The organism is Mobilicoccus massiliensis, assembly GCF_000826525.2.
GTDB classification, from domain to species: domain Bacteria; phylum Actinomycetota; class Actinomycetes; order Actinomycetales; family Dermatophilaceae; genus Mobilicoccus; species Mobilicoccus massiliensis.
Genome location: NZ_LN651326.1, coordinates 1 through 111165 on the forward strand (window position 1 = coordinate 1; position 111165 = coordinate 111165).

Sequence of the window (111165 nt, forward strand, 5' to 3'; positions counted from 1 at the left end):
GCCTCATTCCTCCCCGATGTCCCCGATGTCCCCGATGTCCTCGTTCCTCCCCGATGTCCCCGATGTCCCCGATGTCCCCGATGTCCCCGATGTCCCCGATCATCGTCACACCCGTAGGTCGCGATGCCGTCATGCTCGGTTCCCGCACCGCACGTCGTGACCCTCAAGTGCATGCCCACGACAGCCCGCGGCCGCCGTGCAGTCGGCGACAGAGCGTGGGACAGGCGACCGGACGCACGTGCAGTCAGTCGGGGACGAGCGCCCCGCGTGGTGAGCACCTCGACCAGGTGTCGATTTCGGTAGACACAAGCCAGCGCGGGAAGTACCAGGTGACACGCGCCATCGCCACCAGGAGACGACGTACGCACGCGGCAGATCCGCGCGGTTCTCAAAGGTCAATGAGGAGTGCGATGGTCTCGCGCACCTCACCGAGGATCACCGGTCCCACGTTGCCAGCAGTGGCCACGATGCGACTCACCGCGACGGAACGGACATGTTGGCACTGAGCAGCCGACGTGTCGGCCAGATGATTCCCGGGGTTCGGCTCCACCAGCACCTCGGTGCTGCTGCGTCGGATCGACCGCGTCAGCGGAACCACCTGAACGACGTTCGGGCCGCCGCGAAGGATCCGCCGCGCCGTGACGACGATGGCCGGCCGGCGAAGGCCGGCTTCGCTTCCCGTCGGAGTGCCGAGATCCAGCTGGACGACATCACCCGGCGTCAGCATCCAGCCACTCCGACTCCTCGGAATCCAGGTCCCGCGCCATGTCGACGGCCATCGAGTCCTGGCGCAGCGCGCGGAGGGCGGCGCGCACGGTGTCATCGATCGTTTCGTGCCGCTCGCGAGCCAGTCGTGTCACGTGGGCGTGCGTGCCCTTGCTGACCCTGATGGTCGTGGTCTGAGTCATGAGTCCAGGGTAGGTCTGTGTAGACGGGTTCGTCTACGGCGCACCGCGGCGCTTGGGGGCCGAGGCGACAGCGGCTGGACCGGGTGTAGTCGATTGTTATACGGTATCCTCCATGAGCGAACGGTTCGATCCCGAGGCGCTCGATGACACCGAGCCCTTCGAGGTCGACCGGCAAGCCGCTCACCTGTTCAAGCACCCGCACCTGGGGCTGGACGACGTGATGGACGCCTGGCACAGCGACCCGCTGTTCTATCCGGCCAAACCGCCGGCTCACTGGCTGATGTTCGCTGAGGTCGGTGGGCGAGTTCTCATCGTCCCACTGGCCCCCTCCCGCTCGGGGGATCCGAGCACGTGCAGACCGATCGGCTGCTACGAGGCGTCTTCGGGCCTTGCCGCCACCTACCGAAGGGACCGTGATGAGCACTGACAACAGCTCCCAGCAGATGACGCCCGAGCAGGAGCACGCGTTCTACGCCGACCCGCGCAACCAGGAGCCCCAGGGCCCCCCGCGGCGTCGCAAGCGCCCACTGAACACACCCGTCCCCGTGCGTTTCCCGGCAGACCTGCTCGAAGAGGTCAAGCGCGCGGCCGAGGCCGACGACCGCTCTGTCTCCGCCTGGATCCGCCGAGCTGTCGAGCACGAGCTGTCGCGCTCCGCCTGACCCGCCAAGGTGCCCTCCGGGGACCCGCGGGGATGCAGCCCACTTCCCACCAGCGACCCAAGGTCGGCCACCTTGGCCAGGATCCGGTCGAGGGTGCGGATCTCGGCGGCGGAGGTGCACCACGCCTTCGCAGCGGGCGCAAAACCAGCCACCGCCCTCATCGTCCTCACGCCCGGGGTCGAGCGACTCGACTACTTCCGCCTCCTCGCCGCCGCCCTCGGCGGTCAGGCCGGTCTATCGCTCCTCGACCCCGCCCAGGAGCGTTTCGACAACCATTTCGTGGACTCACCGGTCTGGGACGAGCACCTTCGCGAACTCCAACAGCCTCCGACCGGGCGGAGCGTCGCCCCGATGAGAGGGCGTGACCCGCGCTGCTCGCAGCCACTGTCACGGCCGTCGTCGGGTGCCTGGCCATCATCGCCATCGGACTCCGCCTCCTCCTCAGCCCCGACCGGGCGACGCGCGATTTCGGCGTCGAGCCCGGACACGTCCCCGCACTGACCCAGATCAAGGCCCGTCCGCGACATCGCCTCCGGCGCCGTCGGCCTGGTCGTGTGGGGCATGGCTACGCCGACCACGCTCGGCTGGGTGCTGCTCGTACAGGCCAACACGCCGGTCGCCGACGCCGTCATCGTCATCCGCAACGGCGGCTCGGCCCGGCATGCCGTCGCGGTGCACGCCACCACCGCAGCCCTGCTGATCGCGACCGGATCGGTGCTCATCCTTCGCTGACGCTCACGAATGCAGGGAACGCGCCGCGGGTGCCACCCGGAGAACGAGTCCGACGAGGAAGGAGCGATACCACTCGTGGATCTGTGGCTCGCCCCAGCCGAGGTCGAGAAGGTCCAGGTAGGACGCCGGAGAACCGAGCAGCCAGATCCGGTCGCGCGCCTGCGGGTGCGGAACCCGGAGCCAACCCAACCCCTCCCAGTGGGCAGCGGTCCGGTCGGCACCCGTCATCCGCTCCGCGTCGGTCGCGCGAACGAAGTCGGCCAGGGCCGGTTCGCCGGCCTGAGCTCGGAGGGCGAGCGCGATCAGAGGCGCGCTGCGGGCGTTGATGGTCAGGGCATGGGCGGCCCAGGCATCGGCCGCCTCGTCGGGGGTCGCGGCGGCCCGGAGCCGGACAATCCCCTCCCTCTCGGCGATGGGAATCGGAGCGTCGTCCCCGGCGATCCGCACGTCGTAGACGCTTTTGAGCAGGGCGGCCTTGCTGCCGAAGCCCTTGTAGATCGTCTCCGGCGAGACCTCGGCCTCGCGTGCGATCGCGCGGATCGTGGTCCCGGCCCATCCGTCCCGCAGCAGCAAGCGTTCCGCCGCGGTGAGGACGCGAACGCGGGTGGCTGCAGCAGATTCGGCTCTTGACGTGGGTGGGTGCGAGGCGGAGGATTTCATTACAGTCAACTGTAACGAGAGGAGGGCGCCATGTCGACGCCGACACCCGAGGCAGTGGCCATCCAGAGCCTCCACGCCATGGCCATCGGCGATCAAGCCGCCCTGGCCACGCTGATCCACCCCGAGGCGACCAATCGGGAAGCCATCGACGAACCGGCCGACTGCCGGGTGCAGGGGCCGGCCGCGTTCACGGCCACCTCGCAATGGCTCCGTCAGGCGTGGAGCGACATCGCATTCACCGCCGACACCTGCGTTGCGCGCGACGACCTCGTGGTCACATACGGGACGATGTCCGGCCGACACACGGGGCCTTTCACGGTGTACGACGACCGAGCGCAGATCGCGCAGGTCTTCCCGGCCACCGGTCGGTCGTTCACCGTGGACCATGCCCACTTCTTTCGGATGAAGGACGGCCGGATCGTCGAGCACTGGGCCGTCCGCGATGACCGCTCCCTCGGCGAACAGCTCGGCTGGGCGCCGCCCAGCCCGATCTACGCCCTGCGCATGAGCCTGGCGACCGCCCTGGCTCGGCGACAATCGAAGCGGTAGCGGGTCGGTCGCGGACCGACGACCTTCGCCTTCCCACGCCACGTCGAGAGCGATCGAAGCGCAGCGTCGGGGGCCGGCTCCCCCGAGTCACCGGCCCCCGACGGTCAGTTCACCGGCACGCGCGGGGGACGTGGCGGCATGCAGCGGTCCATACCGCCGGGCTGCGCGTTCACGGTCTTGCACGGCACCGGCACGGGCACCGGCCACGGACGGCACAGCGCCGGATGCACCCGGTCGTCGTCGGACCAGGGCAGGCACGGCTGCGGCGGCTTGCACGGCCACGGGAGCCGCCCGTCCGTGACCTTGCACGGCCACGGCAGGCATGGGCCACGGAGCAGCCCGTCGACGCCGTGCACCGGCTGACACACCCGCCCGCGATCTCGGGTCAGGTCGGACGACGGGTCGGCGCCCCGCTCCGCGGCCTGCGCGCCGGGCGCGCCCGCGAAACCGACGGCGGCGAGCCCGGCGAGCGCCGTCGCCCGTCGGAGGCGGGCAGCGTGGCGCGTACGGCTGGGCCGCCGGTCGTGGGTGCCGGTCGTGAATGCGGTCATGGTCCTCATCGGGTCGTCCCCTCCCTGACGTCCCGGGCGGGACGTCGCTCTCGAATCGACCCTTCGAGAATCCGCCGCCGGGTGCAGGGCGGGCGTCGGCCGCGTGGACGATCCTGCGCTACGTCGGCGCGATGACGCGCGGGCCTCGAGGTCAGTGGGAGGCGGACACCGGACGGCGACGCGGCAGGGTCGCGCGGATCGTGAACACCTCACCGGGCTCGACCGCAAAGAGACCGCCGCAGGCGGTGACACGTCCCTCGAGTCCGCGCAGACCGCGCCCGCTGCCGTGGGCGCGCAGGGCCGCGTCCCGGCCGGCTCCCGCGGTACTGCTCAACCGCAGCCCGAGTTCGTCGACGCCCCAAGCGACCACGAGGTCGACGTGGCTGCCGCGACCGCCGTGCCGGAGCGCGTTCGCCAGGCCCTCCTGGACGAACCGGTAGGCGGCGTGGTCCTGATCCGCGGCGAGCGGGAACGGTCGGCCGCGGGCGTCCAGTCGGACCGTCACGCCGCAGGCGCGGGTCGAGCGCACAAGGCCGCCGATCGCGTCCAGTCGACCGAGCTCCACGAAATCCACACCGGCGTCATCGGCCGCCCGCGCACCACCCTCGGCAAGAAGTCCGAGCAGGCGACGCAACTCCTGCATCGATGACGTGCTCGTCGACTGGATCGCCTCCAGGGCCGCCAGCACGCGCGCATCGGAGTCGGGTTCGCCCGCCGCCACCGCCCGGGCGCCCGCCGCCTGCAGAGCGATGGCCCCCATCGAGTGGGACAGCGCATCGTGCAGCTCCCGGGAGAGCGCGAGCCGATCCTCCTGTCGGGCGAGACGGGCGCGCGTCGCGAGCGCCTCCTCGCGCAGGCGCGCGTTCTCCTCGGCGCGGAATCCGGAGCGTCCCGCCATCCACGTCAGCGACGTGATCACGCCCCACAGCGCGGCGGTGACGGCGACTCCGGCCGCGTCCATGGCCACCAGCGTCGCCGCGTTCGCCGTGTTGAGCGCCCAGGCCGGCACGCAGCCCACCACGAACGGCAGCGCCGCTCGCAGCGGTAGGCGGCGCGCGGCGTCGAACAGGGCGATGGTCAGCGCGGTGAACGGCTGATACTCGGGCAACGTCACGCCCCAGAACACCGTGTAGGCGAGCGCCACGCAGAAGGCCCACCCCGTACGCCCTCGCAGCACGGCCAGACCGCCGTAGGTGAGCAGTCCACTCGCCACGAGAACCCACAGCGGGAGCTCGCCTCCCCAGCGCAGGGTCGTCCCGCCGCTCCACATCGTCAGGTCGAGGACGAACGCGGCGGCGAACAGGGCGATCGTCAGTGCGGTGCGGGAGGGTCGCCGTCCTGGGTGGTTGCGCACGACGGCTAGCGGCACCCCCGGCATCCCGGCCAGATCCGGCACCACCAGGGCCGGCGGGCCGGCGACGGTCGTGGGCGCCTCGTGTAGCCGGTCGCCTCCGGCTTCTCGGGCGGAGGGGCCGTGTCGCGGGCCTCGTGATCGGCCAGGAAGCGTTCGAGGTCGTCGAACTCGGACTCCGGCGTGCCCAGGGCCGGAGCGGGCAGCTTCTCCGGCGTCTCCGCGATCGGCATGTCGAGTTCGAGGGCCACCGCGTCCTCGGGAACGCCGTCGTTCGGCAGCACGACGCTGCCGTCCACGACGTAGCGCGCGAACGGAGTGTCGACGGCGACACGCGCCCGAGTGGCCTCCCGTCGCCTCCGCAGCGCGCAGGCCGTCTTCGGGTGAAGGACGACGAAGTCTGTCGCGGCGAGCACGCCGGCCCCCAGGTAGGGTCCGGTCCGCTCTCCGGAGAGGGCCCAGACGCTCACCCGGTAGCCCGCTCCCGGTGGCTGCGGATCGGATACGTATTCGGTCACGGTTTCTCCTTCGTGGAACGTGCGCCTCCCGGCGCGCTCGGCACGAGCCCGGAACGGAAGGCGAGCACGACGGCCTGCGTGCGGTCCCGGGAATCGGTCTTCATGAGAATGCGAGAGACGTGCGTGCGGACCGTCGCCTCGCTGACGAAGAGTCCACGGGCGATCTCCGCGTTGCTCAGCCCGTCCGCGAGGAGGGTGAGGATCTCGAGCTCGCGCTCGGTGAGGCCTGCCAGGCGTTCGCCCAGCGTGGCGCGATCCGGGGGGTTCGCCCGCCGCAGCGCGTCGATGACGGGAGTCGTGACCGTCGGGTCGAGCCAGCCCCGACCGGCGGCGATCGTGCGAATCGCGGCCGGGAGATGCAGCGGCGCGGAGTCCTTGACGATGAAGCCGCTCGCGCCCGCGTGCAACACCGCGAGCACGGTCTCGTCGTCACCGAACGTCGTGAGTGCCAGCACCCGCGGCGTCGCGCCGTCGAGGGCGGAGTCGTCGATGATCGCCCGCGTCGCCTGCACCCCGTCGAGGCCGGGCATGGACAGGTCCATGAGGACGACGTCGGGGCGCAGCTCGCGCGCCGCGGCCACGGCGTGCAGCCCGTCCGCGACGGCGCCGGCCACTTCCAGGTCCGGATGGGCCGACACGAGCATCTCGATGCCGCTGCGCACCATCGCGTCGTCGTCGACGACGAGGACGCGCGTGACCCCGATCGGATCGCCCATGACGAATTCCCCTTGCGCCGTGCGCTTATGCCAAGCATGAGGTGGATGGGGGTCGCGGTCAACGACGACGGGGGCGGTGGCCGGCCGTCCCTCCGACCATCGCCCCCGTCGCCCGAGACCCCCCGAGTTGCGAGCGTCTGCTCCGGGTTTACTCCGCGACCCAGGAACTTCCGTTCGCATCCACTGTGTGGTTGGTGAGCATGACCCCGCCGCTGTCGTTCGTGTAGCGGTAGTAGGTCTTGCCGTCGACCGTGCGTGTCGAGTGCAGCTTCCACCCGTCTGCGGCCGACGCGGACTCCGCCGTCGCCACCGACAGCCCACCGAGACCCACCAGCGCCACCATCGCGGCGGCCACCATCCTCTTCTTCATCTCCACATCCCCCTCCTGATGACGGTGATCCGGGTGATCACCGTGCTTCGAAGGTAGGAAACGGGGCAGGGTCGATGCGTCGGCCGCGCTACGTATCCGCGCGTACGTCGGCAGGCGTACGTCGCCGCGGTCACATCGGCGCCCGGGCGGGGGACGCCGGCCGGCTTATCGACGGCCCCGGACGCAGCTCTCTCGAACGACCCTGACCCTCAATTCTTTTTGAATATCAATCAGATTTGAGTAACCATCACGTCATGGAGAACGGACCGCAGGCGCCGCAGGACGAAACGCGGGCGATCGCCTTCGGCCTCCAGCGGATCCTCTTCCTCGCCAACCAGACGGAGCGGGAGGTGGGGCGGCTCCTCGGTCTCAGCGCGACGGACTATCGAGCCCTGTCGACGCTCATGCAGGCAGGGCCGATGACCGTCGGCGAACTGGCGAGTGCCGTCGGCGCGACCTACGCGACGACCACGGCCCTGGCCACTCGGCTCGAGGCCGCAGGCCACGTCCGGCGCGCACGGGACGACGCCGATCAACGCAAGGTGCGGTTGCACGTCGAACCGGCCACGGCTGCGCGGGTGCTCGACCTCATGCGCTCTCCGATGGAGGCCACGACGACTTACGTCGCCGACCTGCCCGACTCCGACCGCGCAGCCGTGGCCGCGTTCACCACGACCGTGGCCGGCGCCCTCGCCGATCACCTGCGCACCCTCACCGACATCTCCGAGCCCGACGCCTGCCCCCGTCGCTCCCCGACCCGGAAGGACCGTCCATGACGATGCGGGATGACACCGCGCCGACCCACCCCTCCCCCGCCGAGCCGAACGACGTCATCGTCGTCGGCGCCGGGCCGGTCGGTCTGGCCTCGGCGCTGCTGCTGGCGCAGCAGGGACGAACCGCCACCGTGTACGAGAGCCGGGACGAACTGCTGCTCACCGACGAGAACAGCTACCCGATCGGGGTCAACGTGCGCGGCCAGGAGGCGCTGCGCCGCATCGATCCTGCTCTCCTGCACGCCTTGCGCGACACGGGGGAGCTCGTCGAGGGGTTCGTCATCCGCAACGGCACCCGGACCGTCGCGAAGCTCCCCTCGGGCACGCTCATCGGGACGACCAGGGCCCGCCTCACCCGCATCCTCTTCGATGCCGCCGGCAGAGAGCCGCGGATCCGAATCGTCACCGGCCACCGGCTGCGCACCCTCGACCGCGACGCCCGGCGCCTGGATTTCACGACATCCGCCGACGAGTCGGTCACCGTCGACGCGAGCCGCGCGATCGTGCTGGCCTGCGACGGCGTGTGGTCCCCGGCCCGCGCCTCCCTCGCCAAGTCGGTGACTGGGTTCGACCCGGTCGTCGGGGACTGGGGCGTGCAGTTCCGCGTCCTGTTCTCTCAGGCCGGAGCGACGGCGCCCGGCCTGGACCCCGCGCAGCACCACATCTTCACGAGCAACGGCATCTACACCGCCACCCTGCCGAACGGCATCTGGTGCATCGCAGTGACGGCGATCAAGGGCGACCCGGCCGAAGGCCTGCTCCTCGCCACGGACGCCACCGACGAGAACGTCGCCGCCCTGCGCGCCCACCTCGCCGAGCACGCCCCGCTCGTCCCACCGCTGCTGCGCGAGCAGGACTACCGGGCCTACTTCTCCCGCAAGCCCTTCGGCGGCGCGGTCGTCCGGTGCTCGCGCATCGCGTTCGACGAATGGCTCGTCCTGCTCGGCGACGCTGCGCACAGCGTCATCCCGCCCACGGGCGAGGGCGTCAACTCCGGGTTGGAGGACGCGTTCCTCGTCGCCGACGCGCTCGCGACCGATTCGCCCACACCCCTGGCCGACTTCGAGCGGGACCGCTTACCCGACCTGGAGGCGCTCGGCGAGTACGCGTGGCAGCTCAAGGAGAACCTGCGGACCACCGACCCGGTCGAGACCGCGAGCAACGTCATCGTGCGGATCCTCTCGAGCGTCGCCGCCCGCTTCGGCCGGCGTGACGGCGAGGTCGAGCAGCGCCTGTTCGGTCCCGACGCCGACCTCACCCGCTACGCCGAGACGATCGGCCCGTGGATCGCGTTCCGCGACCGCTGGACCCCCGTGGCCCGCACTGCCGTCCGCGGCGTGCTCGGCGTCCGGCCGGCCGTGCGCCGCGTCATCACCCGCATCCGTCAGCAGAAGGGACAACCGTGAACATCACCATCGTCGGCGCCTCGTCGGGCACCGGAGCAGAACTCGCCCGTGAGGCGCTCGTGCGGGGCCACGCGGTCACCGCGATCTCCCGCAGCGGCAACGTGCCGGAAGGGGTCACGGCCGTCACCGGCGACGCGACCGACCCGGCCGTGGCGCGCCGCGCCATCGACGGCGCGGACGCGGTGTTCGTCACCGTCGGCGGCTCCAAGGGCGCCCAGAATCCCCGCACCGCCGTGACGCGATCCGTCATCGCCGGCATGCAGGAGCCCGGCGTACGTCGGCTGCTCGTGCAGACCTCCCTCGGCGCGGGCGGCTCGGCCCGCCAGTTGCCGTGGCCGCAAAGCGTGCTCGCTCCGCGCATCCTCGCCGGCCCCCTGGCCGACCACGACGCCCAAGAGGATCTCGTACGCGCCTCCGGGCTGGACTGGACCATCGTGCGCCCGGCCGGACTCACCAACGGCACGGCCACCGGCGCCTGGCGGGCGCTGCGCAGCACCGACCCGGGCCGGGTCAAGGGCCGCATCTCCCGCGCCGACGTCGCCGGCTACCTGCTGCACTGCCTCGACTACCCCGCCACCGTCGGGGCAGAGATCGGGCTCAGCAAGGACTGACGGCGCGCCCCGCGGCCCGGCGTCCGGCCGTTCGTCGGAATGGACAGCGGCAAAGTCTTGCGCCTGTTCAAGCGCCCAGCCTTCATGTCGTGCACGCCGAAGCGACCGCCGCGGCCGTTGAGATCCTCCACCGCGCCGCCCGCATCAACGCCGTCGATCCATCCATCGCGAAAGCCAGCTCTGGAAGATCACCCGGACCGGCGAACTCCTCTCCGAGTCGCCCTGTTCCAGGGCGAGGCGCACTATGCACGTCGTAGGTGGTCTGCACAGCTGACCCAGCCCGTGCACGGATGACAGGCCCGCCCCGTGCGTCATTGCCGCTCAACCGTTTGTCATCGCCACCGGCGAGAACTCCCTGATAACCTGTCATCAATCGTTCAGCCCGCCCGGTTCGCCGGTGCGGGCTGGATCTCTTTTCGGGGGTGGTGGCGGTGGCGACGGTCAAGCCGTACACGACCGTCGACGAGCAGGTCGCGCTGTTGCAACGTCGCGGGATGGTGCTCGACCCGTCGGACGCGTCCCATTGGCTTCGCGCGGTGGGGTATTACCGGCTCAGTGGCTATTGGTATCCGTGGAGACTCCCCGGCTCCGCCGACACATCGAGACGATCGGACGACTTCGCCCCCGGCACGCGATTCGCCGATGTCGTGGCCCTGTACGAGTTCGACCGCAAACTGCGCACGCTGTTGCACGACGGCATCGAACGCATCGAGGTGGGCCTGCGCGCGCACGTCGGCGACCTGCTGGCCGCCAAGGCCCCGCTCGCGTACCGCGACCCCGGCACATTCCGTCCGACGTTCGACCACCGACGCTGGCTGACGACCGCCCGGCAACGCGTGGCTCGGGCCTCTCGGCACCACACCGCGCTGCAGCACCATCAGCGTGCCTACGGCGGAGACCCACCGGTGTGGATCCTCACCGACGTCCTGGACTTTCGAGACACGTCGATGCTGTACGCCGGGCTGCGCACCGAGGACCAGTGGACGATCGCGGACGCGCTCGGCGTGCATGTCGATCTCGGAGCGCTGCAGGGCAATCAGCGCGAGAAGGCGCGCCGCTCGCACCCCCTGACCCGGTGGTTCGAGCAGCTCACGGTGATCCGCAACAGCGTCGCGCACCATGCCCGCGTCTGGAATCGCTCGTTCGTCCCGGCCAGTACCGCCGCCCTCCGCGCCGTCCCGGGACTCGAAGAACTCCCCGAAGGGCAGAGCGAGCAGCTTTACGGCGCGCTCACGCTCATGGGTGTCCTCATCGAGTCACTCTCCCCGGGAACGTCCTGGCCCGAACGCGTCGAACGCCTCTTCACAGAGGAGTTCGACACGATCCCCGGCCGTAGCCGCACCGAGATCGGGTTCCCGACGGACATCACAGCCCCCCAGCACCTCCCGCGGGTGGAGTTGCCTACCCCTGCCGCCTGATCGACCTGTGACGCAGGGTCCTGGCCATGGGGGTTGGTGACGCCGTCCTCCGGCCGACGGTGCGCATGCTCGGGGTGGACCCGGCGGCCGCGACGTCGATCTCACGCCGCGACCTGCCGGATCTGCCCGAGTACACGGCGTGGGCCTGAGCCCGATCCGCCGAGCCGGGCGTTGTCATCGCTTTCGTCGCAGTTGCCCGGCCAAGTCGGCGCCCCACGCTCGGATCGCGTCGAAGTCCCGGAAGTCGCCGGAGGTGTCGTTGCCCGCGAATCCCCGGTAGACCAGTCCGTTGATCGGAGCCATGCGGCCGTAGTCGAGGAACCCACCGAAGGGACGCATCGCGATCGGTGTGAGCGACGGGGCCTGCCGGGCCACCTGTTCGAGGATCGCGCGCTTCGCCCGATCCTGCCGGGCGCGATCCGGGTCGATGCCGTAGCTCATCGACGTGAGGAACAGCGCCACCGGGATCTGCCTTAGACGATCGGCGTGACCGGAGAGGAACGCCGTCGCCTCCTCCTTCCAGGCATCCCGATGAACCGGGGCCCCGAGAACCGCCGCCTGGTATCGGTCGAGATCGATGCCCTCCCCGACCCGGCGAACCTCCGAACGCCATCCGGCGGCGCCGAACTCGTCGGCGATGGCGACCGCGACGTCGCCCGTGCTGCCGTACGCGGAGTCGTATCCGACGAGAACGTGACGACCGTTGCCCGGCCCGCGGTCGCCGTGCGCGAACGACGGCGTCGGCCCCGACGCTGCCCACACCCCGACCCCGGCGAGGGCGGCAGCTGCGGCGCCGCCCGTCAGCAGGGTTCGACGACTGACCTCGGGGTGCCCGCTCATGCCGGCACCTCCGCATCGACGCGCCGGACGCCGAAGGCGAGCGCGGTGAGGAGCAGCGCCGCACCGCTGACGGCGGTGCGAGTGATGTTGCCCATCTGCCAACTGGCCGAGTAGTCGGTCCAGATCGTCCGCGCGGTCTCGGCATCGAGCGGGCCGGTGTGCGCGGCGAGCCCCGTGTTGAGGGGCACGTTGTAGGCGAGGGTGAGGCCGACGCCCCCGACCGCGTAGAGCACGGTGGCGGCGACGAAGAGCAGCGAGGCGCGTCGGCGTCGCGCCCCGTGCGCGGCCAGGGCGGCCGCCAGACAGATCGGCGCGGTGCCGAAGAACACGGTCCCGAACACCGGGTTGCGGACCGAGGCGTTCATGGCCTGCATGGCCTCGATCGCGGTTGTAGAGGCGATCCCGTCCAGCCCCCACATCGTCGAACACACCCAGGCGTAGAAGAAGCCGAAGATCGCCCCGGTGAACAGGACTGCGAACAGTCCGAGCAGGTCGGCCATCCACCGAATCGAGTCAGGTGGGGCAGCCGTCCTGAGTGGAGATGGGGCCGGATTCGGCGTCGAGGTCGAGGTGAACAGCGTCATGATGTCTCCGCTCGTCGAAGCGTACTGATCCGTACGGTTATGAGTATTCGTACGCATCGGTACGCTGACAAGGTGAGCTCACCAAGATCAGGGTCGCGTCGGGGACGTCCCCGAGCCGCGGACGTCCCCGCACGCCAGACCGCCGTTCTGAAGGCCGCACTGACCGAGCTGCAGAGCTCCGGGTGGGGCGGGTTCACGATGGAGGCCGTGGCCCGCCGGGCGGGAGCGTCGAAGGAGACCCTGTACTCGTGGTTCGGGAACAGGGACGGCCTCGTTCGTGCGCTCATCCGGCGCAATGCCGAAAGCTCCCTGGAGACCCTCACTGCGGGCCTGGAGTCGAGCGGTTCCCTGGAGACCGTCCTGCAGCAATACGCCTACGAACTGCTGACCTTGCTCACCGGTCCCGCCTCCGTCGCGCTCAATCGCGCCGCGATGACCTCCCCGGATCTCGCACAGGCTCTGCGCAGCGAGGGTCGGCACCGCGTCGGCCCTCTCGTCGAGGCGTTCCTGGCCGAGCACACCCGCGCGGGCCGGATCGACTGCCCGGATCCGGGGGGCGCGTTCGCAGTGCTCTACGGCCTCGTCGTGCGAGACACCCAGATCGAGGTGCTTCTCGGTGCCGACCCGCCCACCGATATCCAGCGCCGAGCCCGGGCCGATGAGGCGATCACCGCTTTTCTCCGCCTCTACGCGCCCCGAGACCACCCCGACGGCGAGTGACTCGAGCCAGAGAACCGCGTCCGACGCAGGGACCGCCCGAAACTCGCGCAACAATGACCGGTCACTCACGTGCGACTTCTAACCCGCCGAGGCGTCACGCCTGGTCAGCGGCCTGCGTCCCTACCGCGCCCCGCGCGTGACCGGTCTTTGTTGCGCGAGATCTCGAGGCGCCCCCACAGCCGTGCCTCGACCCGCCTCGACCAGGCCATATGCGCCCACGTGTCGCGCCGCTGCCCTGGGCACGGCATTCTCGACACCGCTCACTGTCGGGAGCGGCCGCCGCATGATGAGCCCCCGCCCCAACCATGAGCCTCCCCGCCTGACCCCGCCGCCGCATGATGAGCCCCCGCCCCAACCATGAGCCTCCCCGCCTGACCCCTTGACCAGGAGTGATGACACCCGTGCAAACCATCCTCGGCGCGAACGGCCCGATCGGCGAGGAGCTCGCTCGCGAGCTGCATCGCCGCTTCACCCATGACATCCGCCTGGTCGGGCGCAAGCCGGCCAAGGTCAACGACGGCGACGAGTTGGTCGTCGCCGACCTCACCGACCCCGAGGCCACCGAGCGTGCCGTCGCCAGCAGCGAGATCGCCTACCTCACGGTCGGTCTCCCGATGGATTCGGCATTGTGGGAGCAGAAGTTCCCCGTCATGATGCGCAACGTCATCGACGCCTGCGCCACGCACGGCACCAAGCTCGTGTTCTTCGACAACACCTACATGTACCCGGGCACGCCCACCCCGCAGACGGAGTCGATCGCCTTCGCACCCAACGGCCGCAAGGGCCGCGTGCGTGCGCGGCTCGCGACGATGCTCCTCGACGCGATGGCCGAGGGCCGCCTGGAGGCGCTGATCTGCCGCGCACCGGAGTTCTACGGCCCGGGCAAGACCAAGAGCCTGACGAACTCCCTCGTCTTCGACCGCATCGAAGCGGGCAAGATTCCCCTCGTGCCGGTCAGCGCCCGCACCCGTCGTTCGCTGATCTGGACCCCCGATGCGAGCCGGGCCATGGCGTTGCTCGGCAACACCCCGGACGCCTACGGGCAGACCTGGCATCTGCCGATCGACCCGGACCGCATGACCTACGCCCAGCTCATCCACATTGCCGGCGAGGTCACCGGCCGACGCATCCGCTACGTCGTGCTGCCCGAGCTCCTGCTCACCCTCGGGGGCCGCGTCAACGCCCAACTGCGCGAGGTCACAGAACTGCTGCCGCGCTACCGAGGTGACAACGTCTTCGACGCTTCGGCGTTCACCGCTCGATTCCCCGACTTCCCCGTGACGACGTACCGAGAGGGCATCACCGAACTCCTCACCCGAGGCGGTAGGTGACCTCACCTCCACCGTCACAGAGGCGCTCGCCCCCGCCCGCCTGCGCGTGTCATCGGAGGGATCGCATCCCCAAGGTCGCGGGTCGCGCGCTACCCCGCGCAACAAAGACCGGTCAGTCTCTCCCACCTGATGAGGCCGTACCCCCGTGACCAGCACTGATGTCTGACGCGGCCACTGCACCTCCCCGCCTGACCGGTCTTTGTTGCGCGACATCTGCGCAGACCAGCAGGCAGCCCGTGGCGGCTCTCATCGCCACGGGCCATCTGGGTCTCACGCGCGGCGGTGACGACCGAGCAGAACTCCCACACCGGTTCCGATGGCCGCAGGCACCCCGACGAGCCCGATGACGAAAGGGGTGAGGCCGATGAAGTCGGCCGAGAGGACACCCGCATCGAGCCCCGCCACCAACCCCTGAGCCATGACGGCGCTGGCGACGCCGACCAGCACCCCGACCGCCAACCACCGCAGGAACGTCGGCCCGAAACGCGCCGACCTGCGTCCGTCGAGGAGCGACCAGAGCAGCGTGACCACGATGACGATGACGAAGGCGAGCAGGCCGGCCCCGATGTTCGCTCCGACGCTCTCGTCACCCAGGTCGACCAGCCACGCCGTGAGAGCGGCCAGTGCGACGACGACGACGGCTCTTACCACGACCGCGATGACCTCATGCATTCACCCATGTTTCCAGCCTCGACCGCCGGTCGCCGTCCGACACGCGTGACGCCGGTCGATGCGCCGTGATCCCGATTCGAACGGGGCACCCCGCAGCACCGTGCCGGGTCCCACCCCGGGAATCGACACCGCGTGTGCGATGTTGATACGGAGTCCGGGTGCGGCCCGGGCCCCGCGGCGGGTCGCCGATCTCGACTCGGTTCGCACCGATACACGGTCGGTGCGACTCACCCGATCGGAGTCACATGGGAGCCGAACTCCTCGCCTGGTCGTTCACCTCGGGCTGGGCCAGCGGCATCAACGCGTACGCGGTGGTGCTGGTCATGGGCCTCATCGAGCGGTTCTGGCAGATCACCGAGATCCCCGACGTGCTCGCCCGCACCGACGTGCTCATCGTCGCCGGGGTGTTGTTCCTGTTGGAATCCGTCGCCGACAAGATTCCGTACCTCGACTCGGCGTGGGATGCGATCCACCTCGCGGTGCGGCCGGTCGTCGGCGCGGCGCTCGGCTACCTCATCGGCGCCGAGCAGTCGACGTCGCTCGCGGCTGCTCTCGCCGCGACCGGAGGCATCACGGCGCTGCTCGCGCACCTCACCAAGGCCGGCGTGCGCGCGGGGGTCAACCTCTCCCCTGAGCCGGTGAGCAACGCCGTCGTCAGCGTCACCGAGGACGCCACGGTCGTCGGTGTCGTCGGGCTCGCCGCCGCGTTCCCGCTGGTCGCCGCAGGGATCGCCGGGGTTCTGCTGCTGGCGGGGATCGTCGTCGGGATCCTCGTGGCCAGGGCGGTCATGCGACTGCGTCGGCGCCGCCGCGACGCCGCCATGGCCGACCGGATCTGATCTTCGGGCCCCACCGCCACCCGTCGACACGCACCACGACCCCGCTACGCGCGCCGGGCGAGGCTCCCGGCGTTCCCTCGGTTCGCCACGAACGTAGAAACCAGGACCGGCCTCGCCACACCGCGTTCCGATCTGGACGTGATGTCATTCCGGGGTGATCGACACCCTCCGCCCGGCCACCTGCAAGGCCCGGGCGAACATCTCCGGGTTCCGCCCATGAAACGGCCCCCGCCGGCGGCCGCGCCCTCGCCCTCGACCGGCCCCGCTCCGCAGCGCATTCCGTGGCAGCTCAAGTTCGTTCTCCTCGCGCTCATCTGGGGATCGAGCTTTCTGCTCATGAAATTCGGTCTGCTCGCGCTCGCGCCGGTTCAGATCGCCGCGATCCGCATCTGGTCGGGGGCCCTCACCGTCCTCGTGCTGCTGCGGCTCTCGGGCGGCAGGCTCCCGCGGGGCAGGCGAGTCTGGGCGCATCTCACGGTGGCCGGCTTCTTTCTCACCGCGCTGCCGTTCACGTGTTTCGCACTCGGCGAGACCCGCGTCTCCTCGGCGCTCGCGGGCATCGGCAACTCGTTCACGCCGATCGCGATGGTGCTCGTGGCCCTCGTCCTCATTCCCGCCGAACGGGTGACCCGCCCCAAGCTGTTCGCGATCGGCCTCGGGTTCGTCGGGGTGCTCGTCATCAGCGAGTTCTGGGCCGTGCAGGCCCGCCCTGATCCCCTGGGGTTCGGGCTGACCGTCGCGGGCGGCACGTGCTACGGCATCGGCTGGCCCTACCTGCGACGACACCTCGGGCACGTCGATCTGGGAGGGCTGTCTCAACCGGCTGCCCTGCTCGTCGCCGGCTCCGTACTCGTGCTGCCGATGACGCTCGCGTGGTGGTGGCTCACCCCGCAGTTCGCGGCCCCGTGGTCGACCCTGCCCGCCGCGACACCGTTCGACGTGTGGGTCGCGATGCTCGCGACGCTCGTCCTCGGGGCCATCGGAACGGGATTCGCCTACACCCTTCAGTTCGACATCGTGCGCGCCGCGGGCACGGTCATCGGCTCGACCGTCACCTACGTCATCCCCGTCGTGTCGGTCGTCCTCGGCGTTCTCGTGCTCGGCGAGAACCTCGACGCCCCGCAGCTCGCCGGTTTCGCACTCGTCCTCACCGCGGCGCTCATCATCGGCCGCCCTGCCGCCGGCTGGCGGGCGTTGCTGCGTCGGCGCAGACGCTGACGGCCAGCGCTCCGCACCCCCCGGCCCGCACGGCACAGACTCCCCGATCCCCAACCCCCGCGCGACCCGGCGGCACGGATGGTGTCATGGCAGTCATGACCAACTCGCTGTTGCAACCCTCGGAGTTGCCCTTCGCCCTGCCCGACTACGCCACGCTCACCGACGCGGACTACCGCGAAGGCCTCGAGGCCGGCATGCGGGAGCAGTTGGCCGCCCTGCGGGAGCTCGCCGACGACCCCGAGCCTGCGACCGTCGAGAACGTCCTCCACGCCTGGGAGGCCTGCGGAGCCACCCTGGCGCGTGTCTCCCACGCGTTCTGGGTCGCCCGCTCGGCCGACACCAACGACGAGCGCGACGCCATCGCCACCGAGTTCGCGCCGCGCCTGGCCGCGCACGCCGACGCGATCATGCTCGACCCCGGCCTCTACGCGCGGCTGCGGGCCCTGCGCGAGCGCGCCGATGCCGGCGAGGTCACCCTCGACGCCCAGGACGACTTCGTTCTCACCGAGCGGATGCGCGCGTACGAACGCGCCGGTGTCGCCCTGCCCGCGGACGACCAGGAACGCCTGCGCGAGCTCAACTCCGCGCTCGCCACGGCCGAGAACGAGTTCGAGCAGCTTCTCGTCAAGGGTCGTAACGCCGCCGCGGTTCACGTCGCGCACGAGTCCGAGCTGGCCGGGCTGGACGACGACGACAAGGACGCACTGGCGCAGAACGCCCGCGCTGCCGGGCTCGACGGTTGGCTCATCCCGATCGTCAACACGACCGGCCAGCCGATCCTCGACTCCCTCGAGTGCCGCCCTCTGCGCGAGCGCATCTTCCACGCCTCGACCAGGCGTGGCCTCGACGGCGAGTTCGACACCCGGGAGATCGTGGTGCGCATCGCCCGCCTGCGCGCCGAACGAGCCGACCTGCTCGGCTACCCCCACCACGCCGCTTACGATCACGAGGACACGTGCGCCGGGTCGACGAAGGCCGTCGACGACCTGCTCGCGAGCCTCGCCCCCGGCGTCGTCGAGCTCGCCGGGCGCGAGGCCGAGACGCTGCGCATGCGCCTCGCCGTCGACGACCCCCGCGCGACCCTCGAACCGTGGGACTGGCAGTACCTCGCCGCCAGGAGCGACGCCGAAAGCGGCATCGACCCCGAGCAACTCAAGAACTACCTCGAGTACTCGACCGTGCTGACCAGCGGCGTGTTCGCGGCCGCCACCGCCCTCTACGGCATCACCTTCCACGAACGTCCCGAGCTCACCGGCTACACGCCCGACGCCACCGTCTACGAGGTGCGCGAGGAGAACGGTGACGTGCTCGGCGCGGTCGTCCTCGACCCGTACACGCGCCCGACCAAGCGCGGCGGCGCGTGGATGACCTCGATCGTCGAGCAGTCACACCTGTTCGGCGACCTGCCCGTCGTCACCAACACGTGCAACGTGCCACCGCCTGCGCCCGGCTCGCCGAGCCTCATGACGTGGGACAACGTCATCACGCTCTTTCACGAGTTCGGCCACGACCTGCACGGGCTGCTCAGCGACGTGCGGTACCCGTCCCGCTCCGGTCCCCACGTGCCTCGTGACTTCGTCGAGTTCCCCAGCCAGGTCAACGAGATCTGGGCGTTCGAGCCCTCGCTCATCCGCCAGTACGCGGTGCACCACGAGACCGGCGAACCGATGCCCGAGGCGTGGATCGACGCCCTCGTGGCCGACCGCCGCGAGCCCGCGTATCGAACGATCGAGCTGCTCAAGGCCATGATCCTCGACCAGGCCTGGCACCAGGCGACGCTCGAGGATCTCCCGGAGGACGCCTCCGGGGTCGAGGAGTTCGAGGCCGACGCCCTCCAGCGGGCCGGAGTCGCGTTCCCGCTCGTGCCGCCGCGCTACCGCTCGACGTACTTCAGTCACATCTTCGGCGGTGGCTACGCGGCCGGGTACTACTCCTACCTGTGGTCGGAGGTCATGGACGCCGACACCGTCGCCTGGTTCCGCGAGCACGGCACCCCCGAGGCGCCGAGCGGCCTGACGCGGGAGGCCGGCGAGCGGTTTCGCCGCGACATGCTCGGACGCGGAGGGTCACGCGAGGCCATGGAGACCTACTGCGGCTTCCGCGGCGCCGACCCCGACGTGCGCCACCTCCTCGCCCGTTTCGGATTGACGGACTGAGAGCTCACGGGCTCACGGACTCACCGGCTCCGCGGCAACCCGCGAGGCCGGCGCCCTCGGTGCACGCCGAAGGACGACCGTGCCCGCCTCGGGTATCCGGTCCACGCCGTGCGAGGCGTGACCGGTGTACCCGAGGCGGGCACGGTGATGTTCGGAGTTCGAGACCCGGGCGTCAGGCTCGCCTGGCCGGGCGCCGCCCAGCGACGATGACGTCAGGTCTGGTCCGCGCGCCCGCGCGGAACGTCCTGTTCGAGCACGGCTTCCTCGTGGTCGACCTGCGCGCTCACCCGCTCGGTGTCGGTGACGGTCGCACGGCTGACGCGGACGCGCTCGACGGCCACGGTCTTCAGGGTGACGACCGGCTCCTCGGCGCGCAGGACGATCTCGAAGTCACCCTCGGGCGTGCGACGCAGGTCATCGACGGCCGCGTGGTCGGTGCCCGAGTCGAGCCGCTCACCGCCGAGGGCCGGCTCGTCGGCGTAACCCATCGGGTCACCGGGAACCCCGGCCTCCGGGTCGAATCGGCCCTGGTTCGCGCCGGCGACGGACGCGTCAGCGCTCTCGTCCTCGAGGATCTCGAGTTCCTCACGACGAACCGTGACGACGACGGTGCGCTCCTCGGTGACGACTCGCTTGCGGAACGTCACCCGCCCGTACGGCACCCGTTCGGTGCGGACCCGCAGTTCCTCCTCGCGGAGGACGACGCCGTCACCCTCGTGGCGCCCCGCTCCACCCTCACCGGAACGGTCGAGGTCGGCACGATCACGGAGCGGGTCGTGCTCTCGGGGCAGGTCGTGGTCGTGAGTCATGGTTGCGCTCCTCCTCGGGCGACGATCGTGTCGCGTCGAGAGTGGCACGTCGAGACGCCACAGGCGACCGGAAGCGAAGACCGCCGAGACAGCCGTCGTTTCCGCCCCGACCGACGCCGCGATCCACGGACCGACGCCGCAGGACCGGAAACGGCTGCCGTCTCGACGGTTTGGGTGGCGGGGTCAGTCCGCGACGTCGATGACGATCTTGCCGGCGGTGTGTCCCTCCTGGCTGCGGGCGAAGGCGTCGGCGACCGCGTCGAGGGGGAAGGTCTCGACGACGTTGACGCGCAGCCTGCCCGCATCGACGAGATCGGAGAGGTAGGTGAGGTCGGCGGCATCGGGCCGGACCCACATCCATTCGCCACCGGCGCCGAGCACGTCGGGGTCGGCGATCGAACCGTGGTGCCCACCCTCGGCGAGCACGGCTGTCGTCACGTCGACGACCCCGCCGACGAAGTCGGCGACCGCGTCGACCCCGCCCGGCGCGAGCTCGCGAACGCGCTCGACGAGTCCATCTCCGTACGTCACCGGGTCGGCGCCGAGCTCACGCAGCAGGTCGTGGTTGCCCTCGGACGCGGTGCCGATGACGCGGGCGCCGAGCTCACGAGCGATCTGGACGCCCATCTGCCCGACTCCGCCGGACGCGCCGTGGATGAGCACGCTCGTGTTCGGCCCCACGCCCAGCCGGCGCAGTACCTGGTAGGCGGTCAGCCCGGCGAGCGGAAGCGCCGCGGCCTCCTCCCACGAGGCCGAACGAGGCTTGCGGGCGAGGGTGCGCACCGGCACCGACACGTACTCGGCGAACGTGCCTCCGTGAACGACGTCCTTGCGGGCGTAGGCGATGACCTCGTCACCCACCGAGAACTCGGGCACGTCGATCCCGACCTGCTCGACGACGCCGGCGACGTCCCACCCGGGGACCACCGGGAAGTAGCTGTCCATGAGCGCGTCGAGGCCGCCGCTCATGATCTTCCAGTCGACGGGGTTGACCGACGCCCGCCGTACCTTGACGAGCACCTCCCCCGGGGCGACCTTGGGCCGCAGCTGCTCGGTGACGGACAGGACCTCGGGGCCCCCGAACTGCTCGTACGTGACGGCGCGCATCGTCTCGGTCATCGTTCCCTCGCTTCGATGGAGATGTTCCGTGGTGCCCGCGTCAACCGAGGGCGACGGGGCGCCTATTCCGTGGTCGTCCTGATCGCGGCCTCGACGCCCCGCCCGGTGAACGATCGCGTGGTCTCCGGGACCCTCCGCGCACACCCGAGCCGAGACGGTTGAATGGGGTGCCGCAGGGTCACGAGCTGCTGCGAGACAACGAAGCGAGAGGAGCACGGTCGTGCGGAGGTTGCGGATCATCGGCATCGGGGTGGGAGATCCTGGATTCGTCACGGCGGATGCCGCCCAGGCGATGCGAGAACTCGACGTCGTGTTCGTCCTCGACAAGTCCGGTCCCGCGCACGAGCTCACCCTCGCGCGGCAGGCGGTCCTCGAGCACTTCGTTCCGGAGCCACCGCGCGTCGTCGTCATCCCCGACCCCCCTCGCGACCGGCAGGACCCGGACTACGAGGGCGCCGTCCACCGCTGGCGTGAGGCTCGCGTCGACGTGCTCGTCGAGGCCCTCGAGAACGAGCTTCCGAGCGGCGGACAGGCCGGCATCCTCGTGTGGGGAGACCCGTCGCTGTACGACGGAGCGATCCGCGTGGCCCGTGACCTCGTGGCGCGCGATCCGCAGATCGAGTTCGACGTCATCGCGGGCATCAGCAGCATCCACGCCCTGTGTGCGCGTCACCGCATCCCGCTCAACCGGGTGAGCGGTGCCGTGGAGATCACGACCGGCCGACGTCTCAAGGAGGCCTGGCCCGAGGGCGTCGACGACGTGTTCATCATGCTCGACTCCCACCTCGTCTGCCGCGAGTACGCCGGTGAGGAGATCGACATCTACTGGGGCGCCTACCTCGGCACCCAGGACGAGATCCTCGTCGCCGGCCGACTCGGCGAGAAGATCGACGAGATCCAGCGCCTGCGCGACGAGGCCCGCGAGCGCAAGGGCTGGGTCATGGACAGCTACCTGCTCCGCCGCAACCCGGCCGACGCGACCTGACACCCACTCGCTCGAACAGGCGGTTCGTCCCAGGACGCGGGGACGAAACCGCCTGTCCGAGCGCTTCGCGCCCTCCTGATGTCGACGTCATCGCCCGTTCCAACCCCCGCCACGCGCGTCCCTCCTCGCGCGAACAGGCGGCCTGCCCCCGGGGCAGACCGCCTGTTCGAGTGAGATCGATGAACTCAGTCGAGGGTCGTGAAGAGGTCGTGATCAGGGCGACAGATCTTGTCGGTCGCGGGCAGGGTGCCACTGATGAGGTAGTTGTTGCGGGCCTTGGTGGCACAACCGCTGGAATCCAGAGCGCCGTGTCCCCAGCCGGAGACGGTGATCATGCGCGAACCGGGTGAGAGCGCGTGCATCTGGCGGGCACCCGGGAACGGCGTGGCCGGGTCGTGCTTGGTCGTCATGACGAGGATGCCGCCGGCGGGCTTGGTCGTGAACGGCCCCTGGTAGGCGTTCTTGCCCATGGCGGGCCAGCCGGCGCACACCGACGAGCTCGAGGTCCACAGCGGCCCGAAGCCGGGTGCCCGACGGTCGGCCATCGCACCGGCCGAGATCCAGCTCCGTGCGTTGTCGGGGTTGCGCGTCTCGCTGCAGATCACGCCCTCGAACCCGGCCCACCACGACGGCGGGTACTCCTCCTCGGGCGTGGGCTCCGGCGGGTTGTAACCGATGCGGTTCGCGCGGTTCTTGCGGTCCCGCTCGGTCACACGGTCGTAGGCCCGCTTCAGCGCGGCGGCCGGCGCCTTCTTCTGCTGCGCGTCGGGCTGTTCGGCGGCGACCCGGTATTGGTGCACGAACGCCAGCAGGTCGGGGATGCCCTCGGGGTCGTAGAGAGAGCCGAGGGTGAGCGCGATGAACACGTCGTAGGTCAGCTCCATGCCCTCCTCACCGGGGGTGACGTTGACCGTCTCGTTGCGCAGGCGGGTCGTGACCGCGGCCCAGTCGTCGCGAATCGTGTCGTGCTCCCGGCACCCGCTCTCTCCCACCGCCTCGCATTCCGCGATGGCCGACATGAGCGACTCGTGCGCCCCGATGTCGCTGCGCAGTCGCGTCGTCACCGGGATGCTCGCGGATTCCCCACCGCGGCCGGTGGCCCACGCGACCGGATCGAGCACACCGTCGACGACCATCGTGCGCACCCGGGAGGGGAACATGTTGGCGTAGGTCGCACCGAGGTAGGAGCCGTAGGAGACGCCGTAGTAGTTGAGCTGCTTCTGCCCGAGCGCCTCGCGAACACGGTCCATGTCGCGAGCGACGTCGGCCGTCGTCATGTACGGCAGGATCTTCGGACGGGATTCCCGGCACAGGTGGCGCTTGAACTCGTCGACCGCGAGGAAGGGACCGATCTGCTCCTCGCGCCACGGGAACAAAACGTTGCTCTCCGGCGGCTTCTCACCCTTCTTGCCCTCACAGATCGCGAGGTCGGAGCCCCCGACGCCGCGGGGGTCGATCCCGACGATGTCGAACTGGGACCGCACGTTGCGTCCGAGGACCTGCGCGAAGATCGGCACACTGCCCACCGCCGAACCGCCTGGGCCGCCGGGGTTGACGAAGATGACGCCCTTCTTCTTGGCCTGGTTGTCGGCGGGGCGGCGCCCGATGGCGAGCGTCGTCGTTCCCTTGGAGGGGTCGGCGTAGTCGAGGGGCACCTCGAGCTCCCCGCACTGGATTCCCCAACAGCGGGTCCAACGGATGGGTGTCGGCGTGGCCGCGGCGGCCTGCGTCTGGGTCGTCGGCGCCGGCGCCGGTGTGGGCGCGGCCGACGACGTCTGGGGGCTTGCTCCGACGAGCGGCGTGGCGACGAGGGCAGCGACGCCGGCGAGAGCCGCGAGTCGCGATCGGCGGGAACAGATGACCATCTGACGACTCCTTGGCGAGGCGATCGGGAGCCCCATCAGAGCACGCCAATTCGCTGCTGTCGTGGGCGAATCGGCGAAATCAGACCCTCGCGCCGCAGGTTCATCCCCAGGTATGACGCGCGCCCTGCCGAGCGGGTCGGAAACCGCCGAAATGTCAGGCGCTCCCGGGGGTGCTCAGCGTCCAGTAGTCGTACGAACCGGAGTCCCGCAGGCTCGCGAGGTACGCCGCCGGGTTGCTCGGGTCGAGCCACACCGTGCGACCCCCGATCGGGGGGTGCTCACCGTGCGGCGCGTAGCTCGTGGTGAGCAGGACGAGGTCGACCGGGGCCAGCCAGTCGGCCTGGGCCCCGGGGGCGTCGGGGGTCTCGAGGAGCAGCGACAACTGCTTGTCGGCCTCGAGGACGACGAGCAGGCCGCGGTCGTCGGGGTCGGCCGGGTCGAACGTGCCGCGGCTCGTCGCGTCGGCGATGCGGAGCCGTTGAGCCTCCTGGGCCGCCACGTCGGCGTGCCGGACGAGCGCCTCGGCCTGCTCGTCGGCGGGGAGGGTCGACCACCCCGCGATCACCTCGTCGAGAACCTCGTCGACCGTGTCGGCGTAGACCGTGCTCGAGTCGCGCAACGTGAGGACGTGCGACCATTCGGAGCCGTCGGCTCTCGTGGGGACGTAACCGCAACACCCGGCGTGGAAGTTCCGAAAGCGCATGGGATCACTCTTCCACCCGCCTCACCTCACCGGCCGGGATGGAAGTCCCGCGGACCGGTGATCGCTGCTCCGAGCGGGGTGAGGCGGGCGATGAGACCGCGGTCGGCCGTCGCGACCGTGACGTCGTCGCCGCGTTCGGCGAGAACCCGGCACTGCGCGACGATCTCGTCGTCGCCCTCGCCGGGCGCGTGGATGGTCGTCAGCCCGTCGGTCACGCCGGCCTCGACGCCCTTGCGGGCCTGGCCCTCGACGACGAGCACGACCTGGTCGTACGGCCACTGCCCCCGCGCGAGGCCGTCGTGCAACCGGGACGCGGCGCCGGCCCGGTCGCGCCACCACCCGTCGGGAACGCTGCCCACGACGTTCGCCCCGTCGACGATGAGCACCTTCACGACATCGATCGTGCCACGCGTGCCCGAACCGAAGAAGGGCCCGGACCCGCAGCGGGTCCGGGCCACTTCACCGGGTCGTCAGAGCAGGTTGCCGCTCATGGCGTCGACCTGGACCTCGCGGTCATCGGCAGAGCCCGCGGGCAGGATGTCGAACTCGTACTGCACGCGGCCGGTGTCCTTGCCCTCGATCTTCCACTTCGTGACGGTGCCGTCCTGGCTCGACAGCGCGGTGCGGCTCGCGGCGTCGAGCGGAACGACCTTGGTGGGATCGAACGTCTTGGCCTTGGCCTCGGCCTTGTCGTCGGCGTCGATCTTCTCCCGCTTCTCCGAGAGCTTCTGCAGCGAATCGGCGTCGTACTGCACGGCGTACTTCTCGGTGTCGGAGTACAACTCGACCTTGTACTCGAGGCTGCCACCCGTGCGGGATTCGAGCTCGATCTTGCTGGGGTTGCCCGGGAACGCCTGCTTGGCGGCGGTGAGGGCGTCCTGCCACGACTTCTGGGGTGCCTGGGCGATCACGTCGCGCTTGGCGGCGCTGGAGGCGGGCGCGGCGGCGGATGACGTGGCACCGCTCTCAGTGGGGGTGCCGGCGCTGGTGGACGCGGGGGCGCTGGTGGCGGGGGCAGGCGCGGGAGCCGAACCCGAGTTCTGCTGCTGGTCACCGCCGCCGCAGGCCGAGAGGGTCAACAGTGCGGCCAGGCCGGTGGCCAGTAGGGGTGTCTTACGCATGAACATTCCTCCTTCTCTCAGATTCGGGTGAACTTCATCCCACACAAATGGACAAATACCCGATAGGGGACCGAACAAACCGGCGCCTTCACCGGTCGGGTTTGGCGTCGGCAGGTCCTGCGAACGCGCGGTGGACGCCCTCGCGGTGCAGGCTGGGGTTCGAACCGAAAGGGAGGACGATGACGATCACGGACGTGCTGTCGGGTATCGACGAGGTCACCCCGTGGCAGGAGGCGCTGTACAAGGACCTGCACCGCCATCCTGAGCTGAGCATGCAGGAGCACCGCACGGCCGAGAAGATCACCGCAGAGCTCACCGCCCTGGGCTACGACGTGCATCGGGTCGGCGGGGGCGTGGTCGGGGTGCTGGCCAACGGCGACTGGCAGACGGTGTTGTTCCGGGCCGACGTCGATGCGCTGCCCGTCGAGGAGGAGACCGGCCTGCCGTACGCCTCCACGGTGACGGCGACGACGCCCGGCGGTGCCGCGGTGCCGGTCATGCACGCCTGCGGCCACGACATGCACACCGCCGCCGCGCTCGGCGCGGCACGCCTGCTCGCCACCCACCGCGACGCCTGGGCCGGCACCTACATCGCGCTCTTCCAACCCGGTGAGGAGATCGCCGCCGGCGCACGCGCGATGGTCGACGATTCGCTGACCGCCGTCGTCCCTCGCCCCGACGTGGCGTTCGGTCAGCACGTGCTGGGCGCCCTGGTCTCCGGACACGTGGGCACGGTCGCCGGCCCCGTCCTGTCCACCGCGGTGAGCCTGCGCATCACCGTGTACGGCAAGGGGTCTCACGGGTCGATGCCTCACCTGGGCGTCGATCCGGTCCTGCTGGCGAGCACCATCGTCGTGCGCCTGCAGTCGATCGTCGCGCGAGAGATCGCGCCGGACGACTTCGGCGTCGTCACCGTGGGCAGCGTGCAAGCGGGCAACTCGGCCAACGTCATCCCCGAATCGGCGACCCTGCTGGTCAACGTGCGCGCCTACGACGATTCCATCCGTGACCACATCGTCGCCGCGATCGAACGGATCGTGCGGGCCGAATGCGAGGCCTCCCGCACACCCCGAGAGCCCGCCTTCGAGGTGTTCGACTCCTACCCGCTCACCACCAACGACACGGACGTGACGGAGAGGGTGACGGCGGCGCTCGTCGAGGCCCTGGGAGCCGGACGTGTGGAGAAACTCGCCCCGCAGACCGCGTCCGAGGACTTCTCCGTCATCCCCGACGCGTGGGGCACGCCCTACGCGTACTGGGGGTTCGGCGCGTTCACCGAGGATCAGGAGGTGCTGCCCAACCACAACCCGGGTTTCGCCCCCGCGATCCAGCCGACCCTGCGCACCGGGACCGAAGCGGCGGTGGCGGCCGCCCTGGCCTACCTGGCGCGCTGATCACGCACCGGGCCCCCAGGACCTCCCGCGACGCCCGCAACGAGCCGGCCGAGCAGTCGATCCCGGCCCGCCGCCACTCCTCGCCGATTCAGAGTTGCGCCGCGATCTCGGTGCCCTGGAGAATCGCGCGCTTGGCATCGAGCTCGGCCGCGACGTCGGCGCCGCCGATGAGCTGAGCGGTGATACCCCGCTCGGCGAGCGCGTCGCTCAGCTCCCGCATCGGCTCCTGGCCGGTGCACACGACCACGGTGTCGACGGGGATCGTGCGCGGCTCGCCGTCGAGGGTGACGTGCAGGCCCTCGTCGTCGATGCGCTCGTACGTCACGCCCGGCATCATCACGACGCCGCGGTGCTTGAGCGAGGTGCGGTGGATCCACCCGGTGGTCTTGCCGAGCCCGGCGCCGGGCTTGCTCGTGCGGCGCTGTAGCAGCGTGACCTCGCGGGCCGGGGCGGGACGCTCGGGCGTCATGAGCCCTCCGCGCTCGGCGTACGACCGGTCGATGCCCCATTCGGCGTCGAACGCGGCCGGGTCCTCCGCGCCGGAGGGGCCGGCGTGGGTGAGGTACTCGGCGACGTCGAAGCCGATGCCGCCCGCACCCATGATCGCGACCCGCCGACCCACGGGCACGTGGTCGCGCAACACCTCCAGGTAGGTGACGACGCTGGGGTGATCGATCCCCTCGACCTCGGGAATGCGCGGTGAGACGCCGGTCGCGAGAACGACGTCGTAGAACCCGGCCAGCTCGTCGACCCCCGCGCGCACGCCCAGGCGCACGTCGACACCGCTCTCCTCGAGCTCGTGGGTAAAGTAGCGCAGGGTCTCGGCGAACTCCTCCTTGCCGGGGATCTGCCGGGCGACGTCGAACTGGCCGCCGATCCGGTCCTCGGCCTCGAACAGCGTGACGTCGTGGCCGCGGCGGGCGGCGGTGGTGGCGCAGGCCAGCCCGGCCGGCCCGGCGCCGACGACCGCGACCCGGCGAGGCCGGCGGGTCGGCTCGATCGTGAGCACGGTCTCGTGGCAGGCGCGGGGGTTGACCAGGCAGGACGTGATGAGCCCGGAGAACGTGTGGTCCAGACACGCCTGGTTGCAGGCGATGCACGTGTTGATGCGTTCGGGCCGGCCGGCAGCCGCCTTGGCGATGAAATCCGGGTCGGCGAGGAAGGGGCGGGCCATCGAGACCATGTCGGCACAGCCCTCGGCGAGCACCTGCTCGGCGACCTCCGGCGTGTTGATGCGGTTGGTCGCCACCAGCGGGATGGACACCGCTCCCATGAGTTTCTTGGTCACCCAGGCGAACTCCGCACGGGGCACCGAGGTCGCGATCGTCGGGATGCGCGCCTCGTGCCAGCCGATGCCGGTGTTGATGATCGTCGCCCCGGCTTGCTCGACGGCCTGGGCGAGGCGGATGACCTCCTCGAGCGACGAGCCACCCTCGACGAGGTCGAGCATCGAGAGGCGGTAGATGATGATGAACTCCTCGCCCACCCTCTCGCGCACCCGCCGCACGATCTCCAGCGGCAGCCGGATGCGGTTCTCGTAGTCTCCGCCCCACTCGTCGGTGCGGTGGTTGGTGCGAGCCGCGATGAACTCGTTGATGAGGTAACCCTCGGAGCCCATGATCTCGACGCCGTCGTACCCCGCGGCCCGTGCGAGCGCCGCGCACCGCACGTAGTCCTCGATGGTCTGCTCGATCTCGTCGGAGGTGAGTTCGTGCGGCACGTGGGGCGAGATCGGCGCCTGGATCGCGGACGGCGCGACGAGGTCCTCGTGGTAGGCGTATCGCCCGAAGTGGAGGATCTGCAGGCAGATGCGGCTCCCCGCCTCGTGCACGGCGTCGGTGACGATGCGGTGGCCCGGTATGTCGTCCTCGGCGGTCAGGCTCGCCCCACCGGCCCAGGGGCGTCCGGCGTCGTTGGGCGCGATGCCGCCGGTGACCATGAGGCCGACGCCGCCGCGGGCGCGCTCGGCGTAGAACGCGGCGAGGCGCTCGAAACCGTCGGGCGCCTCCTCGAGACCCACGTGCATCGAGCCCATGAGCACACGGTTGGGCAGCGTCGTGAAGCCCAGGTCCAGGGGCTCGAGGAGGTGGGGGTAACTCGTCATGTACCCCACGGTAACCAAGGCGTTCGACTCCCCTGACGTGACCTGCGACACAGGCCGTCGGCCACCTCTGAACCGTCGCGACACGCCCCGCGGACGGGCCGATGGTCCTTGAGCGCGCCGACCATCGACCCTCGAGCAGTGTTCACACCTACTCTCTTAGGTGGAGGTCACGGTGTTGCGCCGGCGCGCGACGCGTGCCCGATCCACCTCACGAGGGAGACCGCCGTGCCGCAGACCGACCGCGACGAACTGCACCGTCGACGCACCGAGGCCCTGGCCGGAGGTGGCGAGAAGGCACAGGCCAGGCGCCACGAACGGGGCCTGCTCACGGCACGCGAACGACTCGACCGGCTCTTCCAGCCCCGCACCTTTCAGGAGTCCGGCCTCCACGCCCAGCACTCGTGCGAGGAGCTCGCCGGCAAGTCGCTCCCGGCCGACGGCGTCGTCACCGGCACCGGGTACGTCGACGGCGAACTGGTGGCCGCGTTCGCGCAGGACGCCACGGTCGCCGCGGGCACGCTCGGGCGCCGGCACGCGCAGAAGATCGTCGAGCTCATGAACACGGCGATCCGCGTCGGGGCTCCGCTCGTGGCGTTCCAGGAGTCCGGCGGCGCCCGCATCCAGGAGGGCGTCGACGCGCTGTCGGGCTACGGCGAGGTCTTCTACCACAACGTGCTCATGTCGGGTGTCGTGCCGCAGATCGCCGTCATCTGCGGGCCGTGCGCGGGCGGCGCGGCCTACTCCCCCGCGCTCATGGACTTCATCGTCATGACCAGGCAGAACTCCCAGATGTTCATCACCGGGCCCGACGTCATCAAATCGGTGACCGGACGCTCCACCACCCTCGACGAGGTCGGTGGCGCGCAGATGCACGCGAGCGTCAGCGGCAACGTGCACTTCCTCGCCGAGGACGATGACGACGCCGTGCGCATCGTCAAGGAGTTGCTCTCCTACCTGCCCCCGAACAACACCGAGGACCCCCCGCACGACCTCGCCTCGCAACTGCGGCTCGACCGCGACGAGGGCATGAACGACCTCGTCCCCGACGACCCGTCGATGCCGATGGACGTCCGCGCGGTCATCACCCGCCTCGTCGACGACGGCCGCCTGCTCGAGGTACAGGCCGACTTCGCCAAGAACCTCATGGTGGGATTCGCCCGCATCGAGGGCATGGTCGTCGGCATCGTCGCCAACCAGCCCCTGCACCTCGCGGGGGCCCTCGACATCGACGCCTCCGACAAGGGCGCCCGGTTCGTGCGCTTCTGCAACGCCTTCAACATCCCGCTCGTCACCCTCGTCGACGTGCCCGGATTCCTGCCCGGTGTCGAGCAGGAGCGCGGCGGCATCATCCGCCACGGCGCCAAGATGCTCTTCGCCTACGCCTCGGGCACGGTGCCCAAGATCACCGTCATCCTGCGCAAGGCGTACGGCGGCTCCTACCTCGCGATGTGCAGCAAGGAGATGGGCACCGACTACGTCTACGCATGGCCCAACGCCGAGATCGCGGTCATGGGCGGCGCGGGCGCGGCGAACATCCTCTACCGGCGCGAGATCGAGGCGGCCGAGGACGAGGCGGCCAAACGTGCCGAGCTCGTCGAGCGCTACCGCGAGGAGCACGCCACGCCGTACCGCTCCGCGGCGCGCGGGTACATCACCGACGTCATCGACCCCTCCGAGACCCGGGCAGCGCTCGCCCTCAGCCTGCGCAAGACCCTCAACAAGCGTGAGCTGAGGCCCGGCAAGAAGCACGGGAACATCCCGCTGTGAGCAGCACTTCTTCGCCGGATTCCCTCACGAGGGGGCCGGAGCCGACGACTCGGACGACAAGGAGGCACGGATGCTCGAAGTGACCCTGACGGTGGCCGTCATCGTCCTCGTGGTGTCGATGCTCGTCGCCGTCGTCATCAAGGGCCTCGTCGCGCTCCTGGGGCGGCAGGGCGCCGCTGCCTCGGCGTCCGCCGTCGTCCCGGCCGCCCCCGTCGTTCCCGCGGCGCCGACCACCGCGGGCGGTCACCCGCCCGAGCACGTCGCGGCCATCGCCGCCGCGGTCTCGTCGGTGTTCGACGACGGGGTCGTGGTCGTCAACATCGAACCGGTCCGCGGCCCGGGCACCGGCTCGGGCTGGACCTCCGAGGGCCGCGCCGCCCATCACACCTCCCACAACCTGGGCCGATTCCCCCGTTAGACCAACCGTTGGCCGCGGATCCGTCCCGGCCCGAACCCACGCAGGACAAGGAGTGACGTCCCGATGTTGCGACACCTTCGCGTGACCGTCGAAGGACACGCCTACGACGTGACGGTCGAGGACCTCACCGACACGGGCAACACGCTCTACCCCGACAACCGCTCGATGACCCCGACGAACGCCACCGCTCCGGTGACCGCGCCGACTGCGGCGCCCCGTGGCTCCGGTGGCTCCGGCCCCGCGCCGAGCGCTGCCCCCGCGTCCACCCCTTCGGCGTCCGCGTCTGCGGCGGCGGCCGGGGGGTCGGCCGTGCTCGCGCCGATGAGCGGGGTCGTCGTCGAGATCTCCGTCCAACCCGGAGACACAGTCGGCGCCGGCCAGATCGTCGCCGTCATGGAGGCGATGAAACTGAAGAGTCCCATCGTCGTCGACACGGCCGGCACGGTCGCGACCGTCGACGTGGCCGTCGGTGACGCCGTGGAGTCCGGCGCCTCGATCCTCACCCTCTCCTGAGGGGCCCGGCGTGGATCTCTCCGATCTCGGCGGCATCTTCCAGGGCATCGGCACCCTGTTCATGCAGGAGCCGAGCATCGCCTTCGGCCGCCTCGTGCTCATCGTCCTCGGCTTCGGGCTCGTGTACCTCGGCAAGAAGGAGATTCTCGAGCCGCTGCTCATGATCCCGATGGGCCTCGGGATGTCGGCGGTCAACGCGGGCGTACTCGTCCTCAACACGGGCCGCACGGGGACACTGTTCGTGGATCCGCTCGTCAAGGACCCGAACGACGTCGTCAACGTGTTGCAGATCAACTGGCTGCAACCCATCTACACGTTCATGTTCAGCAACGGCCTCATTGCCTGCCTGGTGTTCATGGGCATCGGTGTGCTGCTCGACGTCGGCTACGTCATGGCCCGCCCGTTCCAGAGCATGATCATCGCGTTGTTCGCCGAGGCCGGCACGTTCGTCGTGTACCCCCTCGCCCTGTGGCTCGGCATGTCGCCGGGACAGGCGGCCTCGGTGTCGACGATCGGTGGCGCCGACGGACCGATGGTGCTCTTCACCTCGCTCATCCTCTCCCCAGACCTCTTCGTGCCCATCACGGTCGTCGGCTACCTCTACCTCGGCCTCGCCTACGGCGCCTTCCCCTACCTCGTGCGCGCCCTCGTTCCCGCGCGACTGCGGGGACTGCCGATGCCGGCCGGGCCCCAGACGCGGATCACCTCGGGGCAGAAGCTCGCGTTCGCGGTCGTCGTCTCCACCCTGTTGTGTCTGCTGTTCCCAGTGGCGGCACCGCTGTTCCTGTCGCTGTTCGTGGGCGTGGCCGTGCGCGAGGCGGGCATCGTGCAGTTCCAGGAGTTGTTCAGCAAGGTCTTCCTCTACGGCGCGACGTTCTTCCTCGGACTCACCCTCGGCGTGCTCTGTGAGGCGGGCACCCTGCTCGACCCGGTCGTCCTCAAGCTGCTCCTGCTCGGCATGCTCGCGCTGACGATCTCGGCCGTCGGCGGCATCATCGGCGGGTACGTCATGTATTTCGCGACGGGCGGCAAGGTCAACCCCGTCGTCGGCATCGCCGGTGTGAGTTGCGTGCCCACCACCGCCAAGGTCGCCCAGAAGATCGCCGGTCACGAGAACCCGGCGGCGATCGTCATGCCGCAGGCCCTCGGCGCCAACATCAGCGGCGTCATCACCTCCGCGATCATCGCCGGCACGTTCGTCGCGCTCCTGCGCTGATCCGGGCTCGCCACCCGCACCGGAGGCAAGACACCCCCCACGACGTCGACGTGGCAGATGGGATGGCAGCCAGAGTGGGGTCCCGACCCCCTCGCCGCTGCCATCCCATCTTCCATCTCGGCGAGGCGGGGCTCGGATCCGGGCCACCGCGTGGCAGCTCGGTTGCCAGACTGGCGGCATGGAGCAGGACGAACTCATGGTGCGCCGGGCCTACGACGAGGTCGCCGATTCCTACGCCGACGTCTTCCGCACGACCGAGGGCGAACAGCCGATCGAGCTCGCGATGATCCGGCATTTCGTCCAGCACCTGCCCGTCACGGACCCGGAATCGCCACGGGTGCTCGATGCCGGGTGCGGAGCCGGACGCATGCTGCCCCTGCTCGCCGGCCTCGGCTGTGACGTCGAGGGCATCGATCTCTCACCGGAGATGATCCGGCGGGCGCGGATCGACCATCCTCGGTTCACGACCGACGTGGCCTCGATCACCGACCTCCCTTTCGCCGACGCGTCGTTCGACGGGGTCTTCTCCTGGTACTCCACGATCCACGGCGACGATGCCGCCCTCGCGCTCGCGGTGAGCGAGTTCCATCGGGTGCTGCGGCCCAGCGGCCTCGTCCTGGTGGCCTTCCAGGCCGGCGACGAAGTGTGCGATGTCGCACCCGCCTATCGCGCACACGGTCACGAGATCGTGCTCCTTCGATGGCAACGCACCCCCGATCGCGTAGGGGCCGCTCTCGACTCGGCCGGTTTCACCGAGCACGCCCGTCTCGATCGAGCTCCCGTCGGGCACGAACGCGATCGCCAGGGGGTCATCGTGGCGAAGAGGTGACGGGCAGGGTGAGCAGTGGCGGCGCGAGCACCTCCCCCGGCCGCAACGTGGAAGATGGGATGGCGGCAGAACCGGGGTGATCACCCCCTCGACGCTGCCATCCCATCTTCCATCTCGGGGAGGCGGGAACGCGCCCAGTCGACGCGCCGCACCCTGCACGGCGTGCAGATTTGCACTGTGTGCACGATCGCGCCTACCGTCTTCCTCGTGACTCTCGTGACCGGTCGCCGCGAGGCGAACAAGATGCGCACGCGCACGGCCCTCCTCGATGCCGTCTACGAGCTGCTCGACGCCGAGGGGCCGGACGCCGTCACCGCCGAACGGCTCGCCGAGGCCGCGGGCATCTCGCGGCGCACGTTCTTCAACTACTTCGAATCCGTGGACGCGCTGGTCGCCTCCGGGACCGACGACATCCTCGACTGCGTGCGCAGGGCTCTGTCCGCCCGCCCCGGCGACGAGCCGGTGCTCGACGCGGCGTACGCCGTGATCTCCGAACTGTTCACCGTCGAGTTCCTCGCCGAGGCCACCCGCGCCTGGCGGGCGATCGACCGGCACCCGGGTGCGCGCCGGTTCGCGCTCGAGGCGAGCGTCGGGCACACGACGCGCCTCGCGCAGGATCTCGCGCAGCGCCACATCGATCCCGAGAACCGCGACCCGCTGCGGTCCGCGGTGCTCACCGCCATCCTCCTCACGGCGTTCGACGAGGCACGCCGCGCCTGGCTCGACCATCACGACGGCCCGGTGGACGACGAGGCACTGGGCGCCCTGCTCGAACAGGTGCGACGCGCCTTCGACATCGTCCGTCCCGTCTTCGACGGCCCCGCACCTCACGACCTGGGCTGAGGCCCGCCTCTGTTCGAGCCCGGCCGCTCACCGTTCGCGCGCCCGGCTCCCGACCTCCGCACGAGGAGCTCATACATGTCCGTCTTCCTCTACCGCCTGGGGCGGTTCGCCGCCCGGCGCGCCTGGATCGTCGTCGCCACCTGGGCGTTGATCCTCGGCATCGTCGGTGGCGGCGCCGCGACGCTTCAGAAACCCTTCACCAAGGAACTGACCATCCCCGGCACCGAGTTCCAGCAGGTGCTCGACGACCTCGACCGCTCCCTGCCCGACGCCGCGGGCGGTCGCGCCGGAGTGGTGTTCTCCACCGTCGACGGCACGCCGTTCACGCCGGAGCAGAAGAAGGCGGTCGCAGCGGTGACCGCGTCGTGGGACGGCATCGACGGCGTCGACGAGGCGACGGACCCGTTCGCCACCCAGCACGACCTCGACGAGGGGCGCCGCAAGCTCGCCGACGGCCGCACGAAGCTGGCGGACGGTGAGAAGGAGATCCGAGAGAACACCGACAAACTCGCCGAAGGCAAGGAGAAGCTCGCCGACGGCCGTCAGAAGATCGACGAGAACGCGGCAAAGCTCGCCGAGGGCGAGTCCAAGCTCACCGAGGGCGAGCAGAAGCTCGCGGACGGACGCCGGGAGATCGCGCGGAACGAGGCCAGGCTCGACGCCGCGCGAGCCGAACTCGACGCCGGCCAGCGCAAGATCGACGAAGGCCGCCCGCAGTTGGCCGCCGGCCGCGAGAAGCTGCGCGCCGGGCAGGCCGAGCTCGAGGCCAATCGGGCCAAGATCGCCGAGGGCGAACGGCAGCTCGCACAGGCCCGCGCCAAGGTCGAGGCCGGTGAGGCCCAGCTCGCGCCGGCCGAGAAGAAGCTCGCCGACGGGCGGCGCCGGCTCGCCGCGGGCAAGGCCGAACTCGCCGACGGACGCCGCGAGCTCGAGGCAGGCAAGAACAAGGTGGCCGACGGCCGCCGGCAGCTCGACGCGGGCCGGCAGAAGATCAGCGCGGGTCGCGCGCAGCTCCCCGCCGGCCAGCAGCGCATCGACGGCGGGCGTGCCCAACTCGAGCAGAGCCGCGCCCAGGCCGATGCCCTCGCTCGAGAGCTCGGCGACGACGATCCCCAGGTGGTCGAGGCACGCCGTCAGGTGGAGGCGAAGGAGGCCGAGCTCAGCGCGGCTCAGCGCCGACTCGACGGCCAGAAGGCCGAACTCCAGGCCGCGGAGCAGGCGCTTCCCCGGCGAGAGGCCGAACTCGACGCCGCGGCCAAGAAGCTCGCCGCGAAGGAGTCGGAGCTCGAGGCCGGCGAGACGCAGATCCAGGAGCAGGAGGCCGCGCTCCGCGCCGGCGAGAAGCAACTCGCGGAGAAGTCGGCGCCCCTGGTCCAGGCACGCAGGACGCTCGACGAGAAGACGGCCGAGCTGCAGGCCGGCAAGCGCAAGCTCGCCGAGGGACAGCGTCAGCTCGACGCGGGCCGTGCCACGTTGAACCAGAAGGCGGCCGAGCTCGAGACCGGTCAGCGCAAGATCGACGCCGGTCGCGCGAAGCTCGCCGACGGGCAACGCAAGTTGGAGGCGGGCAAGGCCGAGCTCGCGCGCGGGCAGGCGGAGATCGCGAAGAACCGGACCAGGCTCAACGCGGGCAAGGAGCAACTCGCCCAGGGCCGCATCGACATCGAGCGGGCCGCGAAGCAGTTGCGCTCGGGTGAGGCGAAGCTCGCCGACGCCCGCACGACCATCGCGGACAAGAAGGTCGAGTTGCGCCGCGGCGAACGTCGTCTCGCGCTCATCGACGGGCTGCGCGCCGTCAACACCCGCGGCGACGTCGCGATGTCGAGCGTGTCGTTCGACGTGCCCATCAACGAGGTCACCCCCGAGACCAAGGCGCAACTCCCCCAGCGCGCGAGCGACCTCGCGGCCGAGGGCGTCCAGGTCGACTACTCCAAGGACATCGCCGACAACCTCGAGATCGGCGGCATCTCCGAGGTCATCGGTCTGCTCATCGCCGCCGTCATCCTGTTCGTCATGCTCGGCTCGCTGCTCGCCTCCGGGCTCCCGCTGCTCATCGCGCTCATCGGCGTCGGCACGGGCATCCTCTCGGTGCTCGCGCTGACCCACTGGGTGGAGATGAGCGACATCACCCCGGCGCTCGCGATCATGCTCGGCCTCGCCGTCGGTATCGACTACGCCCTGTTCATCGTCCACCGCCACCGAGAGAACCTCGCCCAGGGCGAGACCGACGTCGAGGAGTCGATCGGCCGCGCCACCGGTACCGCCGGCAGCGCCGTGCTCTTCGCGGGCGCCACGGTGGTCGTCGCCCTCGCGGCCCTGACGCTCGTGGACATCCCGTTCCTCGGGATCATGGGCCTGGCCGCCGCCGGTACGGTCACCGCCGCCGTCCTCGTCGCGCTGACGTTGACGCCGGCACTGCTCAAGCTCATCGGCATGCGGGTCCTCTCCCCCAGGGCGCGCCGGTCGATGGCGGCCGCCCGCGAGCGCGAGGAGGCCGAGGCCGCGACCGAGGACGCCGAGGAACGCCGGGCCGAGGAGAGCGGCGGCCACGCCCACGTGCGCGGCCACGGCTGGGGTGGCCTCGTCACGAATCATCCCGTGCTCGCCGGCATCGCGGGCACCCTGCTGCTCCTGCTCATCGCGATTCCCGCAGCGAGCCTCAAGCTGGGTCTGCCCGACGCGTCGCAGGATCCGCAGGACTCGACCTCGTACCGGTCGTACATGAAGATCGAGGAGGGCTTCGGCCCGGGCCAGAACGCCGCGATCCTCGCCGTCGCGAAGGTGCCGGCGAAGGAGGCCTCGAACCTCACCGAGAACCAGCTCACCGACCTCGAACTCGACGTCGCCGAGCAGCTCAAGGCACACGACGACGTCGCGTACGTCATCCCCGCGGCAAGCAGCGAGGACAAGCAGACCCTCGTCTTCCAGATCGTGCCCGAGGGCGGGCCGAACGACGACTCCACCCAGCAACTCATCCACGAGCTGCGCGACGACCGGTCGGCGATCATCGACTCCACCGTCGTCGACTCCGTCGGGTTCGCCGGGCAGACCGTGGCGAACATCGACATGTCGGAGCTGCTCGCCAAGGCGCTGCCGACCTACCTCGCGGTCGTCGTCGGGATCTCGATCGTGCTGCTGCTGCTCGTGTTCCGCTCGATCGTCGTGCCGTTGCTCGCCACCGGCGGGTTCCTGCTCTCGGTCGCGGCCTCGCTCGGTGCCGTCGTCGCGGCGTACCAGTGGGGTTGGGGCGGAGCCCTGTTCGGTGTCGAGGCGCCGGGGGTGATCCTCAGCTTCCTGCCCACGCTCGTCATCGGCATCCTCTTCGGGCTGGCGATGGACTATCAGATGTTCCTCGTCTCCGGCATGCGCGAGGCGTGGGCCGGCGGTCACACCGCCCGCACCGCGGTGCGCACCGGCTTCTCGCACGGAGCCAAGGTCGTCACGGCGGCGGCGCTCATCATGACCGGCGTGTTCTCGAGCTTCATGCACTCGCCGACGACGATGATCCGCCCGATCGGCTTCGCCCTGGCCGCGGGTGTGCTGTTCGACGCGTTCGTCGTGCGGATGACCCTCATGCCCTCGGTGATGCACCTGCTCGGCGAGAAGGCCTGGTACCTGCCCAGGTGGCTCGACCGCGTCCTGCCCGACCTCGACGTCGAGGGCACCCGACTCATCGCGCAGCGGGAGGCCGCGGACGAGGGGGCCGAGAACCCGGAATCCGGCCCGGCACCGGCAGCGGCCTGACTCCCGACGTGGCAGATGGGATGGCAGCCGAACGGGGGTCCTGACCCCCTGATGGCCGCCATCCCATCGTCCTTCTTCGGGGGCGGGGAGACCGTTCACCCCCGTGTTCCGGATGTCAGACGGAACATCGTGGGGCCGGCCCGAGCAGCCGAGCGACCAGGGTCGACCGTGGCTACGATCGACGAAGGCGGGCGACGCCGGTCACCCGTCCGGGGCGATCAGGGCAGGAGCGACGAGCCATGTCGACGGACGCAGCACACACCTCCGACCGCACTCGGCGCCGCCGCAGCTTCAGCGTCCCGTCGGCGTTCACCATCCTCTTCGTGCTGACGATCCTCGCGGTGTTCGCGACGTGGGTCGTGCCCGCCGGGGCCTACTCCAAGCTCGTGTACGAGGGTGGGCAGCTCAGCCTCACCCAGCCCGACGGCAGCGCAAAGTCGCTGCCCGCCACCCAGCAGAGCCTGGAGCAGCTCGGGGTGCAGATCGACATCTCGAAGTTCACCTCGGGCGCCATCAACAAGCCGGTCTCGGTGCCGGGGACGTACGAGCGGCTCGCGCAGAACCCGGCCGGGATCTCCGACATCACGACGAGCATGGTGCAGGGCACGATCGAGGCGGCCGACATCATCGTGTTCATCCTCGTGCTCGGCGGCCTGATCGGGGTGGTCAAGGCCACCGGGGCGTTCGAGTCGGGGCTGGTGGCGCTGACGAAGAAGACCAAGGGTCACGAGTTCCTCCTCGTCCTCGTCGTGTCCGTGCTCATGGTGCTCGGCGGCACGACGTGCGGTCTGGAGGAGGAGGCGGTCGCCTTCTATCCCATCCTCGTGCCGATCTTCATCGCGATGGGGTACGACTCCATCGTCTGCGTCGGCGCGATCTTCCTCGCCGGATCGATGGGTACCGCGTTCTCGACCATCAACCCGTTCTCGGTGGTCATCGCCTCGAACGCGGCCGGCACGTCGTTCACCGAGGGGCTCGCGTGGCGCGTCGGCGGTTGCATCGTGGGCGGCATCGTCGTCATCGCCTACCTGTACTGGTACAGCGCCAAGGTGCGGGCGAACCCGGAGTTCTCGTACGCCTACGAGGACCGGGAGACCTTCGCCCGGCAGTGGGCCGTCTCCCCGGGAGACGCGACGGCCGAGGAGGTCGGCTTCACCTGGCAGAAGAAGGTCGTGCTCGTCCTCTTCGTGGCCGCGTTCCCGATCATGGTGTGGGGCGTGATGTCGCAGGGCTGGTGGTTCCCCGAGATGGCCGCCTCGTTCCTCGCGATCGCCATCGTCGTGATGTTCCTCGCCGCCACCGGGCGGAGCCGCCTGAGCGAGAAGGAGCTCGTCGACGCGTTCTCCGAAGGCGCCGCCAGCCTGGTCGCCGTCTCCCTCATCATCGGTCTCGCCCGCGGCATCAACCTCGTCATGAACCAGGGCCTGATCTCCGACACGCTGCTCGACTCGGCCTCCCACCTCGTGGCCGGCATGAGCGGCCCCCTGTTCATCCTCATGATGCTGGCGATCTTCTTCGTCCTCGGCTTCGTCGTGCCGTCGTCCTCGGGCCTGGCCGTGCTCTCGATGCCGATCCTCGCGCCGCTCGCCGACACCGTCGGCCTCGAGCGCTGGATCATCGTCTGCGCCTACCAGTGGGGGCAGTACGCGATGCTCTACCTCGCCCCGACCGGGCTCGTCATGGCGACGCTGCAGATGCTCGACATGAAGTACTCGCACTGGCTGCGGTTCGTGTGGCCGATGGTCGTTTTCCTGCTCGTGTTCGGCGGAATCCTGCTCGTCGCACAGGTTCTCGTCTACGGGGCGTGAGCCGGGGCGCCACCACCCGGTGGTGAGCGGGGCGGGCGTGCCGGGCCGTGCGCGACTACGACGCGGGGAATGAGTGGGGGGTCGCAGGCCGTTCAACTCCTGGGCCGCGTCCGTGCTGCCCCTCCCGCGCGGACGCGGCTCCGCACGCCGTTCCCACTCGCCCCGAGGTGACCGTATGACGCAACACGCCGATCGCCACAGCACTGCGACACGGGTCGACGACGACCCGGGCGAGGGCCTGTTCGGTTCTCTGGTCTCGATCGTGCGGTTCACCGGCGAGCTGCGGCAGTACTACGTCGCGGTCATCGTGTGCGCGCTGCTCACCGCCGCGGCCGGGCTCGCGACCCCGTTCCTCGTGGGACGCGCCACCGACCTCATCGTCGGCGCGGTGAACTCCGGCCAGAGCGCGGGGGCGGTGCCGATGCTCGCCCTGCTCGCGGGCGCGATCCTCGTCACCGAACTCATCTCGACCGTCGTGCAGAACCTCGGCGGCTGGGCCGGTGACGTGCTCTCCAACCGTCTGCGCGCGATCCTCTCGACGCGCTACCTCGACAAGCTGCTCAGGCTGCCGCAGCAGTGGTTCGACGAGGAGTTGACCGGCACGATCATCGCGCGGCTCAACCGCTCGATCGCCGAGATCTCCCAGTTCGTCAAGTCGATGTCGAACACGTTCTTCGCGATGCTCCTGCAGACGATCGCCGTGCTCGTCATCAGCGCGATCTACTACTGGCCGCTCGCGGTCATGCTCGCCGTCGTCTTTCCGGTGTACGTGTGGCTCACGGGCCTGACGTCCCGCAAGTGGCAGCGGCTCGAGGCCGACAAGAACAGCCACATCGACTCCGCGGGCGGGCGGTTCGCCGAGGTCATCGGCCAGATCCGCGTCGTGCGTTCGTTCGTGCGTGAGCGCCACGAACTCGAGACGTTCACCGACCACTTCGATCGCACCGATGCGACGACCCGCGAGCAGTCGCGGTACTGGCACACGATGGACGTCATCCGCCGCGGCGTGCTCAACGTCGTGTTCGCGGGAATGTACTTCCTCATCTTCTGGCGCACCCTGCAGGGCGGGTTCACCGTGGGTGAGATGGTGCTGCTCATCCAGCTCGTCACCATGGCCCGCACGCCGGTGGAGATGATGAGCTGGGTGCTCGACACGGCCCAGCGTGCCGTCGCCGGGTCGCGCGACTACTTCCGTGTCATGCGCGCCACCGAGGTCTACGCGCCCGCCCGCATGCCTGAACTGCCGGCGCGCCCGAAGGATGCGCCGGTGCTCGAGTTCGAGGACGTCCGGTTCGGCTACGGCGACGGCCCCGACGTGCTGCGGGACGTGACGTTCGACGTGCGCCGCGGCGAACGCGTCGCGCTCGTCAGCGAATCCGGCGGAGGCAAGACGACGCTGGTCAACTTGCTGCTCGGGCTCTACCCGCTGCGCTCGGGCCACATCCGTCTCGACGGCGTCGACATCGCGACCATGCCGCCGGAGGAGTTGCGCCGCCGTGTCTCCATCGTCTTCCAGGATCCGTCGCTGTTCTCCGACACCGTCGGCGAGAACATCCGCTACGGCTACCCCTCGGCCTCCGAGGACGACGTGGAGCTCGCCGCCGAACGCGCCAATGCCGGCGACTTCATCGAGGGACTCGACGGGGGCTTCGACGCCCTCATCGGTGAGCGGGGGCTCAAGCTCTCCGGGGGCCAGAAGCAGCGGATCTCCGTGGCCCGGGCCATGCTCAAGGACGCCTCGATCCTCGTGCTCGACGAGGCGACGAGCGCCCTCGACACCCGCTCCGAACGCGCGGTTCAGGAGGGTCTGGAGGCCCTGATGAAGGGCCGCACTTCCCTCGTCATCGCCCACCGCCTCTCGACGATCGCGAACGTCGACCGCATCGTCACTCTCAAGAAGGGCGTGGTCGACGAGATCGGCACCCCGGCCGAGCTTGCGCGAACCGGGGGCGTCTACGGCGAGCTGCTCGCCCTCCAGCGCCGGGGCGAGGACTCCTACCTCAACGCCTACCAGACGGCACAGTGAAGCTGGCCGCAGAAGGCACGCAGAGAGCGAAGAACACGAAGGAGCGGGCAGGCGGACGGCCGTCCGCCGAGGTCAGCGACGCATCTCGAACGCGAGCTGGCGGGCGACGTGGGCCGCGGCGTCGATCTCGGCGCGGCGGGTGGAGACGCTCTCGACGTTGAACCCGACCGGCACCCCGAGGTAGCGGCAGAACGCTCGCAGCTCGCGCGCGGTCTCCAAAGCGTGGACGACCGACTGGCCGAGCGGATCGGGGGTGTGCTTGAGCTCGTTCTGCACCCACTGCGGCACATCGACGCCGAGCCAGCCGAGGAACTTCAGCGTCTTGATCGATCCGCACAGCGAGAGGGTGAACACGAGGCGGGCGGGCTCCATGCCCCGGGCGCGGCACGAGTAGGCGTAGTCCGAGGCGAGGTTCTTCGCGGCGGTCACGTCGTACACCACCTGGGAGACGAAGAAGCTGACGCCGGCCTCCTGCTTGGCGATGAGGCGCTTGTGCTCGTCGCCGCGGCCGGTGTGCCGCTCCGGGATCATCACGGCGCCGAGCGGAACGTCGGGACGCTCGGCGCGGCAGAGGGCCTGGGCGTCCGGCAGGGAGACCGCCGTGATCCGTTCCGACGACGGCGCGCCGACGAACACCGTCGGCTGCCCCTGCGGCACCGATCCGAGCCACGACGTGAGCTGGCCCTCGTCGTACTTCGAGATGCTGCGGTAGACGATCGCCGGGACCGTGAGCTCGGTGAGGTGCTCTCGGCGGAACACCGCCGGATCCATCGTCTCGAGATAGGGAAAGGGACGCTCCTCGTCGGTGCGTTCGCTCTCGTCGTCGAGGTCGTAGAGCACGAGGCCGTCGATGTCGAGACCGGCGAGGCGGTGGAGCATCGCGGCGGCGATCTCACCGGCGCGTTCCTCGCTCACCGTCACTCGGGGCGGGGTCATGCCGAACAGCAGCAGGACGTCACGGTCGGCGAGGGAGGCAGCGAAGTCGGGCACGACCGAAGGTTACGTGGGCGCCTGTTCGTGACGGCCGGCCCCCTCTCGCGCCCGCCGCTCACCGACGTCGGCCCATGTGTCGAACTCGGACGAAACGGGTAAGGCAGAGACGAAACCGATCGATGCACATCAGATGCGTCGACGTGTACCCGCAACGGAAAGGAGCCCTCACATGGCCACCGACATCACCGGTACCAAGATCGCGTTCCTCCTCACCAACGGCGTCGAGCAGCCCGAGCTCACCCAGCCGTGGGACGAGGTGAAGAAGGCGGGCGGAACGCCTGTCCTCGTGTCTCCGGAATCCGGCTCGATCACCGCGATGAAGGGCGACTGGGACCACGCCGACTCCTTCGACGTCGACGTCGAGGTCAAGAACGCCAAGCCCGACGACTACGACGCCCTCGTGGTTCCCGGCGGCACGGTCAACGCCGACACCCTGCGCACCGACGAGGACGCCCAGGCGTTCGTCACGGCGTTCTTCGAGGCCGGCAAGCCCGTCGCCTCCATCTGCCACGGGCCGTGGATCCTCATCGACGCGGGCGAGGCCAAGGGACGCAAGATGACGTCCTACACCTCCATCGCGATCGACCTGAAGAACGCGGGCGCCGAGTGGGTCGACGAGGAGGTCGTCGTCGACGGCAACCTCGTGACCAGCCGCAACCCGGGCGATCTCGACGCGTTCAGCGCCAAGCTCCTCGAGCAGGTCGCGGCCGCGAAGCAGTAGGCTCTCGGTTCGATCACGGTGCGGCACGGCGCGATTCGGCGGCGTGCCGCACCGGTCTTTCCCGTCGGTCTCCTCGCAGGAGCGTGGTCATGCGGTTCACCCCGCCCACCCGGGCGCTCACCGTCCTCGGCCTGTGTGCCGTGCTGCTCGCCGGATGTTCGCTTCCGTCGATTCCCTCCGATCCCGACGGGACGCTGGAGCGGGTGCGCAGCGAGCGCGTGCTTCGTGCCGGCGCGTCTCCCAACGCGCCGCTCGTCCTCGCCGAGGCCGGCGGGCCGCCCACGGGGCCGGAGGTCGAGCTCGTCGAAGGCTTCGCCCAGAGCGTCGGAGCGCGGGTCGAATGGGTCGTCGGCGGCGAATCCGAGCTCGTCGGGCGCATGGAGGACGGCGAGATCGACGTCCTCGCCGGCGGATTGCTCAAGGACTCCCCCTGGGAGAAGCGCGTCACCCTGACCCGCCCCTACGGCAAGGCGGAGGCCGACGACGGAACCACGCGCGCCCACGTTCTCGCGACGCCGATGGGTGAGAACGCGTTGCTCACCGAGCTCGAGCGGTATCTCGACGAGCACGGGAGCGAGCACGGCAGCGAGCATGGCGGCGCGCAGAACGGCGCCGCTGCCGGCGGTGAGCACGCGGGGGTGAGCTCGTGACGAGCTTCGGCGACACCGGCCTGCCCGACGAACAACAGCACGCGCTGCGCAAGGCGATCCGTCTCGAGGTCGTCGGCCTCGTCTACCTCACGTCCTGCGTCATCGTCGTCGCCGCCGTCATGGGCAGCTCGCAGGCGATGAAGGTCGCGTGGGTCGAGGACATGCTCTCGCTCATCCCGCCGATCGCGTTCATCCTCGCGGCCCGGTACACGCGGCGCAGGCCCACGAGCGAGCACCCGTACGGATTCCATCGCGCGGTCGGCTCGGCCCACCTCGCGGCCGCGGTCGCGTTGTTGACGATGGGCATCTTCCTCATCGTCGACTCCGCCTCTGGTCTCATCGCGGCCGAACATCCGCCCATCGGCACGATGCACCTCTTCGGACACACCGTCTGGGCCGGCTGGGTGATGATCGCCGCGATGGTCTACACGGGCATCGGGCCCGTCATCCTCGGCCACCTCAAGATGCCGCTCTCGGAGAAGCTGCACGACAAGGTGCTCTACGCCGACTCCGACATGAACAAGGCCGACTGGGCCACCGCGCTCGGCGCGATCCTCGGCATCCTCGGCATCGGGATCGGATGGTGGTGGGCCGACGCCGTGGCCGCCCTCGCGATCGCGATCACAGTCGTCCACGACGGCGTCACCCAGATCCGCAACGCGACACGCGGTCTCATGGACGGTCGCGCTCGTCGGTTCGACGACTCGGCTCCCCATCCGCTCATCGGTGAGGTCGAGAGGCTCGTGGCGAGCCAGGCCTGGGTCGCGGACTGCGGCGTGCGCATCCGCGACGAGGGCCACCTCTTCCACACCGAGATCTTCTTCGTGCCCCGCGGACCGATGCCGCCGGTGAGCGAACTCCACCGACTTCGTCGCGCCGTCGACGACCTCGACTGGAAGCTCCACGACGTCGTCATCGCCCCCGTCGAGACACTCCCTCCCCACCTGCGCGATTGACGTCGATCGCGTTTCGCTCAGTGAAAGGACCGGCCATGACCACCGAGCCCGACACACGACGACAGCCCGCTCGATCCATCACCCTGCCCGGCATCCTCCTCGGCCTCGGCCTCGGCGGATTCGTCGACGGCATCCTCTTCCACCAGATCCTTCAGCTTCACCACATGCTCTCCAGCGCCGACACCGCCAACATCGACATCGGCTCGTATCCGGTGACGTCGGTTCACGGCCTGCAGATCAACACGCTGTGGGACGGGTTCTTCCACACGTTCACGTGGCTGTGCGTCCTCTCGGGCCTCGGCCTCCTCTACGCTCGCGTGACGAGTTCGCGCGGGCGGGTGTGGGCCTCCCGCACCCTGTGGGGATGGATCCTCGCCGGCTGGGGCATCTTCAACCTCGTCGAGGGCGTCGTCGACCATCACGTCCTCGGGATCCACCACGTCGTCAGCGGGCCGTATCAGACGGTCGCGGACATCACCTTCCTCGTCGCCGGTGCGCTGCTCGTGGCGGCGGGCTGGGCGTTGCAGCGCTCGGGACGCGCGGTCGATCTCTGCGAAACGGCGGACGGGGCCACCGTCTCCGGCGCCCGCCGTGGGTGATCGTCGTGCTTCTCGCGCACGGACCGCACGATCACGCCGCCACGAGCGGCGGGCTGCCGCTGGGGGCGTTCTCACTGGCCCTCATCGCGGTCGTCGGCGTCGCCTACGTCGTCGCAGCGATGCGACGCTCCCGCGAACCTCGTGGGTGGAGCCCGTGGCGCACCGCGTCGTTCGTCCTCGGGCTGGCCGTGCTCGCCGCGGGGGTCGTACCTCTCTCACCCTTCCCTGCCGGGAGCTTTCCCGAGCACATGTATCAACACATGGTGATCGGAATGTACGCCCCGCTCGGCCTCGTGCTCGGCGCGCCGGTCACGCTCCTGCTGCGTTCGACACCGCGTTCGTTCGGGCGCGGGGTGATGCGGTTCCTCCGGCTGCCGCCGGTGCGGTTCGTCGCGAACCCCGTCACCGCGCTCGTCCTCGACATCGGCACGCTGTGGCTGCTCTACCTCACGCCACTCTTCACCCTCATGACGAGTCACGTGGCGCTGCACCACCTCGTGCACGTCCACTTCTTCGCCGCGGGGTACCTCTTCGCCTACGTCATCGCCGGCCCCGATCCGGCGCCGAGACGCCCGAGCGTGCCCGCCCGGCTCGTCGTCCTCGGCGTCGCGATCGTCGGCCACGCCGTCCTCGCGCAGCTCATCTACGCCGGCCTGTTCGCCGACCTGCCGGTGCCCGCCGGCGAGCGTCGGGCCGGCGGAGACCTCATGTACTTCAGCGGTGACATCGCCGAGCTCCTCCTCGCCCTCGCGATGGTGAGCACCTGGCGGCCCGAGCGACGCGCGTCCCGGGCGCTCGGCGATCCCCCGGATACCGTGGCCGTCGTCCCCGCCCGGACGCGATCGGATTCCGGGCGATGACGACCGCCCCGAGACCCCACCCCACCGCAGGAGTCACCGTGCCGCGCAAGATCGTTCTCGATTGCGACCCCGGCCTCGACGATGCCGTCGCGATGCTGCTCGCCCACGGCAGCCCCGAGATCGACCTGCTCGCGGTGACGACGATCGGCGGCAATCAGACGCTCGAGAAGGTGACCCGCAACGCGCTCTCGATCGCGACGCTCGCGGGCATCACCGCACCCGTGGCCGCGGGCTGTGCGCGGCCGCTCGTGCAGCCGGTGCAGGTGGCGGGCCATGTGCACGGCGACTCCGGGCTCGGCGGAGTGACACCGCCCGAACCGACGCTGCGGCTCGACCCCCGTCACGCCGTCGACGTCATCGTCGAGACCGTCATGGCGCACCCGCCGGGTGAGGTGACGCTCGTGCCGGTCGGGCCGCTGACGAACATCGCGCTGGCCGTGCGGCGGGAGCCACGGATCGTCGAGCGCGTGGCCGAGGTCGTGCTCATGGGTGGCGCCTGCCACATGGGCAACCAGTCGGCGGTCGCCGAGTTCAACATCGCGTGCGACCCCGAGGCGGCCGATGTCGTGTTCTCCGCCGGGTGGCCTCTGACGATGGTCGGCCTCGACCTCACCTACCAGGCCCGAGCGACCGACGAGGTCTTCGCCCGCATCGGCGAGATCGGCGGCCCGGTCGGCGAGTTCGTGCTCGGGATGCTCGGCTTCTACCGCGACGCCTACCGCCGCAACCGCGGGCTCGACAGCCCTCCCCTGCACGACCCGTGCGCCGTCGCCTACGTCATCGACCGTGCGGTCATGTCCACCCGCCGCGTGCCCGTCGCGATCGAGCTCACCGGCACCCTGACCCGCGGCATGACGGTCGCGGACTTCCGCTTTCCGCCGCCCGAGGACTGTCCCACCCAGGTCGGTGTCACGCTCGACGCCGAGCGGCTGTGGGATCTCGTTCTCGACGCTCTCGCGCGAGTCGCGTCCGACTGAGCGAACGCGACGCCCACGGACGCGTGATCCACACACGCCACCGCCGTGGCCGACGCCGTCCTCGGGCGACGTCCGTGCCACGCCCCGACCAACCGGGGTGGACTCGTACCTCAGGGCCCGTCAGCGGAGAACGGGATCGGTTCTCTCCGGTCGCCCCGCGAGTTCGACGGCGGCGTCGATCAGCGCGAGGTGGCTGAACGCCTGCGGCATGTTGCCGAGGAAGCGGCGCGCCTTCGGGTCGTACTCCTCCGACAGCAGCCCGACCTCGTTGCGGAGCCCGACGAGCCGATCCATGAGCGCGAACGCGTCGTCGCGACGACCGAGCAGAGCGTAGGCGCGCACGAGCCAGAACGAGCAGGCGAGGAACGGGCTCTCGTCGCCGGCCAGGCCGTCGACCCCGGACGCCGTGCGGTAGCGCAGTACGAATCCGTCGCGCAGCAGGTCACGCTCGATGCGTTCGACGGTCTTGATGTAGCGCGGGTCGTCGGCCTCGACGAACCCCGTGGTCGCGAGGAGCAGCAGCGACGCGTCGACCTCGTCGGTCTCGTCGTGCTGACGAAAATGCCCGTCGGGGGCGACGCCGCGGGTGAGCACGTCTTCGCGCACGGCGTCGCGCACCTCGCGCCACCGCTCGACCGACGCCTCGAGGCCGTGGGTCTCCACCCCGCGGATCGCCCGGTCGAGCGCGACCCACACCATCGCCCGGCTGTGCGTGAACCGCCGTGCGGGGCCGCGGATCTCCCACAACCCGTTGTCGGGCCGGTCCCATGTGTCGGCGAGATGGTCGACGAGCGCGACCTGCAGCGCCCACGAGTCCTCCGATTCGGCGAGGCCGTGCTCACGCGCCATCTGCAGCGCGGCCATCACCTCGCCGAGCACGTCGAGCTGCCGCTGGTCGGACGCCGCGTTGCCGAGGAGCACGGGCCGCGAGCCGGCGTAGCCGGGCAGATGGTCGAGGACGCGTTCGGTGAGATCGCGGCGTCCGTCGACGCCGTACATGATCTGCATCCGGCTCGGGTCACCCGCGACGGCCCGCAGGAGCCAGTCCCGCCAGGTCGCCGCCTCGTGGCGATACCCGCAGGTGAGGAACGCCTCGAGCGTGAGGGAGGCGTCGCGCAGCCAGCAGTAGCGGTAATCCCAGTTGCGCGGTCCGCCGAGTTGCTCGGGCAGGCCCATCGTCGCGGCGGCGACGATGCCGCCGGTGTCGCGGTCGGTGAGCCCGCGCAGCACGGCGAGGGACGTGCGCACCGCCTCGGCGTAGCGCCCGCGGTAGCGCGCGTGCGTGGTCCACGCGTGGTAGTTCGCGAGAGTCGTCGCCCGGGCCCGGGCGACGTCGAACGGCGGGGGTGGTGGGAGGTGCGAGGGCCACCACGACATGACGAACGTGGCGACCTCCCCCTCACGCACCGCGAACTCGTCGACGTGCGACAGTCCGTGCGGATGCGGCAGCCGGGGCCCGCGGAGCCCGACCGCGTTCGGGCCGGCGGTGGCGACGAGCATCTCGTCGGAGCCGAGGTCGCTGTGGTCGGGGATCCGGTGGATCCACGGTCGTGCATCGCCGTAACCGAACCGCAGGATCCACTCGTGCCGCATGAGGACCTCGCCCGACAGGCCGACGATCCGGCGCACGATGTGCGTGGCGTCCCCGGTCGTCGGCATGAAGTCCTCGACGGCAACCCGGCCGTCGGCCGTCTCGTGCTCGGCGCGCAGGACGAGTGTCCCCGCCTCGTACGAGCGGGTCGTCGTCGCCGGTTCGACCGTGCCGAGGAGCCACCGCCCGTTCTCGGGCGTGCCGAGCAGCGCCGCGAAGCACGCCTCGGAGTCGAACCGCGGCAGGCACAGCCAGTCGAGGGAACCCGCCGAGCTGACGAGTGCCGCCGTGCGCATGTCACCGAGCATGGCGTAGTCCTCGATGGGGGCGGGGCACGGCCGGTCCGCCGGCTCGTCGCGCCCGGTCACAGACCCACGCTGCCCTGCATGATCCCGCCGTCGACGACGACGGTCGTCGCCGTGATGTACGAGGCGGCCTCGGACGAGACGAACGCGACGACATCGCCGATCTGCTGCGGGGAGGCGACGGTGCCGAGCGGGATGGCGCCGGTGAGCGTCCTGCGCTGCTCGGGATCGTTCATCGTCGCCGTGTTGATCGGGGTGTCGACGGCGCCCGGCGCGACGTTGACGACGCGGATTCCCTTGGGTCCCAGCTCGACTCCCGCCGTGCGGGTGAGCATTCGGATACCCCCCTTGGCGACGCAGTACGCCGTGTTGCCGGGCATGGGCCAGTCCTCGTGCACCGAGGAGACGTTGACGATCACCCCGCCGCCGCCCTGGTCGACGAACTGCCGCGCCGCGACCTGGGCCCCGAAGTACGACGCGGCGAGGTCGACCGCCATGACCTTCTCGAAGTCCTCGCGCGTCGTCTCGAGCAGGCTTCGACGCGTCTCGATACCGGCGTTGTTCACCCATACGTCGAGCCGCCCGAAGTTCTCGACGGCGGCTGCGCGCAACGCCTCCAACCCGGCGTCGCACGTGATGTCGGCATCGACGGCGACGACCCGGCCACCCGTCTCCGCAACCTGCCGTTCGATGGCGGCGTTCGCCTCGGGGTGGGCGACGTAGTCCATGACGACGTTCGCGCCCGCTCGTCCGAAGGCCTCGACGATCGCGGCTCCGATCCCGGTGTTGCCCCCGGTGACGACGACGCTCTGCGGTGTCCGGTCCATGACGGTCCTCCCTCGCTCGGTGCGAAACGCTCGATGCGGCTGCGTCGACGAACCCGATGCTCGGCATCAGCCCACCGATGTGGCGCCCACTGGCGGCGTCCGTGGCCACACTAGGGCCGCCCCGACCACCCGGCAGGTCGAGGCGCGGTGCGCCCGGATCCCCGAGCGAGGGGAACGGTCGGGCTAGCCTGACGTGCATGAATCTCGAGAAGGTCGTCTTCTCCTTCGTCGTGCTGCTGGCCGCGACGCTCAACTTCGGCTTCTTCCTCGGCGACATCGCCGACCCGCGGGTGCACAGCCCGTGGGAGCTCTACGCCGCGGTCGTCGTCAACATCATCGCGCTGGTGCTGAAGTTCGGAGACCGCACGCAGATCGGGGCGATCCACCTCGCGACCTCGCTCGTCGCCGTGCTGCAACTCGTGTCCGCCGCCTCTTTCCTGACGTACTGGCAGTCGCAGGAGGGCGAGATCAGCGTGCGCGCGATCTCGACCGTCGTCTCGCTCTCGGGTGGCGCGCTGCTCGCCAACCTCGTGTCGATCGCGCTGCTCGTCATCGAGACCATCTCGTTCCAGCGTCGCTGACGCACATGGCCAACCCGCTCCTGCTCCTTCTCAACGACTCGGCGACGCGACGGCGGCGGCGCCGGTTGCCCGTGCCGGTCCCGAGCGAGATGCCGTCGACCGACGCGATCTTCGTCATGTTGCGGCGGCTGCGCATGCCGCTCACCGTGCTCGTCGTCATCCTCACGATCTCGGTCATCGGGCTCACCCTCATCCCGAACGCCGACGGCACCCATCTCAGCCCCTTCGATGCCCTGTACTTCATGACGTACACGGCCGCGACCATCGGCTACACCGAGATCGTCGATTTCACGACTCCCCAACGCATGTGGGTGACGTTCTGCATCTACCTCTCGGTCGTCGGGTGGGCGTACGCGATCGGCACCTCGCTCAACCTGCTGCAGAACGCGACGGTGCGCGAGGCGTTCGCCACCCACCGCTTCGCCGCCGGGGTGAAGCGCATTCGCGAGGAGTTCGTCATCGTCGTCGGGTACGGCAAGGCGGGCCGTCAGGTGGTTCTCGAGCTCGACGCTCACGGGCGGCGCGTCGTCGTCATCGACAAGGACGAGGACGCGATCGACCGCCTCGGCACCGAGAGCCTTTTCGCCGACGTCCCGGGCCTCGCGGCCAACGGCGCGATCTCCGGCGTCCTCGGGCTCGCCGGCATGGGTAGTGCCAACTGCGCCGCCGTCCTGGCGCTGACCGACAACGACGACGACAACCTCGCCATCGTCATGGCCGGCTCACTGCTGCGCCCCGACGTGCCGGTCATCGCCCGGTGCGACGACCGCCTCACCGCCGACCGCATGCGGGAGTTCGACGCCGGAGCCGTGATCCAACCCTCCGACAAGTTCGGCGAGTATCTCATCCTCGCGATGGAACGCCCGTCGACCTACCGGCTCATCACCTCGCTCATGTCGGACGACAACTCCAAGGACCCGCAGCGGCCCCCCGTTCCCGCCGACGGACGCTGGGTCGTGGTCGGTGACAACGAGTTCGCCCGCGAGGTCGCAGCCGATCTGCAGCAGGAGAGCCTGCCGGTCGACATCGTCGAGCCCCGCACGGAACACCCCGACGTCGAGGAGGCCGTCGGGTTCATCGCGGGCACCGAGAACGACACCCTCAACCTCGCGCTCGCCGAACAGGCACGAAGAGACGACGACGACCTCTTCATCGCCGTCCGCCAGAGCACCCACTCGCACCGCGCGCTGCTGCAGGCGTTGCAGATCGACGCGGTCTTCTCCCCCACCGACCTCGTCGCCAACGAGGCACTCGCGCGGGTGGTCACTCCCGTGATGTGGCAGTTCGTCGAGCACGCCCTGGCCCAGGACGACGAGTGGTCGCACCGGCTGCTCCAACGCATCGTCGAGCACTGCGGCGAGACCACCCCCGAGCGTCGCCTCATCCGCCTGGACCGGCGCGACGCTCCGGCGGCGGATCGCTGGATGCAACACTCCCCGCTCGTCGTCGGCGACCTCGACCGCCACCCCGACGACCGGGACGACTCGCTGCGGCTCACGACGCTGCTCATCATCCGCGACGACGACGCGATCTACGCCCCCGACGACGACGCCGCGCTGCGGCGCGGCGACCGGGTGCTCATCGCGGGCACCCGGCAGTCGCTGGACGAGCTCTTCCAGACCCTCGACTACGACTCCGTCGTCGAGTACGTCGCCACCGGCCACCAGGTGCCCGACGGCTGGCTCTGGCGGCGCCTCACCCGCGCCCGCGCGCGCAGCGACGTGCACGCCGAGCGGCGCCGCGCCTCGGGTTGACGCCGCGCTCGAGCTCACCTCGCGTCGCGGACGTGGCAGGGTCGGGCATGGACGCCGAGTCCACCGAGCCGTACGGGCAGGGAGGCGGGATGGGCCGAGCAGAGGCAGTGGCGCGCATCGAGGCGCTCGCGGAACGCTACGACGACGACCCGGGAATCACGCGCGGCACGATGTTCCGGAGTCCGGGCCTTGCCGTGAGCGGACGCATCTTCGCGTTCGCGGGCTCCGGCGGGCGGATCATCGTCAAGTTGCCTCGCGAGCGTGGCGGCGCGCTCGTCGAGGCCGGTGACGCCGAGCCGGTGACCATGGGGACGCGCACGATGCGCGAATGGTTCGCGATCACGCCCTCGGTGGGCGACGCGTCGCTGGGCGAGATCGCCGACGAGGCGAGCGGATTCGTCTCCGGCCTCGACGGCTGACGCTGCGGATCGCTCCGGCGCCTCAGGTCACTCCGGGCCCCGGATCACTCCGGTACCGAGACGAGGCAGAACGGGTGCCCTTCGGGGTCGGCGTAGACGCGCCAGGCCTTCGGTCCAGGATTGATGACGTCGTCCAGGGGACGCGCTCCTGCCTCCTCGACCCGCGCGCAGGCGGCCTCGAAATCGTCGACGAGCAGGTCGAGGTGGGCGTGTTGCTCGCCGGTGCGGCCGGGCCACGGCGGCGGCTCGTACCCCGCGACCTCGTGAAAGGACAAGCGACCGACTGGCTCCCACGCCAGCGTGAGCCAGTCTGGGTCGCCGGTCGGCGGATCGAGATCGAGGATGTCGCGCCAGAACTCCACGAGCGAGGCGGGATCGGCGCATTCGAACACGAGCTGGGTCAGCGTTCCCACGGCAGCCATGGGACACACGCTATGCGCAACCCGTACAGCGCACGCCAGGACGGGCACATGGGGTCCTGCGCGACGCCGGACTCCTTGCTGCGGCCGCCGCGCGTCCCGCGGCCACCTTCGGTGGCGACGATGTCTACCCGGACGTCCTCACCAAGGCGGCTGCCCTCACTCTGTCGTTGGTCGGAAACCACGGCAACAAGCGCCTCGGCCTGGCCGGACTCATCGCCTTTCTCGGGATGAACGGCGCTCGCCTGACTGCAGGCAACGACGAGGCCTACCACCTCATCATGAGCGTCGCCGAGGAAAGGGTCACTACCGTGGAGCAGTTCACGGACCGCCTGGACGGCCTCGTCACGACGCCCTCGCCGCCTGCGCCCCTCACACCCCCTCGCGACTCCTGAACTCCACCCTCGTGAGTCCTCATTGCCGTGTCGGGCCCCTCAGATCCCTGGGGTCCCGCCGCCCTCTGAGGGGTGACACTGGACCGGTGGGCGAATGGGACGAGACCGTGCCAGGAGTCGTGGCCCTTCCCGACGGCCGTCGTATCCGGGGTACCGGCATGCGTCGACGACGCGGGGGCGTGGCGACGCCGGAGTTCGCCGTCTACCTACTCGCCTCCGACCCGGAGGTCGAAGGGTGGACGTACCGATGGATCGCCTGGCCGGACTTTCGTTGCCCCCGCTCGACGCGGGACGCCGTCGCCGCACTCCGTGAGGCCCACGCCCGAGCGGCGGACGAGCGCGTCGAGATCGCCTGCGGCGGCGGCGTGGGACGCACCGGCACCGCGCTCGCTGCCCTCGCCGTTCTCAGCGGCGTCCCTCCGCAGGATGCCGTCGCGTGGGTGCGGCAGCACTATCACCGTCGGGCCGTCGAGACCCCCTGGCAACGGCGATGGGTCGAGACGACGCGGTTCTGCGGCGGCGCCTGAACCGGCGCCACCGCAGACCGAGCATGCCGACGCGCGCGAGGCGCGCCTGCCTCCCGGGCTCCTGGCGACCTCGGCGGCCTACGACGAAAGTCGGCGGCGATACGCGTCGAGGTCTCTCAGAACAACTGACGCCAGTTGGCGCTCGCGAGGTCGAGCAACTCGTCACCGCGGCCCGACAACGTCGTGCGGATGGCGTAGAGCGCGAAGCCCTTGGCCTGCTCGGCGGTGATCGCGGGCGGGATCGTGAGCTCCTCGCGTTCGGTGACGACGTCGAGCAGCGCCGGCCCGTCGTGGTCGAGCACCTCCCGAACCGCACCGGGGAGGTCCTCCGACTTCTCGACGCGTACCCCCTTGATGCCCATGGCCTCCGCCACGGCGGCGAGGTTGGGGTTGACGAGTTCGGTGCCCCAGTCGACGAATCCGGCGGCCTTCATCTCCAGCTCGACGAAGTTGAGCGAGGAGTTGTTGAACACGACCATCTTCACCGGCAGCTTGTTCTGGGTGACGGTGAGCAACTCGCTGAGCAGCATGGTGATGCCGCCGTCGCCGGAGAGGGTGACGATCTGCCGGTCGGGGAACGCGCACTGCGCCCCGACGGCCTGGGGCACGGCGTTCGCCATCGAGCCGTGCAGCATCGACCCGATGATGCGCCGGCCGCCGCCGGCCTGCAGGTACCGGGCGACGTAGATGACCGGCGATCCGACGTCGGGGATGAACACCGCGTCGGGCGCGGCCATCTCGTTGACGAGGCGCGCGAGGTACTGGGGGTGGATCGCGCGCTTGCGACCGAACAACCCCGTCTTGGTGGGCTGGGCCAGGTCGTCGAGCTTGTCGCGGGTCTTGGCGTAGTGCTCGAGGGAGTCCTCGAGATGGCTGCGATCGGAGTGACGCTCGAGCATGGGCTTGAGCGCCTCGAGGGTGTCCTTGACGTCACCGACGAGGCCGAGTGCCAGCGGGGTGCGGCGTCCGAGCTGCTCACCACGGATGTCGATCTGGACGACCTTCGCGTGGCGCGGAAAGAACTGCTGGTAGGGAAAGTCCGTACCGAGCATGACGACCGTGTCGGCGTCCATCATCGCGCGGTAACCGGAGGCGAACCCGAGCAGACCGGTCATGCCGACGTCGAACGGGTTGTCGTACTCGATGAACTGCTTGCCCCGGATGCTGTGGACGATCGGGGCGGCGAGAGTGTCGGCGAGCGCGACGACCTCGTCGTGGGCTCCCGCCACTCCTGCGCCCGCGAGGATCGTGACCTTCTTGCCGGTGTTGAGGATGTTCGCGCACTCGGCGAGCTGATCCTGGGCGGGAATGACCGTCGAACGGGTCGGTGTGATGGCCTCGACCCGGTCGTCGGGAACCTCCTTGAGCATGACGTCACCGGGGATGACGACGACTGCGACGCCGCGTTCCTCGATCGCGGTACGCATCGCGATCTCGAGCACTCGCGGCATCTGCGAGGGGTCGCCGACGAACTCGCAGTAGACGCTGCACTCCTGGAAGAGGTTCTGCGGGTGCGTCTCCTGGAAGTACAGCGAGCCGATCTCCTCGGTCGGGACCTGCGCCGCGATGGCGAGGACCGGCACACGGGTGCGGTTGGCGTCGAACAGGCCGTTGATGAGGTGGAGGTTGCCGGGGCCGCAGCTGCCGGCGCACACCGCGAGCTCGCCGGTGAGCTCGGCGTCCGCGCCCGCGGCGAACGCCGCACCCTCCTCGTGCCGGACGTGCACCCAGTCGATCGTGCCGTCACGACGCAATGCGTCGGTGAATCCGTTGAGCGAGTCACCGGGCAGTCCGTAGACCCGCTTCACGCCGTTCTTCACGAGGTGGTCGACCATGTTCATCGCGATCGTGCGCGCCATGACGTGCCTCCAGCAGGATTGGGGGATGACGAGTGGACGAGCCGAATCGGCCACTGTTCGCGACCCTAGTCGGCGCGGAGCGAGGTCGCAGGTCGAGGCGGTGGCCACGGATCGGCCTGGGACGAGCCGGAGTTGACCCGCGAAGTTCAGCGCCCGGGCTCGTCCGCCGAGGTCCAGCACAGTCCGTCGTCGAGGTCGGCCGCGGCCACCGCACGGCGGTCGCGCACGACGTCCTGCTCGTACGCCCACGGGTATTCGGGTCCGATCCGCGGCATGAGGCCGGCGGCGCGGCGCAGGTACCCGGCGTCGAGCTGGAGCATCGGCGCGGTCTCGCTCAACCCTTCGGGAGGGACGGGCACGACCCGGGCCGCGCCGGTGTCGACGAGCCTGCGCAGGACGCGGGTCAACAGCCGAGCGGTCGCATCGGCCCGCAGCGTCCACGACGCGTTGAGGTAGCCGACGACGAAACCGAGGTTGGGTAGGCCGCTGAGCATCGCGCCCTGATACGCGACGGCGCGTGCGAGGTCGACGGGTCGTCCGTCGACGAAGAGCGGCACGTCGCCGAGCAGGCTGATCCGCAGGCCCGTGGCGGTGACGACGACGTCGGCGGGCACGGTGGTGCCATCGGTCATCCGCAGGCCGTCGCCGACGAACCGCTCGATGTGACCGGTGACGATCGTGGCCTCCCCGCGTCGGAGGGCGGCGAAGAAGTCGCCGTCCGGGGTGATGCAGACGCGTTGATCCCACGGGTCGTAATCGGGGGCCAGGTGCGCATCCACGACGGCAGCGGAGCCGACGGCCTTGACGGCCTGGGACCGCAGGACGTGCCGCATCTGGCGCGGCGCCCGTCGGCAGGCCCGGTAGAAGGCCCATTGTCGGAGGGCGTTCTTCGCGGCGACGACCAGATGCGCACGGGCCGGGGACAGGACGCGACGCGCCACGTCGGTGACGGCATCACGCCGGGGTTGAGCCACGACGTACGTCGGCGTGCGTTGCACCATCGTCACGCGCGCGCCGTGCTCGGTGAGAGCGGGCACGAGCGTGATCGCCGTGGCTCCCGAGCCGACGACGGCGACCCGCCTGCCGTCGACGTCGAGATCCTCCGGCCAGAACTGCGGATGCACGACCCGGCCGTCGAAGGCATCGAGGCCGGCGAACACGGGATCGTGTGGCCGCGCGTAGTCGTAGTAGCCGGTGCACATGATGACGAAGCGCGGAGTGACGACCTGCTCCCCCGCCTCGGTCTCGAGAGTCACCCGCCAGCGAGCCGTCTCGCTCTGCCAGTCGGCGGAACACACCCGAACCCCGTACCGGATGTTGCGGTCGAGGTCGTAGTGACGAACCACGTCGTGGAGGTATTCGCGGATTTGTTCGCCACCCACGATCGCGTCCCGTCCACGCCAGGGGTGAAAGGGATAGGCGAGGGTGAAGAAGTCGGAGTCCGAACGCACGCCGGGATAGCAGAACAGATCCCACGTGCCTCCGAGATCGTCGCGCGCCTCCACGACGACGTAGTCGAGGTCAGGGCATTTCTCCCCCAGCCGAACGGCGACGTCGATTCCCGACAGACCCGCGCCGACGACCAAGACATCGGCGTCGGGCACAGCGGGCGGCACCCCGTTCATGTCTGCCCGGCCTCGACGACCGCGGGTGTCGAACGACATTCCATGCGCGCCAGCGTAGGTCGCGACGTCGATGCGCTCGTCGGGGTGCGGATAATGCGCCCATGGCCACGATCGGGGATTTCACGGCGGAGACGGCGAACGGCACGACGCGTTCACTCTCGGAATACGCGGGAAAGGTCTGCCTCGTGGTCAACATGGCGAACACGAACGGGCACGCGGAACAGTACGCCGCACTCGAGGAATTGTGGCGGCGTCATCGCGATCGCGGGTTCGTCGTGCTCGGATTCCCGTGCCCTCAGCTCGCCCGCTCGGATTCCGCGCAGGGTGAGGACGCAGGGTTCTCCGTCACCGAATCCGACATCACCTTTCCCGTGTTCGCCGAGGTGAGTGTCAACGGTCCCGCTGCGCATCCGCTCTGGGCGTGGCTTCGCCGCAGCGAACCGGGGCGATTCGGCGACCGCATCACGTGGAACTTCACCAAGTTCCTCGTGGGGCGCGACGGGCGCGTCGTCGCGCGCTACTCGCCGAGAATCACGACCGACGTGCTCGCCCAGGACGTGGTGGAGGCCTTGATGACGCGTTGAGCGCGTCCGACGGGAGCGTTGGCAGGTGCTCGGCGGGTGGCCGCTGCGCGGCCTGGTGGGGAGTCGCCGCAGGCAGGAGAGGGGATCGGACCACCGTCGTGGAAACCCGAGACAGGTGGCGTCTCTCGCGCCCATGATATGAGCGACCCTCCGCCCCACCCTCGGGAGTCCGCGCATGCGTCGTCCGTCTCTGCCCAGGTCAACCACAGTGCGTGCGGCCCTCGCCGGCGCGCTCGTCGCGCTCACCGCGCTCGTCCTCGGAGTGCCGTCCGCGGCCGGGACCGCCGGCACCACCACGGCGCCCGCCATCGCCACGCCCGCCATCGCCACGTCGAAGAACGCGACGGCAGCGAACGCAGCACCCTACCTCGTCGGCGCCGGGATGTACGACATCACCGGGGCCGCCGCCGAGACCGGTGCCTTCGGTTACGCCGCCCAGCAGGAGATGACCGGGCTGCACACGCGGCTGTACTCCCGCGCGTTCGTCGTCGGCGACCCGGCGACGGGCAAGCGCGTCGTGTTCGTCAGCGCCGATCTCGGCGCGATCTTTCCGTCGATCAAGACCGGCGTCGTGCGGCAGCTCCAGCAGCGATTCGGGTCGGCGTACACCGACGCCAACGTCATGATCACCGCCACGCACACGCACGTGGCGACCTCCGGACTCGCCTACGAGACGCTGTACCAGATCGCGGGCGCCGACTCCACGGGCGCCGGCTTCGATCAGAGGAACCTCGACACCGTCGTCGGCGGCATCGTCGAGTCGGTCGCGCGCGCTCACGCGAACCTCGAGCCCGGCGACGTCGCGCTCGCCAGCGGAGAGCTGAGCGGCGCCACCAAGAACCGCTCGACCCCCGCCTACCGCGCGAACAAGGACGCGGCCAACTACCGCAGCGACGTCAACACGACGATGACGCAGCTCAACCTCACGTCCGCCTCGGGGACGCCCATCGGCGTCGTCAACTGGTTCGCGACCCACCCCACCCAGTTCAGCCTCAAGACGACCCAGATCAGCGCCGACGCCAAGGGGTACGCGCAATACACATTCGGTCGGCGGATGGGACAGGATCCGAGCAAGAACAAGACCTTCGTCGCGGCCTTCGCCAACTCCGACACGGGCGATGTCGTGTCGACACGAGGAAACTCGTTCTCCGCACCCGGCTACGAGGGGTTGCCGAACGACTACCGCAACGCCGAGATCGACGGTTCGCGTCAGTTCGACCGTGCCTCCCGGCTGTGGAACGACGGCGGCACGCCGTTGAAGGGTGGGGTCGATTCCCGCTCGCGCTGGGTCGACTTCGGCGGTTACACGGTGGACGCGGCGTACACGCAGGGCGAGGGCCCCAAGAAGCTGTGCGTCCCGGCGCGGGGTTTCTCGTTCGCGGCGGGCGGCGAGAACGGGCCGTCGAACATCCCCGGCATCTACGAGGGCATGACCAAGGGGTCGTTCTCGGTGACCGACGCCTTCAATCAGGTGGACAGGTCGCCGCTGGGCTCCCTCGTTCGCGGCACCCTCGGCGCGTTCGCCCTGGCGTTCCAGGACCCGTGTCAGGCGGAGAAACCGGTGCTGCTCGCCACGGGCGCGCTGGGTTGGGTGTCGACGACGCTGCAGGTGCAGCTCTTTCGGATCGGCGACCTTGCGATCGTCTCGATGCCCGGCGAACCGACGACGATGGCGGGGCGCCGCCTGCGCGAGACGGTGAGGGCCGAGCTCGCCGGCTCCGGCGTCACGAACGTGGTCATCGCCGGCCTCGCCAACGGGTACGCGGGCTACATCACGACCCGTGAGGAGTACGCGACTCAGCACTACGAGGGCGCCTCCACGGAGTTCGGTCCGCACGAGCTCGGTGCCTTTCGACAAGAGGCGGCCAAGCTCGCGAGCGCGATGCGTGAGGGCAGGCCCGTGACCGACGACAGGCAGCCCTCCACGAGTCGGGGTCTCGGAACACAGCGGCCCGGCGTCGTCCTCGACGACAAGCCCGCGGGCCAGACGTTCGGGCAGGTGCTCGTGCAACCGAAGGACACCTACGCCAGGGGTGAGACGGCCGTCGCGACGTTCCGGGGCGGTCACCCCAAGAACGACTACCGCACGGGCGGCACGTTCCTGCGCATCCAGCGTCTCGAGGGCTCGACGTGGGTGAACCACCTCGACGACGCCGACTGGGACACCTCGTTCATCTGGAAGCGGGAGGGCGCCTCGTACTCCCGCACGACCGTCGAATGGCGCATCGGCGCCGAGACGCCCGCGGGCACGTACCGCATCGTCCAGACGGGTGACTGGAAGGACGGATGGACCGGCCGCGTCACGCCGTACACCGGCACCTCGCAGCAGTTCACCGTGCGGTGACGACGGGGCAGATACGCGGGCCGGGGGTGGGTCGTCGGCCTTGACGTCGAAGGGCAGGCCTTGCGCGTGACGTGTGCCGCGTCCTCAGGTGAGGGCGCGGAGCATCTCCTCGATCGCGGCGGCCGCGTCGTCGACGTCGACGGTGTCGAGGTTGGGACCGCCCTCGATGTAGCGCACCTCCCGATCGGCGCGTGAGGCGGCGTACTCGTCGAGGATCGCGACCTCGCTCTCGTCGACGATCTCCTCGGGCACGATGTTCCACAGGATCCCGTCGTAGGAGTCGCGCAGGTCGAGACCGTGCGGCTGCAGGAGGACGATGTCGAGGGCCTCGAAGAGGACGTCGCGTTCGGGGTAGCGGCGCCATCCGCCCGGCACGGCGCGCAGGTGGCGCGCGAAGTAGGCGCGCATCTGATCCGGTGGCACGTCGGCCGTGATCCAGTCGGTGCGCGTGCGGTCGACGAGTTCGTCGAGATACGCCTCGCGCGTCTCGGCCGGGCCGGATGCGAACAACGAGAAGCGTTCGACCCACACCGCCATCGCCTCGGGGCCGACCATCTCGGCCCAGTCCTGCCGGGCGGCCTCACCCCGCTGACAGCTGGCCACCGACATGAGCGCGAGGCCCACGGCGTCGAGGCCCGCGAACCTCGTGGGATCGAGGGCGAGGAGCTCTTCATGCTCGAGGACGACGAGGGGCCGTTCGAAGCCCAACGCCGCGGAGACCGCGGGCAGCTGGCCGGTGATCATGCCGATCTCCAGCACGTCGGCGGCGGACTGGCCGTGACCGCGCAGATCCACCGCGACGGGGTGGCAGAACTCCGCGAGCGCGGGAGCGAGCAGGCCCCACACCTGGGCGTTGGACGCGAGCTGGGACAGCAGGAGCACGTCGTGCCCTTCGCCACCGAAGTCGAGGGCCGCGTACTCGGCACCTTCCACGTCGAACCTCACGTCTCGAGCCATGGGGTCAGTGTGACCGATGCCCGCGCCATCACCCGTCCAACTTCTCTGAACTTCAATGCAACCCGCCCTGAACTGCGGCGATTCATGTGTGCAGCGCGGTCTCGGCGCCGAGCAGATCGGGAGTCGCGCAGCCACGCCGCCCTCCCGCTACGGTTGTGGCGGATCCACCACGAAAGGACCCCCATGAAGCGTCTCGCTCCCCTGGCCCTCGCCCTGCTCTGCGCCGCACCCCTGGCCGCCTGCAGCGACGGTTCGGGCAATCAGTCCGCCCCGGCCGAGGCTCCCGCGACGGCGGCCTCGACGAGTTACACGATGGCCGACGTGAACCAGCACAACACCAAAGACTCCTGCTGGACCGCGATCGACGGCAAGGTGTACGACGTCACCTCGTGGATCGGGCAGCACCCCGGCGGCGCGCAGCGCATCGAGAACCTCTGCGGCACCGACGGCAGCGGGGCGTTCAACGGGCAGCACGCCAAGGAGGACGACCCCCACAAGCGCCTCGCCTCGTTCCAGGTCGGCGTCCTAAAGGGGTGACGCGGGGCGCGCCGGTCACTCGTGACCGACGACCCGGGTCCACACTGACGAGGTGCGCGAACTCCCCCTCATCGTCCTCGTCAACGGGCTGCCGGGCTCCGGCAAGACGACCGTGGCGGCCGGCCTGGCCGCGCGTCTGTCGCGGGCGGCCGTCGTCGAGGGCGACCACCTCCAGCACGGGATGACGGTGAGCGGCTGTGTCGGCCCGGGCGAGGAGCCCGCGGACGAGTCGTGGACTCAACTCGACCTGCGATGGCGCAACATCGCCGCGCTCGCCACGAACTTCTACGACGCGGGTTTCAGCGTCGTCGTCGATTCGCTCGTCATCCCGTCGCTGCTGCACGACCTGCGCAGTGCCCTCGGGACCCGGCCACTCGCCTATGTGCACCTCGACCCCGCCCGCTCGGTCGGTCTTGCCCGCGATGCGGCGCGTGGCACGAAGCGCATCGGTGATCGATTCGACTGGGTCGCCGCCGAGTTCGAGCCGTTGCGCGAGCTCGGCGTCTGGATCGACTCCACCGAGCAGAGTCCTCGGCAGACGGTCGACGCCGCCTACGACGCGCTCACGACGGGAGCGGCCCGGCTCGAACTGGACCTCGGCCGCCCCGTACCGGAACCCGCGAAGCCCTGACGTCTCACCACGATCGGCGCCGGAACGCCCCGGCGTCGAGACCGAATGATCGTCGGATCCGGACCACCGCCCGAGAACCTGCGCGGAGAAGGTGAGGAACGGCCCGCGGCCGCCGATGGGGAAGCGTGACTGTGGCTGGTGTGGAGGGCGTCGACCCCATGCGTTCGTCGGCGGTGAACGCCGCCTCGAACCCGACGGGGTCGATCACAGGCGTCGGCGCACCCACCCCCGTGCCCGCACCCCACCGCACCACCGAGCGGGGTGCCCAGGGTGGCGGCGGGTTCGACAACCCCGAGCTCACGTCCGGCCTGCTCTCGAACAACATCACACCTGTTCAGCGTGATGGTCTCGGCCGTCTCAGCCGCCTGCTGCGGATGCAGCCGCGCGAACTCCTCGACGCTCTGCGCGGCGGGACGGGGCTCGGATTCCTCCTCACCGCCCGACGCCTGGGCGCCTCGGCCCTGTTCGGGATGTTCGACAAGGGCTTGCTCATCGACGCTCAGGCCTGAGCGCGCCCTACCAGTCGGGTCGGCGACGACCGGGACGCCGCCGATATCGAGCATGTCCATGCGCCGATGACACAAGCTCGACCTTCGACGCCGTGCCGCGACACGAGCGCCGCTACCGTCCAGGCATGAACGCGTCAAACCCCCGAACTCCTCGCCTGCTCACCGACGAGGACATCCGCCGACTCGTCATCCCCGACCTCGCCCGTGCCGCGATGCGGGAGGCGACCGTGGCGGCCTGGCGGGGCGAGCTCGTCGCTCCCCCGCGGGGCATCGTCGATCTGGGCGACCATCGCCTGGCGTTCACGTGCGGAGCGCGACCCGGCGACTGGTACGGCTACCGCTCGTACGTCTCACCCGGCTCCGAAGGCGACGAGCAGGTCATCGTCGTTCACGACGAATCCTCGGGAGCGGTGCGGTCGCTCGCCGTCGGGCAGGCGCTGGGTCCGCGACGGGTCGGCGGCATCGGGGCCGTGGCGCTGGAGGCACTCGCACCCACCGACGTCACGACCATCGCGCTCGTCGGCACGGGCACGCAGGCGTGGCATCAGCTGTGGCACTGCCGGACGCGTATCGCGACCGGCCGATCCGTGTCTACTCCCGGAATCCGGACTCGCGCGGCCGGTTCGTCGACCGCGCCCGTACCGAGTTCGGCCTCGACGTCTCGGCGGCCAGGAGCGCCGAGGAGGCCGTCCGTGCGGCCGAGGTCGTCGTCCTCGCCACGTCGTCGGCGACGCCCGTTGTCGAGGCGGAGTGGATCCGGCCGGGTGCGTACGTCGCACCCCTGGGCCCCAAGCAGGTCGGACGCGCGGAGTTCGACCCGTCGATCGCGCGCACGGCCGCGTTCGTCGTCAGCGACTCCCCTGCTCAGGTGGGGGCCTACGATCCGCCGAACGTGCTGGTCGGCAGCGGACTCGAGGGAGACCTCGTCCATCTGGGCGCGGTTCTCGCCGGTGACGCGCAGCCTCCGGAGGGAACGCGCGTGTTCTTCAGCGTCGGCCTCGCCGGCACCGAGGCCTGGCTGCTCGACGCCGTCACCCGCTGACGCCCGCCCTCACACACCGGCCCGGCCGATCCGACCGGCCCGACTGATCCGACCGGCCCCTCACGCGGACCCGCCTCGATTCCCCGGGATGGAAGATGGGATGGCAGCCAAACGGGGGTGAGAACCCCATCTCTGCTGCCATCCCATCTTCCACGTCGGCTGTTCAGCGGTGAGTGGACGAGCCGGGCACGCCGTGTGCGGATCCGCCCGGGTCAGTCCCGGTCGCAGAACCAGTACGACGCGGCTGCACTGACGGCGGTGACGGCGAACACCGAGGGCCAGGCACCGATCTTCTTGGCCAGCGGGTGGGAGAGGCCGAAGCCCGCGAGGTAGAGGGCCGACAGCGCGCCCGCCGTCGCCGGGCCCTCCTTCGCGAGCCACGTGCGACCGGCGAACGCGCCCGCCGCGCCGAGAACGACACCACCGAGCATCCGCACCCCGCTCTCACGTGCGGTGGCGAAGCCCCCGAGCAACCCGAGAGCGACGAGCGGGGCGGTCTGAACATCCTTGGCCGGCGTGATCGTGGTCATGCAGCGAGCCTAGAAGATCGACCCGTGCGCCGCCCCGCGCAGGCCATCCGGACGAAGGGGCAGGACCACACCCGGCCAGGTGTCCGGGAAATTCGGTATCGTTCCGGAGCCTCGGGCTGCTTTGCTGAGCCCATGACCAGCCAAGTCCCACCGTTCCCGGCGTGCGTGCCCGAGCTCACCGACGGCCGCGTGCAGCTGCGCGCCCACCGCGACGACGACATTCCGGCCATCGTCGAGCAGTGCGTCGACCCCGAGAGCGTGCGGTGGACGACCGTGCCCCGCCCCTACGGTGCGGACGACGCGCGTCAGTTCCTCGACCTGGTGCGCCAGGGGTGGGATGACCCGAAGGGGCAGCGGTACTGGGCGATCGAGTGGACCGACGACGACGTGCGGGCGCGGTTCGGCGGCACGATCGACTTGCGGCCGCGTGGCTCCGGCGGCGCGGAGATCGGCTTCGGGCTCCACCCGGACGCTCGTGGGCAGCACGTGATGTCGACCGCGGTGCGTCTCGCATGTCGATGGTGGTTCGCGAACGAAGGCCGGCGGGTGACGTGGTGGGCCAACGTGGGCAACACGGCCTCGTGGCGCGTCGCGTGGGCGTGCGGATTCACCTGGCACGGCACGGTTCCGGAGTATCTGCCCCTGCCCGACGGCACCCTCGCCGACGGCTGGGTCGCCTCCGTGGGCAGCGACGACGATCTCACTCGCCCCGTCGAGCCCTGGACCCACGACCCGGGCACGCCGGTCGTGGCCGACGCCGAGGACACCCGCGACGACGGACCCATGACGGGCGGGGAACGCGAGACCCTTTTGCACTGGCTCGACCTCTACCGCGAGACCGTGTTGCTCAAGATCGGCGGTCTCGATGCGGAGCAGTTGTGCCGCCGCTCCGTGCCGCCGTCGACGATGAGCCTCCTCGGCATGGTGCGTCACCTCACCGAGGTCGAGGCGTACTGGCTGCGCGAAGTGCTGCACGGGGAGGACCTGCCGGACTACTACTGCACCCGCGAGAGCCCAGACGGCGACTTCGACGACATCGACCCGGCACGAGCGGCCGAAGACGTCGCCGCCTATCGCGACGAGGTCACCCGCTGTCGCGAGGCCATCGATGCCTGGCCCGACCTCGACGTTCCGGGCCGCGGTCGACGCCACGGCAAGGAGGTCGCCCTGACGTGGATCCTCACCCACCTCGTCGAGGAGTACGCGCGCCACCTCGGGCACATGGATCTGCTGCGCGAGACCATCGACGGACGCACCGGTTACTGACCGGTCGAGCCTCGACCTGCGGGCTCACGTGATCTCGAACACAGGAGGGTCGCGTGTGAGGGCGCCGACCGGGCCGGATCGAGCAACACGGTCGCCCCTGACGTGCGACGGAACCTCGCACCGACGGCGCAGGTCGCCCCACGGCCCCCGGTCGGCACACCCAAGCGCGAGGTGTGGGGCGGCGAACAGGCAGGGCCGCCGGGTGAGATGAGCCCGCCCACCGACATGTACACGACGGGTCTGGCGATTCGCCGGAGGAACATGCTTGCCTGTTTGGCATGTCAAGCACCGGTTCTGCGGGCGCGACTCCGACCCTGACGGACGGGCGCGTCCTGCTTCGCGCCCTGCGCGAGGACGACGCGACTTCGCTCGCCGAGCAGTTCGCCGATCCCGAATCCAGACGCTGGACGACGACGAGCGACCCGTTCGACACCGAGTTCGGCGCCCGTTCCTACCTGCGCCGCGTCGAACGGGACACCGCCCGCGCCGAAGGCCCTCGACACTGGGCCGTCGAGTGGCGCGACGGCGACGCGACCCGGTTCGGCGGCTACGTCGACCTGCACCCGCACGATCACACGAGCGCGGGCATCGACTTCGGTCTGCACCCCGCGTCACGCGGGCGGCACGTGATGTCCGCGGCGGTCCGGCTCGTGTGCCGGTGGTGGTTCGACCAGGGCGGGCAGCACGTCACGTGGTTCGCCGAGGCGGGCAACCTCGCGTCGTGGCAGGTGGTGCGGGCGTGCGGATTCCGCTTCGGTCAGGTCGTCACCATGTACCTGCCGCCGCCGACCGGCCCCGTCGAGGGCTGGGTCGCCACGGTCGGGCGCGACGACGACCTCGCCCACCCCGCCGAGGAGAGCGAGCCGGAGGCCGTCCTCGCCGCCCGGCACCACGACTCCCCACTCCCCGCGATCGCCTGAACGGCGCCGGGCCGGCGACCTTGGGGGACGTCGGCCGCGCTCGAACAGGCGGTTTCGTCGGCGTGAAACCGCCTGTTCGAGCATCAGGAGTCGAGGCTGGTCGTGAGCAGACAGAACGGGTGGCCCTCGGGATCGGCGAGGACGTAGACCGCCTCCTCGGGTTCGTCGGAGCGGTCGAGCAGCAGCCGCGCCCCGAGCTCCTCGGCCCGGCGGCGATGACGGTGAAGTTCGTAGAGCGAGTCGACCTCGAGATCGAGGTGCATTTGCATGGAGACCTCGTCCGACGGCCAGGTCGAGGTCTGCAGACCCGCGTTCTGCTGGAAAGCCAGCGCCCGGCGACCGTCCTCGTGGGTGAGGACGAGCCACTGCGCGTCGTCGGGGTGATCATCGGTGGGCGGCTCGTCACCGGGCCGATAGACGAGGCCGAGCAGCCGCCGGTAGAACTCCGCGAGCGCCCGGCAGTCCCGGGCGTCGATCGCGACGTGCAGGAGTTCGGGAAACTCGGGCATCACGCGCCTCCTGGATCGACCTACGGCAACAATGCGTCCCGGCGCCCGGTGACTCAAGCCGAACGCCGGGACGAATTGCTGTGGCAACCTTCGACCAGGTCAAACTAAGGCTAACCTTAGTTGAGGTCGGTCGTCCACCGCATGTGGTTCGAGGTTCCTCCGCGTGAAGCGGGATCGAGCACGGCCGTACCCTGGGACGATGAGCGAATCCGGCAGCGTGCGCGTCGACGTCTGGCTGTGGTCGGTGCGCATCTACAAGAGCCGCTCCCTCGCGACGGCCGCGTGTAAGGCCGGACACGTGCGCGTCAACGGCGCCGGGATCAAGCCGTCGTCGCCGATCCGGGTCGGTGATCGAGTCACCGTGACCGGCGGTCCGCGCCCGCGGATCCTCGTCGCTCAGAAGCTGCTGGCCAAGCGCGTCGGCGCCCCGATCGCCGCCGAGGCCTACCTCGACGAGTCTCCGCCGTTGCCGCCGCGCGAGGAACGACCGGCTCCGGTCGCCTTGCGGGAACGCGGCGCCGGTCGTCCGACCAAGCGCGACCGTCGCGCCCTCGACCGCCTCCGCGGGCACTGACCCCCACGCCGAGACAGCCGGCGTTTCCACCCCGCCGCCCACCGCCCCCTCCGCTCAAACAGGCATTTTCACCCTCTCGTACGACCGAAAGGGCCTGTCCGAGCGGGGACCCGGGGTCGAAAGGGCCTGTCCGAGCGCGAACCCGCGACCCAAAGGTACGACCGAAAGGGCCTGTCCGAGCGGGGACCCGGGGTCGAAAGGGCCTGTCCGAGCGCGAACCCGCGACCCAAAGGGCCTGTCCGAGCGCAAACCCGCCGCCCACCGCCCCCTCCGCTCAAACAGGCACTTTCACCCTCTCGTACGACCGAAAGGGCCTGTCCGAGGGCGAACCCGGGGCCGAAAGGGCCTGTCCGAGCGCACACCCGCGGCCGAAAGGGCCTGTCCGGGCGGGGTCAGGTCCGGCGGGCGCGGGTCATGTCGACCCGGTCTCCTCGGAAGGGCACGCCCTCAGCCTGGAGCAGGTCGGGCGCGGTGCCGTCGTGGCAGGTGGCGGGGGTCCCGTCGGCGTAGACGACCCGCCACCACGGCACGTCGTCGTCGAGGTTCGCGACGAGGCGACCGGCGGCGCGGGGGCCGACTCCGACGACCTCACCGACCTCCCCGTAGGCCATGACCTGCCCGGCGGGGATCGATGCGACGACGGCACGTGTGACCACCGCCGGGTCGTCGGGTGCGCTCACGAGTCCTCCGGGGATGCCTCGTCGCCGGAGGACTCGTCGGTGGCGGGGTACGTGATCTGCTCGCCGTCGACCCGGGCGAACGGCGTGAGCTCGGCCGGCCTCACCGACGTCGGCGACATGATGTGACACACCTCGATACCGCGCACGAGCAGCGCGTCGGTGATGAGCCGCCGGTGACAGCGCCAGGGGACCGCCTCGCTGCACATGATCGCGGGAGTGCTCGCCTGGGCGATGCTCACGAGTTCGTCGAGCCCCGCGTGGAACTCGTCGGTGCTCATGTAGTCGGCGTAGTCACGAAAGGCCTTGACGCGCCAGCCCTCGTTGGGTGTGGGGGTGCCGGCGGGGGTGTGGCGTCGCCCACCGATCGCCTTGATCCACCGGTAGTCGATGTCCGGCGGCAGTTCGTGCTCGATCGACGCCTGTTTCCACTGCGGATGTTTGCGCGAGCCGGGAAAGGAGCGCACATCGACCAGCGTGTCCACACCGTTGGCGCGCAGCATGTCGACGACTTCGCCGAACTCCCGCGTCGAGTGCCCGATCGTGTAGACGCGGATCCTGTCGGCAACGGGGCGGGGTGTCGCCGCCGTCATCAGTCGATCTTGGTGAGCGCGTCACCCTTGTGCATGGCGACGTGATCGGTCTTGTCGCTCTTGATCTCGTACTGTGGGTCGTCCTTCGAGCAGCGCCGCATATGGCCCTTGTACTCGGTGTCCTTCGTGTGCTTCTTGACGATGACACCGGTGACGTGCCCGGCCTCGGAGTTCCAGCGGACGTGATCTCCCACGGAAAATGCCGTCATGTCGACACGGTACGCGAATCGCCGGGACTGCCGCCGATTCCGGTCCCCGTGCCGGGCCGGCCGCCGGCTCAGCGCGTGCCGCCGCGCAGACGGTCGATCTCCTCACGCATGCGGAGGCGGTGCTCGCGCCGGATCTGCGCCTCGGCGTGGCGCCGGTGATCGTCGGGTGTCTCGGGCACGAGCGCGGGCAGCGGCCGAGGGCGACCGTTCTCGTCGACGGCGACCATGACGAGATACGCCGTCGCGACGTGCACGGGATCGCCGAGCTCGTCCCAGCGGGTGGTCTCGACGTGGACGCCGACCTCCATCGAGCTGCGGCCGGCCCAGTTGACCTGGGCGTGCACGGTGAGCACGTCGCCGACACGTACCGGCGCGCGGAAGACCATCTCGTCCATCGCGGCCGTCACGGCCGGGCCGCCGGAGAACCGGGCGGCGACTGATCCCGCCGCGGTGTCGACGCTCTTCATGACGTTGCCGCCGTGCACGGTGCCGAGCAGGTTCGTGTCGAGCGCCGTCATCACGCTCGCGAGCGTGAGCTGCGTCGAGCTCGGCGTACACGCCTCGGCGACCGGCCGGTCGCCCGACTCACCCCCGCCGTGCGTTCCCGTGCGATCCGCTGCGCCGTCCATCGTGCCCTCCCTCGCGTCGGTCCCGTCGTCACCGATCGTCCCAGGTCACCCCGTCCGACTCCCCACCGGCCGCCCGGGCGAGCAGGGCCGCCGAGCGCGCGGCGGCCTCCCGTAGCTCCGGGCCGCCGAGGATGCGCCATTCCCCGGGCACGCTCGCGAGCCGTTCGAGCACGTACATCGTGGGATTGCTCGTCGTCCCGCGCAGCTCGCACCCACCCTCGTCGAGTGGCGTGAGCGTGCCCGACACCACCCCCACCCAGCGGCCGACCTCCGACGCCGGGGCATCGAAGCGCACGTGGGTCTCGTACTCCCACCCCGCACCCAGGGCCTCCTCCAAGGCGGCAGCGGGATCGAGTCCCGACGGCGGCGTGAAGGTCTCGCGTCTGGTGGTCACGCCGAGCACCCGATCGACACGCAGGGTGCGGGTGGCCTGCGCCCGATGGGAACGACAGAGCAGATACCACCGGCCGTGTCGCACGACGAGCGCCCACGGATCGACGCGCCACTCGTCCCGGCCGGACCCGCCCGCGTAGTCGAGGACGACCTGCCGGGCATCGGAGATCGCCGCGACGAGAGCGCCCGTCACACCAGGGTCGGGGAGAGGGTCGGGGCGTCCGGCTCCGGTGGCCGTGTCGCGCACGTTCGCCGCCTGGCGTCGCGTGGGCGGCGGAAGCGCACGGATGACCTTGTCGAGCGCCTGCCGCCGCACGTCCGCGAGATCGCTTCCCGCCGTGACCGCGAGCACCGCGGTGACGAGGGCGACCGCCTCCTCTTCGGTGAAGACGACAGGCGGCAGGCGTGCGCCGCGCCCGACGCGATAGCCGCCGTAGGGTCCGCGCGAGGACTCGACCGGCACCCCCGCCTCGCGCAGCGACGCGACGTGACGCCGCACCGCCCGTTCGGAGACGCCGAGGTCCTCGGCCAGGCGTGCGGCGGTGACCCCGGGGTGGTCCTGGACGACCTCGAGAACACGCAGCGCCCGAACCAGCGGAGTCGCCTCGCTCATCTGGCCAGGCTAGAAGGTCGAGCGGGCGCTACCGGACGGAGAACGTCCGGAACCGTCGTTACGGTCCCACCATGACCTACACCGTGGTCCCGTTGGGACCGGACACGTGGGACGCGTTCGCCGAGCTCGTCGAGCGCAACAACGGGATCTTCGGCGGCTGCTGGTGCATCGGCTTCCACCCCGAATGCGGGCAGCGCATCGACCACCGCCAGGCCAAGCGCGACCGGGTCATGCGCGACGCCGCCCACGCCGCGCTCGTGCTCGACGCCGACGGCCTCGCCCAGGGTTGGGCGCAGTACGGCGATCCCGAGGAACTCGCCGGCATCAAGCACAAGCGCGCCTACGACAAGGAGCCGCCACCGCGGCCGGACTGGCGCATCACGTGCATCTTCGTCGACAAGCGGCACCGCGGCGAGGGGATCGCCCGGCTCGCGCTCGAAGGCGCTCTCGCTCTCGTCGCCGACGCCGGCGGCGGCCTGGTCGAGGCGATCACCGAGGTCACCGACGGTCGGCAGGCCCACGGCCGATTCCTGTTCAGCGGCACCGCAGAGCTCTTCGACGACTACGGCTTCGAACGCGTGCGTCAGGTCGGCAAGCACGCGTGGATCGTCGCCCGACGCCTGGAGCCCACCCCGGAGCTCGAACGCACGCAGAAGCCGGACCCTCAGGAGAAGTCATGAGCAACGACGACCCGACCCAGCAGGGCATGCCGCCCTGGGAGCCGCCCTTCCACGGCACCGAGAACGAACACCTCGCCGGGATGCTCGACCGCCTGCGGACGACGTTCCGCTGGAAGGCCGACGGACTCGACGACGACGGCCTGCGGTTCACGCTGCCGACGTCCGCGCTGAGCCTGGGCGCGCTCCTCAAGCACCTCGCCGTGTGTGAGGACGACGTGTTCGGGTGGCGCATCGCCGGCGAACGTCCGGACGTCATGGCCGACATGCCCGAGGGTGCAGACCTGTTCGCCTGGCAGTGGGAGCTACCCGACGACCCGGCCGACGTGTACGCGCTGTACGACGCAGCGGTCGAGCGGTCCCGGGCCCGCCTCGCGGTAATCCTCGACGCGGGGCGGCTCGAGGCTCCCGGTCACCTCACGTTCGGCGAGATACGGCCGAGCATCCGCCGTCACGTCTGCGACCTCGTCGAGGAGTACGGCCGCCACACCGGCCACGCCGACCTCATCCGCGAGGCGTTGGACGGGCGCGTGGGGGAGGACCCGCCGGACGAGTGGCGCCCCGTCTCGTGAAGTAAGGCACGGGCGCGGTCGAGGGCCTGTCGGGGCCGCGTCCGCGAGGCATCCGCGCTGGTGAGAACGGTCGGTGTGCATCACCTGGGCCCGTCGTGCCAGTGTGGAACGGATCCACGACCACGAACTCTCCAGGAGGCATCCATGACCGACGAGACGATCGACCCCCGCAACAACCCCGAGTCGCAGATGGCCGAGGAGGGCGCCAGCCAGACCGGCACGCAGGGCGCCGGCGACACCGGCGTCGTCATGTCCGACGCGCCCGGCGTCGAAGAGGGCAAGCACGGCGTCATCGGTGAACGGGTCACGGGTACCGACGACGGCGGCGTGCTCGGCGGGCTCACCGGCGGCGACACCGACACCAGCGCCTGAGCCCAGCCGGCCACGGCACCCGATACGACGTCGATCGGATGAAGAGGTGTCGAACGAAGTCAGACGAAGGCGACCCAGCGCGCGGTCTCACCCACCTCGGCGGTGTCGAGCAGAGTGAGGCTGCCGTCGTCCTCGACCCGCAAGAGCGCGGCCTGGGTCGACTTCTCGCCGACGGCGACGACGTTGATGCCGTCGGGCGCGATGCCGAACGCCCTGGGCTGCTTCTCGGTGTCGGTGATCGCGACGACGTCCTCGAGCCGGCCGTCCTCCCCGAGCGCGACGGTGGCGATGGTCGAGGCGGTGCGCTCGGAGGCGAGGAGCCACCGGCCGGTGCGGTGTACATCGGCGCCCCAGCGCAACCGCTCCTTCGCCGGATCGGCGCCCATGACGCTGTGCGCGAGGTCCGCTTCCGGGGAGTCGATGCGCACGGGTTCGGCGGATTCGTCGCGCACGAGCCGACCGTCCTCCGTGACGCCGAGACGGAACACCTCGGCGGAGTACTCGGTGACGAGGTAGGCGACGTCACCGTCGATCTCGAGGTGGCGGGGGCCGCAGCCGTCGGGCATCGCGACGGTGGCCGGCTCCATCGGGGTGAGCGTGCCGTCGGCAGCGAGGTCGAACTGCGCGACGAGATCGTCGCCGAGCGAGACGACGTACGCGTGACGGCCGTCGGCGTCGGTGACGACGCAGTGGCAGTTGGCGTACTCGACGCGTGAGACCTCGTCGCCGAGGACACCCTCGGCCGCGCCGGCCTTCGCACCGACGAGCCACGTCATCGCGCAGCCGCCGCCGTACGAGGCGCCGAGGACGACGTCGCCGCCCGGTGCGAGGGTCACGTAGGCGAGTTCCTCGTCGATCTCCCGCCGTGCGATTTCGCTCAACGCGCCCGACTGCTCGTCGATGCGCAGGGTGACGATCGAGGGCTCCTTGGTGGCGGCGTACACGAGACCGCGCTCGGAGTCGACGGCCAGTGTGCCGCAGCCCTTTCCGACGGGCGTGCTCGTGAGCGTGGTCAGGGTCGGGTCACCGGTCGGGTCGAGACGCAACGAGGTGATGGTGCCGTCACCGGCGTTCGCGACGAGAACGAGTCCACTCATGCCCCGACGCTATCCGGCACACCGGCTTCCGGCACCCCGACCCTCGCCCAGCCGAAGTCTCGCCGAGACAGCCGTCGGTTCCCGTCCTCCCCGCGTTCGGCGCTCCCTCACCGACCTCGTTCCGTCGCGGCCCGAACCGGCGGTGGTTCCGCCCGCGTCGAGACCGGCGGACACGGTGCCCCCTCACAGCAGGGGATGATCCAGCCGCACCCGTCGCAGCGTTCGTGGGAGGTCTCCCAACGCATGAGTCTGCCGCAGCGAGGGCACGGCTCGGTGAGGTCGCTCATCCCCTCACGGTAGGGGTCGCGGCGCGGTCTCCGAAGCGTCGGAGGTGAATCCCGGTGCCGCGTAAGGTCGAGACATGGATCCCCGTCGCCTCGCAGTCGTTCCCCTGATGCTCGCGATCGCGGCCTGTTCCACGCCCGGCGACTCCCCCGCGCAGCCGCAGACGGCTCCCCCGCCCCCGCCGACGACCTCCGTCGCTCCCAATCCGAACGCCGTCGCGCAGGACGGCCGGCCGTTCGAGGTGAACGAGGTCGCGACGTTCGACCGGCCGTGGGCGATGGCCTTCCTGCCGGACGGGCGGGCGCTGCTGACGGAGAAGGGCGGCACGCTGCGCGTCGTCGATCCCCAGACGGGGCGCTCGACTAAGGTCACCGGCACCCCAGAGGTCGTCGACGAGGGACAAGGCGGACTCGCCGACGTCGCGCTCGGCCCCACCTACGACGAGGACGGCACGATCTACCTCAGTTGGGTGGAGAAGGCCGACGAGCCCGGAGAGACGCGAGGCGTCGTCGGCAAGGCCCGCCTCGTCCTCGACGGTCCCCCGGCGCTGAAGAAGCTGACGACGATCTGGCGGCAGGACCCCCAGTCGGGCTCGGGGCATTACTCGCTGCGTCTCGCGATCAGCCCCGACGGCGACAACCTTTTCGTCACCTCCGGAGAACGCCAGAAGTTCACTCCGGCGCAGGACGTGCGCACCGATCTGGGCAAGATCCTGCGCCTCACCCTCGACGGCGAGCACGTCGACGACAACCCCTTCGCCGAGCAGCACGAGAAGGCCGCGACCGTGTGGAGTTACGGCCACCGCAACGTGCTCGGCATCGCCTTCGACGCCGCGGGCAACCTCTGGGCCAGCGAGATGGGTCCCAAGGGCGGCGACGAACTCAACCTCATCGAACCCGGCGCCGACTACGGCTGGCCCGACTACTCCGAGGGCTCGCACTACGACGGTCGCGCGATCCCACCCCATTCGCAGGGAGCGTCGAAGGACGTCGTCGCGCCGATCCTGTCCTGGGTGCCGTCGATCTCGCCGGCCAACCTCATGATCTATTCGGGCACGGCCTTTCCCGCGTGGAAGGGCGACGCGCTCATCGGTGGTCTGTCGGGCCAGTGCCTCGTGCGGGTGCATCTCGACGGCACGACCGCGACCAAGGCCGACCAGTGGGACATGGGAGCGCGCATCCGCGACGTGGTCCAGGGCCCCGACGGCGCGATCTGGCTCCTCACCGACGGCCCGGACGGCAAGCTCCTGCGCCTCACGCCGCCTCGCTGATCGACCGCACCGGGTTCCTCGGGACCGCGATCAGGGCTTGGTGAGTTCGCCCAACCGCGACTCCGACAGGTGCGCGAGCAGGTCGGCCGGGTCGTCCCAGACCTCGATCGCGCCCGCATCGCGCAGTTCGTCGCCGCCGATGCCGCCGCAGCGGAACGCGATGCAGCCGATACCCGCTCGGGCCGCGGCCTCGATGTCCCACACGGTGTCGCCGAGGGCGACGGTCCAAGCCGGGTCGAGGTCACCCTCCTTCATCGCCGCCTCCATGAGGTCGGGGGCGGGCTTGGCCTTCTCCACGTCACCCGAGGTCGCGGTCCCCGTGATCATCGATCGGTCGACGCCGATGGCCGGGAGCATCCAGTCGAGGTCGCTCTCCCGCCCGCTCGTGGCGATGACGAGGGCCACATCGGCCTCCGCACACTTCGTCAGCAGGTCGGCAGCACCCGGCAAAGCGCGCACGTCGTCCTGAAACGCCTCGTACTGCCGCGAGTGCTCCTCACCGAGTTCCTCATCCTCGCCACCGGTGAGGTGCTCGATGAGCTTGGCGCTGGCCATGCCGATCGCGTGGTGCACCTGCGCCATCGTGATGTCGTCGTAGCCGCGCGCTCGCAGGGCGCGGATCCACGCGACGACGTGGAGATAGTTCGTATCGAGCATGGTGCCGTCGACATCGACGACGACACCGCGTCTCTTCTCGCTCATGCGTCCTCCTCGATCACAGAAAAAAAGGGGGTTCACCTCCTCCCTTGCCCGAAGCCGCACGATCCGACACCCCCGGGCATCGGTCATGATCAGGCACCATCGACCGATGAACTCCGGTGGCGCGCGGCGCCCCGGGTCGACCGTGAAGGAGCCCACCGTGCAGATCGAGGGCGATTACGCACGCGACGGTGCTGCCTGCGTCCGCAGCGTCACCACACCGGAATTCGTCGAGTTGGCCCGCGAGGCGATCGACGCCAACCTCGCCGACCTCTCCCCCGGCGCCAAGCGCGCGAGCGGCGACGACGACGGCGCCTTCGTCGAGGACTTCTGCTCCTGGCAGCGCATCCCGGCGATCGAGCGGTTCGCGCGCGAGTCCGGTGTCGCGCAGGTCGCGGGCGAGCTCATGGGGGCGCAGACCGTGCGGCTCTACCACGACCACGTGCTCGTCAAGGAGCCCGGCACGAGGCAGAGGACCCCGTGGCACCAGGACCAGCCGTACTACAACGTCGACGGCACCCAGAACGTCTCGATGTGGTTTCCGGTCGACCCCGTCGCCCGGGAGTCGACCCTGGAGTTCGTCGCCGGCTCCCACCTCGGGCCGTGGTTCATGCCGCGCACGTTCCTCGACGACCAGGCCAGGTGGTTTCCCGAGGGCAGCCTCGCCGAGCTACCCGACATCGACGGCCGTCCCGAGCAGTTCCGCATCCTCGGTTGGGAGCTCGAGCCGGGCGACGCGGTGTTCTTCAACATGGCGACCCTGCACGCCGCAGGCGGTGTCTCCGGCACCAACCGGCGCCGCGTGCTCTCGCTACGGTTCCTCGGCGAGGGCATGCGCCACGCCCCGCGGCCGTGGACGACGTCACCGCCGTTCCCTGGTCTCGAGAACGAGCTGGCCGACGGCGCCCCGCTCGACCACCCGCTCTTTCCGGTGCTGTGGGAGCGGGAGCCCACCACCGCCCGGTAGCCGCCTCGTGACATCCGTTCGTGTCATCGAGCCGCGCGAGCCAGGGCCCGGAGCCACGCCACGAACGCGCCGACGCAGACGACGAGGCCGACGGTCAGTGCGACGAGCAGACGGTCCACGCTCGTCACCGTCAGCGGCCAGCCGAGCACACCGACGAGCCACAGCGGACCCTCCGAGAGATAGGTGCCGCCGAACACGAGGCTGAACACGAGGACGACGAGCGTCGCCCCGATCGCTGCGCCGGCGCCGAATCGCGTGGCGAGCCAGAGACTGACGGTGAGCGTCATGGCGCCGGTGAGGAACGCCGTGGCGGGGAACGCGAACGGGATGCCGCCTCCCCGGCTCAGCGCGGCGACGAGGGTCAGGCACGCGACGACCAGCCCGAGCAGGACGAGGCAGACCGTGATCATCGCTGCCGCCAGCGTCGTCGTCCGCTCCCGCAGGGCCGCGACGCGCCATCCGCCGGAGTTCGCGCCCCACACGAGGCAGGCGAGGATGCAGGAGCCGAGCGGCAGGACGAGCCACGTGCCGAACCCGGTGACGTAGGTCGAGTTCCACACGACCCCGACCGCGGTGATCGCGAGCAACGCCGCCACGACCAGGGCGGGAATCGCCGTGGCGCGAAGCAGGACGAGCTGGGCGGCGACCGGCCGGCCACGCCCGCGCTGGACCGGCGCGGTGGGGACAGAGCCGGCCCGCGGCGCCGTCTCGAGGCAGTCGAGATCGCCGCGTACCGCCGGCGCCGGCTCGGGCTCGACGACCGACCGGCGACGCAGCCGGCCGAGACCGATGCGGCGCGGGGTGGTGTCCACGCGGGCCAGCGCAGCGGCGACGCCGACGACGACCCCGGCGAGCGCGACCGACATCAGCGCAGGCCACCAGGGGTTAAGCGACCACAGGGGTGAGTCCGGTTCGAGGCGCACGCCGTTGCGGTGCACGCCGAGAATCGGCAGCATCGCGTGGACGCCCCAACTCCAGGGCTGCGCCCACCAGGTCGGCGACTCCGCGACGAGCGTGCCGCCGATCTGCCACCCGAGTGTCAGGACGAGCGTCGCGATCATGCCGATGCGGCGAGCGAGCACGAATCCGAGCGCGAGCGGCAGCAGCGACGTGGCCCAGAACGTCAGCCACATGGCGACGAAGCGTCCGATCGGAGCGTCGGTCAGGCCGCCGAGCAACCCGAAAGCGATGAGCGGCATCGTCACGACGCCCTGGAACAACAGGGACTGCCAGGCGAGAACGAGCACTCGGGCGACGAGGGCCGTGCGCGGCGAGAGCGGCCGCGTCCACGTTCCACCCTCTCGCGCTGCTGCCTCGCGAGAGACGGTCGTCGCGGCGAGCAACGCGTTGAGGGGCGCGAACAAGCCGGTGGCGTAGAGGCTCTGCCACCCGAGCAGACCGTCCCAGTCGGACATCGGCCGGTTCGCGACCGACCACCAGCCCAGGCCCTGCAGCACGCAGATGGCGAGGCCGAAGAGCACGAACCGGGACGAGGCGCTGCCCCGCGCCCGCACGAGCTCGGCACGGACCGCGGGGCCGAGGCCCTCCTCCACCGCCCCCTCGAAGCCGCCCGGCTTCTCACCGCGACCGACGTCCACCTGCGCTTCGTGGCTCATAACAGACCGCCCGTCGTCGCGGCGAGGTACGCGGCTTCGAGGTCACCGTCGGCGAACTCCGTCAACGGCCCCTCGTAGACGAGGCGCCCTCCGGCGAGGACGCCGATGTCGTCGGCGAGACGTACGACCTCACCGAGCTGGTGGGAGCTGATGAGCACCGTGCGCCCCCGGGCGGCGAGATCGCGGATGAGGTGGCGCAGCTCGATGATCCCCTCCGGGTCGAGGCCGTTCTGCGGCTCGTCGAGGACGAGGACCTCGGGGTCGGTGAGCAGCGCGATCGCGAGCGCGAGGCGCGCCTTCATGCCGGTGGAGAACGAGCGCACCTTCGTGCGGCCGGTGTCGCGACCCGATGGGCCGAGGCCGACGAGGTCGAGCACCTCCTCGACACGGTCGTCACCGACACCCGTGAGCCGGGCGTGGACGCGCACGTTGTCGCGTGCGGACAGGTGACCGTAGAGGGCCGGCCCGTCGATGCTCGCCCCGACATCCGCGAGCGCGGCACGGGTGAAGGGCCGTCCGAGGAGGTAGGCCTCACCGGCGTCGGCCTCGAGGAGGCCGAGCATGATCTTCAGGCTCGTCGACTTGCCGGCGCCGTTGCGCCCCAGCAGGGCGTAGACGCGCCCGGGGGTGACCGTGAGGTCGAGGCCGTCGAGCACGTGGTGTCCACCGAAGGACTTCGTCAACCCTCGGCAGCCGAAGGAAGGAGTGGTCGTTGTCATGGGACCAGCCTCGTCTTCGCAGGTCAGAGGCACATCCTGCCGCGGGAGGGTTTGCTGCGGACGCCGTCTCCTCCTGGAGGAGGAGACGTCTCGCGTCAGGGCAGGGGAACGCTGCGCGCTGCGCCGCCGTTCTCGTTCGGCCCGGCGAGGCCGACGCTGTGGGCGAGGACGACGAGCGCGACCCGGTCGCGCGCGTCGAGTTTGAGCAGCAGGTTGCCGACGTGGGTCTTCACGGTGGTCTGGGCGATGAACAGCTCGTCGGCGATCTCGGCGTTCGTCCGTCCGCGTGCGATGAGGCGGAGCACGTCGAGCTCGCGAGCGGTCAGGGCGGCGATGGCCGGGTCGACGACGGCCGCGGTCACCTCGTCGTCGTCCTGCGGAACCGGGGTGAGCGGCAGGTCGGAGCGACGCAGCGCTCCGAGCAGCGCGGGGGTCGCCTGGGTGGCGACGACCGCCTCGCCACGGTGGACGGCCCGGATCGCGTCGAGGAGCTCGGTCGGGTCGGCGTCCTTGAGCAGGAACCCGCGCGCGCCAGCCGCGAGCGCCCCGAGGACGAGCTCGTCGACGTTGAACGTCGTGAGGATGAGGATTCGGGGACGGTCGCCGCGCTCGACGAGCCGCCGGGTCGCCTCGACACCGTCGAGCCGGGGCATGCGGATGTCCATGACGACCACGTCGAGATCGTGGGCCTCGACGAGCGCGAGGGCGTCGACGCCGTCGCCACCGGTCGCGCTCACCTCCATGTCGGGCTCGTTGTCGATGAGCGCCGAGAACGCCGACACGAGGAGTGCCTGGTCGTCGACGATCGCGACCCGGATGGGGGCGCCGGCGGTCTCTTCCGGTGTGGTCATGCCTGCTCCTTGGTCGTGGGAATGCGTGCGCGCACGGAGAACCCGTCGCCGTCGGCGCCCGCCTCGAACCGGCCGCCGGTGAGCTCGATGCGTTCGCGCAGGCCGACGAGGCCGAATCCGGAGGACTCGCCCTGCCGACGGGAATCGTTGCGGACCTCGACGACGGCCTCGTCCCCGTCACCATGCAGGGACAGGATCGCCCGGGGCTTCGGGCCACCGTGCTTGATGACGTTGCTCAGCCCCTCCTGGACGACGCGGACGACCGCGAGCCGGGCTGGTGCCGACCAGCCTTGCTCCCACGCGTGCAGCGTCTCGTCGTCGGGCAGGTCCGCGGTGAGGTCGACGCCCGCACCGGCGGCCTCGGCGACGAGAGCGCGCAGGCGCAGGAGGTCGCCGGAGACCTCGCGGCCGGGCGAGTCGTCGCGGAGCACGCTGACGAGAGAACGGAGTTCGGTGAGCGCCTCGCCGCTCGCGTCGCGCACACCGCTGAGGGACTCACGCATGCGGTCCTCGGTGCCGATCGCGAGGGCGGTGCTCGCTTGGACGTTCACGACGGCGAGGCTGTGGGCGACGATGTCGTGGATCTCCCGAGCGATCCGGGCTCGTTCGTCGACCTGCGCCTGGGCGACGCGGCGGGAGGTCTCCCGGATGTGCTCGGCGTGTGCTCGCGCCTGCTGGTCGAGGTAGGCGACCTCGGTGCGGCGACGTCCGCTCGCCCACAGGTACGTGCCGACCATCCCCAGGATGAGCAGTGGGATGAGGGCCTTGTTCCCCCCGGTGGGCATGTGGTTGATCGGGCTGACGAACGACCCGGCGATGCCGAGGACGAGGCCGGCGGCGCCCCACATCGGCGGGTCGTGTCGCGCGACCTTGTACAGCGCCAACGGCGCGCAGAGGATGAGCGGGCTCACCCCGAGGTTGACCGGCGCCGCCTGCATGAGGACGGCCATCGCCGCGAGCAGCACGTACGTCGCGACGAACGAGGCACGACGCCGGATGCTCCGCACGAGGAGGGCGGCGGTCAGGCCGGCGTGGATGAGGACGAACGACGTCTGGTACCAGCTCGGCCCCTTGTCGAGCTCCACGATCACGAGCAGCGCGGTCATCGCCGCCCCGGCCGCAGCGAGGAGCAGATCGGCGAGAGGAGGTCGGGTCACGGCTCCAGGCTAGGAACCCTCTGCCCCCTCGCGCCTCCCCCCGTGGGCGGAAACCGCGACGTGTTGCTGGGCCAGCCGTCGAAGCGCCGAGAGCACCGGGTCGACGAGCACGGTGCCGAGGACGACCTGCCGCACCGCCGCCCGCGGGGCCGCCGGCACGCTCGCGACGTCGATCCGGGCGATGAGCTCGGCGGCGTCGCCGTAGGCGTCCATCCGCTGTTCGTCGAGGCCGATCCCGGCGGCGTCGCAGGCGGCCCAGGCGCGATCGAGTTCGTCGAGCACCGGATCGCGCCGATCGAGCTGCCAACCACGAGCCGCGGCCCACGCTCGCGCACGAGATGTCACCGACGTGGTGTCGCCACCGCCCCCTTCCACCCGTCCGTCGGCGTCGTCGGTGGCGTCCTCGATGTCGACGAAATCGGCACCGAGGAGGGCGCGCTGGGACGCGCCCAGGACGCCGAGTCGGTCGACGTCCGGGGACTCGATCGTCGCGAGCACCCGCGCGACGGTGGCGAGATCGAGGCCGCCGACCTCCGTGAGCGCGCGCACGAGACGCACCCGCTCGACGTGTGTCTCGTCGTACTGGGCTTGATTGCGGGAGGTCGCGACGCCGGGCGGGACGAGGCCCTCGCGCAGGTAGTACTTGAGCGTCGCCACCGGCACACCGGTCTCGGCGGAGAGCGCGGACATCTTCACGTGGATCACCCCTTGACAACGGATAGTACTACTTGCCATAAATGGATAGCCGAACTTCCCATAACCTGAGGTGACCGAGATGCGATCCCTGACCCACGCCCACGACGAAGGCGTCGTCGTCTTCCACATCGGGATGACGATTCGCAAACCCCACCGCCCCGACCTCTGGCTGCCGGTCTTCGCGGCGATGCCGAAGATGATCGCCGAGTTGTCGCGCAACAAGGCCGCGGCCGCACAGGGCAAGGCCGACGACCTGGGCTTTCTCGGTGCCGAGACACTCTTCGGCGTCAAAGGGCCGTGGGTCGTGCAGTACTGGCGCAGCGTCGAGCACGTCTACGCCTACGCCCGCCGGCAGGACCTCGCGCACGTGCCCGCGTGGCGCGCCTTCAACGCCGCAGCCCGCAAGCATCCCGAGGCGGTGGGCATCTGGCACGAGACGTTCGTCGTGCCACCGGGCGGCATCGAGACGTTCTACGGCAACGGCGCCCGGCTCGGCCTCGCCGCGGCGACGGGAACCGTCCCCGCCGAGACCCGTGGCAAGGACGCGGCCGAGCGACTCCGGTCCATGTCCGCGGCGCGGACCTGACCACGACTCACGGCAAGCCGACAGGGGCTGTCCATGGACCGCCCAGGTTGCTGCTCCAGAGTTGGTCGTGGCGGAGAGAAGGGGTGAGGCCCCGGGACTCGAGAGGGTCCCGGGGCCTTTTTCTCGTCCGGGGTGTGCTCGTCGTCGTGCGCGGCTCGAGTCATTCGCGTCACGACCCCGCACCCGGGCAGAATCGGGCAGGTGCAGTGCGACTACTTCGACGCCGGCGTGTGCCGGTCGTGCACCCGCATGGGGCGGCCGTACTCGCGGCAGCTCGCCGAGAAGGACGCACGGGTGCGTGAGCTCGTCGGTGAACGCCCCGGTCTGACGTGGCAGGGGCCGTTCGCGTCGCCGGAGTCGCACTTTCGCGCCAAGGCCAAGATGGTCGTCGGCGGGGCTCCCGACGCGCCGACGCTCGGCATCCTCGACGGCGATGGACACGGGATCGACCTACGCGAGTGCGGGCTCCTCGGCCCGGCGACGACGGCCGCGATGCCGGTTCTCGCGCGGTTCGTGCGGGAGGTCGGCCTGCGGCCCTACGACGTGCCCGGCCGTACCGGCGAACTCAAGCACATCCACGTGTTGGAGTCGTGCGCCGGCGAGTTGATGGTGCGGTTCGTGCTGCGATCGGAGGGGCAGGTCGGGCGGATCCGTCGTGGTCTGCCGGCACTGCGGGACGCGCTGCCCGGGCTTCGAGTGGTCTCGGTCAGTCTCCTGCCCCAGCACGCCGCCCTGCCCGAGGGCGACGAGGAGATCCTCCTCACCGAAGAGACGACCCTCGCGATGCCCGTCGGTGACGTCACCCTCCACCCGATGCCCGGAGCCTTCGTGCAGACGAACACCGAGGTCGCGGCCGGCCTCTACCGCCAGGCCGCCGCGTGGGTCGACGACGCGCTGGGCGACCGGAGCGATGTCGGCGTGCTCGATCTCTATTGCGGTGTGGGCGGATTCGCGCTCCATGCCGCCGGGCCGGGGCGTCGGGTTCTCGGCGTCGAGGTGAACGCCCCCGCCGTCGCGAGCGCGCGGCGGAGCGCGGCGGAAGCCGGCCTCGACGTGCGCTTCGAGGTCGCCGATGCGACGACGTACGCCGAGTCTCTCGCGACCATGCCCGACCTCGTCGTCGTCAACCCGCCGCGGCGCGGGATCGGAGGCCGTCTCGCCGCGTGGCTCGAGAGTTCCGAGGCGCCCTTCGTGCTGTATTCGAGCTGCAACCCGGTCACCCTCGCCAAGGACCTCGACGCGATGCCGTCGCTGCGACCCGCCCGCGCACGGGTCTTCGACATGTTTCCCCAGAGCGACCACGCCGAGGTGCTCACGCTGCTGCAGCGCGCGTGAGCGAACGGGTGCCGCCGCGTCGTACGCCCGATGAGGGGACGGCCGTACTCGTTGCCCCGCACGCGGATCGACGGCATGATCGCCCCGACCGACAACCCGATGAGAGACCGCCATGCCCCTGCTCCACCTCGCCATCGCCCGCGACTGGGACCCCACCGCGGCCACGTACGGCGTCTCGACGCGCGGTCACACGATCAGTGAGATCGGTTTCATGCACGCGAGCAGCAACACCGACCAGCTCGATCGCGTGGCACGCACCTTCTACGCGGGCGTCGACGAACCGCTGCTCGTGCTCGTGCTGTCCGCGGAGATCCTCGCCCAGGAGGGGTTCGAGGTGAGGCCCGAACCGGTGAACCCCGGCGACTCCGGTTCGGAGAAGTTTCCGCACATCTACGGCGGTGACATCCCGACCCGCGCCGTCGTCGACACCTACCCGTACACGAGGCCGTGACCGGCGAGGGTCGCCTCGACGGCTCGGGGTGACCGGACCGCTCGACGACCACCCGCAGCTTCGCCGCCGCGGCAGCGTTCCACCGCGTCCCGGCATGGGGTACGTTGCGGCCCACGCATCGTCGCGAAGGAGCACGCATGAGTACCGCCCCACTCGCGCAGAGGACACGCCGTCGCTGGGGGTCGGGGATGGTCGTCTACGCCGTCGTCGCGACCCTGCTCGTCGGGTGGGCCATGACGGCCTCGGCCCGATCGGCGCACAAGGGCCAGGATCTGCGTTCCAGCCTCACGCTCATCGCCCCGGCCGGCGCGGGCGGCGGTTGGGACACCTTCGCGCGCGAGCAACAGGCCGCGATGCGCACCGGCCGCATCGTCAACAACGTCCAGGTGGTCAACATCCCCGGCGCGGGCGGCACGATCGGGCTCTCGAAGTTCGTGACGATGCGCGGGGAGGCGCAGAACCTCCTCGTCACCGGCACGGTGATGCTCGGCGCCATCGCCGTGAACGACTCCCCGAACACGCTGAAGGACGTACGGCCGGTCGCGCGGATCAGCGAGGAGTACGACGTCATCGTCGTGCCCGCCAAGTCGCCCTATCGCACGATCGACGACCTCGTCACCGCGTGGAAGAAGGATCCGAAGGCGATGACGTTCACCGGCGGATCCGCGGGCGGGCTCGACCAGCTCATCGTCGCCGACCTCGCTCTCAAGGCGGGAATGAAGGCCTCGGAGACTACCTACATCCCGAAGTCCGGTGGTGGCGAGGCGATCCAGATCCTCTCCTCCGGCTCGGCCGACGTGGGAGTCTCCGGCATCAACGAGTTCTCCGACCAGATCGAGGCCGGCCGCATGCGCGCCCTCGCGATCGTCGCACCCGAGCGGGTCGAGGGCATCGACATCCCCACGCTGAAGGAACAGGGCTACGACGTCGCGATGACGAACTGGCGAGGTTTCGTCGCGCCGCCCGGCATCACCGACGAGCAGTTCGCGCAACTGCAGCAGATTCTCGAGGACACCGCGCAGTCGCAGGAATGGAAGGACGCGATGGCGCGCAACAAGTGGACCGACGTCTTTCTCACCGGCCCCGAGCTGGAGAAATTCATCGCCGAGGATACCGAACAGATCAACGCGCTCGTCGAGGAGTTGGGACTGTGAGCAGCGCCGCCACCCCCTCGCCCGCCTCGTCCGCGCGTCCGACCAGGGACGGCACCGACGACCGCGCGTCGTTCTGGTCCGGACGCTCCGGGATCGTCGTTCCGCTGCTCATGGCGGCGTTCAGCACCTACCTCGTCGTCGGGATCCTGCAGACGCACGTGCCCGACGGCGCGGACTTTCCCGGCCCCCGGTTCTTCCCGGCGATCCTCGCGGTGCTCGGCTACGTGCTCGCGGTGCTGCTGCTCGTCCAGGTCATCCGCCGCCCTGAACCCGTCGACCACCGGGTCATCGGCTCCGACGCGCGTCACCGCACGTTCTCCGACTGGAGCGCCGTCGCCTGGTGCGTCGGTGGGTTCGCGCTCTTCGCGCTCACCATCGAACTGCTCGGCTGGATCCTCGCCGCGGCGCTGCTGTTCTGGTGCAGCGCTCGCGGAATCGGGTCTCGTCGGCCGCTCTTCGACGTCTCACTGGCTCTCGTCGTCTCCTCGGTGATCTACCTCGCGTTCGCCGTCGGGCTCGGCCTCAACCTGCCTTCGGGCATCCTCGGAGGGATCTGACATGGGCCCCCTCGACCTCCTCATGCAGGGCTTCGCCGGCGCCCTCACCCCGATCAACCTGCTGTGGGTCGTCGTGGGCTGCCTGCTCGGCACGGGTGTCGGAGTGTTGCCCGGGCTCGGCTCGTCGATGGCCGTCGCCCTGCTGCTGCCGATGACGTTCGCCCTCGACCCGACGGCCGCGTTCATCATGTTCTCGGGCGTCTACTTCGGCGGGCTGTTCGGCGACTCGACGATGGCGATCCTCATGAACACCCCCGGGCAGGCGTCGGCGATCGCGTCGACGTTCGAGGGGCACCGCATGGCCAAGGACGGACGCGCACCCCAGGCCCTCGCCACCGCCGCGATCGGCGCGTTCATCGGTGGCATGATCGCGTCGGTCGTCGTCGTGTTCCTCGCTCCCAAGCTCGCCGAGTGGTCGGCGAGCTTCGGGCCCGCGGAGTACTTCGCACTCGCCCTGTTCGCGTTCGTCGCGACGTCCTCCATCGTCGGGGACTCCGCGCTCAAGGGCATCACGGCGCTGGTCATCGGGCTCGGCATCGCGACGATCGGTATCGATCCCACGACCGGCGCCGAACGCGGCACCCTCGGCGTGCAGGAGCTGTTCGACGGCATCCCCCTGGTCACGGTGACCGTCGCGATCCTCGCTCTCGGCGAGGTGTTCCACGTCGCCTCGCGCATCCGCCGCGACCCGGCGACCAAGGCGATGAAGACCTCCGGACGACCGTGGCTGAGCAGGGCCGAGTTCGCCGAAGCCGCGCCGGCGTGGGCCCGTGGCACGGCGATCGGGTTGCCGTTCGGCGTGATCCCCGTCGGAGGCTCGGAGGTGCCGACGTTCATGGCCTACGCCCTCGAGCGCCGCCTCGACCGCCACCGCACCAAGGGCCGACGCTTCGGCACCGGCGCGATCCGTGGACTCGCGGCTCCCGAGGCCGCCGGCAACGCGACGACCGGTACCGCGATGGGCGCCCTGCTCGCGCTCGGCCTCCCGGTCTCGGCGACGGCCGCGATCATGCTCGCCGCGTTCCGTCAGTACGGCCTGCAGCCCGGCCCGCTGCTGTTCGAGCGTGCACCCGACCTCGTGTGGGCTCTGCTCGCCAGCTTCTTCGTCGCGATGGTCGTGCTGCTCGTCATCAACCTGCCGTTCGCACAGCTCTGGGCCAAACTCCTGCTCATTCCCAACCCATATTTGTACGCGGGGATCTCGGTGTTCTGCGGGCTCGGCGTCTACGCACTGAGCTCCTCGCGGTTCGATCTCGCGATGCTGCTGTTCATCGGCGTCGTCGGGTTCGTCATGCGGCGTTACGACGTGCCCCTCGCCCCGCTGATGATCGGCATGGTGCTCGGACCCCTGGCCGAGACCTCGCTGCGGGACGCGCTGCTCTCCTCGAACGGCGACTACTCCGTGCTCGTGCGCAGCCCCATCACGTGGCTGCTCTATGGGGTGTTGCTGGTCGTCCTGACCGTGACGGTCGCCTCCCGCCTGCGGCGCCGTTCGGGGGCGGACATCTGAGGCCGCCTCGGGCACCGGGGTGACGTGGCGGCGCCGGGAGTGTCGTGGTGCGACGAGACGATCGCGGATGGGACGCTGTCGTCATGCCTGCCGTGGACGTGACGCCGTGAGCGAGTACGTCCGCACCCCCGACGGGGCCCTCCTCGCCGTCCGACAGGGCGGCCCGGTGGGCGCGCCTGCGCTGCTCCTCCTGCCCGGCCAGGCCAACTCGATGCGCTGGTGGGACGGCCTGCGTGGGCAGTTCGAGCACGCCTATCGCACGGTGACGTTCGACTACCGGGGCACCGGTGACACGTGCGCGGAGGTCGACGACTGGAGCACGGCGATGTTCGCCGAGGACGCCGCGCACGTCATGGCCGAACTCGGCCACGAGGGCTATCGCGTCTACGGCACGTCGATGGGCGGGCGGGTCGCACAGCACCTCGCAGCGCAGGAGCGGAGGCGCGTGGAGAAGCTCGTGCTCGCCTGCACCTCACCGGGCGGCCCGCTCGCGGTCGAACGCAGCAGCGAGGTCAGGCGCGTGCTCGCCTCGCGCACGAGCCCCGAACGCACCGAGCGTGTCCTGCGCTTCTTCTACACCGACGACTGGCCCGGTCGGGCGAGAGACAGCCTTCTGCTCGGCGATCAGACCATGACGCCCGCGGCGGGCCTGGCGCACCTGCGTGCGAGCTATGGGCACGACGCCTGGTCGTCACTGCCCGACATCACCGCACCGACGCTCATCCTCCACGGCACCGGAGACCCCATGGTTCCGGCCGAGAACGCCGAACTGCTCGACTCGGCGATCCTCGACTCGCGTCTCGTCTTCCACGAGGGCGGCCGGCACGGGTTCTTCGACGAGTTCGCCGACGACCTGAGGCCACTCATCCTCGACTTCCTCGGATGACATACCCCCTGGGGTACGACTAGCCTCGTCTCGAACCACGCGACCGAAGGAGTTCCCATGTGCCGACCGGTGCAATGCACGATCTGCGGCAAGACGACCTGGGAGGGCTGCGGCGAGCACGTCGAGCAGGTCAAGGCTCAGGTGCCCGACGACCAGTGGTGCCCCGGCCACCCCGAGAACGCCCGCTGACGCGGCGCAGCTCGACACCCCAGACCTCGACGACGCCCTCGACTCAGGCGTTCGCCAAGTGGTACGCGGGTTCGTGATACTCGCCGACGAGCGGCCACATCGCCTCCCCCACGTGACGGTCGAGGAGGGCGCTGAGTTCGCTCATGTGGACACCGTACACATGTGGGTGGGCGGGGGCCAGAGCGTGTGAGGCGGCGTCCTCGGCGGACGGAGGACGGGCAGGGACATCCGTGCCCGGGTTGCGCACTCCATGCGGGCCGCCTGGAGCATGTCCACTGCGCGCTTCCCGTGCACGGATGACGCGAGCCGGCCACCGCGCCTGGTCTCGCCTCGTCTCGCCTGGGTCGCCCGGTGAGCGTTCCGTGCGTCCAGGTCACGACTCCCGGACGACCGAGCGCGTGTTCGCACTCGTTTGCGAGCGTCGGGTCACCCGTCCTCGAGCTGGGCGATGACCGTCACCGTGCCCGGGTCGACCTCGGTGTATCCGGCATCGCGAACAGCGAGGCGGTGGTGGCTGCGCCAGGCCGTGGCGGGGTCGGCGATGCTCGCACCGAGGACGGCCCAGGTCTTCGCGTCCGTGGTCACGACCCGGGCTGGACAGCCGGCGTCGTACCAGCGCTGCAGCAGGTCGGGGTCGGTGCCGGCCGCGAGGGCGGCCGCGAGCATCCCGGCGTGACCGGCCTGGGCCATGAGCTTGCCCGTCGTCATGCCGAGCGCTGCCGGCACGGTGCAGATGAGTTCGGGAGCAGAGGCACGAAGCCGCGTCCGAGGACGATCGGCGGCCTCCCCGCGAGGGAGATCCGTACCGCCGACCTGCAGTTTGGCGACCCGCTTGTCGAGGTCGGTGACGAGGCCGGGCACGAGCACCCGGATCTCCGTGCGCGCCTGCCCGTCACCGGCGTCGTCGGTGAGGGTGAGGCCGGGCAGGTCGGCGGTGGCCTGCCACTGCGCGCCGCGAGCCCGTCGCGTGACCTTGCGGATGTGCACGCCGCCGTACGCCGCGACGGCCTCGTGCCACTCGCCGCCGGCTGCGCTGCGCGGGTCGAGACACAACAGAGCGCACCCGGTCGCGGCGAGCGCCAGTGCGTGTTCGTGCACCGGTGATCCGTCGCGTTCCATCCGCAGAACGAGCTGGATGGCGCGCACCTCGCCGGGATCCTCGTGGCGATCCTCCACGACCGCGTCCTCGCCGAGGCCAAGCCAGTCGGCATACCGCTCGCGTACAGGGGCGAGCACCTCACCGATCGTCATGCCTCCACCGTGCCATGCCCCCTCCGCCGTCGGTGGGGCGGCGTGACCGCACGCCCTACGTCATCCGTGCACGTCACCTGCACACCCAACACGCGATCCACGACGTGCACGGAGCGCGCAAGGCGTGCACAGACCTCCTGCCCCTGCCGACCAACGCCTCACGCCGCCCACCCGCGCCTCCGGTCATCCATGCACGCCCTACGTCAGCCCTGCCCGCCATCCGCACACCGAACACGTCACCTACGACGTGCACGGAGTGCGCAAGGCATGCACCGACACGCCTGCCTTCGCACTCGACGAGCAGCCCGGCTGGTACGTCCGGGGATCCCTGCGTCCGTGGTGGCGCCCGCCTGCTTCCCCTGCAAGGCTGTGATGATTCGATCGCGCCGCCGTCGTCTCCGAGGAGTTCACCGTGACCGACCTGCAGATCCTCACCGCTCGTGATGTGCCGCTGGGTGGATTGCGGGCCATGAACGTGCGGCGCACCCTGCCGCACCGGGATCGCTCGTTCGTCGGGGCGTGGTGCTTTCTCGACCACTACGGGCCGCAGGTGGTGGGCGCGGGCAACGACGGTGGGATGGACGTCGCGCCGCATCCGCACATCGGCCTGCAGACGGTCTCGTGGCTGTTCGAGGGCGAGATCGAGCACCGTGACTCCGGTGGTGTCCACGCGATCGTGCGGCCGGGCGAGGTCAACCTCATGACCGCGGGCCACGGCATCGCGCACTCGGAGGTCTCGACGGCGGCGACGCGGACGCTGCACGGCGTCCAGCTCTGGGTCGTGCTCCCCGACAGCGACCGCGACGTCACGCGCCGCTTCGACCACCACACCCCCGCTCCGGTGAGCCTCGCCGACGGCGCGGCGACCGCGCGGGTCTTCCTCGGCCGGATCGACGGCGTCGACGAGTCGCCCGTCACGACCCACACTCCCCTGCTGGGCGCACAACTCGATCTCGAGCCGGGTGCGGTCGTCGAGATCCCCCTCGACGTGGCGTTCGAGCACGCCGTCCTCCTCGACGTCGGCGACGTGACGCTCACTGCCGGGAACGACGCGTCCGCCGACACCCCCCTCGCGTTCGGCGATCTCGCCTGCCTCGACCCCGGTCTCGAGCGTCTCGTCCTGCGTGCCGGCGACGACGGCGCCCGCGTCCTCCTGCTCGGGGGTGAGCCGTTCGAGGAGGACATCATCATGTGGTGGAACTTCGTCGGCCGCAGTCACGAGGAGATCGCCGAGTTCCGCGACGCGTGGGAGGCGTCGTCGAGCCGGTTCGGCGTGGTCGAGGGGTACGTCGGTGAGACCGAACGCATCCCTGCTCCGCCTCTGCCGGGGGTGAGACTCAAGAGCCGGGGTCGCCGCGGCCGCGTCAGAACGACACGCACCGAAGGCGATTCGCAAACGGCAGCGACACCGACACACGCGCCGGACCGGGACGCCTCGGTGCACTGAGGCGTACGGGTTGTAGTCTCCGGGGCGTCCGTCGAGACGAGGAAAAGGGGCCGGGCCGGTGCGCATCGGATTCGATCGCGAGAAGTACCTACGGATGCAGTCGGACCACATCGACGCCCGTCGCAAGCAGTTCGGCGGCAAGCTCTACCTCGAGTTCGGTGGAAAGCTGTTCGACGACCACCACGCCTCACGCGTGCTGCCGGGGTTCACGCCCGACAACAAGCTCGTCATGCTGCAGAAGCTCGCCGACGAGGTCGAGATGGTCATCGTGGTCAGCGCCGAGGACCTGCAGGCCAACAAGCAGCGCGCCGACCTCGGCATCGGCTACGACGCCGACGTCCTCCGGCTCATCGACGAGTTCCGCTCCCGCGGCCTGTACGTGGGCAGCGTCGTCATCTCTCACGTGACCGAGGACAACAAGGCGGCGCGGGCGTTCAAGCGCAAGCTCGAGCGTCAGGGGGTCAAGGTCTACCGCCACTACCCCATCAAGAACTACCCCAACGACGTCGCGCACATCGTCAGCGACGAGGGCTACGGCCGCAACGAGTACATCGAGACGACAAGGGATCTCATCGTCGTCACCGCCCCCGGGCCGGGCTCGGGCAAGATGGCGACCTGCCTGTCGCAGATGTACCACGACCACCGGCGGGGCATCGAGTCCGGCTACGCGAAGTTCGAGACGTTCCCCATCTGGAACCTGCCGCTGGATCACCCGGTCAACGTCGCCTACGAGGCCGCGACCGTCGACCTCGACGACGTCAACATGATCGACCCGTTCCACCTCAAGGCCTACGGCGAGAGCTGCGTCAACTACAACCGCGACGTCGAGGTCTTCCCCGTGCTCAACCTGCTCTTCGAGCAGATCATGGAGAAGTCGCCGTACGCCTCGCCCACCGACATGGGCGTCAACATGGCGGGCCACTGCATCAGCGACGACGAGGTGTGCCGCGAGGCCTCGCGCCAGGAGGTCATCCGCCGCTACTACAAGGCCCTCGCCGCTGAGAGGCGGGAGGACGCGGAGCCCGAGGACTCCGAGAAGATCGCGCTCATCATGGGTCGGCTCGGCATCACCGGCAGCGACCGGCCCGTCGTCGAGCCGGCCCTCGCGGTCGCCCGGCGTACGCGGGGCCCGGCGGCCGCGATCGAGTTGCCCGACGGTCGCATCATCACCGGCAAGACGTCCTCCCTGCTCGGATGCTGCTCGGCGATCCTCCTCGACGCCCTCAAGGCCCTCGCCGGTATCGACGACAAGATCAAGCTGTTGGCCCGCGAGACCGTCGAGCCCATCCAGGTCCTCAAGACCCGGCACCTCGGCAGCCACAACCCCCGTCTGCACACCGACGAGGTGCTCATCGCGCTCGCCGTCGGCGCCCGCAACGACGAGAACGCGCGCCGCGCGCTCGACCAGCTCCAGCACCTGCGCGGTTGCGACGTGCACTCGACCGTCATCCTCGGCCCCGTCGACGAGGGCATCTTCCGCAGCCTCGGCGTCAACGTCACGACCGAACCCGTCTACCAGACCAAGAAGCTGTACCGAAAGAGCTGACGCGCTCCTCGGCCCGGCCGAACGAGACGGTCGGCCTCCGCCACCCCGCGGGGAAGCCCTCAGGTGGCCGCCACCGGCCCGTCCACCGTGAGCCAGCCGCGATACATGGCGCCGGAATCCCAGGCCAGGACGATGTCACCGCGAGGATCGACGGCGATGAGCCCGCCGTCGGCGCCCTTGGCACCGAGGTGGGTGTCGAGGACCTCCCGCGCGGCGCTCTGCAGATCGGCACCCGCGTACCGCATGCGGGCGTAGAGGTCGTGGGCGAGCACACCGCGCACGAAGAACTCGCCGGTGCCCGTGCCGGAGACCGCCACGGTGGAGTCGTCGGCGAAGGTTCCGGCGCCCACGAGAGGGGTGTCGCCGACGCGGCCGGGGAGCTGACCGGTGATGCCGCCGGTCGACGTGGCGGCGGCGACCGCCCCGGAGGCGTCCCGAGCCACCGCGCCGACCGTGCCGTGGCTGCGTTCCTCGAGGAGCCGCGCGAGCGCCCGGCGCTGCCGCTCGACGACGAAGTGCTCCTGCTCGGCGACCTCGCACCCCCACTCCGTGAGTTGTTCGACCGCAGGATCGGCGATGAGCACGTGCGGGGTCTGCTCCAGCACCGCACGAGCAGCGCGAACAGGATTGCGAGCGTGCCCGGCCGCGGCGACGGCGCCCGCGAGGCGGTCGCCGCGCATGACACACGCGTCGAGTTCGGCGAGCCCCTCGGTGGTGAGCGCGGCGCCCCGCCCGGCGTTGAAGAACGCGCAGTCCTCGAGTTCGACGACGGCCGCGCACACGGCATCGACGGCCGCTCCGCCCGCCGCGAGCTCGGCCGCCCCGGCCTCGAGGGCACGGCGCAGCCCCTCCTCCCGCTCGGCCACCTCGTCCTCCGACAAGGGGTGCGAGCGCGGACCCGCGCCGCCGTGCACCGCGAGCGCGTACGGGCCCCAGGCCGGCACATGGACGAGTTCGACGGGCGGCAGCGCGCCCGAGGTGTCGACAGCGCTGCCGGGGGCGGGTGGCGGGGTGGCGTCGGTCATGGTGTCGCTCCGTTCCGGCGTCTCGTTCCGTGCACCCCGGGATCCAGGCAGGGCGTCTTCGACGGTAGCGGGCGCTCGGTCGTCTCATGAGGCGGTCGCCGAGAAATGTCCGGACACCTCGGACGCGTTGGAAGGAAGGAACCGATCGATCTCCGCGACAACGACTTCGACGACTCTGGAGTGATGAACGTGTCCGACATCTTCCTCATCGGTGGCCACGGCAAGGTCGCGCTGCTGCTCACCTCGCGACTGGCCGAGCAGGGTCATGCCGTGACGTCCGTCATCCGCAATCCCGATCAGGCCGAGGACATCGAGAAGGCGGGCGGCACCCCGCTCGTGCTCGACATCGAGCAGGCGTCGGAGTCCGACCTCGCCGAGGCGATGCGCGAGCACCGGGCGGTCGTGTGGAGCGCAGGCGCGGGCGGCGGCAACCCCGACCGCACGTACGCCGTCGACCGCGACGCGGCCATCCGCTCGATGGATGCCGCGAAGGACGCGGGGGTCAAGCGCTACGTCATGGTGTCCTACCTCGGCGCGAGCACGGACCACGGTGTGCCCGAGGACGACCCGTTCTTCGCCTACGCCGAGGCCAAGGGGGCGGCCGACGCCTACCTGCGCGATTCCGGTCTCGACTGGACGATCCTCATGCCCGGTCAGCTCACGCTCAAGTCCGCGAGCAACCACATCGAGGTCGACCCGGAGCTGCAGGAGGGCGACTCCACCGAGACCTCCCGCGCCAACGTGGCGATGGCGATCGACGCCGCGCTCTCCAACGACGCGACGATCGGCCGCGAGTATCCGTTCCGCGACGGATCCAGCCCGATCGCGTATGCGCTGAGCGACTGACGTCGGCCTCACCCATTTCCGTGGGACGAGCCGAGCGAGTACGAGGGCAACGAGGATCTGTTCGCTTCTGCGGACGAGACGATGGCCGACGTTCTCGACTACGCGGCGAGCTGCTTCGCCCACGCCGACGCGACGATCGAGGCCCTCGACCTCGACGCGGCCGGATCGGTGCCGTGGTGGCCGGAGAACCGGCGCGCGGTGACGCTCGGCCAGATCCTCCCGTACGTCGCGCTCGACGAGGCGCGCCATGCGGGCCACGCCGACATCCTTCGCGAGCAACTCGACGGGAACGTCGGCTGGCGGGCCCACGGGGACAATCTTCCCGGCTGGGACGACGCCCGCTGGTCGGCGTACGTCGAGCACCTGCGACACCTCGCCGAGAACTTCCGGTGACCGTGGGTACGTGACCGCGCGCACGACCCGGCGAGGACGAGCGTTCGGGGGCGATGCCGTGCCGGGGCTCCTACCTGACGTCGCCGATCGATGCCCTGCCCGCCCAGATTCGCGCGGTACCGTAGCCGGCCGGGGTGTGCCACGCGGACTCGACGCGCGACGACGCGACGCCCCGGCACTCACCTCACCTCGGTCGGTGCCCACCGCCCGTGACGAAAGGTGTTCATGTCCGTCTGGGCCGTTCTGCTCATCGCCCTCGGTGTCTCCGCCGACGCGTTCGCCGTCGCACTCGGCAAAGGGCTCTCGCTGCACCCCTTCCGCGAGCGCGCGGCGCTGGCAGTGGCGGCGACCTTCGGCCTGTTCCAGGCGGTCATGCCGCTCATCGGGTACCTACTCGGCCGGGGGTTCGCGCCACTCATCGAAGCGGTCGACCACTGGGTGGCGTTCGTGCTGCTCGTGGCCATCGGCCTCCACATGATCGTCGAGGCGACGCGACGGCACGACGACGAGCCGGAGGCAGAGCGCCTCTCGCTGCGCGAACTGCTCGTCCTCGGCTTCGCGACCAGCGTCGACGCGCTCATCGTCGGGGTCGGCCTCGCGTTGCTCAAGGTCGACGTCATCCAGGTCGTCTCGACGATCGGGGTCGTCACCTTCGTGCTCAGCTATCTCGGGATGCGCCTCGGCCGACGAGCGGGCAACCGGTTCGGGCCGCCGGCCGCGATCGCCGGCGGGCTCATCCTCATCGGCCTCGGAATCACGACGCTCGTCGAGCACCTCTCGGCCTGACGCCGACACGCTCGGACAGGCGGTCGTCGGCACATCGGTACGTCGGCACGTCGGCAAGCGGCCCTCAGGACGCTCGGACAGGCGGTTCCACCCAGCATGTGGCAGCCGAGTCACCGCGCAGGCGAACGGATTCCACGCATGCGCGGGTGGAACCGCCTGTCCGAGCGGCCGGCGACGCCGTCGGGTTGTCGGACCCCGGCTCTAGCGTGGTGGCCGTACTCGAGGTCGACCCGAGAAACGGAGACACCATGCGCCTCGCCGTCACCACGCCCGGCGGCAACGTCGGCCGCCACCTGACCCGCGTGCTCATCCGAGGGGGTGTTCGGCCGTTGCTCCTCACCCGTCATCCGCAGAGCCTCCCGGCCGAGCTCGCACCGTACGTCGACGTGATCGCCGTCGACTCGACCGAAGCCGACGAGGTCGTCGCCGCCACCCGTGACGTCGACTCGATCTACTGGGTCGATCCGTCCGTCATGTCGCCTGATCCGCTCGCCGACTATGCGCGGACCACCGAGGCGATCACGACAGCGGTGACCGAGAACGGCATCCGCCGGGTGGTGTTCCAGAGCAGTGTGGGCGCCGAGAAGCGTCATGGCGTCGGTGAGATCGACGGCCTCGCGGGCACCGAGACCGCCCTCGACGCACTCGGTGTCGACGTCATGCATCTGCGGTGCGGGTACTTCTTCACCAACCTGCTGTTGGACCTCGAATCGATCAGAGTAGGGCGGATCTTGACCGTGCTACCGATGGATGCACCGATGAGCTGCGTGGCCCCGCGTGACATCGCCGAGGTCGCCGCCGTGGCGTTGCTCGACCGGGAGTGGTCGGGGCGGCGCGTCCGTGCCGTCCACGGGCCCGAAGACCTCACGTGGTCACAGGTCGCCGGCATCCTCTCCGGCGAGCTCGGTCGTGACGTCGTCGTCGAGCGCATCGCCGACGACGCCATGCGGGAGCGGTACCTCGGTGCGGGCATGCCTCCCGCCATGGTCGACGCCGTGCTCGGCATGTCGACAGGGCTGCGCGACGACTTCACGCCCGAACAACAACGCTCGCCCGACACGACGACGTCCACGACGCTGCGGTCGTGGGTTCGAGAGGAACTCCGGCCCCTGCTCTGAAGGACGCCCTCCAGGCGTGCGGCCGGTCGGGATGGCAGCGGTGCCACCCCGGGTCGGAGCGTTCTAGGGCACCCTGGGGGGCATGGTCATCGTCATGCCGTTCGTCAAGGCCCGGAACGCGGTCGCTCGCGCGTTGGGCTCTCGTCTCCGCGTCACCGTCGTCGGGCAGGCGGCCACCGAACGCGGGGCCCGATACGGTCGGCAACTCGCCTCTCACCTGGGTCGCAAGGTGGAGACCGAGTGGGACGACGCCACCTCCACCGGAACCGTGACGTTCGACCCCGCGGCACGGCTGTTCCTGTCGACGACGCCGGATGCGCTCGTCCTCACGCTCACATGCCCGGCCTCGCGAGTGGCCGAGCTCCAGGACGTCGTCGAGCGCCACCTCGTGCGGTTCGGCGCCAAGGACGGGCTCTCCGTGACCTGGCAGAGCGGCGGCCCTGAGGGCCAGCGATGACCACGACGCAGACCGATGTCGTCGTCGTCGGTGCCGGGCTCGCCGGCCTCGTCGCGGCGAACGAGCTCGTGCAGGCCGGACACCACGTGACCGTCGTCGACCAGGAGAACGCGAACAACATCGGCGGGCAGGCCTACTGGTCGTTCGGCGGCCTGTTCCTCGTCGACTCCCCCGAACAGCGAAGACTGCGCATCCGCGACTCGGTCGAGCTGGCGTGGAACGACTGGAAGGGCAGCGCCGCCTGGGACCGCCTCGACGGCGAGCATCCCGAGGACGAATGGGCCGTGCAGTGGGGACGCGCCTACGTCGAGTTCGCCGCGGGTGAGAAGTACTCGTGGCTGCGGGCGCACGGAGTCCGGTTCACGCCGATCGTCGGGTGGGCCGAACGCGGCGACGGCACCGCGAGTGGCCACGGCAATTCCGTGCCCCGCTTCCACGTGCCGTGGGGTACGGGCACGGGCGTGAGCGAGCCCTGGGCCGACCGAGCGCGCGAGGCCGCCCGAGACGGGCGTCTCACGTTCCGGCACCGGCACCGCGTCGATCGGCTCCTCGTCGAGAACGGAGCGGTCGTCGGGGTCGCCGGCTCCGTCCTCGCCCCCGACGACGCTCCCCGCGGCGCACCGTCCAACCGCGACGTCACCGGTGACTTCGAGCTGCGAGCCCAGGCGGTCGTCGTCGCCAGCGGCGGCATCGGCGCCGACCACGATCTCGTCCGAAAGTACTGGCCCGCACGGCTCGGCACGGCGCCGCGACACATGATCACCGGGGTGCCCGCCCACGTCGACGGCCGGATGATCGGGATCACCGAGGCCGCCGGCGCCCGGGTCGTCAACAAGGACCGGATGTGGCACTACACCGAAGGCGTGCAGAACTGGGATCCGATCTGGCCCGGCCACGCGATCCGCATCCTGCCCGGGCCGAGCGCGCTGTGGCTCGACGCCCTGGGTCGCCGCCTTCCCCCGCCCGGCCTGCCGGGGTACGACACCCTCGGCACGCTGAAGATGCTGCGCACGACACCCGATCTCGCCGGTCACGACCATTCGTGGTTCGTCGTCACCCGCAAGATCATCGAGAAGGAGTTCGCACTCTCGGGCTCGGAGCAGAACCCCGACATCACCGGCGGCGACCGGGCGCTGATGCTGCGCTCCCGGCTCGCCCCCGGCGTCCCGGGCCCGGTCCAGGCGTTCATGGATCATGGCGCCGACTTCGTGGTCGCCGACACCGTGCCCGAGCTCGTCACCCGCATGAACGCGCTCACGGATGCTCCCCTGCTCGACGTCGAGCAGGTGCTGCGCGAGATCCGAGCCCGCGACTCCCAACTCGACAACCCGTTCTGCAAGGACGCGCAGATCATGGGTATCCACAACGCTCGCCGCTCGCTCGGCGACCGGATCGTGCGCACCGCGGCGCCGCATCGGCTGCTCGACCGCGACGCCGGCCCGCTCATCGGCGTCAAGCTGCACGTGCTCACCCGAAAGACGCTCGGCGGCATCCAGACCGACCTCGCCGGGCGAGGGCTGGGCGCCGACGGCGCCCCGATGCCCGGGCTCTACGCCGCCGGTGAGGCCGCGGGATTCGGTGGCGGCGGGGTGCACGGCTACAACGCGCTCGAGGGCACGTTCCTCGGCGGGTGTCTGTTCACGGGGCTCACCGTCGGCCGCTCGCTCGTCGCCGCACTGTGACCGGAACGCGGCGATGACCGCGGTCGATTAGCCTGCGAGGCGGCGGGCGGCGCGCGTTCGCCACGAGTCGACGAACACCACGAAGGCGAGGAGCGGCATGTTCCGGATTCCCGAGATCCCTGCCTCGGCCGGGGCGATCATCCTGGACGACGAGGGACGGCTGCTCATCCTCAAGCCCACGTACAAGTCGGGCTGGACCGTTCCCGGCGGGATCATGGAGGACGACGGCGAGACGCCGTGGGACGCCTGTCGCCGGGAGGTCCGCGAGGAGACCGGGCTCGAGGTGACGCACGGGCGCCTCGTCTGTGTCGACACCCGCCCGGCCAAGAAGGGCGAGAAGCTCGGACTGCGCTTCCTCTTTCACTGCGGCGTCGTGAGCGCCGACCAGGCCAAGCAGATCCGCCTGCAGGAGTACGAGATCCGCGAGCACCGCTGGGCCGGGATCGACGAGGCCCTCGAGCTGTTGCGCCCCGCCATCCGTCGCCGGGTCAAGAAGGGCCTCAAGACCAAGTCGTGCCTCTACCTCGAGGGCGGGAAGAGGGTCGACGGCGTTTCACGGTGACGTGTTCTCCCGGGCGTCCACCGACGAATGGTCATGATCGGTTCAAATGCCCAGGGTGTGGCGCCGCCAGATCACCGCGCCCGTCAGGAGAATGTGCCCATGGCCACAGATGTCTTCGTCCACGTCGGTACCGACCGCTACGCGGCCATCGACTTCGGCGGCGAGGGTCCCGACATCCTCCTCGTCCACCAGCTCGCGTCCAACGCCCAGGCGTGGGCGCCGCTCGCCTCGGCGCTCACCCGCATCGGTCACGTCGTCGCCGTCGACCTGCGCGGGCACGGGCTCAGCCGGCTCCCCGAGGACGGGCCCGATCGCATCGCCGGCGACCTGCCTGCCGTCGTGCGAGAACTCGGTCTCACCCGCCCTCTCGTGGTGCTCGAGCAGGACGAGATCATCGCCCTGTCGACGGATCGCCTCGCCGGGCTCGGCGCCCGAGGGGTGGCGGTCACCGCGCTCTCGAGCTGCAGCCGCGGCGAGGAGGCCCGCTCCGAGTGGTCCGAACAGGTCGGTCCCGACTCCCTCGACGTCTGGCACGAACGTTTCGGCCTGTTCGCCTCCGGAACTCCCGAGGAGCTCGAGCCGTACCTCGAGCGCGTCGTCGCCATGGCCACCGACGACTGGATCACCGACACCGTGCCCTCCGAGCAGTTCCGCGCGTACTTCCGACGTCATCTCGACGTTCAACCCGACGGGTGGGCCCGACTACCACGCCGCGGGCCGATCGCGTTGGCGCTGCGCTACGTCGAACAACAGCCGCACGGGCTCGATCTCATCGACCTCTACGACGGGCCCCTGTGGATGCTGCCACCGGAGGAGACCCTGAGCCCCGCCGAGATCGAGGCCCTCGTGGAGTACACGGCAGGGCGCCCCGACCGCGAGCTGCGTCTCATCTCCGGCGGCCCGGTGATCGAGGGTTTCGACGCCGACGAATTGGCGGCAGGACTCGCCGACATGCTCGCCGCCACCGAGACCGGTGAGTGACGGGAGACGCCCTGGCGCATTCGTGCAGGTCAGTGCACGAGTTTGAGCCCGATGACGCAGCCGATGATGCCGAGCAGCAACAGGATCTTGACGAGGGAGACGGTCTCGGTACCGGTCACCATGCCGTACGCGACGGTGAGTGAGGCGCCGACGGCGACCCAGATCGCGTAGGAGGTTCCGGTCGGCAGCGTGCGCATCGCGTACGCGAGGCCGCCCATGCTCACCGCGCACGCGGCGAAGAACACCAGCGACGGCCACAGGCGCGTGAATCCGTCCGACCTGGCGAGCGCGACCGCCCACACGGCCTCGAACATGCCGGAGACGACGAGAACGATCCAGGCCACGGGCCAACCTCCTGGTGGAACGAGGGCGCCGAGGAGGTCGGCACCGCTCCCAGCTTCGCAAACCGTCTCGATCCGGCGCGCGGCGCGGCAGGCGGCACCGAGCACCGGAGCGCGTCACCGACGGCGCGTCGCCATCCGTTCGACCCCGCGGCGGATCAACGTCGACACCTCCGCCGGCACGTCGGGAAGCCCGTCGACGCCGAACCACCGCAGGTCGTCGGACTCCTCGGAGCGCTGCTCGCGAGCGCCCTCGGCGGCCACGGCGACGAACCTCACGTCGAGGTGGCGAGTCGGGTGGGTGTAGCCCTTGCACGTGATCGGGTGACAGTGCAGGTCCACGGGCACGGGGTCGAGAGTCACATCGAACCCCGACTCCTCCCTGGCCTCGCGGCGAGCGGCGTCGGCCAACGTCGCGTCGGCGTCCTCGAGGTGCCCACCGAGTTGCAACCACCGGCCGACGAGCGGATGCAGGGTGAGCAGCACCCGCCGGCGATCGGCGGAGAGCACGACGACCGATGCGGTGACGTGCCCGGGCGCGCAGGTGCGGCGGGTCGCGTCGGCACGCGCCGCGAGGAACGCGAGGTAGACCTGGCGCAGGGATTCCTGATCCACGTCGGGCGCCGCCCATGCCTCCAACGTGGCGCGGACGTCGGCGTGCAGGACGTCGTCGGCATCGGCGCGCACCGGTTCGCTCGTCACGTCCCCCAGCATTCCAGCCGACCGCGCCACCCCGACGAACGGCCGCTCGAACAGGCGGTTTCACGCACGGGGTTCGAACCGAACCGCCTGCGCGACTGCGGGGCGGACTGGCGCTCGAGTGAAGCCGCCTGCACGACCGCTCAAACAGGCGGTTTCACCCACCCGGTCGGACCAAACCGCCTGTCCGAGCACGCGACGGCCACCGGATTCAGCCCAAACCGCCTGTCCGAGCGTGAGGCGGGCTGGCGCGCCGGGGTCAGGCCGCCTGTGCCGCCGCTCAAACAGGCGGTTTCACCCACCCGGTCGGACCAAACCGCCTGTCTGAACACGCGACCGCCACCCGGTTCGGACCAAACCGCCTGTCTGAGCACGCGACGGCCACCCGGTTCGGACCGAACTGCCTGTCCGAGCACGGGGCGGCCTCCGGATTCGGCCCAAACCGCCTGTCCGAGCACGCGACCGCCACCGAGTTTCGGGTGAAACCGCCTGTCCGAGCGGTGTCGAGGTGCGGGGCGTGTGGCAACGTGGCGCGCGACGGTGGAGGACCGGTGAGACGAGACGCTCGGCACGCGAGACGGCCGGCGCGGTGAGAACGGAGGATCCGCATGCGGATCGCGATCATGGGCGCGGGGGCCGTCGGGTGCCATCTCGGGGGACGGCTCGCACAGGCCGGCCACGACGTGACTCTCGTGGGGAGGCCACGACTTCTCAAGGCTCTCGAGCAGGACGGCCTCCGTCTCGAGTCGACGGCCCGCGGCACCGACGACCGCGTTCGGGTCCGGGCGACGACCGACCCCGCCGCGGTCCGAGAGGCCGACGCCGTGCTCGTCTGCGTCAAGTCCCTCGCGACCGAGGAGGCAGGCACGCAGATCGCTCCTCATCTGCGCCCGGGCGCCCTCGTCGTCAGCGTGCAGAACGGCCTCGACAACGCCGAGGTGCTGCGAACGGCGATCGGGCGCGACGACGTCACCGTGTACCCGTCGGTGATCTACGTCGCGGTGGGCATGGCCGGTGCCGCGCACGTGCGGCACGTGGGTGGCGGGCGCGTCCTCCTGCCTGATTCTGCCTCGTCCGCGCTGGTCACGGCGCTCCGAGACGCGGTCGAGGTCGAGACCGTGAGCGACGTCGTGCCGGCCCAGTGGACGAAGTTCGTCGTCAACTGCGCCTGGAACGCCCTCTCGGCCCTCACCGGGCTGAGTTACGCGCGGCTCAACGACAGTCCGCACATCCCCGCGGTCCTCGAGCAGATCGTCGGCGAGTGCGACGCCGTGGCCCGCGCCGAGGGAGTCACGCTCGACGACCCGCTCGGCGCGACCCTCGCCCTCGTCGCGGTGATGCCCGACCAGCTCTCCTCCACCGCGCAGGACCTCGCGGCGGGTCGGCGGACCGAGATCGACCAGCTCAACGGCCACGTCGTGCGTCGTGGTGCCGAGCTGGGCATCCCCACGCCCGCCAACGAACTGCTGCTCGCGTTGACGAGGATCGCGGAGGAGACCCGGCCGCACTGACCTGCCGAGACCGACCTGTAGGCCTCGGTGCCGGGAGACGTCAGGTGAGCTGCATCGTCGTGATGCAGGTGGGGCTGGTGGTATCGGTGACGAACGGCGCGCTGACGCTCTTGCCGTCGTAGTCGAACCGCATGGTGCCGCGGATGTCGCGCGGCAGCCAGAAGCCGACGAACCCGTTCTCGAACGTCGTCGCCGGCCCCTCGTAGAGCACCGTGCCGTCGTCCTTGGTCACCTTGGCGGTCATCGCCGCCTTGGGGAGTTCACCCTTGCAGCCGGTGAGGCTGTGGTTGACGCACTCGTGAGTCTGCGTCGCGTAGGGGGCGACGGACATGTAGAACAGGTCGTCCGGCACGGGGATCGTCGTCCTCGTGCCTGCCGATTCGTCCTCGAGCTGCAGGTGATCGGGCCGGATCGAGGCCTTGAGCCCGGAGCCGCGGTGGGCGTTGGTCTCGTCGAGGTCGTCGACGATCTCGACGACGCTCTTGCCGTCGAGGCCGTACTTCGCGAGCATCGGATCCTTGACCGCGGGGGCGGCCGCTGTCGCCTTCTTCGTCGTGTCGATGACCGACGCCCCACCGGCCTGGTCGCCGGTCTGGCCTCCGGCCGCGGCGCTCGTCGCAGCGCCCTGCGCGGCGTTCTGGTCTCCCGCCGAGCCGTTCGAGCCACACCCGGAGAGAAGAAGGGCGGCCGCGAGGGCGACGGTCAGCGTGCGCGTGCGCATGGGAACTCCGATCTCGAGCTGTTTTGCTCCATTTTCGTCCGTGTCAATGATGTGCGAGCCGTCGAGGGCGCCGTCGGGACCCAGGTCCCGGATTCGACCCCGCACCTCCCATCCATGCCCTCGCCGCATCCACGACGACGCCACCCGCACGACCGCGCAGGTGAACGGCGTCCCGCACCACCGCGACCGCGGGCGGCCACCCCTGAACCCTGGATGAACTCTGCGTCTGCGCAGGTCAGCGCGGTCTGCCGCTCATCTCATCGACACATCCGGGCACCCGTGCGCGCGCGAGAGTCGGCTACTGTCGAGGTGATTCGCCCTGAGGCATCGGCCGCACCCGCAGACGAGCTGGAGACGACGTGACCCACGAGCCCGACATCCACCACGACGACTCGCGAAACGTCGGCGAGACCCCCGAGATGGCGACCCACGTCACCGGGCCGCACTTTCGACCCACTCACGAAAGCGCCCTGACGCCCGCGGTCGCTCCGCACCGGAACGTCGACGGGTTCGTGCGTCAGTTCATGCGCGAACTCAACTACACCCAGGGCGTACCGCTCTCGCGCTCGACGGTCAACGACCAGTACATGGCGCTGGCCCGCACGGTGCGCAACTACCTCATGCACGACTGGATCGCGACCGGCAAGCGCCGCCGCGACGCGGGCAAGCGGGTCATCGGGTACCTCTCGGCCGAGTACCTCCTCGGACGCCAGATGGACAACGCCCTGCTCGCGGCCGACCTCACCGAGATCGCCCGGGAGGCCATGACGGAGTGCGGCCTCGACTTCGACCTGTTGCGCGCGCAGGAGATCGAGCCGGGCCTCGGCAACGGCGGCCTCGGGCGGCTCGCGGCGTGCTTCGTCGACTCCCTCGCCACGATGGACGTGCCGTGCATCGGCTACGGCATCCGTTACGAGTACGGCATCTTCAAGCAGACGTTCGTCGACGGCCGCCAGGTCGAGGTGCCGGACGCGTGGCTCGCCCTGGGCTCGCCGTGGGAGTTCCCCCAGCCCGACCGGGCGGTCCGTATCGACTTCGGGGGTCACACCGAGGTCTACACCGGCGACGACGGCCGCGAGCGCGTGCGCTGGGTGCCGAGCTGGAACGTGCGCGCGGTGCCCTACCACCTGCTCGTGCCGGGTTACCGCAACGGCGTCGTCAACACCCTGCGGTTGTGGAGCGCCCGGGCCACCCAGGCGTTCGACCTGCAGATCTTCAACTCCGGCGACTACGCCGAGGCCGTGCGGGCGCAAACCTTCGCCGAGAACATCACCAAGGTGCTCTACCCGGAGGACTCCACACCCCAGGGTCGTGAGCTGCGTCTGCAGCAGCAGTACTTCTTCGTCTCGGCCTCGTTGCAGGACTTCATCGAGCACACCCTGCCCGAGGACTTCGACCTGCACCGACTGCCCGAGCGAATCACTTTCCAGCTCAACGACACCCACCCCGTCATCGCGATTCCCGAGCTCATGCGCCTGCTCATCGACGAGCACGACTTCGAATGGGACGAGGCGTGGGAGGTCACGTGCCAGTGCTTCGACTACACGTGTCACACGCTGCTGCCCGAGGCTCTCGAGGTGTGGCCGGTCGAGCTGCTGGGCCGGCTGCTGCCGCGCCACCTCGAGATCATCTACCGCATCAACGAGGACTTCCTCGAGGAGGTGCGCGAGCGCTTCGACGGTGATGTCATGCGCACTCGTCGCATGTCGATCATCCAGGAGAATCCCGAGCGTGCCGTGCGCATGGCCTACCTCGCCACGGTCGCCGCCGGTCACGTCAACGGTGTGGCCGCGCTGCACTCGGAGTTGCTGCGCGACAAGGTGCTGCCGGACTTCTCGCAGATGTGGCCCGCGAAGTTCACGAACGTCACCAACGGCATCACGCCCCGGCGGTTCATCCGCATCGCCAACCCGGGCATGTCGGAGCTCATCACCGAGGCCATCGGCGACGGCTGGGTCACCCACCTGGAGCAGTTGCGCGAGTTGGAGCCGTTCGCGGACGACGCGGGGTTCCGGGAGCGGTTCCGGGCGGTCAAGGCCGAGAACAAGGAGCGGCTCGCGGCCTTGCTGCACCACCGCGACGGCATCGAGCTGCCCCAGGGCAACATGCTCGACGTCATGGTCAAGCGCCTGCACGAGTACAAGCGGCAGAGCCTCAAGCTGCTGCACATCGTCTCGCTGTACGAGCGCCTCGTCTCCGGCGAGGCCGACCCGAGTTCGATCACTCCGCGGACGTTCGTCTTCGGCGCCAAGGCCGCCCCCGGGTACTTCATGGCCAAGGAGACCATCGCCCTCATCAACGCGGTCGCCAAGACGATCGACGAGGACCCGCGGGTCGAGGGCCGGCTCGCGGTCGCGTTCCCCGCGAACTACAACGTCACCCTCGCCGAGACGCTCATCCCCGCGGCCGACCTCTCGGAGCAGATCAGCCTCGCCGGCAAGGAGGCCTCCGGCACGGGCAACATGAAGTTCGCCCTCAACGGCGCGCTGACGATCGGCACCGACGACGGTGCCAACGTCGAGATCCGCGAGCTCGTGGGCGACGACAACTTCTTCCTCTTCGGCATGCGCGAGCCCGAGGTCGCGGCCCTGCAGGCCAAGGGGTATGCCCCCGGCGAGTTCTACGCCGGCAGCGAGCAGCTCAAGCGCGCCATCGACTTCCTCGCCAGCGGTGCCGCCACCGGCGGAGACCGTTCTCGTGCGGCGGCGTTCGTCGACGACCTGCTCGGTAAGGACCGGTTCATGGCCCTCGCCGACTTCGACGCCTACCTCGCCGCGCAGGCCGAGGTGGACGCCAAGTACGCCGATCCGGAGGCATGGACGCGCTCGGCGATCCTCAACGTCGCCCGGTGCGGCTTCTTCTCCTCCGACCGCTCGATGCGCGACTACCTCGACCGCATCTGGGAGGTTCCGGCCGTCATCTGACGTGGCAAGCGAGGTGGCAGCGAATCGGGGGTGATCACCCCAGGTTCGCTGCCATCCCGTCTTCCACGACGGAGAGCGGCGGGGCGAGTGGGCGTCCGAGCGGCGAGCCGGCTCTCGAATCGTGTGTTGGCGAGCGGATTCGGGGGTTCGCGGCGGCTAGGGTTCCGCACATGACGGGTACAGATCGAGTGGCCGATGCCCCGAGACGGGTGGCGATCGTCGGCGCCGGGCCGTCGGGGCTGTTCGCGGCGCAGGCGCTGCTCTCCCAGGACGAGGTGCCGGTGGAGGTCGACGTCATCGACCGGCTGCCCACGCCGTTCGGGCTGGTCAGGTACGGCGTGGCGCCGGATCACGATAGCATCAAGTCGGTCGCGACGGCCCTCGCACGCGTCTTCGACGCCGAACACCTGCGCTTTCTCGGTCTGGTCGACTTCGGGGAGGACGTGACCCGCGACGAGCTGCTGGCCGCCTACGACGCGGTGATCTATGCCGCGGGGGCCAGCGAGGACCGGCGGATGAACGTCCCCGGGGAGTCCCTGCCCGGCAGCGTCTCGGCGCGCGAGTTCGTGGCCTGGTACTCCGGGCACCCCGATGCCTTGGCTCAGGACCTCGCCGGGGTCGAGTCGGCGGTCGCGGTCGGGGTGGGCAACGTCGCCGTCGACGTCGCACGCATCCTCACCCGTGACCCGGCCGACCTCGAGCGCACCGACATGCCCCAGGCGGTCATCGACGTGCTCGCCTCGCACACGATCGCCGACATGTGGATCGTCGGCCGACGCGGCCCCCATCACGCGAGCTTCACCACCAAGGAGCTGCGTGAGCTCTGCTCGCTCGACGGCGTGCAGGTCAGGGTCGCCGCCGACGCGTTCGAGCACATCGACGAGGCCGATCTCGACCGCCGCACCCGCACCAACGTCGAGGTGCTGCGGGAGGCGGCGCAGCGTCAGGTCCCGGAGGCGCGCTGCCGCCTCCACTTCCTCTTCTGGCGTCGGCCGGTCACTCTCGAGGGCACCGACCACGTCACCGGCATCACGCTGGAGCGCACGGCACTCGACGAGTCCGGCCGTGTCGTCGGCACGGGCGAGACGTCGACGCTCGACGCCGAGCTCGTACTCCGGGCGATCGGCTATCGCGGCGTCCCGCTGCCGGGGCTGCCGTTCGACCTCGAACACGGAGTCATCCCCAACGAGGACGGACGCGTCACCACCGAGGACGGACACGTGCTGCCCCGTGAGTACGTCGTCGGGTGGATCAAGCGTGGCCCGATCGGTGTCATCGGCACGAACAAGTCCGACGCGGCGCAGACGGTCAGGCTGCTGCTCGAGGATCTCGCGCACCTCCCGCGCGATGCGTCCGAGGACGCGGCCCTGCTCGACCTCGACCGCCACCTCGCCGAGCGGGGTCTGCATCCGACGACGTTCGAGGACTGGCGCCGCATCGAGGAGGCGGAGGCCGCGCGCGGTGACGAGCTGGGCCGAGCGCGCACGAAGATCGAGGCGTGGTCGGAGCTGCTCGACCTCGTCGCCCTCGATCGCCCCGGCGGCCCACCGACACCGGCGGACGGCATCCGATGACGCGGCACGGACCGGAGGATATGGACCATGGTCCCGACATCGCACTTTCGCTCGTTTGCTCCGGGACAAGTCCGTAGACTTCGAACCAGGCGGCCCCCGGCATAGGCCGGTGGGCACGTCGGAGCAGCGGAGTCGTTCGCAAGCGATACAGGACCGGCGCGAGACGGACCGATCTCGTTCCGAGCCCAACGGCCCAGACCGACACGAGCGACGCAGGACCGGGAGGTGACGCACATGCGACCCGAACCGGCGTCCTCCCACCCGCTGCAGGAGCTCGACCCGGCGCTGCTGCGTGACGACCGCGAAGGGGCCGAGTGGCTGCGCCGGCTGCGCATCCTCGCCCTCGTCCTCCCGACCGCGTTCCTGCTCGTCGTTCTCGTCGGCCGCGGGATCTTCGTGCGCACGATCTCTCCCGACCACGGTCACGCCGTGCTCGATGCGGCGCTCGTCGTGGGCACCATCGCGTTCTCGGTCACGATGTTCTCGCTCATCGACCGCAGCTACCGCGTCGTTCTGCAGGAGAGCCGCGACGTCGCGGCCGTCGACGCCACGTTCGCGGAGCGTGACCGCATCGCCCGGGAGATGCACGACAGCCTCGCGCAGGCCCTCGGCGCCGCCCACCTGCGGCTCGCCGCGATCGGCCACCACCCCGACGTCTCGGCCTCCCCCGAGGTGCGCGCCGAGCTCGAGGACCTCGGCCACATGTGCCACGAGGCCTACGGCGACGTTCGCGAGGCGATCCTCGGCCTGCGCGAGTCGGGCCGCACCGACCGCACGTTGCTGGAATCGCTGGAGACCTATGTCGCGACGTTCTCGCGGCAGTCCGGCATCGCCACCAGCCTCGACACCGCGCTCGGCGAGCTGACGATGCCGCCGCACCACGAGCTGCAACTCATCCGCGTCGTGCAGGAGGCCCTGACCAACGTGCGCAAGCACTCCCACGCCCGCACCGCGCATGTGTGCATCGGCGCCGAACCGGGATCCGTCGTGGTCGTCGTCGAGGACGACGGGTGTGGCTTCGACGCTCGTGACATCGCCGACAACCGGTTCGGGCTCTCGACGATGAGCGAACGCACCCACCTGCTCGGCGGGCGGCTGACGATCGACTCCTCCCCCGGCGGAGGCACCCGCGTGCTGCTGATGATCCCCGCCGGCCGTGGGATCCACGTCGCTCCCGCGCCCCAGCCCGCGCACACCGAGCCCTCCGCGCAGTCGTCGGTGAGCGCATGAA

Annotated in this window: 117 protein-coding genes and 2 pseudogenes (1 of these 119 only partly in view); 75 read left to right on the forward strand and 44 right to left on the reverse strand. The window is 70.3% G+C overall.

Translation table 11 applies throughout. From position 1 onward, the window contains the following. Positions 1-388: 388 nt before the first annotated feature. Both BN1197_RS02610 and BN1197_RS02615 read right to left on the reverse strand, forming a co-directional pair. Positions 389-727, reverse strand: coding sequence for a type II toxin-antitoxin system PemK/MazF family toxin (locus tag BN1197_RS02610; protein ID WP_040155993.1), 339 nt, complete (start codon positions 725-727; stop codon positions 389-391). Next, positions 711-908 carry a hypothetical protein gene (locus BN1197_RS02615; RefSeq protein WP_040155995.1) on the reverse strand — a complete coding sequence of 66 codons (198 nt, stop codon included), beginning with the start codon at positions 906-908 and terminating at the stop codon, positions 711-713. The genes BN1197_RS02610 and BN1197_RS02615 overlap by 17 nt, the downstream gene beginning before the upstream one ends. A 112-nt stretch (positions 909-1020) precedes the next feature. Between BN1197_RS02615 and BN1197_RS02620 the strand changes: the two genes are divergently transcribed. From BN1197_RS02620 to BN1197_RS02630, 3 genes are all read left to right on the forward strand, one after another. Continuing rightward, positions 1021-1335: a hypothetical protein gene (locus tag BN1197_RS02620; RefSeq protein ID WP_040155997.1), complete on the forward strand. Its 315-nt coding sequence runs from the start codon at positions 1021-1023 to the stop codon at positions 1333-1335. Then, the gene (locus BN1197_RS02625) at positions 1325-1570 is read left to right on the forward strand and encodes a YlcI/YnfO family protein (RefSeq protein ID WP_040155999.1); all 246 of its coding nucleotides are present in this window, start codon (positions 1325-1327) and stop codon (positions 1568-1570) included. The genes BN1197_RS02620 and BN1197_RS02625 overlap by 11 nt, the downstream gene beginning before the upstream one ends. Positions 1571-2095: 525 nt before the next feature. Beyond that, positions 2096-2302 (forward strand): DUF4267 domain-containing protein, encoded by a 207-nt coding sequence (locus BN1197_RS02630; protein WP_261795859.1) that lies wholly within the window; start codon positions 2096-2098, stop codon positions 2300-2302. 3 nt (positions 2303-2305) lie between these two features. Here the strand turns inward: BN1197_RS02630 and BN1197_RS02635 are convergent, their stop codons facing one another. Beyond that, a complete protein-coding gene (locus BN1197_RS02635) occupies positions 2306-2962 on the reverse strand; it encodes a TetR/AcrR family transcriptional regulator (protein ID WP_082043569.1) in 657 nt (218 codons plus the stop codon). Between the two features lie 78 nt (positions 2963-3040). Here BN1197_RS02635 and BN1197_RS02640 point away from each other — a divergent pair, with 78 nt between their 5' ends. Continuing rightward, positions 3041-3511: an ester cyclase gene (locus tag BN1197_RS02640; RefSeq protein ID WP_217991140.1), complete on the forward strand. Its 471-nt coding sequence runs from the start codon at positions 3041-3043 to the stop codon at positions 3509-3511. A gap of 104 nt (positions 3512-3615) precedes the next feature. Here the strand turns inward: BN1197_RS02640 and BN1197_RS02645 are convergent, their stop codons facing one another. The 5 genes from BN1197_RS02645 to BN1197_RS02665 all read right to left on the reverse strand — a co-directional run bounded on the left by BN1197_RS02645 (position 3616) and on the right by BN1197_RS02665 (position 7017). Then, positions 3616-4062: a hypothetical protein gene (locus BN1197_RS02645; protein ID WP_040156002.1), complete on the reverse strand. Its 447-nt coding sequence runs from the start codon at positions 4060-4062 to the stop codon at positions 3616-3618. A gap of 151 nt (positions 4063-4213) precedes the next feature. Continuing rightward, positions 4214-5416, reverse strand: coding sequence for a sensor histidine kinase (locus BN1197_RS02650; protein WP_176489698.1), 1203 nt, complete (start codon positions 5414-5416; stop codon positions 4214-4216). 5 nt (positions 5417-5421) lie between these two features. Beyond that, the gene (locus BN1197_RS02655; RefSeq protein WP_040156005.1) at positions 5422-5931 is read right to left on the reverse strand and encodes a hypothetical protein; all 510 of its coding nucleotides are present in this window, start codon (positions 5929-5931) and stop codon (positions 5422-5424) included. Beyond that, positions 5928-6647, reverse strand: a complete 720-nt coding sequence (locus BN1197_RS02660) for a response regulator (RefSeq protein ID WP_040156007.1) — start codon at positions 6645-6647, stop codon at positions 5928-5930. The genes BN1197_RS02655 and BN1197_RS02660 overlap by 4 nt, the downstream gene beginning before the upstream one ends. A 148-nt stretch (positions 6648-6795) precedes the next feature. Continuing rightward, positions 6796-7017, reverse strand: a complete 222-nt coding sequence (locus BN1197_RS02665) for a hypothetical protein (protein WP_141397187.1) — start codon at positions 7015-7017, stop codon at positions 6796-6798. 254 nt (positions 7018-7271) lie between these two features. Here BN1197_RS02665 and BN1197_RS02670 point away from each other — a divergent pair, with 254 nt between their 5' ends. The 5 genes from BN1197_RS02670 to BN1197_RS17930 all read left to right on the forward strand — a co-directional run bounded on the left by BN1197_RS02670 (position 7272) and on the right by BN1197_RS17930 (position 11374). After that, on the forward strand, positions 7272-7793 hold the full coding sequence (locus tag BN1197_RS02670; RefSeq protein WP_052465901.1) for a MarR family winged helix-turn-helix transcriptional regulator: 522 nt from the start codon (positions 7272-7274) through the stop codon (positions 7791-7793). Then, on the forward strand, positions 7790-9196 hold the full coding sequence (locus tag BN1197_RS02675; protein ID WP_040156013.1) for an FAD-dependent oxidoreductase: 1407 nt from the start codon (positions 7790-7792) through the stop codon (positions 9194-9196). The genes BN1197_RS02670 and BN1197_RS02675 overlap by 4 nt, the downstream gene beginning before the upstream one ends. Next, positions 9193-9807 (forward strand): NAD(P)-dependent oxidoreductase, encoded by a 615-nt coding sequence (locus BN1197_RS02680; RefSeq protein WP_040156015.1) that lies wholly within the window; start codon positions 9193-9195, stop codon positions 9805-9807. The genes BN1197_RS02675 and BN1197_RS02680 overlap by 4 nt, the downstream gene beginning before the upstream one ends. A 431-nt stretch (positions 9808-10238) precedes the next feature. Next, the gene (locus BN1197_RS02685; RefSeq protein WP_082043618.1) at positions 10239-11225 is read left to right on the forward strand and encodes an Abi family protein; all 987 of its coding nucleotides are present in this window, start codon (positions 10239-10241) and stop codon (positions 11223-11225) included. A 26-nt stretch (positions 11226-11251) separates the two neighbouring features. After that, a complete protein-coding gene (locus BN1197_RS17930) occupies positions 11252-11374 on the forward strand; it encodes a hypothetical protein (protein WP_261795842.1) in 123 nt (40 codons plus the stop codon). Between the two features lie 25 nt (positions 11375-11399). Here the strand turns inward: BN1197_RS17930 and BN1197_RS02690 are convergent, their stop codons facing one another. Both BN1197_RS02690 and BN1197_RS02695 read right to left on the reverse strand, forming a co-directional pair. After that, a complete protein-coding gene (locus BN1197_RS02690; RefSeq protein ID WP_052465902.1) occupies positions 11400-12065 on the reverse strand; it encodes a flavodoxin domain-containing protein in 666 nt (221 codons plus the stop codon). Beyond that, the gene (locus BN1197_RS02695; protein WP_040156018.1) at positions 12062-12565 is read right to left on the reverse strand and encodes an anthrone oxygenase family protein; all 504 of its coding nucleotides are present in this window, start codon (positions 12563-12565) and stop codon (positions 12062-12064) included. The genes BN1197_RS02690 and BN1197_RS02695 overlap by 4 nt, the downstream gene beginning before the upstream one ends. A 156-nt stretch (positions 12566-12721) precedes the next feature. Between BN1197_RS02695 and BN1197_RS02700 the strand changes: the two genes are divergently transcribed. Both BN1197_RS02700 and BN1197_RS02705 read left to right on the forward strand, forming a co-directional pair. After that, entirely contained in the window at positions 12722-13369 is a 648-nt protein-coding gene (locus BN1197_RS02700) for a TetR/AcrR family transcriptional regulator (RefSeq protein ID WP_245851798.1), read from the forward strand. 392 nt (positions 13370-13761) lie between these two features. Next, on the forward strand, positions 13762-14700 hold the full coding sequence (locus BN1197_RS02705; protein ID WP_217991141.1) for an NAD-dependent epimerase/dehydratase family protein: 939 nt from the start codon (positions 13762-13764) through the stop codon (positions 14698-14700). Between the two features lie 270 nt (positions 14701-14970). Here the strand turns inward: BN1197_RS02705 and BN1197_RS02710 are convergent, their stop codons facing one another. Continuing rightward, a complete protein-coding gene (locus BN1197_RS02710) occupies positions 14971-15372 on the reverse strand; it encodes a hypothetical protein (RefSeq protein WP_040156019.1) in 402 nt (133 codons plus the stop codon). 245 nt (positions 15373-15617) lie between these two features. Here BN1197_RS02710 and BN1197_RS02715 point away from each other — a divergent pair, with 245 nt between their 5' ends. The 3 genes from BN1197_RS02715 to BN1197_RS02725 all read left to right on the forward strand — a co-directional run bounded on the left by BN1197_RS02715 (position 15618) and on the right by BN1197_RS02725 (position 19585). After that, positions 15618-16211 carry a DUF4126 domain-containing protein gene (locus BN1197_RS02715; protein ID WP_040156022.1) on the forward strand — a complete coding sequence of 198 codons (594 nt, stop codon included), beginning with the start codon at positions 15618-15620 and terminating at the stop codon, positions 16209-16211. Positions 16212-16427: 216 nt separating this feature from the next. Beyond that, positions 16428-17429 carry a DMT family transporter gene (locus tag BN1197_RS02720; protein WP_052465903.1) on the forward strand — a complete coding sequence of 334 codons (1002 nt, stop codon included), beginning with the start codon at positions 16428-16430 and terminating at the stop codon, positions 17427-17429. An 86-nt stretch (positions 17430-17515) separates the two neighbouring features. Then, entirely contained in the window at positions 17516-19585 is a 2070-nt protein-coding gene (locus BN1197_RS02725) for a M3 family metallopeptidase (RefSeq protein WP_040156024.1), read from the forward strand. Between the two features lie 212 nt (positions 19586-19797). Here BN1197_RS02725 and BN1197_RS02730 read toward each other — a convergent pair whose 3' ends face one another. Both BN1197_RS02730 and BN1197_RS02735 read right to left on the reverse strand, forming a co-directional pair. Next, positions 19798-20394, reverse strand: a complete 597-nt coding sequence (locus BN1197_RS02730) for a DUF2382 domain-containing protein (protein WP_040156026.1) — start codon at positions 20392-20394, stop codon at positions 19798-19800. A gap of 183 nt (positions 20395-20577) precedes the next feature. Continuing rightward, positions 20578-21501 carry an NADP-dependent oxidoreductase gene (locus BN1197_RS02735; protein ID WP_176489708.1) on the reverse strand — a complete coding sequence of 308 codons (924 nt, stop codon included), beginning with the start codon at positions 21499-21501 and terminating at the stop codon, positions 20578-20580. A gap of 232 nt (positions 21502-21733) precedes the next feature. On the opposite strand from BN1197_RS02735, the gene cobF reads away from it, so the two are divergent. After that, on the forward strand, positions 21734-22498 hold the full coding sequence (gene cobF / locus BN1197_RS02740) for a precorrin-6A synthase (deacetylating) (RefSeq protein WP_040156030.1): 765 nt from the start codon (positions 21734-21736) through the stop codon (positions 22496-22498). A 185-nt stretch (positions 22499-22683) separates the two neighbouring features. Here the strand turns inward: cobF and BN1197_RS02745 are convergent, their stop codons facing one another. The 4 genes from BN1197_RS02745 to BN1197_RS17245 form a co-directional block, all read right to left on the reverse strand. Beyond that, positions 22684-24363 carry an alpha/beta hydrolase gene (locus BN1197_RS02745; RefSeq protein ID WP_040156032.1) on the reverse strand — a complete coding sequence of 560 codons (1680 nt, stop codon included), beginning with the start codon at positions 24361-24363 and terminating at the stop codon, positions 22684-22686. A gap of 154 nt (positions 24364-24517) precedes the next feature. Next, positions 24518-25066 carry a hypothetical protein gene (locus BN1197_RS02750; protein ID WP_040156034.1) on the reverse strand — a complete coding sequence of 183 codons (549 nt, stop codon included), beginning with the start codon at positions 25064-25066 and terminating at the stop codon, positions 24518-24520. Positions 25067-25092: 26 nt separating this feature from the next. Then, complete coding sequence (locus BN1197_RS02755; RefSeq protein WP_052465981.1) at positions 25093-25458, reverse strand: hypothetical protein; 366 nt, start codon at positions 25456-25458, stop codon at positions 25093-25095. Positions 25459-25536: 78 nt separating this feature from the next. Then, a complete protein-coding gene (locus tag BN1197_RS17245; protein ID WP_176489699.1) occupies positions 25537-26187 on the reverse strand; it encodes a PepSY domain-containing protein in 651 nt (216 codons plus the stop codon). A 179-nt stretch (positions 26188-26366) separates the two neighbouring features. Here BN1197_RS17245 and BN1197_RS02765 point away from each other — a divergent pair, with 179 nt between their 5' ends. Further along, positions 26367-27581 (forward strand): amidohydrolase, encoded by a 1215-nt coding sequence (locus BN1197_RS02765; protein ID WP_040156038.1) that lies wholly within the window; start codon positions 26367-26369, stop codon positions 27579-27581. 88 nt (positions 27582-27669) lie between these two features. Here BN1197_RS02765 and BN1197_RS02770 read toward each other — a convergent pair whose 3' ends face one another. Continuing rightward, complete coding sequence (locus tag BN1197_RS02770; RefSeq protein ID WP_040156041.1) at positions 27670-29685, reverse strand: NADPH-dependent 2,4-dienoyl-CoA reductase; 2016 nt, start codon at positions 29683-29685, stop codon at positions 27670-27672. Positions 29686-29910: 225 nt separating this feature from the next. Between BN1197_RS02770 and BN1197_RS02775 the strand changes: the two genes are divergently transcribed. From BN1197_RS02775 to BN1197_RS02815, 9 genes are all read left to right on the forward strand, one after another. Continuing rightward, positions 29911-31452: an acyl-CoA carboxylase subunit beta gene (locus tag BN1197_RS02775; RefSeq protein ID WP_040156043.1), complete on the forward strand. Its 1542-nt coding sequence runs from the start codon at positions 29911-29913 to the stop codon at positions 31450-31452. Positions 31453-31522: 70 nt separating this feature from the next. Further along, on the forward strand, positions 31523-31870 hold the full coding sequence (locus BN1197_RS02780; RefSeq protein WP_040156046.1) for a hypothetical protein: 348 nt from the start codon (positions 31523-31525) through the stop codon (positions 31868-31870). A 63-nt stretch (positions 31871-31933) separates the two neighbouring features. Next, entirely contained in the window at positions 31934-32383 is a 450-nt protein-coding gene (locus BN1197_RS02785) for an acyl-CoA carboxylase biotin carboxyl carrier protein subunit (RefSeq protein ID WP_052465905.1), read from the forward strand. A gap of 10 nt (positions 32384-32393) precedes the next feature. After that, positions 32394-33599 (forward strand): sodium ion-translocating decarboxylase subunit beta, encoded by a 1206-nt coding sequence (locus tag BN1197_RS02790; protein ID WP_040156049.1) that lies wholly within the window; start codon positions 32394-32396, stop codon positions 33597-33599. A 178-nt stretch (positions 33600-33777) separates the two neighbouring features. Then, positions 33778-34428: a class I SAM-dependent methyltransferase gene (locus tag BN1197_RS02795; protein ID WP_040156050.1), complete on the forward strand. Its 651-nt coding sequence runs from the start codon at positions 33778-33780 to the stop codon at positions 34426-34428. Between the two features lie 207 nt (positions 34429-34635). Continuing rightward, positions 34636-35271 carry a TetR/AcrR family transcriptional regulator gene (locus BN1197_RS02800; RefSeq protein WP_176489700.1) on the forward strand — a complete coding sequence of 212 codons (636 nt, stop codon included), beginning with the start codon at positions 34636-34638 and terminating at the stop codon, positions 35269-35271. 75 nt (positions 35272-35346) lie between these two features. Continuing rightward, positions 35347-39015, forward strand: a complete 3669-nt coding sequence (locus BN1197_RS02805) for an MMPL family transporter (protein ID WP_040156052.1) — start codon at positions 35347-35349, stop codon at positions 39013-39015. Between the two features lie 239 nt (positions 39016-39254). Then, positions 39255-40823 (forward strand): YfcC family protein, encoded by a 1569-nt coding sequence (locus BN1197_RS02810; RefSeq protein WP_040156055.1) that lies wholly within the window; start codon positions 39255-39257, stop codon positions 40821-40823. A 175-nt stretch (positions 40824-40998) separates the two neighbouring features. Beyond that, positions 40999-42849 carry an ABC transporter ATP-binding protein gene (locus BN1197_RS02815; RefSeq protein WP_082043573.1) on the forward strand — a complete coding sequence of 617 codons (1851 nt, stop codon included), beginning with the start codon at positions 40999-41001 and terminating at the stop codon, positions 42847-42849. A gap of 72 nt (positions 42850-42921) precedes the next feature. On the opposite strand, the gene BN1197_RS02820 is transcribed toward BN1197_RS02815, so the two are convergent. Continuing rightward, positions 42922-43839, reverse strand: a complete 918-nt coding sequence (locus BN1197_RS02820) for a 5,10-methylenetetrahydrofolate reductase (protein ID WP_040156057.1) — start codon at positions 43837-43839, stop codon at positions 42922-42924. A 172-nt stretch (positions 43840-44011) separates the two neighbouring features. Between BN1197_RS02820 and BN1197_RS02825 the strand changes: the two genes are divergently transcribed. The 6 genes from BN1197_RS02825 to uriH all read left to right on the forward strand — a co-directional run bounded on the left by BN1197_RS02825 (position 44012) and on the right by uriH (position 48605). Then, a complete protein-coding gene (locus tag BN1197_RS02825; RefSeq protein ID WP_040156063.1) occupies positions 44012-44563 on the forward strand; it encodes a type 1 glutamine amidotransferase domain-containing protein in 552 nt (183 codons plus the stop codon). Positions 44564-44652: 89 nt separating this feature from the next. Next, the gene (locus BN1197_RS02830) at positions 44653-45213 is read left to right on the forward strand and encodes a transporter substrate-binding domain-containing protein (protein WP_141397188.1); all 561 of its coding nucleotides are present in this window, start codon (positions 44653-44655) and stop codon (positions 45211-45213) included. Further along, on the forward strand, positions 45210-46169 hold the full coding sequence (locus BN1197_RS02835) for a cation efflux transmembrane domain-containing protein (protein WP_040156065.1): 960 nt from the start codon (positions 45210-45212) through the stop codon (positions 46167-46169). Before BN1197_RS02830 ends, BN1197_RS02835 begins: the two co-directional genes overlap by 4 nt. A gap of 35 nt (positions 46170-46204) precedes the next feature. Next, positions 46205-46768, forward strand: coding sequence for a DUF2243 domain-containing protein (locus BN1197_RS02840; protein ID WP_052465908.1), 564 nt, complete (start codon positions 46205-46207; stop codon positions 46766-46768). 5 nt (positions 46769-46773) lie between these two features. After that, positions 46774-47628 (forward strand): cytochrome c oxidase assembly protein, encoded by an 855-nt coding sequence (locus BN1197_RS02845; protein ID WP_052465984.1) that lies wholly within the window; start codon positions 46774-46776, stop codon positions 47626-47628. A gap of 38 nt (positions 47629-47666) precedes the next feature. Then, positions 47667-48605 (forward strand): uridine-preferring nucleoside hydrolase UriH, encoded by a 939-nt coding sequence (gene uriH / locus BN1197_RS02850; protein ID WP_040156067.1) that lies wholly within the window; start codon positions 47667-47669, stop codon positions 48603-48605. 120 nt (positions 48606-48725) lie between these two features. On the opposite strand, the gene BN1197_RS02855 is transcribed toward uriH, so the two are convergent. Next, on the reverse strand, positions 48726-50564 hold the full coding sequence (locus BN1197_RS02855) for a glycoside hydrolase family 15 protein (protein WP_261795844.1): 1839 nt from the start codon (positions 50562-50564) through the stop codon (positions 48726-48728). Further along, positions 50561-51328 (reverse strand): SDR family oxidoreductase, encoded by a 768-nt coding sequence (locus tag BN1197_RS02860; protein ID WP_040156068.1) that lies wholly within the window; start codon positions 51326-51328, stop codon positions 50561-50563. The genes BN1197_RS02855 and BN1197_RS02860 overlap by 4 nt, the downstream gene beginning before the upstream one ends. Positions 51329-51525: 197 nt before the next feature. Here BN1197_RS02860 and BN1197_RS02865 point away from each other — a divergent pair, with 197 nt between their 5' ends. The 3 genes from BN1197_RS02865 to BN1197_RS02875 are packed head-to-tail and all read left to right on the forward strand — an operon-like array spanning position 51526 to position 54082. Next, complete coding sequence (locus BN1197_RS02865) at positions 51526-51909, forward strand: DUF6394 family protein (protein ID WP_040156069.1); 384 nt, start codon at positions 51526-51528, stop codon at positions 51907-51909. A 5-nt stretch (positions 51910-51914) separates the two neighbouring features. Continuing rightward, positions 51915-53663: an NAD-binding protein gene (locus BN1197_RS02870; RefSeq protein WP_040156070.1), complete on the forward strand. Its 1749-nt coding sequence runs from the start codon at positions 51915-51917 to the stop codon at positions 53661-53663. A gap of 47 nt (positions 53664-53710) precedes the next feature. Beyond that, positions 53711-54082 carry a hypothetical protein gene (locus BN1197_RS02875; protein WP_052465910.1) on the forward strand — a complete coding sequence of 124 codons (372 nt, stop codon included), beginning with the start codon at positions 53711-53713 and terminating at the stop codon, positions 54080-54082. A 44-nt stretch (positions 54083-54126) separates the two neighbouring features. On the opposite strand, the gene BN1197_RS02880 is transcribed toward BN1197_RS02875, so the two are convergent. Further along, positions 54127-54504: a VOC family protein gene (locus BN1197_RS02880; protein WP_040156071.1), complete on the reverse strand. Its 378-nt coding sequence runs from the start codon at positions 54502-54504 to the stop codon at positions 54127-54129. A 167-nt stretch (positions 54505-54671) separates the two neighbouring features. Here BN1197_RS02880 and BN1197_RS02885 point away from each other — a divergent pair, with 167 nt between their 5' ends. Both BN1197_RS02885 and BN1197_RS02890 read left to right on the forward strand, forming a co-directional pair. Then, the gene (locus tag BN1197_RS02885) at positions 54672-54896 is read left to right on the forward strand and encodes a hypothetical protein (protein ID WP_245851799.1); all 225 of its coding nucleotides are present in this window, start codon (positions 54672-54674) and stop codon (positions 54894-54896) included. Between the two features lie 86 nt (positions 54897-54982). Beyond that, on the forward strand, positions 54983-55423 hold the full coding sequence (locus BN1197_RS02890; RefSeq protein WP_040156072.1) for a protein-tyrosine phosphatase family protein: 441 nt from the start codon (positions 54983-54985) through the stop codon (positions 55421-55423). 116 nt (positions 55424-55539) lie between these two features. Here the strand turns inward: BN1197_RS02890 and poxB are convergent, their stop codons facing one another. Then, a complete protein-coding gene (gene poxB / locus BN1197_RS02895; protein WP_040156073.1) occupies positions 55540-57282 on the reverse strand; it encodes a ubiquinone-dependent pyruvate dehydrogenase in 1743 nt (580 codons plus the stop codon). Positions 57283-57428: 146 nt separating this feature from the next. Then, on the reverse strand, positions 57429-58886 hold the full coding sequence (locus tag BN1197_RS02900; protein WP_245851800.1) for a flavin-containing monooxygenase: 1458 nt from the start codon (positions 58884-58886) through the stop codon (positions 57429-57431). Between the two features lie 122 nt (positions 58887-59008). Between BN1197_RS02900 and BN1197_RS02905 the strand changes: the two genes are divergently transcribed. Together BN1197_RS02905 and BN1197_RS02910 are read left to right on the forward strand one after the other, a co-directional pair. After that, positions 59009-59491, forward strand: a complete 483-nt coding sequence (locus BN1197_RS02905; protein WP_040156074.1) for a glutathione peroxidase — start codon at positions 59009-59011, stop codon at positions 59489-59491. 208 nt (positions 59492-59699) lie between these two features. Then, positions 59700-61835: a neutral/alkaline non-lysosomal ceramidase N-terminal domain-containing protein gene (locus BN1197_RS02910; protein ID WP_040156075.1), complete on the forward strand. Its 2136-nt coding sequence runs from the start codon at positions 59700-59702 to the stop codon at positions 61833-61835. An 84-nt stretch (positions 61836-61919) separates the two neighbouring features. On the opposite strand, the gene BN1197_RS02915 is transcribed toward BN1197_RS02910, so the two are convergent. Then, positions 61920-62792, reverse strand: coding sequence for an alpha/beta fold hydrolase (locus tag BN1197_RS02915; RefSeq protein ID WP_176489701.1), 873 nt, complete (start codon positions 62790-62792; stop codon positions 61920-61922). A gap of 183 nt (positions 62793-62975) precedes the next feature. Here BN1197_RS02915 and BN1197_RS17250 point away from each other — a divergent pair, with 183 nt between their 5' ends. From BN1197_RS17250 to BN1197_RS17010, 5 genes and pseudogenes are all read left to right on the forward strand, one after another. After that, positions 62976-63329, forward strand: a complete 354-nt coding sequence (locus tag BN1197_RS17250) for a cytochrome b5 domain-containing protein (protein WP_052465912.1) — start codon at positions 62976-62978, stop codon at positions 63327-63329. Positions 63330-63381: 52 nt separating this feature from the next. Continuing rightward, positions 63382-63960 carry an AAA family ATPase gene (locus BN1197_RS02925; protein ID WP_052465913.1) on the forward strand — a complete coding sequence of 193 codons (579 nt, stop codon included), beginning with the start codon at positions 63382-63384 and terminating at the stop codon, positions 63958-63960. A gap of 230 nt (positions 63961-64190) precedes the next feature. After that, positions 64191-64469 carry a hypothetical protein gene (locus BN1197_RS02930; RefSeq protein ID WP_141397190.1) on the forward strand — a complete coding sequence of 93 codons (279 nt, stop codon included), beginning with the start codon at positions 64191-64193 and terminating at the stop codon, positions 64467-64469. A 212-nt stretch (positions 64470-64681) separates the two neighbouring features. After that, a pseudogene (locus tag BN1197_RS18070) lies at positions 64682-64984 on the forward strand (hypothetical protein); the annotation flags it as partial. Between the two features lie 23 nt (positions 64985-65007). Continuing rightward, positions 65008-65511 carry a hypothetical protein gene (locus BN1197_RS17010; RefSeq protein WP_141397191.1) on the forward strand — a complete coding sequence of 168 codons (504 nt, stop codon included), beginning with the start codon at positions 65008-65010 and terminating at the stop codon, positions 65509-65511. Between the two features lie 212 nt (positions 65512-65723). Here BN1197_RS17010 and BN1197_RS02940 read toward each other — a convergent pair whose 3' ends face one another. After that, positions 65724-66041, reverse strand: a complete 318-nt coding sequence (locus tag BN1197_RS02940) for a hypothetical protein (RefSeq protein WP_040156080.1) — start codon at positions 66039-66041, stop codon at positions 65724-65726. Between the two features lie 132 nt (positions 66042-66173). On the opposite strand from BN1197_RS02940, the gene BN1197_RS02945 reads away from it, so the two are divergent. Continuing rightward, positions 66174-67307: a GNAT family N-acetyltransferase gene (locus BN1197_RS02945; protein ID WP_082043578.1), complete on the forward strand. Its 1134-nt coding sequence runs from the start codon at positions 66174-66176 to the stop codon at positions 67305-67307. Between the two features lie 278 nt (positions 67308-67585). Beyond that, the gene (locus tag BN1197_RS02950) at positions 67586-68227 is read left to right on the forward strand and encodes a GNAT family N-acetyltransferase (RefSeq protein ID WP_040156083.1); all 642 of its coding nucleotides are present in this window, start codon (positions 67586-67588) and stop codon (positions 68225-68227) included. Positions 68228-68310: 83 nt separating this feature from the next. Here BN1197_RS02950 and BN1197_RS02955 read toward each other — a convergent pair whose 3' ends face one another. Then, positions 68311-68736, reverse strand: a complete 426-nt coding sequence (locus BN1197_RS02955; protein WP_040156467.1) for a VOC family protein — start codon at positions 68734-68736, stop codon at positions 68311-68313. Positions 68737-68935: 199 nt separating this feature from the next. On the opposite strand from BN1197_RS02955, the gene BN1197_RS02960 reads away from it, so the two are divergent. After that, a complete protein-coding gene (locus BN1197_RS02960; protein ID WP_040156087.1) occupies positions 68936-69310 on the forward strand; it encodes an RNA-binding S4 domain-containing protein in 375 nt (124 codons plus the stop codon). A gap of 392 nt (positions 69311-69702) precedes the next feature. Here the strand turns inward: BN1197_RS02960 and BN1197_RS02965 are convergent, their stop codons facing one another. From BN1197_RS02965 to BN1197_RS02985, 5 genes are all read right to left on the reverse strand, one after another. Beyond that, on the reverse strand, positions 69703-69990 hold the full coding sequence (locus BN1197_RS02965) for an MGMT family protein (RefSeq protein WP_095999837.1): 288 nt from the start codon (positions 69988-69990) through the stop codon (positions 69703-69705). Then, entirely contained in the window at positions 69987-70580 is a 594-nt protein-coding gene (locus BN1197_RS02970) for a DUF488 domain-containing protein (RefSeq protein WP_052465916.1), read from the reverse strand. Before BN1197_RS02970 ends, BN1197_RS02965 begins: the two co-directional genes overlap by 4 nt. Beyond that, on the reverse strand, positions 70580-70789 hold the full coding sequence (locus BN1197_RS02975; protein ID WP_040156089.1) for a hypervirulence associated TUDOR domain-containing protein: 210 nt from the start codon (positions 70787-70789) through the stop codon (positions 70580-70582). The genes BN1197_RS02970 and BN1197_RS02975 overlap by 1 nt, the downstream gene beginning before the upstream one ends. A 68-nt stretch (positions 70790-70857) precedes the next feature. After that, a complete protein-coding gene (locus BN1197_RS02980) occupies positions 70858-71418 on the reverse strand; it encodes an acyl-CoA thioesterase (protein ID WP_082043579.1) in 561 nt (186 codons plus the stop codon). A 28-nt stretch (positions 71419-71446) separates the two neighbouring features. Then, on the reverse strand, positions 71447-72424 hold the full coding sequence (locus BN1197_RS02985; protein ID WP_040156090.1) for a helix-turn-helix transcriptional regulator: 978 nt from the start codon (positions 72422-72424) through the stop codon (positions 71447-71449). A gap of 71 nt (positions 72425-72495) precedes the next feature. Between BN1197_RS02985 and BN1197_RS02990 the strand changes: the two genes are divergently transcribed. The 3 genes from BN1197_RS02990 to BN1197_RS03000 all read left to right on the forward strand — a co-directional run bounded on the left by BN1197_RS02990 (position 72496) and on the right by BN1197_RS03000 (position 74045). Continuing rightward, complete coding sequence (locus BN1197_RS02990; protein WP_052465917.1) at positions 72496-73104, forward strand: GNAT family N-acetyltransferase; 609 nt, start codon at positions 72496-72498, stop codon at positions 73102-73104. Then, a complete protein-coding gene (locus tag BN1197_RS02995) occupies positions 73101-73673 on the forward strand; it encodes a mycothiol transferase (protein WP_052465918.1) in 573 nt (190 codons plus the stop codon). Before BN1197_RS02990 ends, BN1197_RS02995 begins: the two co-directional genes overlap by 4 nt. 144 nt (positions 73674-73817) lie before the next feature. After that, positions 73818-74045: a hypothetical protein gene (locus BN1197_RS03000; RefSeq protein ID WP_040156091.1), complete on the forward strand. Its 228-nt coding sequence runs from the start codon at positions 73818-73820 to the stop codon at positions 74043-74045. Between the two features lie 59 nt (positions 74046-74104). Here the strand turns inward: BN1197_RS03000 and BN1197_RS03005 are convergent, their stop codons facing one another. Continuing rightward, a complete protein-coding gene (locus BN1197_RS03005; protein WP_040156093.1) occupies positions 74105-75142 on the reverse strand; it encodes a lactonase family protein in 1038 nt (345 codons plus the stop codon). A 361-nt stretch (positions 75143-75503) separates the two neighbouring features. On the opposite strand from BN1197_RS03005, the gene BN1197_RS03010 reads away from it, so the two are divergent. Beyond that, a complete protein-coding gene (locus BN1197_RS03010; RefSeq protein ID WP_040156094.1) occupies positions 75504-76697 on the forward strand; it encodes a PQQ-dependent sugar dehydrogenase in 1194 nt (397 codons plus the stop codon). Positions 76698-76727: 30 nt separating this feature from the next. On the opposite strand, the gene BN1197_RS03015 is transcribed toward BN1197_RS03010, so the two are convergent. Further along, entirely contained in the window at positions 76728-77399 is a 672-nt protein-coding gene (locus tag BN1197_RS03015) for an HAD family hydrolase (protein WP_040156096.1), read from the reverse strand. A 106-nt stretch (positions 77400-77505) separates the two neighbouring features. On the opposite strand from BN1197_RS03015, the gene BN1197_RS03020 reads away from it, so the two are divergent. Then, a complete protein-coding gene (locus tag BN1197_RS03020; RefSeq protein WP_052465919.1) occupies positions 77506-78363 on the forward strand; it encodes a phytanoyl-CoA dioxygenase family protein in 858 nt (285 codons plus the stop codon). Between the two features lie 23 nt (positions 78364-78386). On the opposite strand, the gene BN1197_RS03025 is transcribed toward BN1197_RS03020, so the two are convergent. The 5 genes from BN1197_RS03025 to BN1197_RS03045 form a co-directional block, all read right to left on the reverse strand. After that, entirely contained in the window at positions 78387-79961 is a 1575-nt protein-coding gene (locus BN1197_RS03025; RefSeq protein WP_141397192.1) for a lantibiotic immunity ABC transporter MutE/EpiE family permease subunit, read from the reverse strand. A 14-nt stretch (positions 79962-79975) separates the two neighbouring features. Beyond that, a complete protein-coding gene (locus BN1197_RS03030; RefSeq protein ID WP_040156098.1) occupies positions 79976-80698 on the reverse strand; it encodes an ATP-binding cassette domain-containing protein in 723 nt (240 codons plus the stop codon). Positions 80699-80793: 95 nt separating this feature from the next. Beyond that, entirely contained in the window at positions 80794-81549 is a 756-nt protein-coding gene (locus BN1197_RS03035) for a response regulator (protein WP_040156099.1), read from the reverse strand. Next, complete coding sequence (locus BN1197_RS03040) at positions 81546-82706, reverse strand: sensor histidine kinase (protein ID WP_052465920.1); 1161 nt, start codon at positions 82704-82706, stop codon at positions 81546-81548. Before BN1197_RS03040 ends, BN1197_RS03035 begins: the two co-directional genes overlap by 4 nt. Before the next feature lie 9 nt (positions 82707-82715). Next, the gene (locus BN1197_RS03045) at positions 82716-83396 is read right to left on the reverse strand and encodes a MerR family transcriptional regulator (protein WP_245851820.1); all 681 of its coding nucleotides are present in this window, start codon (positions 83394-83396) and stop codon (positions 82716-82718) included. An 85-nt stretch (positions 83397-83481) separates the two neighbouring features. Between BN1197_RS03045 and BN1197_RS03050 the strand changes: the two genes are divergently transcribed. The 8 genes from BN1197_RS03050 (at position 83482) to BN1197_RS17935 (ending at position 90070) form a co-directional block, all read left to right on the forward strand. Then, positions 83482-83988 (forward strand): DUF4188 domain-containing protein, encoded by a 507-nt coding sequence (locus BN1197_RS03050; RefSeq protein WP_040156487.1) that lies wholly within the window; start codon positions 83482-83484, stop codon positions 83986-83988. Between the two features lie 201 nt (positions 83989-84189). Beyond that, complete coding sequence (locus tag BN1197_RS03055) at positions 84190-85323, forward strand: methyltransferase domain-containing protein (protein ID WP_040156100.1); 1134 nt, start codon at positions 84190-84192, stop codon at positions 85321-85323. A 112-nt stretch (positions 85324-85435) separates the two neighbouring features. Beyond that, a complete protein-coding gene (locus BN1197_RS03060; protein ID WP_040156101.1) occupies positions 85436-85774 on the forward strand; it encodes a DUF952 domain-containing protein in 339 nt (112 codons plus the stop codon). A 137-nt stretch (positions 85775-85911) separates the two neighbouring features. Beyond that, positions 85912-86928: a tripartite tricarboxylate transporter substrate binding protein gene (locus BN1197_RS03065; protein ID WP_245851801.1), complete on the forward strand. Its 1017-nt coding sequence runs from the start codon at positions 85912-85914 to the stop codon at positions 86926-86928. Next, positions 86925-87485 (forward strand): tripartite tricarboxylate transporter TctB family protein, encoded by a 561-nt coding sequence (locus BN1197_RS03070; RefSeq protein WP_040156104.1) that lies wholly within the window; start codon positions 86925-86927, stop codon positions 87483-87485. The genes BN1197_RS03065 and BN1197_RS03070 overlap by 4 nt, the downstream gene beginning before the upstream one ends. 1 nt (position 87486) lies before the next feature. Continuing rightward, the gene (locus BN1197_RS03075; protein WP_040156106.1) at positions 87487-88995 is read left to right on the forward strand and encodes a tripartite tricarboxylate transporter permease; all 1509 of its coding nucleotides are present in this window, start codon (positions 87487-87489) and stop codon (positions 88993-88995) included. A 106-nt stretch (positions 88996-89101) separates the two neighbouring features. Beyond that, positions 89102-89881, forward strand: a complete 780-nt coding sequence (locus BN1197_RS03080; RefSeq protein WP_040156107.1) for an alpha/beta fold hydrolase — start codon at positions 89102-89104, stop codon at positions 89879-89881. A 57-nt stretch (positions 89882-89938) separates the two neighbouring features. Beyond that, positions 89939-90070 (forward strand): hypothetical protein, encoded by a 132-nt coding sequence (locus BN1197_RS17935; protein ID WP_261795845.1) that lies wholly within the window; start codon positions 89939-89941, stop codon positions 90068-90070. Between the two features lie 426 nt (positions 90071-90496). On the opposite strand, the gene BN1197_RS03085 is transcribed toward BN1197_RS17935, so the two are convergent. Beyond that, positions 90497-91321 carry a peptidyl-tRNA hydrolase gene (locus BN1197_RS03085; protein WP_040156110.1) on the reverse strand — a complete coding sequence of 275 codons (825 nt, stop codon included), beginning with the start codon at positions 91319-91321 and terminating at the stop codon, positions 90497-90499. Between the two features lie 124 nt (positions 91322-91445). On the opposite strand from BN1197_RS03085, the gene BN1197_RS17015 reads away from it, so the two are divergent. The 3 genes from BN1197_RS17015 (at position 91446) to BN1197_RS03095 (ending at position 94314) form a co-directional block, all read left to right on the forward strand. Next, the gene (locus BN1197_RS17015; protein ID WP_141397193.1) at positions 91446-91694 is read left to right on the forward strand and encodes a hypothetical protein; all 249 of its coding nucleotides are present in this window, start codon (positions 91446-91448) and stop codon (positions 91692-91694) included. 39 nt (positions 91695-91733) lie between these two features. Continuing rightward, complete coding sequence (locus tag BN1197_RS03090; RefSeq protein WP_245851802.1) at positions 91734-92768, forward strand: pirin family protein; 1035 nt, start codon at positions 91734-91736, stop codon at positions 92766-92768. Positions 92769-92862: 94 nt separating this feature from the next. Beyond that, complete coding sequence (locus BN1197_RS03095; RefSeq protein WP_245851821.1) at positions 92863-94314, forward strand: DUF1846 domain-containing protein; 1452 nt, start codon at positions 92863-92865, stop codon at positions 94312-94314. A gap of 59 nt (positions 94315-94373) precedes the next feature. Here BN1197_RS03095 and BN1197_RS03100 read toward each other — a convergent pair whose 3' ends face one another. Beyond that, entirely contained in the window at positions 94374-95339 is a 966-nt protein-coding gene (locus BN1197_RS03100; RefSeq protein WP_052465922.1) for an isoaspartyl peptidase/L-asparaginase family protein, read from the reverse strand. 189 nt (positions 95340-95528) lie between these two features. Between BN1197_RS03100 and BN1197_RS03105 the strand changes: the two genes are divergently transcribed. The 8 genes and pseudogenes from BN1197_RS03105 (at position 95529) to BN1197_RS03140 (ending at position 102164) form a co-directional block, all read left to right on the forward strand. Next, entirely contained in the window at positions 95529-96185 is a 657-nt protein-coding gene (locus BN1197_RS03105; RefSeq protein WP_040156493.1) for an SDR family oxidoreductase, read from the forward strand. 39 nt (positions 96186-96224) lie between these two features. Further along, positions 96225-96578 (forward strand): annotated as a pseudogene (locus BN1197_RS03110) (mycothiol transferase); the annotation flags it as partial. 225 nt (positions 96579-96803) lie between these two features. Next, complete coding sequence (locus tag BN1197_RS03115; RefSeq protein ID WP_040156497.1) at positions 96804-97364, forward strand: manganese efflux pump MntP; 561 nt, start codon at positions 96804-96806, stop codon at positions 97362-97364. 248 nt (positions 97365-97612) lie between these two features. Continuing rightward, complete coding sequence (locus BN1197_RS03120; RefSeq protein ID WP_040156499.1) at positions 97613-98482, forward strand: NAD(P)H-binding protein; 870 nt, start codon at positions 97613-97615, stop codon at positions 98480-98482. An 82-nt stretch (positions 98483-98564) separates the two neighbouring features. Next, entirely contained in the window at positions 98565-98939 is a 375-nt protein-coding gene (locus BN1197_RS03125) for a DUF2218 domain-containing protein (protein WP_052465923.1), read from the forward strand. Continuing rightward, on the forward strand, positions 98936-100621 hold the full coding sequence (locus BN1197_RS03130; protein WP_040156114.1) for an FAD-binding dehydrogenase: 1686 nt from the start codon (positions 98936-98938) through the stop codon (positions 100619-100621). Before BN1197_RS03125 ends, BN1197_RS03130 begins: the two co-directional genes overlap by 4 nt. Positions 100622-100718: 97 nt before the next feature. Continuing rightward, positions 100719-101183: an NUDIX domain-containing protein gene (locus tag BN1197_RS03135; RefSeq protein WP_040156116.1), complete on the forward strand. Its 465-nt coding sequence runs from the start codon at positions 100719-100721 to the stop codon at positions 101181-101183. 99 nt (positions 101184-101282) lie between these two features. Then, positions 101283-102164, forward strand: coding sequence for an alpha/beta fold hydrolase (locus tag BN1197_RS03140; RefSeq protein WP_052465924.1), 882 nt, complete (start codon positions 101283-101285; stop codon positions 102162-102164). Positions 102165-102193: 29 nt separating this feature from the next. On the opposite strand, the gene BN1197_RS03145 is transcribed toward BN1197_RS03140, so the two are convergent. Together BN1197_RS03145 and BN1197_RS03150 are read right to left on the reverse strand one after the other, a co-directional pair. Beyond that, complete coding sequence (locus BN1197_RS03145) at positions 102194-102508, reverse strand: DMT family transporter (RefSeq protein WP_040156119.1); 315 nt, start codon at positions 102506-102508, stop codon at positions 102194-102196. A 114-nt stretch (positions 102509-102622) separates the two neighbouring features. Continuing rightward, on the reverse strand, positions 102623-103207 hold the full coding sequence (locus BN1197_RS03150) for an NUDIX hydrolase (RefSeq protein ID WP_245851804.1): 585 nt from the start codon (positions 103205-103207) through the stop codon (positions 102623-102625). 605 nt (positions 103208-103812) lie between these two features. Here BN1197_RS03150 and BN1197_RS03155 point away from each other — a divergent pair. Then, on the forward strand, positions 103813-104715 hold the full coding sequence (locus BN1197_RS03155) for a ketopantoate reductase family protein (protein ID WP_040156121.1): 903 nt from the start codon (positions 103813-103815) through the stop codon (positions 104713-104715). Positions 104716-104755: 40 nt separating this feature from the next. On the opposite strand, the gene BN1197_RS03160 is transcribed toward BN1197_RS03155, so the two are convergent. Continuing rightward, positions 104756-105436, reverse strand: coding sequence for a CueP family metal-binding protein (locus BN1197_RS03160; RefSeq protein ID WP_040156122.1), 681 nt, complete (start codon positions 105434-105436; stop codon positions 104756-104758). A gap of 419 nt (positions 105437-105855) precedes the next feature. Here BN1197_RS03160 and BN1197_RS03165 point away from each other — a divergent pair, with 419 nt between their 5' ends. The 4 genes from BN1197_RS03165 to BN1197_RS03180 all read left to right on the forward strand — a co-directional run. Next, on the forward strand, positions 105856-108360 hold the full coding sequence (locus BN1197_RS03165) for a glycogen/starch/alpha-glucan phosphorylase (RefSeq protein ID WP_052465989.1): 2505 nt from the start codon (positions 105856-105858) through the stop codon (positions 108358-108360). 170 nt (positions 108361-108530) lie between these two features. Further along, entirely contained in the window at positions 108531-109934 is a 1404-nt protein-coding gene (locus BN1197_RS03170) for an FAD-dependent oxidoreductase (RefSeq protein WP_052465926.1), read from the forward strand. A gap of 234 nt (positions 109935-110168) precedes the next feature. After that, a complete protein-coding gene (locus BN1197_RS03175) occupies positions 110169-111164 on the forward strand; it encodes a sensor histidine kinase (protein ID WP_141397194.1) in 996 nt (331 codons plus the stop codon). Continuing rightward, positions 111161-111165: the 5' portion of a response regulator gene (locus tag BN1197_RS03180; RefSeq protein WP_052465928.1), read on the forward strand. It continues 700 nt past the right edge of the window; only the first 5 of its 705 coding nucleotides appear in the window; the start codon lies at positions 111161-111163; its stop codon lies off the right edge, out of view. Before BN1197_RS03175 ends, BN1197_RS03180 begins: the two co-directional genes overlap by 4 nt.

What these genes read in the sequence shown, in the direction of transcription:
- BN1197_RS02870 (WP_040156070.1), top strand. Translation starts at nt 51,915, where the DNA reads ATGGCCAACCCGCTCCTGCTCCTTCTCAACGACTCGGCGACGCGACGG.
- BN1197_RS02825 (WP_040156063.1), top strand. Translation starts at nt 44,012, where the DNA reads ATGGCCACCGACATCACCGGTACCAAGATCGCGTTCCTCCTCACCAAC.
- BN1197_RS17935 (WP_261795845.1), top strand. Translation starts at nt 89,939, where the DNA reads ATGTGCCGACCGGTGCAATGCACGATCTGCGGCAAGACGACCTGGGAG.
- BN1197_RS03135 (WP_040156116.1), top strand. Translation starts at nt 100,719, where the DNA reads ATGTTCCGGATTCCCGAGATCCCTGCCTCGGCCGGGGCGATCATCCTG.
- BN1197_RS03045 (WP_245851820.1), bottom strand. Translation starts at nt 83,396, where the DNA reads ATGTCCGCGCTCTCCGCCGAGACCGGTGTGCCGGTGGCGACGCTCAAG.
- BN1197_RS02645 (WP_040156002.1), bottom strand. Translation starts at nt 4,062, where the DNA reads ATGACCGCATTCACGACCGGCACCCACGACCGGCGGCCCAGCCGTACG.
- BN1197_RS03030 (WP_040156098.1), bottom strand. Translation starts at nt 80,698, where the DNA reads ATGACAACGACCACTCCTTCCTTCGGCTGCCGAGGGTTGACGAAGTCC.
- BN1197_RS02875 (WP_052465910.1), top strand. Translation starts at nt 53,711, where the DNA reads ATGGACGCCGAGTCCACCGAGCCGTACGGGCAGGGAGGCGGGATGGGC.
- BN1197_RS02970 (WP_052465916.1), bottom strand. Translation starts at nt 70,580, where the DNA reads ATGACGGCGGCGACACCCCGCCCCGTTGCCGACAGGATCCGCGTCTAC.
- BN1197_RS02675 (WP_040156013.1), top strand. Translation starts at nt 7,790, where the DNA reads ATGACGATGCGGGATGACACCGCGCCGACCCACCCCTCCCCCGCCGAG.
- BN1197_RS03140 (WP_052465924.1), top strand. Translation starts at nt 101,283, where the DNA reads ATGGCCACAGATGTCTTCGTCCACGTCGGTACCGACCGCTACGCGGCC.
- BN1197_RS03160 (WP_040156122.1), bottom strand. Translation starts at nt 105,436, where the DNA reads ATGCGCACGCGCACGCTGACCGTCGCCCTCGCGGCCGCCCTTCTTCTC.
- BN1197_RS03120 (WP_040156499.1), top strand. Translation starts at nt 97,613, where the DNA reads ATGCGCCTCGCCGTCACCACGCCCGGCGGCAACGTCGGCCGCCACCTG.
- BN1197_RS17250 (WP_052465912.1), top strand. Translation starts at nt 62,976, where the DNA reads ATGAAGCGTCTCGCTCCCCTGGCCCTCGCCCTGCTCTGCGCCGCACCC.
- BN1197_RS02985 (WP_040156090.1), bottom strand. Translation starts at nt 72,424, where the DNA reads ATGAGCGAGGCGACTCCGCTGGTTCGGGCGCTGCGTGTTCTCGAGGTC.
- BN1197_RS02860 (WP_040156068.1), bottom strand. Translation starts at nt 51,328, where the DNA reads ATGGACCGGACACCGCAGAGCGTCGTCGTCACCGGGGGCAACACCGGG.
- BN1197_RS02785 (WP_052465905.1), top strand. Translation starts at nt 31,934, where the DNA reads ATGTTGCGACACCTTCGCGTGACCGTCGAAGGACACGCCTACGACGTG.
- BN1197_RS17930 (WP_261795842.1), top strand. Translation starts at nt 11,252, where the DNA reads ATGGGGGTTGGTGACGCCGTCCTCCGGCCGACGGTGCGCATGCTCGGG.
- BN1197_RS03065 (WP_245851801.1), top strand. Translation starts at nt 85,912, where the DNA reads ATGAGTACCGCCCCACTCGCGCAGAGGACACGCCGTCGCTGGGGGTCG.
- BN1197_RS02810 (WP_040156055.1), top strand. Translation starts at nt 39,255, where the DNA reads ATGTCGACGGACGCAGCACACACCTCCGACCGCACTCGGCGCCGCCGC.
- BN1197_RS03050 (WP_040156487.1), top strand. Translation starts at nt 83,482, where the DNA reads ATGCGATCCCTGACCCACGCCCACGACGAAGGCGTCGTCGTCTTCCAC.
- BN1197_RS02640 (WP_217991140.1), top strand. Translation starts at nt 3,041, where the DNA reads ATGGCCATCGGCGATCAAGCCGCCCTGGCCACGCTGATCCACCCCGAG.
- BN1197_RS03130 (WP_040156114.1), top strand. Translation starts at nt 98,936, where the DNA reads ATGACCACGACGCAGACCGATGTCGTCGTCGTCGGTGCCGGGCTCGCC.
- BN1197_RS02980 (WP_082043579.1), bottom strand. Translation starts at nt 71,418, where the DNA reads ATGGACGGCGCAGCGGATCGCACGGGAACGCACGGCGGGGGTGAGTCG.
- BN1197_RS03175 (WP_141397194.1), top strand. Translation starts at nt 110,169, where the DNA reads ATGCGACCCGAACCGGCGTCCTCCCACCCGCTGCAGGAGCTCGACCCG.
- BN1197_RS03015 (WP_040156096.1), bottom strand. Translation starts at nt 77,399, where the DNA reads ATGAGCGAGAAGAGACGCGGTGTCGTCGTCGATGTCGACGGCACCATG.
- BN1197_RS02715 (WP_040156022.1), top strand. Translation starts at nt 15,618, where the DNA reads ATGGGAGCCGAACTCCTCGCCTGGTCGTTCACCTCGGGCTGGGCCAGC.
- BN1197_RS02805 (WP_040156052.1), top strand. Translation starts at nt 35,347, where the DNA reads ATGTCCGTCTTCCTCTACCGCCTGGGGCGGTTCGCCGCCCGGCGCGCC.
- BN1197_RS02995 (WP_052465918.1), top strand. Translation starts at nt 73,101, where the DNA reads ATGAGCAACGACGACCCGACCCAGCAGGGCATGCCGCCCTGGGAGCCG.
- BN1197_RS02940 (WP_040156080.1), bottom strand. Translation starts at nt 66,041, where the DNA reads ATGACCACGATCACGCCGGCCAAGGATGTTCAGACCGCCCCGCTCGTC.
- BN1197_RS02720 (WP_052465903.1), top strand. Translation starts at nt 16,428, where the DNA reads ATGAAACGGCCCCCGCCGGCGGCCGCGCCCTCGCCCTCGACCGGCCCC.
- BN1197_RS03060 (WP_040156101.1), top strand. Translation starts at nt 85,436, where the DNA reads ATGCCCCTGCTCCACCTCGCCATCGCCCGCGACTGGGACCCCACCGCG.
- BN1197_RS02950 (WP_040156083.1), top strand. Translation starts at nt 67,586, where the DNA reads ATGTCAAGCACCGGTTCTGCGGGCGCGACTCCGACCCTGACGGACGGG.
- BN1197_RS02880 (WP_040156071.1), bottom strand. Translation starts at nt 54,504, where the DNA reads ATGGCTGCCGTGGGAACGCTGACCCAGCTCGTGTTCGAATGCGCCGAT.
- BN1197_RS02725 (WP_040156024.1), top strand. Translation starts at nt 17,516, where the DNA reads ATGGCAGTCATGACCAACTCGCTGTTGCAACCCTCGGAGTTGCCCTTC.
- BN1197_RS03035 (WP_040156099.1), bottom strand. Translation starts at nt 81,549, where the DNA reads ATGACCACACCGGAAGAGACCGCCGGCGCCCCCATCCGGGTCGCGATC.
- BN1197_RS03085 (WP_040156110.1), bottom strand. Translation starts at nt 91,321, where the DNA reads ATGACGATCGGTGAGGTGCTCGCCCCTGTACGCGAGCGGTATGCCGAC.
- BN1197_RS02735 (WP_176489708.1), bottom strand. Translation starts at nt 21,501, where the DNA reads ATGCGCGCCGTCACGTACGAGCAGTTCGGGGGCCCCGAGGTCCTGTCC.
- BN1197_RS02840 (WP_052465908.1), top strand. Translation starts at nt 46,205, where the DNA reads ATGACCACCGAGCCCGACACACGACGACAGCCCGCTCGATCCATCACC.
- BN1197_RS02750 (WP_040156034.1), bottom strand. Translation starts at nt 25,066, where the DNA reads ATGCGCTTTCGGAACTTCCACGCCGGGTGTTGCGGTTACGTCCCCACG.
- BN1197_RS02795 (WP_040156050.1), top strand. Translation starts at nt 33,778, where the DNA reads ATGGAGCAGGACGAACTCATGGTGCGCCGGGCCTACGACGAGGTCGCC.
- BN1197_RS03095 (WP_245851821.1), top strand. Translation starts at nt 92,863, where the DNA reads ATGCAGTCGGACCACATCGACGCCCGTCGCAAGCAGTTCGGCGGCAAG.
- BN1197_RS02815 (WP_082043573.1), top strand. Translation starts at nt 40,999, where the DNA reads ATGACGCAACACGCCGATCGCCACAGCACTGCGACACGGGTCGACGAC.
- BN1197_RS02830 (WP_141397188.1), top strand. Translation starts at nt 44,653, where the DNA reads ATGCGGTTCACCCCGCCCACCCGGGCGCTCACCGTCCTCGGCCTGTGT.
- BN1197_RS03000 (WP_040156091.1), top strand. Translation starts at nt 73,818, where the DNA reads ATGACCGACGAGACGATCGACCCCCGCAACAACCCCGAGTCGCAGATG.
- BN1197_RS02865 (WP_040156069.1), top strand. Translation starts at nt 51,526, where the DNA reads ATGAATCTCGAGAAGGTCGTCTTCTCCTTCGTCGTGCTGCTGGCCGCG.
- BN1197_RS03100 (WP_052465922.1), bottom strand. Translation starts at nt 95,339, where the DNA reads ATGACCGACGCCACCCCGCCACCCGCCCCCGGCAGCGCTGTCGACACC.
- BN1197_RS02730 (WP_040156026.1), bottom strand. Translation starts at nt 20,394, where the DNA reads ATGACTCACGACCACGACCTGCCCCGAGAGCACGACCCGCTCCGTGAT.
- BN1197_RS03155 (WP_040156121.1), top strand. Translation starts at nt 103,813, where the DNA reads ATGCGGATCGCGATCATGGGCGCGGGGGCCGTCGGGTGCCATCTCGGG.
- BN1197_RS17245 (WP_176489699.1), bottom strand. Translation starts at nt 26,187, where the DNA reads ATGCGTAAGACACCCCTACTGGCCACCGGCCTGGCCGCACTGTTGACC.
- BN1197_RS02945 (WP_082043578.1), top strand. Translation starts at nt 66,174, where the DNA reads ATGACCAGCCAAGTCCCACCGTTCCCGGCGTGCGTGCCCGAGCTCACC.
- BN1197_RS03010 (WP_040156094.1), top strand. Translation starts at nt 75,504, where the DNA reads ATGGATCCCCGTCGCCTCGCAGTCGTTCCCCTGATGCTCGCGATCGCG.
- BN1197_RS02780 (WP_040156046.1), top strand. Translation starts at nt 31,523, where the DNA reads ATGCTCGAAGTGACCCTGACGGTGGCCGTCATCGTCCTCGTGGTGTCG.
- BN1197_RS02955 (WP_040156467.1), bottom strand. Translation starts at nt 68,736, where the DNA reads ATGCCCGAGTTTCCCGAACTCCTGCACGTCGCGATCGACGCCCGGGAC.
- BN1197_RS02915 (WP_176489701.1), bottom strand. Translation starts at nt 62,792, where the DNA reads ATGGCTCGAGACGTGAGGTTCGACGTGGAAGGTGCCGAGTACGCGGCC.
- BN1197_RS02620 (WP_040155997.1), top strand. Translation starts at nt 1,021, where the DNA reads ATGAGCGAACGGTTCGATCCCGAGGCGCTCGATGACACCGAGCCCTTC.
- BN1197_RS02990 (WP_052465917.1), top strand. Translation starts at nt 72,496, where the DNA reads ATGACCTACACCGTGGTCCCGTTGGGACCGGACACGTGGGACGCGTTC.
- BN1197_RS03125 (WP_052465923.1), top strand. Translation starts at nt 98,565, where the DNA reads ATGGTCATCGTCATGCCGTTCGTCAAGGCCCGGAACGCGGTCGCTCGC.
- BN1197_RS02905 (WP_040156074.1), top strand. Translation starts at nt 59,009, where the DNA reads ATGGCCACGATCGGGGATTTCACGGCGGAGACGGCGAACGGCACGACG.
- BN1197_RS02670 (WP_052465901.1), top strand. Translation starts at nt 7,272, where the DNA reads ATGGAGAACGGACCGCAGGCGCCGCAGGACGAAACGCGGGCGATCGCC.
- BN1197_RS03020 (WP_052465919.1), top strand. Translation starts at nt 77,506, where the DNA reads ATGAACTCCGGTGGCGCGCGGCGCCCCGGGTCGACCGTGAAGGAGCCC.
- BN1197_RS02705 (WP_217991141.1), top strand. Translation starts at nt 13,762, where the DNA reads ATGACACCCGTGCAAACCATCCTCGGCGCGAACGGCCCGATCGGCGAG.
- BN1197_RS02625 (WP_040155999.1), top strand. Translation starts at nt 1,325, where the DNA reads ATGAGCACTGACAACAGCTCCCAGCAGATGACGCCCGAGCAGGAGCAC.
- BN1197_RS02710 (WP_040156019.1), bottom strand. Translation starts at nt 15,372, where the DNA reads ATGCATGAGGTCATCGCGGTCGTGGTAAGAGCCGTCGTCGTCGTCGCA.
- BN1197_RS02665 (WP_141397187.1), bottom strand. Translation starts at nt 7,017, where the DNA reads ATGAAGAAGAGGATGGTGGCCGCCGCGATGGTGGCGCTGGTGGGTCTC.
- BN1197_RS03165 (WP_052465989.1), top strand. Translation starts at nt 105,856, where the DNA reads ATGGCGACCCACGTCACCGGGCCGCACTTTCGACCCACTCACGAAAGC.
- BN1197_RS02660 (WP_040156007.1), bottom strand. Translation starts at nt 6,647, where the DNA reads ATGGGCGATCCGATCGGGGTCACGCGCGTCCTCGTCGTCGACGACGAC.
- BN1197_RS02635 (WP_082043569.1), bottom strand. Translation starts at nt 2,962, where the DNA reads ATGAAATCCTCCGCCTCGCACCCACCCACGTCAAGAGCCGAATCTGCT.
- BN1197_RS02765 (WP_040156038.1), top strand. Translation starts at nt 26,367, where the DNA reads ATGACGATCACGGACGTGCTGTCGGGTATCGACGAGGTCACCCCGTGG.
- BN1197_RS02975 (WP_040156089.1), bottom strand. Translation starts at nt 70,789, where the DNA reads ATGACGGCATTTTCCGTGGGAGATCACGTCCGCTGGAACTCCGAGGCC.
- BN1197_RS02695 (WP_040156018.1), bottom strand. Translation starts at nt 12,565, where the DNA reads ATGGCCGACCTGCTCGGACTGTTCGCAGTCCTGTTCACCGGGGCGATC.
- poxB (WP_040156073.1), bottom strand. Translation starts at nt 57,282, where the DNA reads ATGGCGCGCACGATCGCGATGAACATGGTCGACCACCTCGTGAAGAAC.
- BN1197_RS02770 (WP_040156041.1), bottom strand. Translation starts at nt 29,685, where the DNA reads ATGACGAGTTACCCCCACCTCCTCGAGCCCCTGGACCTGGGCTTCACG.
- BN1197_RS02745 (WP_040156032.1), bottom strand. Translation starts at nt 24,363, where the DNA reads ATGGTCATCTGTTCCCGCCGATCGCGACTCGCGGCTCTCGCCGGCGTC.
- BN1197_RS03075 (WP_040156106.1), top strand. Translation starts at nt 87,487, where the DNA reads ATGGGCCCCCTCGACCTCCTCATGCAGGGCTTCGCCGGCGCCCTCACC.
- BN1197_RS02690 (WP_052465902.1), bottom strand. Translation starts at nt 12,065, where the DNA reads ATGAGCGGGCACCCCGAGGTCAGTCGTCGAACCCTGCTGACGGGCGGC.
- BN1197_RS03115 (WP_040156497.1), top strand. Translation starts at nt 96,804, where the DNA reads ATGTCCGTCTGGGCCGTTCTGCTCATCGCCCTCGGTGTCTCCGCCGAC.
- BN1197_RS02960 (WP_040156087.1), top strand. Translation starts at nt 68,936, where the DNA reads ATGAGCGAATCCGGCAGCGTGCGCGTCGACGTCTGGCTGTGGTCGGTG.
- BN1197_RS02610 (WP_040155993.1), bottom strand. Translation starts at nt 727, where the DNA reads ATGCTGACGCCGGGTGATGTCGTCCAGCTGGATCTCGGCACTCCGACG.
- BN1197_RS03005 (WP_040156093.1), bottom strand. Translation starts at nt 75,142, where the DNA reads ATGAGTGGACTCGTTCTCGTCGCGAACGCCGGTGACGGCACCATCACC.
- BN1197_RS02615 (WP_040155995.1), bottom strand. Translation starts at nt 908, where the DNA reads ATGACTCAGACCACGACCATCAGGGTCAGCAAGGGCACGCACGCCCAC.
- BN1197_RS03170 (WP_052465926.1), top strand. Translation starts at nt 108,531, where the DNA reads ATGACGGGTACAGATCGAGTGGCCGATGCCCCGAGACGGGTGGCGATC.